Annotated in this window: 97 protein-coding genes, 1 tRNA gene and 2 pseudogenes (1 of these 100 cut by a window edge); 64 read left to right on the plus strand and 36 right to left on the minus strand. The window is 71.6% G+C overall.

Features of this window, described 5'->3' with window-relative positions; all coding sequences use genetic code 11:
* Positions 1-360 precede the first annotated feature (360 nt).
* The 7 genes from ssd (at position 361) to ACIP5K_RS13460 (ending at position 6128) form a co-directional block, all read left to right on the plus strand.
* On the plus strand, positions 361-1461 hold the full coding sequence (gene ssd, locus ACIP5K_RS13430; protein ID WP_401408683.1) for a septum site-determining protein Ssd: 1101 nt from the start codon (positions 361-363) through the stop codon (positions 1459-1461).
* Positions 1462-1481: 20 nt separating this feature from the next.
* On the plus strand, positions 1482-2627 hold the full coding sequence (locus ACIP5K_RS13435) for a TadA family conjugal transfer-associated ATPase (RefSeq protein ID WP_401409006.1): 1146 nt from the start codon (positions 1482-1484) through the stop codon (positions 2625-2627).
* Between the two features lie 51 nt (positions 2628-2678).
* Positions 2679-3548, plus strand: coding sequence for a type II secretion system F family protein (locus tag ACIP5K_RS13440; RefSeq protein ID WP_401409008.1), 870 nt, complete (start codon positions 2679-2681; stop codon positions 3546-3548).
* A 243-nt stretch (positions 3549-3791) separates the two neighbouring features.
* The gene (locus ACIP5K_RS13445) at positions 3792-4562 is read left to right on the plus strand and encodes a type II secretion system F family protein (RefSeq protein WP_401408686.1); all 771 of its coding nucleotides are present in this window, start codon (positions 3792-3794) and stop codon (positions 4560-4562) included.
* A gap of 169 nt (positions 4563-4731) precedes the next feature.
* On the plus strand, positions 4732-4869 hold the full coding sequence (locus ACIP5K_RS13450) for a DUF4244 domain-containing protein (RefSeq protein ID WP_401408689.1): 138 nt from the start codon (positions 4732-4734) through the stop codon (positions 4867-4869).
* Positions 4856-5401 carry a TadE family type IV pilus minor pilin gene (locus ACIP5K_RS13455; protein ID WP_401408692.1) on the plus strand — a complete coding sequence of 182 codons (546 nt, stop codon included), beginning with the start codon at positions 4856-4858 and terminating at the stop codon, positions 5399-5401. Before ACIP5K_RS13450 ends, ACIP5K_RS13455 begins: the two co-directional genes overlap by 14 nt.
* A gap of 148 nt (positions 5402-5549) precedes the next feature.
* Entirely contained in the window at positions 5550-6128 is a 579-nt protein-coding gene (locus ACIP5K_RS13460) for an Rv3654c family TadE-like protein (RefSeq protein ID WP_401408695.1), read from the plus strand.
* Here the strand turns inward: ACIP5K_RS13460 and ACIP5K_RS13465 are convergent.
* Positions 6103-8559 (minus strand): DEAD/DEAH box helicase, encoded by a 2457-nt coding sequence (locus tag ACIP5K_RS13465; RefSeq protein WP_401408698.1) that lies wholly within the window; start codon positions 8557-8559, stop codon positions 6103-6105. The two genes, ACIP5K_RS13460 and ACIP5K_RS13465, sit on opposite strands and share 26 nt — an antisense overlap.
* A 109-nt stretch (positions 8560-8668) precedes the next feature.
* Here ACIP5K_RS13465 and bldG point away from each other — a divergent pair, with 109 nt between their 5' ends.
* From bldG to ACIP5K_RS13495, 6 genes are all read left to right on the plus strand, one after another.
* Complete coding sequence (gene bldG, locus ACIP5K_RS13470; protein WP_003975386.1) at positions 8669-9010, plus strand: anti-sigma factor antagonist BldG; 342 nt, start codon at positions 8669-8671, stop codon at positions 9008-9010.
* A 144-nt stretch (positions 9011-9154) separates the two neighbouring features.
* Complete coding sequence (locus ACIP5K_RS13475) at positions 9155-9586, plus strand: ATP-binding protein (protein ID WP_401408700.1); 432 nt, start codon at positions 9155-9157, stop codon at positions 9584-9586.
* Positions 9587-9828: 242 nt separating this feature from the next.
* Complete coding sequence (locus ACIP5K_RS13480) at positions 9829-12234, plus strand: sodium-translocating pyrophosphatase (RefSeq protein ID WP_401408703.1); 2406 nt, start codon at positions 9829-9831, stop codon at positions 12232-12234.
* Positions 12235-12449: 215 nt separating this feature from the next.
* Positions 12450-13031: a small secreted protein gene (locus tag ACIP5K_RS13485; RefSeq protein WP_401408706.1), complete on the plus strand. Its 582-nt coding sequence runs from the start codon at positions 12450-12452 to the stop codon at positions 13029-13031.
* A 192-nt stretch (positions 13032-13223) separates the two neighbouring features.
* Positions 13224-14780, plus strand: coding sequence for a methyltransferase (locus ACIP5K_RS13490; protein ID WP_401408709.1), 1557 nt, complete (start codon positions 13224-13226; stop codon positions 14778-14780).
* A gap of 109 nt (positions 14781-14889) precedes the next feature.
* The gene (locus ACIP5K_RS13495; RefSeq protein WP_401408712.1) at positions 14890-15087 is read left to right on the plus strand and encodes a hypothetical protein; all 198 of its coding nucleotides are present in this window, start codon (positions 14890-14892) and stop codon (positions 15085-15087) included.
* Between the two features lie 161 nt (positions 15088-15248).
* Here the strand turns inward: ACIP5K_RS13495 and ACIP5K_RS13500 are convergent, their stop codons facing one another.
* The 3 genes from ACIP5K_RS13500 to ACIP5K_RS13510 all read right to left on the minus strand — a co-directional run bounded on the left by ACIP5K_RS13500 (position 15249) and on the right by ACIP5K_RS13510 (position 16691).
* Entirely contained in the window at positions 15249-15539 is a 291-nt protein-coding gene (locus ACIP5K_RS13500) for a TM2 domain-containing protein (protein ID WP_401408715.1), read from the minus strand.
* Positions 15540-15751: 212 nt separating this feature from the next.
* On the minus strand, positions 15752-16168 hold the full coding sequence (locus ACIP5K_RS13505; protein WP_401408717.1) for a DUF2752 domain-containing protein: 417 nt from the start codon (positions 16166-16168) through the stop codon (positions 15752-15754).
* A complete protein-coding gene (locus ACIP5K_RS13510; RefSeq protein ID WP_401408719.1) occupies positions 16152-16691 on the minus strand; it encodes a TM2 domain-containing protein in 540 nt (179 codons plus the stop codon). Before ACIP5K_RS13510 ends, ACIP5K_RS13505 begins: the two co-directional genes overlap by 17 nt.
* A 396-nt stretch (positions 16692-17087) precedes the next feature.
* Here ACIP5K_RS13510 and topA point away from each other — a divergent pair, with 396 nt between their 5' ends.
* The 9 genes from topA (at position 17088) to ACIP5K_RS13555 (ending at position 34767) form a co-directional block, all read left to right on the plus strand.
* Positions 17088-19955 carry a type I DNA topoisomerase gene (gene topA / locus ACIP5K_RS13515; protein ID WP_401408721.1) on the plus strand — a complete coding sequence of 956 codons (2868 nt, stop codon included), beginning with the start codon at positions 17088-17090 and terminating at the stop codon, positions 19953-19955.
* A gap of 220 nt (positions 19956-20175) precedes the next feature.
* A complete protein-coding gene (gene tmk / locus ACIP5K_RS13520) occupies positions 20176-23322 on the plus strand; it encodes a dTMP kinase (protein ID WP_401408724.1) in 3147 nt (1048 codons plus the stop codon).
* A gap of 209 nt (positions 23323-23531) precedes the next feature.
* Positions 23532-24737: a DNA polymerase III subunit delta' gene (locus tag ACIP5K_RS13525; protein WP_401408727.1), complete on the plus strand. Its 1206-nt coding sequence runs from the start codon at positions 23532-23534 to the stop codon at positions 24735-24737.
* Positions 24738-24929: 192 nt separating this feature from the next.
* Positions 24930-26507, plus strand: a complete 1578-nt coding sequence (locus ACIP5K_RS13530) for an alpha/beta hydrolase (RefSeq protein WP_401408729.1) — start codon at positions 24930-24932, stop codon at positions 26505-26507.
* A gap of 106 nt (positions 26508-26613) precedes the next feature.
* A tRNA-Thr gene (locus tag ACIP5K_RS13535) sits at positions 26614-26690 on the plus strand.
* 748 nt (positions 26691-27438) lie between these two features.
* Entirely contained in the window at positions 27439-28914 is a 1476-nt protein-coding gene (locus ACIP5K_RS13540) for an ATP-binding protein (protein WP_401408732.1), read from the plus strand.
* A 48-nt stretch (positions 28915-28962) separates the two neighbouring features.
* The gene (locus tag ACIP5K_RS13545) at positions 28963-31752 is read left to right on the plus strand and encodes a Z1 domain-containing protein (protein WP_401408734.1); all 2790 of its coding nucleotides are present in this window, start codon (positions 28963-28965) and stop codon (positions 31750-31752) included.
* Positions 31749-32756, plus strand: a complete 1008-nt coding sequence (locus tag ACIP5K_RS13550) for a PD-(D/E)XK motif protein (protein ID WP_401408737.1) — start codon at positions 31749-31751, stop codon at positions 32754-32756. The genes ACIP5K_RS13545 and ACIP5K_RS13550 overlap by 4 nt, the downstream gene beginning before the upstream one ends.
* On the plus strand, positions 32749-34767 hold the full coding sequence (locus ACIP5K_RS13555) for an AIPR family protein (RefSeq protein WP_401408740.1): 2019 nt from the start codon (positions 32749-32751) through the stop codon (positions 34765-34767). Before ACIP5K_RS13550 ends, ACIP5K_RS13555 begins: the two co-directional genes overlap by 8 nt.
* A 79-nt stretch (positions 34768-34846) precedes the next feature.
* Here the strand turns inward: ACIP5K_RS13555 and ACIP5K_RS13560 are convergent, their stop codons facing one another.
* Entirely contained in the window at positions 34847-34984 is a 138-nt protein-coding gene (locus tag ACIP5K_RS13560) for a hypothetical protein (RefSeq protein WP_401408742.1), read from the minus strand.
* A gap of 510 nt (positions 34985-35494) precedes the next feature.
* Complete coding sequence (locus ACIP5K_RS13565; protein ID WP_401408745.1) at positions 35495-37471, minus strand: DNA cytosine methyltransferase; 1977 nt, start codon at positions 37469-37471, stop codon at positions 35495-35497.
* A gap of 482 nt (positions 37472-37953) precedes the next feature.
* Between ACIP5K_RS13565 and ACIP5K_RS13570 the strand changes: the two genes are divergently transcribed.
* Positions 37954-40203 (plus strand): ATP-binding protein, encoded by a 2250-nt coding sequence (locus tag ACIP5K_RS13570; RefSeq protein WP_401408747.1) that lies wholly within the window; start codon positions 37954-37956, stop codon positions 40201-40203.
* Positions 40200-41417, plus strand: coding sequence for a hypothetical protein (locus tag ACIP5K_RS13575; protein WP_401408750.1), 1218 nt, complete (start codon positions 40200-40202; stop codon positions 41415-41417). The genes ACIP5K_RS13570 and ACIP5K_RS13575 overlap by 4 nt, the downstream gene beginning before the upstream one ends.
* A gap of 87 nt (positions 41418-41504) precedes the next feature.
* Here ACIP5K_RS13575 and ACIP5K_RS13580 read toward each other — a convergent pair whose 3' ends face one another.
* A complete protein-coding gene (locus ACIP5K_RS13580) occupies positions 41505-43550 on the minus strand; it encodes a hypothetical protein (protein WP_401408752.1) in 2046 nt (681 codons plus the stop codon).
* A 966-nt stretch (positions 43551-44516) separates the two neighbouring features.
* On the opposite strand from ACIP5K_RS13580, the gene ACIP5K_RS13585 reads away from it, so the two are divergent.
* Genes ACIP5K_RS13585 through ACIP5K_RS13595 form a run of 3 tightly spaced genes read left to right on the plus strand, consistent with a single transcriptional unit; the run spans position 44517 to position 46518 of the window.
* Positions 44517-44768, plus strand: a complete 252-nt coding sequence (locus tag ACIP5K_RS13585) for a hypothetical protein (protein ID WP_401408755.1) — start codon at positions 44517-44519, stop codon at positions 44766-44768.
* Positions 44768-46018, plus strand: a complete 1251-nt coding sequence (locus ACIP5K_RS13590) for a putative T7SS-secreted protein (RefSeq protein WP_401408758.1) — start codon at positions 44768-44770, stop codon at positions 46016-46018. Before ACIP5K_RS13585 ends, ACIP5K_RS13590 begins: the two co-directional genes overlap by 1 nt.
* The gene (locus ACIP5K_RS13595; RefSeq protein ID WP_401408761.1) at positions 46015-46518 is read left to right on the plus strand and encodes a hypothetical protein; all 504 of its coding nucleotides are present in this window, start codon (positions 46015-46017) and stop codon (positions 46516-46518) included. Before ACIP5K_RS13590 ends, ACIP5K_RS13595 begins: the two co-directional genes overlap by 4 nt.
* Here ACIP5K_RS13595 and ACIP5K_RS13600 read toward each other — a convergent pair.
* Positions 46430-47429, minus strand: a pseudogene (locus tag ACIP5K_RS13600) (site-specific integrase); the annotation flags it as partial. The gene ACIP5K_RS13595 and the pseudogene ACIP5K_RS13600 sit on opposite strands and share 89 nt — an antisense overlap.
* 307 nt (positions 47430-47736) lie before the next feature.
* Here ACIP5K_RS13600 and ACIP5K_RS13605 point away from each other — a divergent pair.
* A complete protein-coding gene (locus ACIP5K_RS13605) occupies positions 47737-48249 on the plus strand; it encodes a SigE family RNA polymerase sigma factor (protein WP_401408763.1) in 513 nt (170 codons plus the stop codon).
* A gap of 58 nt (positions 48250-48307) precedes the next feature.
* Entirely contained in the window at positions 48308-49693 is a 1386-nt protein-coding gene (locus ACIP5K_RS13610) for a hypothetical protein (RefSeq protein ID WP_401408766.1), read from the plus strand.
* Between the two features lie 42 nt (positions 49694-49735).
* Here ACIP5K_RS13610 and ACIP5K_RS13615 read toward each other — a convergent pair whose 3' ends face one another.
* The 4 genes from ACIP5K_RS13615 to ACIP5K_RS13630 form a co-directional block, all read right to left on the minus strand.
* Positions 49736-51424, minus strand: a complete 1689-nt coding sequence (locus ACIP5K_RS13615; RefSeq protein WP_401408768.1) for a bifunctional 3'-5' exonuclease/DNA polymerase — start codon at positions 51422-51424, stop codon at positions 49736-49738.
* 98 nt (positions 51425-51522) lie between these two features.
* Complete coding sequence (locus ACIP5K_RS13620; RefSeq protein WP_401408771.1) at positions 51523-52443, minus strand: RNA polymerase sigma-70 factor; 921 nt, start codon at positions 52441-52443, stop codon at positions 51523-51525.
* On the minus strand, positions 52440-52925 hold the full coding sequence (locus ACIP5K_RS13625) for a hypothetical protein (protein ID WP_401408773.1): 486 nt from the start codon (positions 52923-52925) through the stop codon (positions 52440-52442). The genes ACIP5K_RS13620 and ACIP5K_RS13625 overlap by 4 nt, the downstream gene beginning before the upstream one ends.
* Positions 52926-52937: 12 nt before the next feature.
* Positions 52938-53501, minus strand: coding sequence for a DoxX family protein (locus ACIP5K_RS13630; protein ID WP_401408776.1), 564 nt, complete (start codon positions 53499-53501; stop codon positions 52938-52940).
* A gap of 128 nt (positions 53502-53629) precedes the next feature.
* Here ACIP5K_RS13630 and ACIP5K_RS13635 point away from each other — a divergent pair, with 128 nt between their 5' ends.
* Positions 53630-54757, plus strand: coding sequence for a DUF2786 domain-containing protein (locus ACIP5K_RS13635; RefSeq protein WP_401408779.1), 1128 nt, complete (start codon positions 53630-53632; stop codon positions 54755-54757).
* 9 nt (positions 54758-54766) lie between these two features.
* Here the strand turns inward: ACIP5K_RS13635 and ACIP5K_RS13640 are convergent, their stop codons facing one another.
* Complete coding sequence (locus tag ACIP5K_RS13640; RefSeq protein ID WP_401408782.1) at positions 54767-55852, minus strand: Gfo/Idh/MocA family protein; 1086 nt, start codon at positions 55850-55852, stop codon at positions 54767-54769.
* 226 nt (positions 55853-56078) lie between these two features.
* Here ACIP5K_RS13640 and ACIP5K_RS13645 point away from each other — a divergent pair, with 226 nt between their 5' ends.
* Both ACIP5K_RS13645 and ACIP5K_RS13650 read left to right on the plus strand, forming a co-directional pair.
* Positions 56079-56501, plus strand: coding sequence for an ArsR/SmtB family transcription factor (locus tag ACIP5K_RS13645; protein ID WP_401408784.1), 423 nt, complete (start codon positions 56079-56081; stop codon positions 56499-56501).
* 219 nt (positions 56502-56720) lie between these two features.
* Positions 56721-59063 carry an FUSC family protein gene (locus ACIP5K_RS13650; protein ID WP_401408787.1) on the plus strand — a complete coding sequence of 781 codons (2343 nt, stop codon included), beginning with the start codon at positions 56721-56723 and terminating at the stop codon, positions 59061-59063.
* Between the two features lie 59 nt (positions 59064-59122).
* On the opposite strand, the gene ACIP5K_RS13655 is transcribed toward ACIP5K_RS13650, so the two are convergent.
* The gene (locus tag ACIP5K_RS13655) at positions 59123-59617 is read right to left on the minus strand and encodes a hypothetical protein (protein WP_401408789.1); all 495 of its coding nucleotides are present in this window, start codon (positions 59615-59617) and stop codon (positions 59123-59125) included.
* A gap of 114 nt (positions 59618-59731) precedes the next feature.
* On the opposite strand from ACIP5K_RS13655, the gene rpmG reads away from it, so the two are divergent.
* Positions 59732-59896, plus strand: a complete 165-nt coding sequence (gene rpmG, locus ACIP5K_RS13660) for a 50S ribosomal protein L33 (RefSeq protein WP_401408791.1) — start codon at positions 59732-59734, stop codon at positions 59894-59896.
* Between the two features lie 78 nt (positions 59897-59974).
* Here the strand turns inward: rpmG and ACIP5K_RS13665 are convergent, their stop codons facing one another.
* Together ACIP5K_RS13665 and ACIP5K_RS13670 are read right to left on the minus strand one after the other, a co-directional pair.
* Complete coding sequence (locus ACIP5K_RS13665; RefSeq protein WP_401408794.1) at positions 59975-61441, minus strand: aldehyde dehydrogenase family protein; 1467 nt, start codon at positions 61439-61441, stop codon at positions 59975-59977.
* A 109-nt stretch (positions 61442-61550) separates the two neighbouring features.
* The gene (locus ACIP5K_RS13670; protein ID WP_401408797.1) at positions 61551-62420 is read right to left on the minus strand and encodes a helix-turn-helix domain-containing protein; all 870 of its coding nucleotides are present in this window, start codon (positions 62418-62420) and stop codon (positions 61551-61553) included.
* A gap of 259 nt (positions 62421-62679) precedes the next feature.
* Between ACIP5K_RS13670 and ACIP5K_RS13675 the strand changes: the two genes are divergently transcribed.
* The gene (locus ACIP5K_RS13675) at positions 62680-63171 is read left to right on the plus strand and encodes an ATP-binding protein (protein WP_401408799.1); all 492 of its coding nucleotides are present in this window, start codon (positions 62680-62682) and stop codon (positions 63169-63171) included.
* Between the two features lie 99 nt (positions 63172-63270).
* Here the strand turns inward: ACIP5K_RS13675 and ACIP5K_RS13680 are convergent, their stop codons facing one another.
* Positions 63271-63513 carry a DUF397 domain-containing protein gene (locus ACIP5K_RS13680; protein WP_401409010.1) on the minus strand — a complete coding sequence of 81 codons (243 nt, stop codon included), beginning with the start codon at positions 63511-63513 and terminating at the stop codon, positions 63271-63273.
* Between the two features lie 350 nt (positions 63514-63863).
* On the opposite strand from ACIP5K_RS13680, the gene ACIP5K_RS13685 reads away from it, so the two are divergent.
* On the plus strand, positions 63864-64508 hold the full coding sequence (locus ACIP5K_RS13685; protein ID WP_401408801.1) for a PadR family transcriptional regulator: 645 nt from the start codon (positions 63864-63866) through the stop codon (positions 64506-64508).
* 10 nt (positions 64509-64518) lie between these two features.
* Here ACIP5K_RS13685 and ACIP5K_RS13690 read toward each other — a convergent pair whose 3' ends face one another.
* A complete protein-coding gene (locus tag ACIP5K_RS13690) occupies positions 64519-65937 on the minus strand; it encodes a glutamate decarboxylase (RefSeq protein WP_401408804.1) in 1419 nt (472 codons plus the stop codon).
* Positions 65938-65978: 41 nt separating this feature from the next.
* Positions 65979-67274: an ion channel protein gene (locus ACIP5K_RS13695; protein WP_401408807.1), complete on the minus strand. Its 1296-nt coding sequence runs from the start codon at positions 67272-67274 to the stop codon at positions 65979-65981.
* Positions 67275-67480: 206 nt separating this feature from the next.
* On the opposite strand from ACIP5K_RS13695, the gene ACIP5K_RS13700 reads away from it, so the two are divergent.
* Both ACIP5K_RS13700 and ACIP5K_RS13705 read left to right on the plus strand, forming a co-directional pair.
* The gene (locus ACIP5K_RS13700; RefSeq protein ID WP_401408810.1) at positions 67481-68260 is read left to right on the plus strand and encodes a MerR family transcriptional regulator; all 780 of its coding nucleotides are present in this window, start codon (positions 67481-67483) and stop codon (positions 68258-68260) included.
* Between the two features lie 178 nt (positions 68261-68438).
* Positions 68439-69104, plus strand: a pseudogene (locus ACIP5K_RS13705) (DedA family protein); the annotation flags it as partial.
* 68 nt (positions 69105-69172) lie between these two features.
* Here the strand turns inward: ACIP5K_RS13705 and ACIP5K_RS13710 are convergent.
* Together ACIP5K_RS13710 and ACIP5K_RS13715 are read right to left on the minus strand one after the other, a co-directional pair.
* Entirely contained in the window at positions 69173-70849 is a 1677-nt protein-coding gene (locus ACIP5K_RS13710) for a threonine/serine exporter ThrE family protein (RefSeq protein ID WP_401408813.1), read from the minus strand.
* A 150-nt stretch (positions 70850-70999) separates the two neighbouring features.
* Complete coding sequence (locus tag ACIP5K_RS13715; protein WP_361553343.1) at positions 71000-71491, minus strand: inorganic diphosphatase; 492 nt, start codon at positions 71489-71491, stop codon at positions 71000-71002.
* A gap of 86 nt (positions 71492-71577) precedes the next feature.
* Between ACIP5K_RS13715 and dacB the strand changes: the two genes are divergently transcribed.
* The 6 genes from dacB (at position 71578) to folE (ending at position 79126) form a co-directional block, all read left to right on the plus strand.
* Positions 71578-73044, plus strand: coding sequence for a D-alanyl-D-alanine carboxypeptidase/D-alanyl-D-alanine-endopeptidase (gene dacB / locus ACIP5K_RS13720; RefSeq protein WP_401408815.1), 1467 nt, complete (start codon positions 71578-71580; stop codon positions 73042-73044).
* 110 nt (positions 73045-73154) lie between these two features.
* Entirely contained in the window at positions 73155-74243 is a 1089-nt protein-coding gene (locus ACIP5K_RS13725; RefSeq protein ID WP_401409012.1) for a zinc-dependent metalloprotease, read from the plus strand.
* A gap of 236 nt (positions 74244-74479) precedes the next feature.
* The gene (gene tilS / locus ACIP5K_RS13730; protein ID WP_401408818.1) at positions 74480-75562 is read left to right on the plus strand and encodes a tRNA lysidine(34) synthetase TilS; all 1083 of its coding nucleotides are present in this window, start codon (positions 74480-74482) and stop codon (positions 75560-75562) included.
* Between the two features lie 44 nt (positions 75563-75606).
* Positions 75607-76167: a hypoxanthine phosphoribosyltransferase gene (gene hpt / locus ACIP5K_RS13735; protein ID WP_111662750.1), complete on the plus strand. Its 561-nt coding sequence runs from the start codon at positions 75607-75609 to the stop codon at positions 76165-76167.
* 221 nt (positions 76168-76388) lie between these two features.
* Positions 76389-78401, plus strand: coding sequence for an ATP-dependent zinc metalloprotease FtsH (ftsH, locus tag ACIP5K_RS13740; protein WP_401408822.1), 2013 nt, complete (start codon positions 76389-76391; stop codon positions 78399-78401).
* Positions 78402-78520: 119 nt separating this feature from the next.
* Positions 78521-79126 (plus strand): GTP cyclohydrolase I FolE, encoded by a 606-nt coding sequence (gene folE / locus ACIP5K_RS13745; protein WP_401408825.1) that lies wholly within the window; start codon positions 78521-78523, stop codon positions 79124-79126.
* Positions 79127-79130: 4 nt separating this feature from the next.
* Here the strand turns inward: folE and ACIP5K_RS13750 are convergent, their stop codons facing one another.
* From ACIP5K_RS13750 to ACIP5K_RS13775, 6 genes are all read right to left on the minus strand, one after another.
* Positions 79131-79613 (minus strand): DUF3180 domain-containing protein, encoded by a 483-nt coding sequence (locus ACIP5K_RS13750; protein ID WP_401408828.1) that lies wholly within the window; start codon positions 79611-79613, stop codon positions 79131-79133.
* Between the two features lie 75 nt (positions 79614-79688).
* A complete protein-coding gene (folK, locus tag ACIP5K_RS13755; RefSeq protein WP_401408831.1) occupies positions 79689-80288 on the minus strand; it encodes a 2-amino-4-hydroxy-6-hydroxymethyldihydropteridine diphosphokinase in 600 nt (199 codons plus the stop codon).
* Positions 80285-80644: a dihydroneopterin aldolase gene (gene folB, locus ACIP5K_RS13760; RefSeq protein ID WP_401408834.1), complete on the minus strand. Its 360-nt coding sequence runs from the start codon at positions 80642-80644 to the stop codon at positions 80285-80287. The genes folK and folB overlap by 4 nt, the downstream gene beginning before the upstream one ends.
* 212 nt (positions 80645-80856) lie before the next feature.
* Positions 80857-81417, minus strand: a complete 561-nt coding sequence (locus tag ACIP5K_RS13765) for a nuclear transport factor 2 family protein (RefSeq protein ID WP_401408837.1) — start codon at positions 81415-81417, stop codon at positions 80857-80859.
* Positions 81414-82277, minus strand: a complete 864-nt coding sequence (gene folP, locus ACIP5K_RS13770) for a dihydropteroate synthase (protein WP_401408839.1) — start codon at positions 82275-82277, stop codon at positions 81414-81416. The genes ACIP5K_RS13765 and folP overlap by 4 nt, the downstream gene beginning before the upstream one ends.
* 9 nt (positions 82278-82286) lie before the next feature.
* On the minus strand, positions 82287-83852 hold the full coding sequence (locus tag ACIP5K_RS13775; RefSeq protein WP_401408841.1) for a phosphatidylglycerol lysyltransferase domain-containing protein: 1566 nt from the start codon (positions 83850-83852) through the stop codon (positions 82287-82289).
* Between the two features lie 164 nt (positions 83853-84016).
* Here ACIP5K_RS13775 and ACIP5K_RS13780 point away from each other — a divergent pair, with 164 nt between their 5' ends.
* The gene (locus ACIP5K_RS13780) at positions 84017-85123 is read left to right on the plus strand and encodes an alpha/beta hydrolase (RefSeq protein ID WP_401408844.1); all 1107 of its coding nucleotides are present in this window, start codon (positions 84017-84019) and stop codon (positions 85121-85123) included.
* On the opposite strand, the gene ACIP5K_RS13785 is transcribed toward ACIP5K_RS13780, so the two are convergent.
* Positions 85116-86270: an ABC transporter ATP-binding protein gene (locus ACIP5K_RS13785; RefSeq protein ID WP_401408847.1), complete on the minus strand. Its 1155-nt coding sequence runs from the start codon at positions 86268-86270 to the stop codon at positions 85116-85118. The two genes, ACIP5K_RS13780 and ACIP5K_RS13785, sit on opposite strands and share 8 nt — an antisense overlap.
* 198 nt (positions 86271-86468) lie before the next feature.
* On the opposite strand from ACIP5K_RS13785, the gene ACIP5K_RS13790 reads away from it, so the two are divergent.
* From ACIP5K_RS13790 to ACIP5K_RS13805, 4 genes are all read left to right on the plus strand, one after another.
* The gene (locus ACIP5K_RS13790; RefSeq protein WP_401408850.1) at positions 86469-87215 is read left to right on the plus strand and encodes an ABC transporter permease; all 747 of its coding nucleotides are present in this window, start codon (positions 86469-86471) and stop codon (positions 87213-87215) included.
* The gene (locus tag ACIP5K_RS13795; RefSeq protein ID WP_401408852.1) at positions 87212-87880 is read left to right on the plus strand and encodes an ABC transporter permease; all 669 of its coding nucleotides are present in this window, start codon (positions 87212-87214) and stop codon (positions 87878-87880) included. Before ACIP5K_RS13790 ends, ACIP5K_RS13795 begins: the two co-directional genes overlap by 4 nt.
* Positions 87881-88000: 120 nt before the next feature.
* Complete coding sequence (locus tag ACIP5K_RS13800; protein WP_401408855.1) at positions 88001-88981, plus strand: ABC transporter substrate-binding protein; 981 nt, start codon at positions 88001-88003, stop codon at positions 88979-88981.
* Between the two features lie 137 nt (positions 88982-89118).
* Positions 89119-90156, plus strand: a complete 1038-nt coding sequence (locus ACIP5K_RS13805; RefSeq protein ID WP_401408858.1) for a hypothetical protein — start codon at positions 89119-89121, stop codon at positions 90154-90156.
* An 88-nt stretch (positions 90157-90244) separates the two neighbouring features.
* Here the strand turns inward: ACIP5K_RS13805 and ACIP5K_RS13810 are convergent, their stop codons facing one another.
* Entirely contained in the window at positions 90245-91603 is a 1359-nt protein-coding gene (locus ACIP5K_RS13810; protein WP_401408861.1) for a PH domain-containing protein, read from the minus strand.
* Complete coding sequence (locus ACIP5K_RS13815; RefSeq protein WP_401408864.1) at positions 91600-92187, minus strand: PH domain-containing protein; 588 nt, start codon at positions 92185-92187, stop codon at positions 91600-91602. The genes ACIP5K_RS13810 and ACIP5K_RS13815 overlap by 4 nt, the downstream gene beginning before the upstream one ends.
* Positions 92188-92287: 100 nt before the next feature.
* Between ACIP5K_RS13815 and ACIP5K_RS13820 the strand changes: the two genes are divergently transcribed.
* Positions 92288-93439 carry an NADH-quinone oxidoreductase subunit D gene (locus ACIP5K_RS13820; protein WP_401408866.1) on the plus strand — a complete coding sequence of 384 codons (1152 nt, stop codon included), beginning with the start codon at positions 92288-92290 and terminating at the stop codon, positions 93437-93439.
* Here the strand turns inward: ACIP5K_RS13820 and ACIP5K_RS13825 are convergent.
* Positions 93404-94474 (minus strand): SAM-dependent methyltransferase, encoded by a 1071-nt coding sequence (locus tag ACIP5K_RS13825; RefSeq protein WP_401408869.1) that lies wholly within the window; start codon positions 94472-94474, stop codon positions 93404-93406. The two genes, ACIP5K_RS13820 and ACIP5K_RS13825, sit on opposite strands and share 36 nt — an antisense overlap.
* A 118-nt stretch (positions 94475-94592) precedes the next feature.
* Here ACIP5K_RS13825 and ACIP5K_RS13830 point away from each other — a divergent pair, with 118 nt between their 5' ends.
* Positions 94593-95795: a sensor histidine kinase gene (locus ACIP5K_RS13830; RefSeq protein WP_401408872.1), complete on the plus strand. Its 1203-nt coding sequence runs from the start codon at positions 94593-94595 to the stop codon at positions 95793-95795.
* A 26-nt stretch (positions 95796-95821) separates the two neighbouring features.
* On the plus strand, positions 95822-96493 hold the full coding sequence (locus ACIP5K_RS13835; RefSeq protein ID WP_401408875.1) for a response regulator: 672 nt from the start codon (positions 95822-95824) through the stop codon (positions 96491-96493).
* 25 nt (positions 96494-96518) lie between these two features.
* Here the strand turns inward: ACIP5K_RS13835 and ACIP5K_RS13840 are convergent, their stop codons facing one another.
* Positions 96519-97625, minus strand: coding sequence for a DUF5937 family protein (locus tag ACIP5K_RS13840; RefSeq protein ID WP_401408877.1), 1107 nt, complete (start codon positions 97623-97625; stop codon positions 96519-96521).
* A 159-nt stretch (positions 97626-97784) separates the two neighbouring features.
* Between ACIP5K_RS13840 and ACIP5K_RS13845 the strand changes: the two genes are divergently transcribed.
* Positions 97785-98033: a hypothetical protein gene (locus ACIP5K_RS13845; RefSeq protein WP_401408879.1), complete on the plus strand. Its 249-nt coding sequence runs from the start codon at positions 97785-97787 to the stop codon at positions 98031-98033.
* A 7-nt stretch (positions 98034-98040) separates the two neighbouring features.
* On the opposite strand, the gene ACIP5K_RS13850 is transcribed toward ACIP5K_RS13845, so the two are convergent.
* Positions 98041-99183, minus strand: a complete 1143-nt coding sequence (locus ACIP5K_RS13850; RefSeq protein ID WP_401408882.1) for a threonine aldolase family protein — start codon at positions 99181-99183, stop codon at positions 98041-98043.
* 141 nt (positions 99184-99324) lie between these two features.
* Between ACIP5K_RS13850 and ACIP5K_RS13855 the strand changes: the two genes are divergently transcribed.
* From ACIP5K_RS13855 to ACIP5K_RS13900, 10 genes are all read left to right on the plus strand, one after another.
* Complete coding sequence (locus ACIP5K_RS13855; protein WP_401408885.1) at positions 99325-100260, plus strand: Rossmann-like and DUF2520 domain-containing protein; 936 nt, start codon at positions 99325-99327, stop codon at positions 100258-100260.
* Entirely contained in the window at positions 100257-101243 is a 987-nt protein-coding gene (panC, locus tag ACIP5K_RS13860) for a pantoate--beta-alanine ligase (protein ID WP_401408887.1), read from the plus strand. The genes ACIP5K_RS13855 and panC overlap by 4 nt, the downstream gene beginning before the upstream one ends.
* A complete protein-coding gene (locus tag ACIP5K_RS13865; RefSeq protein ID WP_401408889.1) occupies positions 101240-102955 on the plus strand; it encodes an L-aspartate oxidase in 1716 nt (571 codons plus the stop codon). The genes panC and ACIP5K_RS13865 overlap by 4 nt, the downstream gene beginning before the upstream one ends.
* A complete protein-coding gene (gene nadC / locus ACIP5K_RS13870; RefSeq protein WP_401408892.1) occupies positions 102952-103947 on the plus strand; it encodes a carboxylating nicotinate-nucleotide diphosphorylase in 996 nt (331 codons plus the stop codon). The genes ACIP5K_RS13865 and nadC overlap by 4 nt, the downstream gene beginning before the upstream one ends.
* Positions 103947-104744, plus strand: coding sequence for a type III pantothenate kinase (locus ACIP5K_RS13875; RefSeq protein WP_401408894.1), 798 nt, complete (start codon positions 103947-103949; stop codon positions 104742-104744). Before nadC ends, ACIP5K_RS13875 begins: the two co-directional genes overlap by 1 nt.
* 106 nt (positions 104745-104850) lie before the next feature.
* Positions 104851-105444 (plus strand): hypothetical protein, encoded by a 594-nt coding sequence (locus ACIP5K_RS13880; protein WP_401408897.1) that lies wholly within the window; start codon positions 104851-104853, stop codon positions 105442-105444.
* 13 nt (positions 105445-105457) lie between these two features.
* Positions 105458-105628 carry a hypothetical protein gene (locus ACIP5K_RS13885; protein WP_181512516.1) on the plus strand — a complete coding sequence of 57 codons (171 nt, stop codon included), beginning with the start codon at positions 105458-105460 and terminating at the stop codon, positions 105626-105628.
* Between the two features lie 126 nt (positions 105629-105754).
* Entirely contained in the window at positions 105755-106252 is a 498-nt protein-coding gene (locus ACIP5K_RS13890; RefSeq protein ID WP_401408900.1) for a BlaI/MecI/CopY family transcriptional regulator, read from the plus strand.
* A gap of 9 nt (positions 106253-106261) precedes the next feature.
* Positions 106262-106825: an amino-acid N-acetyltransferase gene (locus tag ACIP5K_RS13895; protein WP_401408902.1), complete on the plus strand. Its 564-nt coding sequence runs from the start codon at positions 106262-106264 to the stop codon at positions 106823-106825.
* Between the two features lie 251 nt (positions 106826-107076).
* A complete protein-coding gene (locus tag ACIP5K_RS13900) occupies positions 107077-107412 on the plus strand; it encodes an Lsr2 family protein (RefSeq protein ID WP_401408905.1) in 336 nt (111 codons plus the stop codon).
* Here the strand turns inward: ACIP5K_RS13900 and ACIP5K_RS13905 are convergent.
* Positions 107391-107987, minus strand: a complete 597-nt coding sequence (locus tag ACIP5K_RS13905) for an SCO3374 family protein (RefSeq protein ID WP_401408907.1) — start codon at positions 107985-107987, stop codon at positions 107391-107393. The two genes, ACIP5K_RS13900 and ACIP5K_RS13905, sit on opposite strands and share 22 nt — an antisense overlap.
* A gap of 440 nt (positions 107988-108427) precedes the next feature.
* Here ACIP5K_RS13905 and ACIP5K_RS13910 point away from each other — a divergent pair, with 440 nt between their 5' ends.
* Positions 108428-110953: an ATP-dependent Clp protease ATP-binding subunit gene (locus ACIP5K_RS13910; RefSeq protein WP_401408909.1), complete on the plus strand. Its 2526-nt coding sequence runs from the start codon at positions 108428-108430 to the stop codon at positions 110951-110953.
* 75 nt (positions 110954-111028) lie between these two features.
* Here the strand turns inward: ACIP5K_RS13910 and ACIP5K_RS13915 are convergent, their stop codons facing one another.
* A complete protein-coding gene (locus ACIP5K_RS13915) occupies positions 111029-114088 on the minus strand; it encodes an NACHT domain-containing protein (protein ID WP_401408911.1) in 3060 nt (1019 codons plus the stop codon).
* Positions 114089-114518: 430 nt separating this feature from the next.
* Between ACIP5K_RS13915 and ACIP5K_RS13920 the strand changes: the two genes are divergently transcribed.
* Positions 114519-115172 carry a M23 family metallopeptidase gene (locus ACIP5K_RS13920; protein WP_401408913.1) on the plus strand — a complete coding sequence of 218 codons (654 nt, stop codon included), beginning with the start codon at positions 114519-114521 and terminating at the stop codon, positions 115170-115172.
* Between the two features lie 12 nt (positions 115173-115184).
* Here ACIP5K_RS13920 and ACIP5K_RS13925 read toward each other — a convergent pair whose 3' ends face one another.
* On the minus strand, positions 115185-115343 hold the end of the coding sequence (locus tag ACIP5K_RS13925; RefSeq protein WP_401408917.1) for a TetR/AcrR family transcriptional regulator. The gene runs 429 nt beyond the window's last position; only the last 159 of its 588 coding nucleotides appear in the window; its start codon lies beyond the right edge, outside the window — the gene reads right to left on this strand; the stop codon is at positions 115185-115187.

Here is a 115343-nt window from a genome sequence, read left to right on the forward strand (position 1 = left end):
TTCCAGAGATCGCCGGGGTGGTTCCCGAGGGGGTCCGGAGCGGTTCCCGAGCCCTTCCCGGAGGGTGTGCGGGCTCAGTTCCCGCGGCAGTTCCCGCGCCGGCTCCCGGATGTCACCGGTATGGGTGAGCGGGATATTCACATCCCTTCTCACATCCACAGTTTTTGACCAAGATCCACATGATTTCCGGGATCGCTGCACGGTGATTCCGCAGGCGAAGTCCGGGCGGCCGTTCATGGCCGGTTCGTGATGACGAGCCGCGCCGGCGCCCGGTATTCGGCGCTCCGGTGCCGGCGGCTTCGCGGCGGACCGTCCTCGTCCGCGCGGCGGGCGGGGACACGGAGACAGGGGGATCGGATCGTGGTGGAGGACAGCGCGGGGAACCCGCGGGGCGGGCGGCAGGCGCCGCTGATCGTGACGGAGGATGTCGGGCTCCTCGACGACCTGCTGCGGCTGTGCGCGGCGGCGGGCGTGCGCCCCGAGGTCGGACACGAGGCACCGGACGGCAGAGGCGGCTGGGAGGCGGCGCCCCTGGTGCTCGTCGGCGGCGATGCGGCGGGCCGGCTGCGCGGCACGGCCCGGCGCGCGGGGGTCCTGCTCGTCGAGCGGGACCAGGACGACCCCGGGGTGTGGCGGCGGGCCGTGGAGATCGGCGCCGAGCAGGTGCTGATGCTGCCGGATGCCGAGCAGTGGCTGATGGACCGGATCGCCGATGTCGCCGAGGGCGTGGGGCGGCCCGCGCTGACCGTCGGCGTCCTCGGCGGCCAGGGCGGCGCCGGCGCCTCGACGCTGGCCTGCGGTCTGGCGACGGCCTCCGCGGCGGCCGGGCGGCGCACCCTGCTGGTCGACGCGGACCCGATCGGCGGCGGCCTCGACGTGCTCCTCGGCGGGGAGGCGGCGGACGGGCTCCGCTGGCCGGCGTTCGTCCACTCCCGCGGCCGGGTCGGCGCCACGGCCCTGGAGGAGTCGCTGCCCTGTCTGCACGGCCTGCGCGTGCTCAGCTGGGACCGCGGCGACCTGACGGCGCTGCCGCCCGAGGCGATGCGCGTGGTGCTCGCGGCGGGGCGGCGCAGCGGCGGGGCCGTCGTGGTGGACCTGCCGCGCCGGGTCGACGCGAGCGCGGTGGAGGCGCTGGCCCAGCTCGATCTGGCCCTGCTCGTGGTGCCGCCGGACCTGCGGGCCGTCGCCGCCGCCCGGCGGGTGGCCGACACGGTGGGGATGGTGGTGCGGGACCTGCGCGTGGTGACGGCGCCCCCGCGCGGTGCGCGACGCTCCGGGCTGCTGGACGCGGACGAGGTGGCCCGGCTCCTCGGACTGCCCCTCGCGGGCGAACTCCCGCTGGACACGGGCCGGCCGGCGGACGGGACGCCCGGGTCGGCGTCCGGCGGACCGCTGCGCCGGTTCTGCACCGGGTTCTGGGAGCGGATGCCGGTGACCGCGGGGCCGGGGGAGGCGCCGTGAGCGCGGTGGTCGGGGCGCGGATGCTCGACGGGGTGCGGCAGTGGCTCGCGGAGACCGGATCGGAGGCCACCCCCGCACGCGTCGCCGAGGCGCTCAGGGCCCAGGGCCGTGTCCTCGGCGACGCCGAGGTCCTCGGCGTCGCGGGCCGGCTGCGCTCGGAGCTGGTGGGCGCGGGCCCGCTGGAGCCGCTCCTCGCCGACCCCTCGGTGACGGACGTCCTGGTCTCGGCGCCCGACCGGGTGTGGGTCGACCGCGGCGGCGGCCTGGAGCGGACCGACGTGACCTTCGACAGCGCCGCCGCCGTGCGCAGGCTGGCCCAGCGACTGGCCGCCGTGGTGGGGCGCCGCCTCGACGACGCCCGGCCCTGGGTGGACGCCCGCCTGCCCGACGGCACCCGGCTGCACGCGGTCCTGCCACCGGTCGCCGTGGGCTGCACCTGCCTGTCGCTGCGGGTCGTACGCCCCCGGGCGTTCACCCTGAAGGAACTGGTGGCGGCCGGGACGGTGCCGCCGGGCGGCGACCGGGTGCTGCGCGCGCTGCTCGACGCCCGGCTGTCTTTCCTGATCAGCGGCGGCACGGGCACCGGCAAGACGACGCTGCTGAGCGCGCTCCTCGGCCTGGTCGGCCCGGACGAGCGCATCGTCCTCGCCGAGGACTCCGCCGAGCTGCGCCCCGACCATCCGCACGTGGTCCGCCTGGAGGCCAGGCCCGCCAACCAGGAGGGGGCCGGCGCCGTCGGCCTCGACGACCTGGTCCGGCAGGCGCTGCGGATGCGGCCGGACCGCCTCGTCGTCGGCGAGGTGCGCGGCGCCGAGGTCGTCTCGCTCCTGGCCGCGCTCAACACCGGCCACGAGGGCGGCTGCGGCACCCTGCACGCCAACGCGGCGGGCGATGTGCCGGTCCGCCTGGAAGCGCTGGGAACGGCTGCGGGCCTGGACCGGGCAGCACTGCACAGCCAGTTGGCGGCCGCTGTGTCGGTGGTGCTGCACCTCGTACGGGACCGGGGTGGACGGCGCCGGGTGGCACAGGTGCGGGTGCTCGAGCGGGACGAGCAGGGCTGGGTGCGGGCCGTTCCGGCGCTGGAGTGGCACGAGCGGGGATTCGTGCCGGGGGAGGGGTGGGAGCGGCTGGGGGGCTTGTTGGGGGTGGGGGTGGGGCTGGGGTGACTGATGGGGGTGACTGATGGGGGGTGACTGGTGCGAGGAGTGGAGGTGGAGATGTCCGGGGGCGTGGTCGTGATCGTGGTCGTGGTTCTGGGGTTGATCGGGGTGGCGGTCGTGGTGTGGGCCGTGCGGGTGCGGGACGCCGAAGCACGGCGGGTGCGGGCGGTGTTCGGCGAGGCGGCGGGCGTCGAGGCGCCACCGGTCTGGCGGAGTGCGGGTGAGCGCGCCTGGGGGTGGTTGCGCGGTCGGCCCGAATGGGGGTGCGCGGTGGCCGGGGCGCTGATCGGGGTCGCGGGAGCCTCGCCGCTGCCGCTGGTTCTCGGCACCTGCTCGGTGCCCGTGGCGGCGCGGGCACGCCGGGGAAGAGCGGCGCTGCGGATGCGGGAGCGGCGCGGGGACGCCGTGATCCGGTTGTGCGAGGTGCTGGCCGGAGAGGTCCGGGCGGGTCGGCAGCCGGGTGCGGGGCTGACCGTCGCCGTACGGGAGTCGGGCGCGCTGTCGGGCAGGGGGAGCGCGGCGGTGACGGCTGCGGCCCGGTTCGGCGGCGACGTGCCCGAGGCACTGCGGGCGGCGGCCGGGGAGCCGGGCGCCGAGGGGCTGCGAGGGCTGGCGGCGTGCTGGCACGTGGCGGTGGACCGGGGGGCCGGACTCGCGGCCGGGCTGGAACGGCTGGCGGACGCGTTGCGGGCGGAGCGGGATCAACGGGCTGATCTGAGAGCCCAGTTGGCTGGCCCGTGGTCCACAGCCGTGATGCTCGCCGGGCTGCCGGTGCTGGGGCTGCTGCTCGGATCGGCGCTGGGCGCCCAGCCGTTGAGGGTGCTGCTGCACACCGGGGCCGGTGCGGGGTGCCTGGTGGTGGGCGGGGTGTTGGAGGCGGCGGGGCTGTGGTGGGCGTCCCGGATCGTGCGCGGGGCGGAGGCGTGAGGGGGTGCGGGTGCCTTGATGTGGCGGGGTGAGGGGGTGAACGGGGTGATGACGGGTGCTGATGGATGGCCGATAGCTGGTGCCGGATCACGGATCACGGATCACGGATCACGGATCACGGTTCGTGGCTCCCGGAGTTCGGATCACGGGTGACGGGTGACGGGTGACGGATCACGGGTGACGGATCACGGATGACGGGCGAATGGGCGAATGCGTGAATGGGCGATGGGAGCGGTGAGCGGTATGGAAGTTGTCCACAGGCTGGGGGCAGTGCTGTGTGCGGCGCTGGCGGTGGTGTGGCTGGCGCGGGCAGTCGAGGCGCGGTGGCGGGAACGTGAGCTTCGGCGCCGGGTGCGGCTGGTGTTGGACGTCGTGGCGCTGGATGCGAGGCGGAGGGGCTTCGCGGTGCCGGGGGCGGTGCGCCGGTGGGCTCCGGTGGCCGGGGCGGTGAGCGCCGGGTACGTGGTGGTCGGCGGGGTGGCGGGGCTGCTCGTCGGGGCCGTCGCGGGGGGAGCGGTCTGGCGTTGGCGGCAGCGCCGTGCCGCGACGACCGAGGGTGATGACAGCGCCGAGGCGAGGCGCCAACTGCCGCTTGCGGCCGATCTGCTGGCCGCCTGCATCGCGGCCGGTGCGGTGCCGGTGGAGGCCGCGCGGGTCGTCGGGGAGCCGTTGGGCGGGCCGGTCGGGAGAGGGCTGGCGCGGGGAGCGGCGCAGGTGCGCCTGGGTGGTGAACCGGGCATGGCGTGGCGGGAGTTGGCCCGGTTGCCGGGGGCCGCCGTGCTGGTTCGGCTGCTGGAGCGGTCCGGTGAGTCCGGGGCGCCGGCGGCGGGGCCGGTCGCCCGGATCGCCGCCGAGTGCAGAGCGGAACGGGGACGCGGAGCGACTGCCGTGGCGCGCCGCGCGGCCGTCGCCGTCACCGCTCCGGTGGGGCTGTGCTTTCTGCCGGCCTTTCTCGTGATCGGGGTGCTGCCGGTGGTGATCGGTCTCGGTGACGGGATGTTGGGCGGCCGGTGAGCCGCACGGGAGGTCCGGACCGCCGGATCTCCGGATTTCAGTACTACGTACGGGGGTTGAGATGAACGGAACGCGTGGGACGAGGGCGACGAGCATGCACCGGAGGCTGCGAGGAGGTCTGCTGGCGTGGGCGCGGCGGGTGCGGTCGGCGACGCGCGGGGATGCCGGGATGGTCACGTCGGAGTACGCGGTGGGGCTGATCGCGGCCGTCGGGTTCGCCGGGGTGCTCTACCAGGTGGTGACCAGCGACGTCGTCCAGTCGGCACTTCAATCGCTGGTCGCGAAGGCGCTCCATGGCTCGTTCTGAGACGGGCCGGGGGCGGGGCCGTCGGCGGGGCCGGTGCCGGGACGGCGGGTTCGTGACGGCGGAGGCGGCGGTGGTGCTGCCCGTGCTGGTGGCGTTCACGATGGCGCTGGTCTGGGCGCTGGTCGCGGCGTCCGATCAGATCCGCTGTGTGGACGCCGCGCGGACCGGGGCCAGGGCGGTGGCCCGCCAGGAGCCGGAGGACGCCGCCGTTGCCGCCACTCGCGAGGCGGCTCCGCGCGGCGCGCGGGTCGAGGTCAGACGAGAGAGCGGGCTGGTCAGGGTGACGGTGCTGGCCCGCGCGGCCGGGCCGGGCCCGCTCGGCGTGGAGTTGCGCGCGGAGGCGGTCGCGGCGACCGAGGAGACGACGGACCCGGGGCCGACTGCGCCGGCGGCGGACGGGGGCCCGGCGGCGACTGCGCCGGGGACGGACGACCCGGAGAGGAGTGCGACGGGGGCGACTGCGGCGGCGAGGTCGGGCCCGTGGTCGCCGGAGGGCCGGGAGGCGGTGCGAGGAGCTCAGGGGCTGCCGTGAGGGGCTGTGAGGCGTCAGGAGAGGGCTGGGAGGCGGCATGAGGAGCCGAGGCGGCACGGGAAGCTGCGGGGCGCTGTGCGGGGCCGTGGGGCGTCACGGAGGCGGCCGGGAGAACCGGGACGGCGGCTCGGGACCGCCGAGAGGCGCGATGAGGAGCCGAGGGGAAGGCCGGTGGCGGCGGATCCGGCTGAGGGGGGATCGAGGGGCCGCGACCGTCTGGACGGTCATGGCCATGGCTGTCGTGGGTGCCGTGTTCGGGGGTGTTCTCGTGCTGGGTCAGGCGGTCCAGATCAGGCACCGGGCGGGCGGCGCGGCCGACCTGGCCGCGCTGGCGGCGGCCGAGCGGTGGACGCAGGGCGGTGAGCGGGCCTGTGCGGCGGCCGCGCGGGTGGCCCGGGCGCAGGGGGCGAGTGTCGTGCGCTGCGCAGTTCGCGGGGAGGTGGCCGAGGTGACGGCGGGGGTGGGCAGCGGCGTCCTGGCGGCCGAGGTGCGGGCTCGGGCGGGTCCCGGCGGCCCGGCACCGACGGCCCCCGGAACGGAGCCGAGACCGGACCTGCCTACACGCTCGGGCCCGCCTACGAGCCCGGATCCGAGCCCGCCCACGCACCCCGACCCGGACCCGCCCGCGCCTACCGGACCGGGACCGGACCCGCCCACACCCGCGCCCACCGGACCGGATCCGCATACCGGACCGGATCCGCCTACCGGGCCGGAACCGGATCGGTAGGCGGATCCGGTGCCTGCTTCAGCAGCGTGCTGAGCAGCCGGACCGCGCCCCGCTTGTGCAGCGGATCGTTGCCGTTGCCGCACTTGGGGGACTGGATGCAGGACGGGCAGCCGGCCTCGCACTCGCAGGAGGCGATGGCCTCGCGGGTGGCGGTCAGCCACTCCTTGGCGGTGTGGAAGGCGCGCTCGGCGAAGCCCGCCCCGCCGGGGTGGCCGTCGTAGACGAAGACCGTGGGCAGCAGCGTGTCAGGGTGCAGCGGGATCGAGACGCCGCCGATGTCCCAGCGGTCGCAGGTGGCGAAGAGCGGGAGCATGCCGATGGAGGCGTGTTCGGCGGCGTGAAGGGCGCCGCCGAGGATCTCGGGGTTCACCCGGGCGTCGTCCAGCTGGTCCTCGGTGACCGTCCACCACACCGCGCGGGTGCGCAGCGTACGGGGAGGGAGGTCGAGTCTGGTCTCGCCGAGGACTTCACCGGTGATGAGGCGGCGGCGCAGGTAGCCGACGACCTGGTTGGTGACCTCCACGGAGCCGTAGCACAACGAGCCGTCGCCCCAGGGCACTTCGACGTCCGTCTCCAGGATGGAGATGGCCGTGGTGTCGCGCGCCGTCGTGGAGTAGGTGGGGTTCGCGGGCTCGACCAGGGCGACGTTGTCGTCGAGGTCCAGCTGCTTGACGACGTAGGTGCGGCCCTGGTGGAGGTGGACGGCACCGTCGTGGACGGTGGTGTGGGCCGAGCCCGCGTCGACCGTGCCGAGGAGCCGGCCGGTGCTCGCCTCGACGATCTGGACCGGGTCGCCGCCCTCGCCGCGGATGTCGGCCAGGTCGGCGGCGGACTCGCGGCGCGTCCAGTGCCAGGCCCTGGTGCCGGAGCGGCGGCGGAGCAGCTTCGCCGCCTCCAGTTGCGGGAGGAGGGTGACCGCGGCCGGGCCGAAGAGGGCGAAGTCCGGTTCCGTGAGGGGGAGTTCGGAGGCGGCCGCGCACAGGTGCGGGGCCAGCACGTAGGGGTTGTCGGGGTCGAGGACCGTCGACTCCACCGGCTGCTCGAAGAGGGCTTCCGGGTGGTGGACCAGGTAGGTGTCCAGCGGGTCGTCGCGGGCCACGAGGACGGCGAGCGCCCCCTGGCCCGAGCGGCCGGCCCGGCCCGCCTGCTGCCACAGCGACGCCCGGGTGCCCGGATAGCCGGCGATCACCACGGCGTCGAGGCCGGAGACGTCGATGCCGAGTTCGAGGGCGGTGGTGGCGGCGAGGCCGAGGAGCTCGCCGGAGTGCAGGGCGGCTTCGAGGGCGCGCCGCTCCTCGGCCAGGTAGCCGCCGCGGTAGGCGGCGACGCGGCCCGGCAGCGAGCGGTCGATCTCGGCGAGGCGCTCCTGGGCGATCACCGCGATCAGCTCGGCGCCGCGCCGGGACCGTACGAAGGCGACCGAGCGGATGCCCTGCACCGTGAGGTCGGTGAGCAGGTCGGCCGTCTCGGCGGTCGCCGTCCGGCGCACCGGGGCGCCCTTCTCGCCCTGCATCTCGGTGAGCGGCGGCTCCCAGAGGGCGAAGACCAGCTCGCCGCGGGGCGAGGCGTCGTCGGCGACCTCGACGACCGGCAGGCCGGTGAGGCGCCGCGCGGCGACCGCGGGCTCGGCCGCCGTGGCCGAGGCGAGGAGGAAGACGGGGGAGGAGCCGTAGCGGGCGCAGAGGCGGCGCAGCCGGCGCAGGATCTGGGCGACGTGCGAGCCGAAGACGCCGCGATAGGTGTGGCACTCGTCGATGACGACGTATTTGAGCGCTTTGAGGAAGGAGGACCAGCGCGGGTGCGAGGGCAATATCCCGCGGTGCAGCATGTCGGGATTGGTCAGGACGTAATTGGCGTACTGCCGCACCCACTCCCGTTCCTCGAACGGGGTGTCGCCGTCGTACACCGCCGGCCGGATCGCCGTGCCCAGCGGTCGGGAGAGGTCCTTCACCGATCGGCACTGGTCGGCCGCGAGGGCCTTCGTCGGGGCGAGGTACAGGGTGGTCGCCCCGCGGCCGTTCGGCGCCTCGGAGCCGTCCAGGAGCGCCGAGAGGGCCGGGACGAGGTACGCCAGGGACTTCCCGGAGGCCGTGCCGGTGGCCACCACCACGGAATCGCCGTCGAGGGCGTGCTCCGCCGCCTGCGCCTGGTGGGCCCAGGGGTGCTCGATCCCGGCTCCCTGGACCGTCGCGACGATCTCGGCGCGGATCCGGTCCGGCCAGACTGCATGACGTCCCGGACGAGGGGGCAAGTGCTCCGTATGGGTGATGCGCGCAGCCCTGCTGGGACCCGAGGCGAGCCTGTCCAGAATCGCCCCGGGAGCAGGGCGGGAGGGCTCGGTAGCCGAGGGTCGTCGGGATCGGTGATTCTTGGCCATCGGCACCGAGTGTGTCACTGGCATGACGGACAATGCTCCCAAGGCGTCGTGCATGCCTGCTGGTAAGTGATTGAATGCCTTCGCGGCTGGCGAACCGTCCCGGGGGATCAAGCCGAGGTGTCCCCGAGGGGCGACCGCTCGATAGCAAGGTGCTGGAGGATCCGTGGACCTGTCCCTGTCGACCCGTACCGTCGGCGATCGTACGGTCGTCGAGGTCGGTGGAGAAATCGATGTGTATACCGCGCCCAAGCTGCGCGAGCAGCTGGTCGAGCTGGTGAATGACGGCAGTTTCCACCTTGTCGTCGACATGGAGGGCGTGGACTTCCTCGACTCCACCGGGCTCGGCGTGCTGGTCGGCGGCCTGAAGCGGGTGCGTGCCCACGAGGGCTCGCTGCGCCTGGTCTGCAACCAGGAGCGCATTCTCAAGATCTTCCGGATCACCGGCCTGACCAAGGTGTTCCCGATCCACACCTCGGTCGAGGAAGCCGTCGCGGCGACCGACTGAGCCGGTGACCGGCCGAGCCGCCCGGTGACACATCCGGGTGACTGGGCCGGCTCATCGCGGGAAGATCGATAGAGAGACGGGGATCGGGCGGCCAAGAACCGTGCCCGGTCCCCGAGAGCACGCCCGTACGTCCGAGGGGGATGCATGGCAACCGTCGAACTCCGCTTCAGCCCTCAGCCCGAGCACGTCCGTACGGCCCGCCTCGCGGCGGCCGCGGTGGCGCGCAGGTCGGGTGTGGACGAAGCCGTGCTCGACGAGGTCAGGCTCGCCGTCGGTGAGGCCTGCTCCCGCGCCGTCGGGCTGCACCAGGCCGCCGGGATCACGGCGCCGGTGCGGGTGGCGCTGATCGAGGAGGAGAAGCAGTTCTCCATCGAGGTCGGTGACGAGGCGCCGCACGCGACCGCCTCCGCCCCCGGAGTCCTCGGCACGCCCGAGGACTCGGACGCCGAGATCGAGGACGAGATGGGCCTCGCCGTCATCAGCGGCCTCGTCGACGACGTCGAGGTCACCGCGGACGCGGACGGCGGTCTCATCCGGATGAGGTGGCCGACCCTGCCCGCGACGCTGCTCCCCTAGCGATCATCGCGCTTTCCCACCGAAGATCCTGTTCATCGTCATGATGAGCGGGATCTTTTTCATTTCCGGGGAGATCGTCGATCTTTCCTCCCGTCGCGGGAGCGCCGGAAAAAGATCTCCGCGGTTTATCGATCATTCTCCTGGTGGAGAACAATTCCGTTTACGGCGCCCTGTTGAGATCAGGTTCCGCTCCCTACAATCCGTCCACATCTTGAGCTCAGCCCAAGCGTCAAGGAGGACGAATGGCGGAGCCTTCTCAGTTCGCAAGCCTCGCAGCCGCAGTTCTGACGGACGACAACCGACTGATCGTGATCGTCATCGCGCTCGTCGCGCTCGCGGCGCTCGCCGTCGCGGGGGTCCTGGTGCGTCAGGTGCTCGCGGCCGGCGAGGGCACCCCATCCATGCAAGAGATCGCGGCCGCGGTGCAGGAAGGCGCGAAAGCCTATCTGGGGCGACAGTTGCGCACCCTCGCCGTATTCGCCGGCGTGGTGGTCTTCCTGCTCCTGCTGCTGCCGGCCGACGACTGGAATCAGCGCGCCGGGCGTTCGATCTTCTTCTTGGTCGGCGCGGTGTTCTCGGCGGTCACCGGCTATATCGGAATGTGGCTGGCGGTGCGCAGTAATGTGCGTGTGGCCGCCGCGGCCAGAGAAGCGACACCGGCGGAGGGTGAGCCGGAAAAGGATCTCACCACCGTTTCGCACCACGCCATGAAGATCGCATTTCGCACGGGTGGCGTCGTCGGCATGTTCACGGTGGGCCTCGGACTGCTCGGCGCCGCCTGCGTCGTCCTCGTCTACGCCGCCGACGCGCCCAAGGTCCTGGAGGGATTCGGGCTCGGCGCCGCGCTGATCGCCATGTTCATGAGGGTCGGCGGCGGCATCTTCACCAAGGCCGCCGACGTCGGCGCCGACCTGGTCGGCAAGGTCGAGCAGGGCATTCCGGAGGACGATCCGCGCAATGCCGCGACCATCGCGGACAACGTGGGCGACAACGTCGGCGACTGCGCAGGGATGGCCGCCGACCTCTTCGAGTCGTACGCCGTCACGCTGGTCGCCGCGCTGATCCTGGGCAAGGCGGCCTTCGGCGACGCCGGGCTGGCGTTCCCGCTGATCGTGCCCGCGATCGGCGTCGTCACGGCGATGATCGGCATCTTCGCCGTCGCGCCACGCCGGACCGACCGCTCGGGCATGAGTGCCATCAACCGCGGCTTCTTCATCTCCGCGGTGATCTCGCTCGCCCTGGTGAGCGCGGCCGTCTTCCTGTACCTGCCGGGCCGGTACGCCGACCTGGACGGGGTCACCGACGCCGCCATCCGGGCCAAGGACGGCGACCCGCGGATCCTCGCGGTCATCGCCGTCGCCATCGGCATCGTGCTCGCGGCCCTCATCCAGCAGCTCACCGGCTACTTCACCGAGACCACACGGCGCCCCGTGCGGGACATCGGCAAGTCGTCCCTCACGGGCCCGGCCACCGTGGTCCTGGCGGGCATCTCGGTGGGCCTGGAGTCGGCCGTGTACACGGCCGTGCTGATCGGGCTCGGCGTCTACGGCGCCTTCCTGCTCGGCGGCACGTCGATCATGCTGGCGCTGTTCGCGGTCGCCCTGGCCGGCACCGGGCTGCTGACCACCGTCGGCGTGATCGTCGCCATGGACACCTTCGGGCCCGTCTCCGACAACGCCCAGGGCATCGCGGAGATGTCCGGCGACGTGCAGGGCGCGGGCGCCCAGGTGCTCACCGACCTCGACGCCGTCGGCAATACGACGAAGGCCATCACCAAGGGCATCGCCATCGCCACGGCCGTCCTCGCCGCCGCCGCGCTCTTCGGCTCGTACCGCGACGCGATCCTCACGGCGGCGGGCGACGTCGGCGAGAAGGTCGGCGACGGCGGGCCGATGAACCTGGTCATGGACATCTCGCAGCCCAACAACCTGGTGGGGCTCATCGCCGGAGCCGCGGTGGTGTTCCTCTTCTCCGGGCTGGCCATCAACGCCGTGTCGCGCTCGGCGGGTTCGGTGGTCTACGAGGTGCGGCGGCAGTTCCGCGAGCACCCCGGGATCATGGACTACACCGAGAAGCCGGAGTACGGGCGTGTCGTCGACATCTGCACCAAGGACGCGCTCAGGGAACTCGCCACGCCCGGGCTGCTCGCCGTCATGGCGCCGATCGCCATCGGCTTCACGCTCGGCGTGGGCGCCCTCGGCGCGTACCTCGCCGGGGCGATCGGCACCGGCACCCTGATGGCGGTGTTCCTCGCCAACTCCGGTGGCGCGTGGGACAACGCGAAGAAGCTCGTCGAGGACGGCCACCACGGCGGCAAGGGCAGCGAGGCGCACGCGGCGACGGTCATCGGGGACACCGTCGGCGACCCGTTCAAGGACACCGCGGGACCGGCCATCAACCCGCTGCTGAAGGTGATGAACCTCGTCGCGCTGCTCATCGCGCCCGCGGTCGTCAAATTCAGCTACGGCGACGACGCCAGCGTGCCCGTACGGGTCGTGATCTCCGTCGTCTCCCTCGGCGTCATCATCGGCGCGGTCTACGTCTCCAAGCGGCGCGGCATCGCCGTCGGCGACGACCCGGAGGACGACGGGAAGCCCGGCCGGGTGCCGGAGCAGGCGGACCCGGAGGCGGTGCCCCAGCACCGGTAGTCCTACGCACCTCTCAACAGACGGGCGGACAGCGCGTTTTGACGCACTGTCCGCCCACCTGCGTCTTCGGCCCGGAGACGAACTACTCGGCGTCCACCCCGTGAGCCTTCTCTCCCTTGGTGCAAATGGCTGCTAAAGGTCAATAAAGCGGTCTTACTGAACGCCCGAGGTGCGCCTGGCGTGTGCTCGGCGTGTAAGTTCCGGGGCCGTAAGCCATGGAAGGGACCAATCCGGTGAACAAGAAGCTTGCAGCCGCACTGTCCGGCGGTGCGGTACTGGTACTGGCGTTGTCGGGTTGCAGCGACGACAGCGACGAGAAGCTGGACTCCTGGGCCAAGCAGGTCTGCGACGCGGTCCAGCCGCAGGCGAAGAAGATCGAGTCCGCGAACGCGGCGATCCAGAAGCAGACGTCGGACAACAGCTCGCCGGCCGACGTGCGCAAGACGGACGCGCAGGCGTTCCAGGACATGTCCGACGCCTACAAGGCGATCGGCGACGCGGTCGACAAGGCCGGCGCCCCGCCGGTCGACAACGGCAAGACCAAGCAGCAGGACGCCGTCGACGAGCTGGACAAGATCTCCAAGTCGTACGCGGACCTGAAGGGCCAGGTCGACAAGCTCGACACCGATGACCAGGCCAAGTTCGCCGAGGGCCTCAAGGGCATCGCGGGCGAGCTCGACAAGCTCAGCCAGAGCGGCAGCGACGCCCTCAAGAACCTGGAGGAGGGGGACGTCGGCAAGGCGATGGCGAAGCAGGAGAGCTGCAAGAGCGCATCCGCCACGCCGTCGGCCTCGTAGGCCCGGCCCGGCCCGTGCCGTCGGCCCCGTAGGCCCGGCCCGGCCCGGCCCGCGCCACGCGCCCCCGGAGCAGCGCCGTCGTGCGCCGCGCCGGGGGCGTCGCCCGTTCCCCTCACCCACTGGGCGGGGCGCGGGCGGCCACGACAGGACCCGCGCCCGGGGGACGGCCGATGACCCGGCGGACGCGTCACAATGGGAGGCGTGAGTTCTCCCGTTGCCGCCCCCCTGCCCGCCGCCGACCGCCCGGAGGGCGTCCGCGCCCTGCGTGAGGCACTCCTCGAAGCCGAGTTCACCGCCGACGGGCTGCTCGACCTGCTCGGGGCCCCCGCCTACGCCGCGCTCGCGCGCAGCGAGACCGTGCCCGCCCTGCGCGCCACCCGGGGCGACCGCCCCCTGGAGACGCTCGTCCGGCTCTTCCTGCTCCAGCAGCCCGTGGCCCGCGACCGGCTGGCCGCCGTCCTCGACGTCGATACGTGCGTGGAGAGCGGCTGGCTGCGGGAGGCGGGCGGCGACGAGCTGGCCGCGACCGTCGACGTGCGCCCGTACGGGGGGCCGGACGGCGAGGACTGGTTCATCGTGTCCGACCTCGGCTGCGCCGTCGGCGGGGCCGGCGGCATCGGCAGCCGCGCGGAAGGCGTCGTCCTCGGCGTCGGCGGCGCGTCCACGACCCTGGCCGGGATCACCGTGCGCACCCCCGTCGACTCCGCCCTCGACATCGGCACCGGCTCGGGCATCCAGGCGCTGCACGCCTCCCGGCACGCCACCCGGGTGACCGCGACCGACCTGAACCCCCGCGCCCTGCACATCACCGCGCTGACCCTCGCGCTGTCCGGCGCCCCGGCGGCCGACCTGCGGGAGGGGTCGCTGTACGAGCCGGTCGGCGACGCCGCCGACGCCACGTACGACCTGATCGTGTCGAACCCGCCCTTCGTGATCTCCCCCGGCGCCCGGCTCACCTACCGCGACGGCGGGATGAGCGGGGACGATCTGTGCCGCTCGATCGTTCAGGGGGCGGGGGAGCACCTGAACGAAGGGGGACACGCCCAGTTCCTGGCCAACTGGCAGCACGTCGAGGGGGAGGAGTGGACCGAGCGGCTGCGCTCGTGGGTGCCGCGCGGCTGCGACGCCTGGATCGTGCAGCGCGAGGTGCAGGACATCACGCAGTACGCCGAGCTGTGGCTGCGCGACGCCGGTGACCACCGCACCGACCCGGCGGAGTACGCGGCCCGGTACGACGCGTGGCTGGACGAGTTCGAGGCGCGCAAGGTGAAGGCCGTCGGCTTCGGCTGGATCTCCCTGCGCAGGACGTCCCATGACGAGCCGTCGATCGTGGTCGAGGAGTGGCCGCACCCCGTCGAGCAGCCGCTCGGCGACACCGTGCGGGCGCACTTCGAGCGGGTCGACTGGCTGCGCACGCACGACGACGCGGCGCTGCTCCAGTCGTCGTTCGTGCTGGCCGGCGAGGTCGTGCAGGAGCAGGTCGGGATGCCGGGCGCCGAGGACCCGGAGCACGTCGTGCTGCGCCAGGGCCGCGGCATGCTCCGGGCGACCAAGGTGGACACGGTCGGCGCCGGGTTCGCCGGGGTGTGCGACGGGTCGCTGAGCGCCGGCACGATCCTGGACGCCATCGCCCAACTCGTCGGCGAGGAACCGGTGTTGCTGCGGGACCAGGTGCCCGCGCAGATCCGCACCCTGGTCGAGCTCGGCTTCCTGGAGCCCGCGGCCCCGGCCGCCGACCCGGCCGGCTAACCGCTCTTCGCCCGGCGCTGGACGGGAGTTCACCCCCGGTTGGCCTGTCCGTGTCACCGTCGCCTGCCTGGGCACCGCGACCGGTGCCCGTGATCCGGGAGGCAAGGCGATGGAGAGTACCCCCGCGCTCTTCGCGGGCACGGTGTTCGTGCTGTTCGGAGCGGGCCTCGTGGCCTGGACGGGGGCGCGCACCCTGCACCGGGAGCCGGTGGTGGACGGCGCGCACCCGACGGCCGCGGCGGTGCTCACCGGCGCGCTCGGGGTGGTGTCCCTGGGACTCGCGGTGTGGTGCTTCGCACAGGTGTGACGCCCCGACCGGCCCCCGCGCCGGCCATACCCTCCCGCGCCGGCCATACCCTCCCGCGCCGGCCACACCCTCTCCCGCCCGCCCACGGCGCGCGGTACCCGTTCACGGCACAGGGCCCGCCCCGCAGCAGCGGGGCGGGCCCTGTCGGGTGTGGCGGGGTGTCAGCCGCGCAGGACGCGGCCCTGCTTGTCGGTGCGGTCGTTGCTCGTGAAGAACAGGATCGCGTCGATCAGGGCCCAGATGCCGAGGCCGCCGCAGGTGAGCAGCTGGGCGACGCCGACGCCGACGCTGCCGACGTAGAAACGGCCGATGCCCAGTCCGCCCAGGAAGAGCTGGAGGACGCCCGCGACGATCTTGGACTTGTCGGAGTACGGGCGGCCCTGCGGGTCGTAGCCGTACGGGGCGTTGGGGTCGGACTCGGCGGGCTGGCCGGGCTGCGCGGGGTAGGACATGCGCGATGCTCCTCGGGGACAACACAAGGCACGGCGCGAGGCCGTGCCCATGAGCGGATGGTGGTGGCTGAGGCAGATGCGCCGTGTGGGGACGTTGCGCGCCTCGGAATGCTCAAATTTAGAGCCACTTGGGGCGCGCTTGACCCGAGCACAAGGTTTCGTGGCGGGTTTGTGACCTGAGGAGAACCGTCCCGGACGTCGCTGAAGGAGCGTCAGAAGGCGTTGCGCAGCACGGTCCAGACGACGGCGGTCACCAGGATCACCGCCTGGCCGCGCACCGGGATCCGGGGCTGCCAGCGGCGTCCGCGCAGCCCTTCCCACGCCCAGCGGCCCAGCAGCGCGAGGGCGAACGGGGCGGTGATGAGCAGCACCCGGTTGTCGTGCCAGGCCCCCACGAACCGGCCGTGCATCAGGTCGTACACCATGCGGGTGCCGCCGCACGCCGGGCAGAGCAGTCCGGTGGCCCACTGGAACGGGCAGCGGGGCAGCCAGTGGCCCGCCTCGTGCGGATCGGTGCCGTACAGATAGAGGGCGCCGACGACGCCCGCGGCGAGCACCGCCGCGGGGGCCGCCGCCGGGTGCCGCCACAGCGCCCTGACCCGGCCCGGGCCGTCAGCTGCGCAGGACACGGCCGTTCGAGTCCGTGGTGTTGTCGCTGGTCAGCAGGATGATGCCGTCGATCAGCGCCCAGATGCCGAGGCCGCCGCAGGTGAACAGCTGGGCCAGGCCGATGCCGACGTTCCCGATGTAGAAGCGGCCGACGCCGAGCGAGCCGAGGAAGAGCTGGAGGACGCCCGCGACGATCTTGGACTTGTCGGAGTACGGCCGGCCGTACGGGTCGTAGCCGTACGGCGCGTTCGGGTCGTAGCCCATGCCCATGCCGGGCTGCGGCGGGGGCGGGTAGCCACCGGGGACGCCGCCCGGCACGCCGCCGGGAGCGCCACCCGGGTACCCGTATCCGGGGCCGGCCTGGGAGTCGTATCCGGGGCCCGTCTGGGGGTAGCCGTAGCCGGGCTGCGGCGAGCCCTGCTGCGGGTATCCGTACGGCGACTGGCCGGACGGGGCCGGGGGCGGCTGCGGAGGCTGCGGCGGCTGCTGGCCGTAGGGGTTCTGGTCCTTGGGCGGCTGGCCGTAGGGATTGCTGTCGGACATCGGGGTGCTCCTGCGGTCGGGAAGCGTGGGGACGCGCCGGAGGGTCCCGCGGGCTCCCCCAGCCATCCGCCATCTTGTCAGGACCGGCCCTGGACGGGGAGGGAGGGCGGCCGGCTCCTCCTCTTCCCGCGCCCGGCAGGGGGCGTCCCGGACAGGAATTCCGTACGCACGGTGAGGGCGCGGACACCCGGAGCGCAGGGGTCCGCTCCCCGGTCCGGGGGCAGGATCACGAGGAGTCGGGTTACCGTTCCGAGTGGCTGCTGCGTGCTTTTCCCGTTTGACACACCGGCGGGAGGTACCGTCACACTCCGCAGCAGTGCCATTCAGCGGCGCCCCCAGCAGTGCCAGCCGCGACCAGAGAACGGCCCCAACCGCCGACCGGAGAGAAGAGCGAAGTTGTCCCCGACCAGCGAGACCGCACAGGGCGGCCGCCGACTCGTCATCGTCGAGTCGCCCGCCAAGGCGAAGACGATCAAGGGCTATCTCGGCCCTGGGTACGTCGTCGAAGCGAGCGTCGGGCACATCCGCGACCTCCCCAACGGCGCGGCCGAGGTCCCCGAGAAGTACACGGGCGAGGTCCGGCGCCTCGGCGTCGACGTCGAACATGACTTCCAGCCGATCTATGTGGTCAACGCGGACAAGAAGGCGCAGGTCAAGAAGCTCAAGGACCTGCTGAAGGACTCCGACGAGCTCTTCCTGGCCACCGATGAGGACCGCGAGGGCGAAGCCATCGCGTGGCACCTCCTGGAGGTCCTGAAGCCCAAGGTCCCCGTCCACCGGATGGTCTTCCACGAGATCACCAAGGACGCGATCCGCTCGGCCGTGGCCAACCCGCGCGAGCTGAACAAGCGGATGGTCGACGCCCAGGAGACCCGCCGCATCCTCGACCGCCTGTACGGCTACGAGGTCTCGCCGGTCCTGTGGAAGAAGGTCATGCCGCGCCTGTCGGCGGGCCGCGTCCAGTCGGTCGCCACCCGGCTCGTCGTCGAGCGGGAGCGCGAGCGCATCGCCTTCCGCTCCGCCGAGTACTGGGACCTGACCGGCACCTTCGCGACCGGCCGCGCCGGTGACCCCTCCGACCCGTCCTCCCTGGTCGCCCGCCTGTCCGCGGTCGACGGCAAGCGCATCGCGCAGGGCCGCGACTTCGACTCGCTGGGCCAGATCAAGGGCGGGAACTCGGCGAACACGCTGCACCTGGACGAGGCGAACGCGCGAGCGCTCGCCGCCGCCCTGGAGCACACCTCGTTCGCCGTCCGCTCGGTCGAGTCCAAGCCGTACCGCCGCTCGCCCTACGCCCCGTTCCGTACGACGACGTTGCAGCAGGAGGCCTCGCGCAAGCTGGGCTTCGGCGCCAAGGCGACCATGCAGGTGGCCCAGAAGCTGTACGAGAACGGCTTCATCACCTATATGCGTACCGACTCCACGACCCTGTCGGACACGGCGGTCTCGGCCGCCCGTGCCCAGGTCACGCAGTTGTACGGGTCGGACTACCTGCCGGACCGGCCGCGTACGTACGCGGGCAAGGTCAAGAACGCGCAGGAGGCGCACGAGGCGATCCGTCCCTCGGGCGACCGCTTCCGCACGCCCGCCGAGACCGGCCTGACCGGCGACCAGTTCCGCCTCTACGAGCTGATCTGGAAGCGGACCGTCGCCTCCCAGATGAAGGACGCGGTCGGCAACAGCGTCACGGTCAAGATCGCCGGTACGTCGAGCGACGGCCGCGACGCCGAGTTCAGCGCGTCCGGCAAGACCATCACCTTCCACGGCTTCCTGAAGGCGTACGTCGAGGGCGCCGACGACCCGAACGCGGAGCTGGACGACCGCGAGCGGCGCCTGCCGCAGGTCACCGAGGGCGACGCGCTGTCCGCCGAGGAGATCTCGGTCGACGGCCACGCGACCAAGCCCCCGGCCCGCTACACCGAGGCCTCCCTGGTCAAGGAGCTGGAAGAGCGCGAGATCGGCCGCCCGTCGACGTATGCGTCGATCATCGGCACGATCCTCGACCGCGGCTACGTCTTCAAGAAGGGGACCGCCCTGGTGCCCTCCTTCTTGTCCTTCGCCGTCGTCAACCTGCTGGAGAAGCACTTCGGCCGGCTCGTCGACTACGACTTCACCGCGCGGATGGAGGACGACCTCGACCGCATCGCGCGCGGCGAGGCGCAGGCCGTGCCGTGGCTGCGGCGTTTCTACTTCGGCGAGGGCGACGGCACCCCGGGCACCGGCGGCGCGGCCGACGCGGGCAACGGCGACGGGGACCACCTCGGCGGCCTGAAGGAGCTCGTGACCGACCTGGGCGCGATCGACGCCCGCGAGGTCTCGTCCTTCCCCGTCGGCAACGACATCGTGCTGCGCGTCGGGCGCTACGGCCCCTACGTGGAGCGCGGCGAGCGCGACTCCGAGAACCACCAGCGCGCGGACGTCCCCGACGACATGGCGCCCGACGAGCTCTCCGTCGAGTACGCGGAGGAACTGCTCGCCAAGCCGAGCGGCGACTTCGAGCTGGGCGCCGACCCGGTGTCGGGCCACCAGATCATCGCCAAGGACGGCCGCTACGGCCCGTACGTCACCGAGGTGCTCCCCGAGGGCACCCCGAAGACCGGGAAGAACGCGGTCAAGCCGCGCACGGCGTCGCTGTTCAAGTCGATGACGCTCGACACGGTGACCCTCGACGACGCCCTGAAGCTGATGTCGCTACCGCGCGTGGTGGGCGCCGACGCCGAGGGCGTCGAGATCACCGCGCAGAACGGCAGGTACGGGCCGTACCTGAAGAAGGGCACCGACTCGCGCTCCCTGACGGCCGAGGAGCAGCTCTTCACCATCACGCTGGAAGAGGCGCTGGAGATCTACTCCCAGCCCAAGCAGCGCGGGCGCGCGGCCGCCAAGCCGCCGCTCAAGGAGCTGGGCGAGGACCCGGTCAGCGGGAAGCCGGTCGTCGTCAAGGACGGGCGCTTCGGCGCGTACGTCACCGACGGCGAGACCAACGCGACGCTGCGGGCCGCCGACTCCGTGGAGGACATCACGCCCGAGCGCGGCTACGAGCTCCTCGCCGAGAAGCGGGCCAAGGGGCCGGCCAAGAAGACGGCGAAGAAGGCCGTCAAGAAGGCTCCGGCCAAGAAGACCGCCGCGAAGAAGGCCACCACGGCCAAGAAGACGGCGGCCAAGAAGACGACCACCGTGAAGAAGGCCACCACGGCGAAGAAGACGACGGCCGCGGCCAAGAAGGCGACGGCCTCTCCGGCGCCTTCCCCGGCGGCCGACGCGTAGGCACCGCGGTCGACGCGTAGGGCTCTGCGGCCGACGCCCGGGGCACCACGGCCGACGCGTGGGGCTCTGCGGTCGGCGGGCCGGTTTGCCTGGTAGGCAGCGGTTTGCGGCGTAGGCCTTTGTACGTAGACACATGGACGCCCCCGGTAGTTGTACCGGGGGCGTCCATTTGTTCGGACCGGGCCCACGGAGTGTCGGCCCGTCCCGATAGGCTGGACGAATGACCCGTGCCGAGCAGCCAACGGCCCCCCACACGGCCACAGACGACGCCCTGGTAGCGGACTCCCGAGAGCGCGCCGTGCGCGCGCTCCTGCGTGTGCCCCAGTTGAAACGGCTGTGGTCGGCGCAGCTCGTCGGAGGGGTCGGTGATGTGCTCGGGCTGCTTGTGCTCGTGGTGCTCACGTTGCAGGCGGCCATCTCCGAAGGCTCGTTCGGCGGTGGATACCGCGGGGTCGCCCTCGCCGTCACCGCCGTGTTCGGGGCGCGCATCCTGTCCACCCTGCTGTTCGGAGCCGTACTCCTCGGCCCGCTCACCTCACTGACCACCCCGGGCGGCCCGCTCGACCGGCGCTGGACCATGGTCGTCGCCGACGGCCTGCGCGCCGCGCTGCTGATCGTCGCCCCGCTCTGGATCGACTGGACCCCGGACAACGCGCTGGCGCTGATCCTCGTGACGGCCTTCGTCATCGGGGTCGCCGAGCGGTTCTGGACCGTCGCCAAGGAGAGCGCGGCGCCCGCACTGCTGCCCGCGCCGCCCCTGGAGGGCGCGGCCGTGCGGCCGCTGCCGGACCACCTGGACGCCCTGCGGCGCCTGTCGCTGCGCACCACGTTCGTCGGCGTCCCGCTGGCGGCCGCGGTCCTCCTGGCCGTCTCCCTCGTGCAGAACCTGCTCGGAGCGGGCGTCGACTGGTTCGACCTGCACCAGGCCGCACTGTCCTCGTACGTGGCCGCGGGGCTCTTCGCCGCGTCGCTGTCCGTCGTCTTCTTCCTCGAACTGCCCGGCACGCAGACCCCCCGCGCGCGCTCGCCGCTGGAGGGACTGCGCCGCCCGAAGACCGCCGCCGGCACCGACAAGGGACGCACGGGAGCCATCCCGCTGCTCGTCCTGGCCTGCGCCGCCGTCGCCGGAGCCGTCTCGGCCGCCGTCGCCGTGTCCGTGCTCCAGGCCAAGGACCTGAACGGCGGCCCGGTGACCTTCGGGCTGCTCGTGCTCGCCCTCACCGGCGGCACCGTCGTCGGCATCCGGTCCGCGCCGTCCGTCCTGCCGTCGCTCTCGCGCCGCCGCCTGCTGGCCCTGGCCATCGCGCTCACCGGCATCGGACTGCTCGTCGCCGGGCTCGTCCCCGACGTCACCAGTGTGATCATCATTCTCGCGCTGGCCGGCGTGACCGCGGGCATCGCCGCCAACACCGGGCACACCCTCCTCGACCAGGAGGCCGAGGAGTACCGCAGGGCCCGCATCACCGAGCACCTCCAGGCCGTCGTACGGCTCTCCCTCGCACTCGGCGCCCTGCTCGCGCCGCTCCTGGCCGCGCTGATCGGGCCGCACCGCCTGGAGAACGGCAAGTTCGTCTTCGCGCACGGCGGCGCCGCGTTCACCCTGATGCTGGTCGGCGCGCTGCTGCTGCCCGTCGCCGCGCTGGTCCTCGCCAAGGCCGACGACCGCAGCGGCGTACCGCTCCGGCACGACCTGCGGGACGCGCTGCTCGGCGGGCACGACCCGGCGCAGGCCCCCGCGAGCACCGGCTTCTTCATCGCCCTGGAGGGCGGCGACGGCGCCGGCAAGTCCACCCAGGCCGCCGCGCTCGCCGAGTGGATCCGCGACAAGGGCCACGAGGTCGTCGTCACGCGCGAGCCGGGCGCCACCCCGGTCGGCAAGCGCCTGCGGTCGATCCTGCTCGACGTCTCCTCCGCGGGCCTGTCCCACCGCGCGGAGGCGCTGCTCTACGCCGCCGACCGCGCCGAGCACGTCGACACCGTCGTGCGCCCCGCCCTGGAGCGCGGCGCCATCGTCATCTCCGACCGCTACATCGACTCGTCCGTCGCCTACCAGGGCGCGGGCCGCGACCTGTCGCCGGTCGAGGTCGCCCGCATCAACCGGTGGGCCACCAGCGGTCTCGTACCGAATCTGACCGTGCTGCTCGACGTCGACCCGGAGGCCGCCCGCGAGCGGTTCACCGAGGCGCCCGACCGGCTGGAGTCGGAGCCGGTGGAGTTCCACGCGCGCGTGCGCTCCGGTTTCCTCACGCTGGCCGCCGGTGACCCCGGCCGCTACCTCGTCGTCGACGCCGGGCAGGAGCCGGAGGCCGTCACCACCGTCGTCCGGCACCGCCTCGACACCCTGCTCCCGCTCTCCGAGGCCGAGATCCAGGCCCGCGAGGAGGCCCGCCGCAAGGCCGAGGAGGAGGCCCGCCGCAAGGCCGAGGAAGAGGCCGCCCGCAAGGCCGAGGAGGAGCGCGTCGAGCGCGAGCGGCAGGAGCAGCTCGCCAAGCTGCGCGCCGAGGAGGAGGAGCGCAAGCGCCGCGAGCTGGAGGAGGCGCAGCGCATCGAGGCCGAGCGGCAGGCCGAGGAGGCCCGCAAGCGCGCCGAGGAGTCCCGCCGCAAGGCCGAGGAGGAGCGCGTCCGGCTCCTCGCCGAGGAAGCGACCCGCAAGGCGGAGGAGGAGCGCCGCCAGCGGCAGGCCGAGGAGGAGGCGCGGCTGCGCGCCGAGGCCGAGGAGCGGCGGCTGGAGAAGCAGCGCAAGGCCGAGGAGGCGCTGCTGCGGGCCGAGGAGGCCCGGCAGCTCGCCGCGCAGGCCGCCGCCGCGGCGGCGGAGACGGCGCAGTTCCGCAAGGTCCGGGAGACCCGTACGGCCCCGCCGGCCGGCGCCTCCGCTCCGGCGCGCGATGCGGCACCGGCCGACCAGGACGTCTCCGACAACGAGGTGACCGTGTCGACGCCCGTCGTGCGGCCCGAGGACCTCGCAGCCGCCGACGAGACGGCGGTCCTGCCGGCGGTCCGGCCCGACGCGCCGGCGCCCTCGGACGCGGAGGAGACCGCGGTGCTGCCGCAGCCGCCCGCCGGGGCCGCGGACGAGACGGCCGTACTGCCGCAGGTGCCGGATCCGTCCGCGGACCGGGTGCCGCCGGGCTACTTCCGCGACGAGCGGCCGTCGGCGGAGAGCTCCGCGGAGCGCACCGCCGAGCTGCCGCAGATCGACGAGGAGGGCCGGCCGCGCCGCCGCCCCCGTTCCGACTGGGCGGAGGAGACCCCGCTGGACGACCTGCCGTCGCTGGCCGACGAACTGCTCGGCGGCCGGGACGACGACGATGAGGACGGTCGCGGGGGTCGGGGCGGACGGGGTGGCCGGGGCGGGCGGCGGCGCTGAGCGCTGGGCGCTGGCCGGTGCCGGGTGCTGAGGGGCGGGCCGGGGCTGGGGCTCTGGCCCGGCCCTGATGCCCGGCCGTGATGCCTGCTCCTGATGCCTGCGCCTGATGCCCGGCCCGGGTACCGGAGTGCCCGAGGTGTCCGAGGTGTCCGGGCTGTCAGTGCCGCCCGGCACAATGGGGGCCGGAGCTTGAGGAAGGGCGGTACCCCATGGCCGTATGGGACGACCTGGTCGGCCAGGAACGCGTGATCGTGTCGCTGGACGCGGCCGCGCGGGACGCGGACGCCCTGGTGACGGCCGCCGCCGCGGACACCCCGCCGCCCGCCGCGTCGAAGATGACGCACGCCTGGCTGTTCACCGGCCCGCCCGGCGCCGGGCGGGTCACCGCGGCCCGCGCGTTCGCCGCCGCCCTGCAATGCGTGTCCCCGGACCGCGCGCTGGGCGGCGCTCCCGGCTGCGGGTTCTGCGACGGCTGCCACACCGCCCTGCTCGGCACGCACGCGGACGTCTCGACGATCGCCGCCGACGGCGCGCAGATCCTCGTCGCCGACATGCGCGACACCGTCCGCAAGTCGTACACCGCCCCGGCGGGCGGCCGCTGGCAGGTGATCCTCGTCGAGGACGCGGAGCGGCTGAACGAGAAGTCGGCGAACGCCGTCCTGAAGGCCGTCGAGGAGCCCGCCCCCCGCACGGTCTGGCTGCTGTGCGCGCCCTCCGTGGAGGACGTGCTGCCGACCATCCGTTCCCGGTGCCGGCTGCTCACCCTGTCCACCCCGCGGGTCGACGCCGTCGCCGACATGCTCGTACGACGGGACGGGATCGAGCCGGCCGTCGCCGCGTCCGTCGCCCGCGCCACCCAGGGGCACATCGACCGGGCCCGCCGCCTCGCCACCGACCCGCGCGCGCGCGAGCGCAGAGCCGCCGTGCTGAAGATCCCGCTGCGCGTCGAGGACATCGGCGGCTGCCTCAAGGCGGCGCAGGAGCTGGTGGACGCGGCGGCCGAGGACTCCAAACAGATCGCCGAAGAGGTCGACACCAAGGAGACCGAGGAGCTGAAGACGGCGCTCGGCGCGCAGAGCGGCGGGCGGATGCCGCGCGGCACGGCCGGTGTCATGAAGGACCTGGAGGACAAGCAGAAGCGCCGCCGCACCCGGTCGCAGCGCGACAGCCTCGACCTCGCCCTCACCGACCTCACCGGTGTCTACCGCGACGTGCTCGCGATGCAGCTCGGCTCGGCGGTGGAGCTGGCCAACACCGAGATCCGGGACACGCTGGAGCGGGTCGCCCGCGGCAGCTCGCCCGAGTCGACACTGCGGCGCATCGAGGCGATCGGCGCGTGCCGCGACGCCCTCGACCGCAATGTCGCGCCGCTGCTCGCGGTGGAGGCGATGACGGTGGCGCTGCGGGCGGGCTAGAGCGTGGCTCGCCGGGGGCGGCCGGGGCGAAAGGATCAGCGGGACGTCGGCGGGACGCCAGCAGAGTGCCAGCAGCTGTGTCAGAGGCCGGAGGGCAGAGGGCAGAGGCCACAGGCCAGAGGTCAGCGGGGCGCCCCCGTCATTGGTGCGACGTAGAGTCACGCACCCCCTGCGGAGCGTTACGCTCACTCGATGCACTTCAGGCGTCCCTCTCCGACCCCGCCCCGCCGCACGGCCGCCCTGCTGGCCGCCTCGGCCCTTCTGCTGGCCGGCACGGTGGCCTGCTCCCCAGGGAGTTCGGGCACCGCCGACGCCTCCCTGGCGGCGCTGCCCGGCGCGACCCCGTCCGAACTGGCCTCGTACTACCACCAGTCGCTCAAGTGGCGGGCGTGCGGAGTCGCGGGCTTCCAGTGCGCCACCCTCAAGGCGCCGCTCGACTACGACAAGCCGTCCGCGGGCGACATCGATCTCGCCGTGTCCCGCAAGAAGGCCACCGGCCCGGGCAAGCGCCTCGGCTCGCTGCTGGTCAACCCGGGTGGCCCCGGCGGCTCGGCGATCGGCTACCTCCAGGCGTACGCGGGTATCGGCTACCCCGAAAAGGTCCGCGCCCGGTACGACATGGTCGCCGTCGACCCGCGCGGCGTCGCCCGCAGCGCACCCGTCACCTGCCTCGACGGACGCCAGATGGACGCCTACACGCAGACCGACATGACCCCGGACGACGCGCGCGAGCAGAGCGAACTGCGCGCCGCCTACAAGAGGTTCGCGTCCGGCTGCGAGAGCCACGACGCGACGTCCCGGCGGGTCCTGCCGCACGTCTCCACCGTCGAGGCGGCCCGCGACATGGACCTCGCGCGAGCCGCGCTCGGCGACGACAGGCTGACCTACGTCGGCGCCTCCTACGGCACCTTCCTCGGCGCGACGTACGCGGGCCTGTACCCGGAGCGGGTGGGCCGGCTGGTCCTCGACGGCGCGATGGACCCGTCGCTGCCGGCCCGCGAGATGAACGTGCAGCAGACCGCCGGCTTCGAGACGGCCTTCACCTCCTTCGCGAAGGACTGCACGGCCCGCGCCGACTGCCCGCTCGGCACCGGCACGCCGGAGCAGGCGGGACAGCGCCTGAAGTCCTTCTTCACCGCCCTCGACCGCACCCCGCTGGCCACCGGCGACCCCGACGCCCGCAAGCTGGGCGAGGCGCTCGGCACCACCGGCGTCATCGCGGCGATGTACGACGAGGCGGCCTGGCCGCAGCTGCGCGACGCGCTGACCGCCGCGCTCCGGAAGAAGGACGGCGCGGGCCTGCTCGCCCTGTCGGACAGCTACTACGAGCGTGAGCCCGACGGCACCTACGCCAACCTGATGTTCGCCAACGCCGCCGTGAACTGCCTCGACCAGCCCGCCGCCTTCAGCACCGCGGAGGAGGTCGAACAGGCCCTCCCCGACTTCGAGAAGGCCTCCCCGGTCTTCGGCCCCGGCCTCGCCTGGGCCTCCCTGAACTGCGCCGGCTGGCCGGTCCCCGCGACGGGCGAGGCCCACCGCATCACCGCCGAGGGCGCCGCCCCCATCGTCGTGGTCGGCACCACCCGCGACCCGGCCACCCCCTACGGCTGGGCCAAGTCCCTCGCCGCCCAGCTCTCCTCGGGCCACCTGCTGACCTACGAGGGCGACGGACACACGGCGTACGGCCGCGGCAGCACCTGCGTCGACGGGGCCATCGACACCTACCTCCTGACCGGCACCCCACCCACCGACGGAAAGCGCTGCTCATAGCCGCTCCGCGATGATCGTTCCCTGGTCATAAAGGGTGGGCGGAGCACCCCCGAGGAGCGTGTAGCATTGACGACGTTGCCGACGCACTCCAGTGCGCATCGGCGGCGCCGCCTTAGCTCAGATGGCCAGAGCAACGCACTCGTAATGCGTAGGTCTCGGGTTCGAATCCCGAAGGCGGCTCCATAGTGAACCCCAGGTCAAGTATTTGACCTGGGGTTTCTTAATGTTATTGACCTTGGAAGCTGGGTAAATCGGGCACTTTCTGTCTGTGCATCGTAATGCGTAGGTTGAAGGTTCGTTTCTGTGACGAGATCGACGAACCAAGGCTCTGAACTGGTCTTTTGCCTGGCCGTAGGGGAGAGGTCAGGCTGGCGCAACGGGTCCCGGTGGACAACCGGTGGACAGTCGTGCGTGAAACTCCGTCAGAGGCTTTCGCCACTCCTTGGCCAACGGGTGAAATTCACCGGTCTCCGAGGGGGCCGCAGGCGGCGTCGGGACTGTTTGGTTCTGACATGAATCGATAGCGAGGAGGTCAGATCGGATCACGGACGCGCGTGTGCGCGGCGGTCGTAGCATGCCGGCCCCGGCGAGGCGATACCGCTGCCGGTCAGCAACTCGTACGCGCCGTGGATCCACACGGAACGGCGGACGGATCCGGGCGGGTGATCTTCGCGTCCTCCGCCCAGGCAACCAAGCGGCGTACGTGTTGTTCCTCGCGAAGTTGGCGGACACCCCTTCACAGAGATCACCTACGGTAGACGAGACCCGTTCGGTAGGATGCTCCGAACGGGGGATTTCGGCTGGCGTGGGACGAGTTGCAGCACACTCACCACGCGAAGCCCGAGAAGTCCTGCCGCATGCCGCTCCCTGGAGCACACAGGCGAACCGACCGCACAGGACTGACCGGATACACCGGGTACGGAGCGTGAAGATGGACTTCGACGTCGCCGCTCCCGACCCTGCTGGCATGGTGGCGTCGCTCAGTTCGCTCGGTTACTCGCTTCCCGCCGCCGTCGCAGACCTTGTGGACAACAGTGTCTCGGCTGAGGCCCGGAACATCGACGTCGACTTCACATGGGACGGACAGGGCTCCTGGATCGCTGTGACGGACGACGGCAGGGGGATGACGGAGCCCGAGCTTGTGACCGCCATGACGGTGGCGGCCCGCGGTCCGTCAGCCGAGCGGAGTGCCACGGATCTCGGTCGTTTCGGTGTGGGGCTGAAGTCCGCCTCGTTCTCCCAGTGCCGCAAGCTCACCGTCGCCACGGTCAGGGACGGAAGTTGGCACGTCCGGACGTGGGACCTTGGCGTCGTGGAGCACTACAAGGAGTGGCGGCTCCTCCGTGACCCCGGCGATACGACCACCACCCTGCTGCGTCGGATCGCGGGAAGCATGCAGCACGGGACCGTCGTCCTGTGGGAGCAGCTCTCCGGCTACCACAACACCGCCGTGACCAATGACGACGAAAAGACGCAGGCCCAGTTCTATGCGGAGGCGGAGCGTACCGAAGCCCACCTTGCGATGGTCTTCGCCCGTTTCCTGCAGCGTCCGGCCCGGTGCCGGATCCGGGTACGTGGATCCGACCTATCCCCGTGGGACCCGTTTCTGTCCAAGCACCCGTCGGTCCAGCGGATCCCCTGGGAGCCTCTACCGCTGGGATCGGTGTCGGTGCGCGTGGAGCCCTTCGTCCTCCCGACGGCACAGCGGCTCTCGGAAGCCGAATACGAGTCGGCTGCCGGGCAGAAGGGATGGCTGGGGCAGCAGGGGTTCTATGTCTACCGCCGTGACCGCCTGATCCTGGCCGGTGACTGGCTCGGGATCCGCGGCCTCCGACGCGAGGAGAAGTACAACCTCGCGCGGATCGCTGTGGACATCCCTGCGGAGGCCGACACCGCCTGGGGCGTGGACGTGCGCAAAGCGAGCGTCGTTCCACCCGTCTCCTTGCGGCGTCACCTGGAGAGGATCGCCAGGTACACGCGCGAGGCGGCCTCCCGCTCCGCACGACAGCGTGGTCAAGTCGTGTCGCGGGCGCACGGTGACCCCCTGAAGTTCGCCTGGAACGTGAAACGCAACGACGGCCGGATCGTTCTGCGCATCAACAGAAAACACCCCTTGGTAAAAGCAGCGATGGACGACCAGGGCGGCAACACGGACGTCATCCGCTCGATGATCCGCCTCCTTGAGGAGACGGTCCCGGTCACGGCGCTCCGCATGCTCCACGAGACAGACACGGTCGACGACCCCGAACCCTTCGGCGGTCCGGGCCCGGCCGCTCCGGAGACCGTCGACATCGCCCGCCAGGTGTACGAAGCACTCCTTGAACAGGGCCGCTCGCCTGAGGACGCCCGGGCAGTACTCAGCTCCATGTCCCCCTTCGACGAGCAACAAGGTTTCTGGAACTCCTGACACCCTGATAGTCCCCACGCCCAACCGACCCGGCCGCAGGAGGTCGCTGTGAGCGCCACCCCCGAAGACAGTCTCGCGAAGGCCGAGCAGACCGCGGTGCTGCTCCTGCCCGGTGACCGCCAGGCAACGCCGGTCGAGGTGGACTTCGCCGTGAACACCGCGGTCAGCATCCTCGCTGCCCAAGGGATCACAGTGGAGCGTGACCAGGTGCGGAAAGTGCTCGAGGCCCGGGCCTCCGTGTTCCAGGCCGATTCCTCCGCGATGAAGGACGACAACGGGCACGTACCTTGGCTCGCCGACGCGAAGGCCGACCGGAAGTGGGACTTCTGGGACCGCTACCGGCGCTACCTCCTGACCGTCTCCAAGCTCCCGACGCAGGTCGTACGCCGACTCGACCAGAGCACCGACGACGTCCTCGGTGAGCTGGAAGACCCTCAGCGGCAAGGCGTCTGGCGCCGGACCGGGCTCGTGATCGGACAGGTCCAGTCCGGCAAGACTGGGCAGTTCATTGGGCTCGCCGCGAAGGCAGCTGACGCCGGCTACCGGCTCATCGTGGTGTTCGCCGGGATCCATAACGATCTGCGGAGCCAGACGCAGCTCCGTATCGACGAGGGGCTCCTCGGGTTCGACACCCAGTACCAGTTCCGCTCGGACGACGACGCGCATCGTCATATCGGTGTTGGCGCGATGTCGCACGGCAAGCGTCTGAAGGCCGCGTCGCTCACCACCAGTCACGAGAAGGGGGACTTCGCCCGCAAGACGGCGGTTTCCGCGAACGTGCCGGTGGGCAGCGTTCCGGTGGTCCTCGTGGTGAAGAAGAACCGGCGGATCATCGACAACCTGCGGGACTGGGTGATCGACAACCACGGTGTGGAGGACCCGGAGACCGGTCGGATGGTCGTTCCCGACCTCCCCTTGTTCGTGATCGACGACGAAGCCGACAACGCCGGGGTGAACACCTCCAAGGACCCCGACACCAACCCGTCGGCGATCAACAAGGCCATCAGGCGGTTGGTCAACAGCTTCACGAAGGCGTCCTACGTCGGCTACACCGCGACCCCCTTCGCGAACATCTACATCAGCCCCGACACGGACCACGACGAGCTGGGCCCCGACCTCTTCCCGGAGAGTTTCATCCGCACCCTGCGGGCACCGTCCAACTACCTCGGTCCCGAGCGGGTCTTCGGTCTGCAGACCGACGGCGACGAGGAGGACATCGAGCCGCTGCCGCTCATAAGGCATATCAAGGACACGGACCTCTGGGTGCCGGACAAGCACAAGTCCTACCACCAGGTTCCCGACTTCCTGCCGGAGTCGCTGCAGCGAGCCATTCGGTCCTTCGTCCTGACCTGCGCGGCACGTCGAGCACGGGGGCAGGTCGCCGTGCACAACTCCATGCTGGTGCACGTGACCCGATTCACCGCCGTACAGCAGCAGGTCCGCGACCAGATCGACGCCCATGTGCGTCTGCTTTTCGACGTTCTACAGGACCGGTTCAGCAGTGCCCGGCAAGAACTCGAGGAAGAGCTGCGGGAGCTCTGGGATGAGGACTTCGTCCCCTGCACCGAGGACATGACCGGGGGCAGGCTCGACTGGGAGGACGTCGAACCGCATCTCCACGCAGCCCTTGCGAAGATCACCGTCATGGCTGTCAACGGTGCCGCGAAGGACGCTCTCCAGTATTACGAGCGCCGGGAGACCGGCCTGTCGGTCATCGCCGTGGGCGGCGAGAAACTCTCCCGCGGTCTGACCCTTGAAGGGCTGTCGGTCAGCTACTACCTGCGTGCCTCCAAAACGTACGACACCCTGCTGCAGATGGGCCGCTGGTTCGGTTACCGTCCCCACTACGAGGACCTGTGCCGCCTGTACACGACACGTACGCTGCAGCGCCAGTACGCGGAGATCACCGCGGCCACCGACGAACTCCGGCGCGACGTCGAGGAGATGTCCGCGGTGGGACTCACCCCACGCGAGTATGGTCTCAAGGTCAGGACCTCGTCGCTCGGCCTCGGCATCACGGCCTCCAACAAGATGAGGCAGGGCACACGTGTCCGCCTCAGTTACTCCGGTGAGCTTCCCGAGACGACCATCTTTGACCTTTCCGAGAAGGTGGTCCGCCACAACCACGATCTGCTCGACACGTTCGTCGCGCGGCTCGATGCGCTCTCTGCCGGGAAGGTAGACGAGCGGAGCGGGAGCATTACCTGGAGTGGCGTCCCAGCCTCGGACGTCACCGAGGGTTTCCTCGACTCCTACCTCACCGACCGGCGGGCCCAGCGGGTGCGGCCGGCCTTCATCGCGGAGTACGTGCGCCAGTGTGCCAAGCAGGGTGAGTTGGGCAACTGGACGATCCGCCTGGCCAGCCGACTGCCCGAGGGAGCGGCGGCCGAGATCGCAGGCCATTCCGTCGGCCTCATCACGCGCAGCCACTCCAAGTCCTCGGACGTTGTTCCCGGCCGCTACACGATCAAGCGCGTACTCAGCCCCGCCGACGAACTCTGCGACCTGACCGACGAGCAGAAGGAGCGCGCGCTGAAGGACACGAAGGAGGCCGCGAGGGGGAAGCTCAACAGGAAGGGCGAGCCGCTCGACCCCGACACTCCCCGCGGTCGGCCCCTGCGTAACCAGCGCCGCTCTGACCAGCCGTTGCTTCTGCTGTATCCCCTCAGCCCTGCCGAGGTGGCCAAAGCGTCACGGGATCCCGAGCCGGTCGCCCCGCTGGTCGGGTTCGCCATCAGCTTCCCGTTCTCCAGCCACCAATTGAAGACCGAGTACGTGGTGAACGACATCTGGTTCAAGCAGGACATGGAGTTCGACGACTTCGAGGACGAAGAGTGATCGACGAGAGTGTGTGGCAGGAGCTGGAGGCCCACCAGCAGACCCCGGGCAGGTCCACCCGGCGGCTCCACCCCGACTCCCAGCACGACATCCAGGTGTCGGTGACGCACCCCGCCCTCCGGCGGATGCTGCTGCTCGGCACGGACGCCAAGACCGCCGACACCGTACGTCAGGAGATCCACGAACTGCCTGCCACCCGTGGCCTGCAGCTGAACCTGTCGTCGGTGTCCGGAAACCACTACGAGCTCCAGGTCATGCTCACCGACGACGAACTCACGGAGGTGTTCACCCCGCTCATCTCCGACATCGCAGAGGTGGTGCGGGACGCACCGACCACCGAGACGGCGGCGGAGGCCGCGGTTCGCCGCTACGTCCGGTGGCAGCAACTGCTGCGCTCCGTATCGCGCGACGGCCTGTCCCGACAGGCCCGGTGCGGTCTCTTCGGCGAACTCCACTTCCTCCTTGAGTACGTACTTCCGGCTGTGGACCAGCACACGGCCGTCAGCTCTTGGACGGGCCCTCGGCAGACGAACCAGGACTTCCAGCTGCCCGGCGCCGCGGTCGAGGTGAAGACGACCACAGCCCGCTCTCCCCGGACGGTCCAGATCGCGAGTGAGCGGCAGCTGGACACGGCCGACTCGACGCCCCTCGCACTGGCTCATGTCGTCCTCGACGACCGGCAAAGTGGGCTCGGCAGGAGTCTGAACGCCTTGGTGGACGAGATACGGGCCCGTCTGACCTCACCGTCCGCCGCCCAGCGCTTCGAGAGTCTGCTGGTCCAAGCCGGCTATCTGCCGAATCAGCGGGACCTCTACGACCACGATCGTTACACCCTGCGTCGCAGCGAGTTCTGGACGGTCGGGGCGGGTTTCCCTCGCATCATCGAGGCCGAACTGCCGCCTGGGGTGGGCAACTGCACCTACACCATCGACGTGTCGGCACTGACCGCCCACAGCGTGACCGCCGAGACACTCGTCGACCTGATCCGAGGAACCCATGGCTGAGCACGACCTCCACGACTACTCACGCGCGGTGGTGACCGACATCCAGGCGCTGGCGGACGCCGAGGGCGGCTCGATCCCGAACACATTCACCCAGCACGTACTCGAGATCCTCGAGGAGGCCGGGGTGGTCACCGACGCTGCGCTCGCCTACCACTCCTCCCGGGGGCTGGAGATCTACGGCTACGGCCTGCCCGAGGACGGGTCCAGCCTCGATCTCTACACCACCGACTTCAACCTGACCCCGATGTGCAGCAAGCTGACCAAGGCCGAGTCCGACAGGCTCTTCCGCAGGCTGTTCGCGTTCGTGGGCAAGCACGCGGCCATCCGCCCCAACCAGGAGGACAACACCGACGTGCACGACATGTGCGTCGGTGTGGAGAAGGCACTGTCGAACGTTCCGAAGATCCGCCTCTTTCTCCTGAGCAACCGGGTCAGCACGACGAGTGCCCCGGGACCCGGGGAGTTCGAGGGGATCCCTGTCACACACGAGCTCTGGGACCTTGCGCGGCTCCACAGGCACGAGACCTCCGGGAGCATCGGCGAGCCCATCAAGGTGACCTTCGAGCGTCCTCTTCCGTGCCTGGCGGCGCACAGCGACGAGCCGAACTACTCGGTCGTCCTGGCCGTCATCCCCGGCCGGCAGCTTGCCGAACTGTACAAGGAGCACCGGACCCGGCTGCTCGAACTCAACGTCCGGTCCTTCCTCCAGACCCGTGGTGGCGTGAACAAGGGCATCCGCGAAACCCTGCTGAAGGATCCGAGCCGCTTCCTCGCCTACAACAACGGCGTGACCGCCACCGCCTCGGACGTGGACTTCGAGACCGACGAGCACGGCAGTCCCGTCGCCATCAGGAGTATGACCGGCCTCCAGATCGTCAACGGCGGCCAGACCACCGCCTCGCTGCACCACGTCCTGACTCATGACAAGCGGGACCTGGACGGGGTCCACGTGCAGATGAAACTCACGATTGTCGATCCCGCGTACCTGTCCGAGATCGTTCCGAGGATCTCCCAGTACTCCAACACCCAGAACAAGGTGACGTTGGTCGACTTCAGCTCGAACCACGAGTTCCACGTCGCCTTCGAGCGTGTCTCCCGCAGCCTGTGGGCTCCTGCGACCGAGGGCAGCGGTCAGGAGACGCGATGGTTCTACGAGCGGGCGCGGGGACAGTACACCGACAAGTCCGCCGAGCACGAGACCCGCGCAGCCCAGCGCAAGTTCAAGCTGATCACGCCGAGCCGGCAGAGATTCAGCAAGTCCGACCTGGCCACCTTCGTGCACTCCTGGGAGCAGCTCCCGTACTGGGTGAGTCGCGGTGCCCAGAAGAACTTCGCCCACTTCATGGAGCGGATCGAAAAGTCCGATCCCGTCGTGGACGTGCAGTACTGCAAGCGCGCCATAGCCACCGCCATCCTCTTCCAGGCTGCCGACCGGATCGCCCGTGCGCACTCTGCCGGCAGCCACAAACGCCTGATCACGACCTACACGGTCGCCCGGCTCTCGCTCGCCGCCGAGAAGCGGATCGACCTCGACAGGATCTGGAACGAGCAGGGCACCACGGACGCCCTGGAGGACGCCCTCGACGAGGTCTGTCCCTTGATCATGGAGACGGTGATCTCCGGCGACCGGCACGTGTCGGAGTGGGCGAAGAAGCCCGACTGCTGGGACGAGGTTTCCCGCATTCCGTGGACGCTCCCCGATGCGCTGACCGCCGAACTCACGACCGAACCCTTCGAGATCGCCTCTCCCGAGAGCACCGAGTCCGACGAGGCCGAAGCCGCCGTCGAGGACATCCCCAGCGAGGAGTGGCAGGCTCTCGCGGACTGGGCCCGCGAAGGCCGGCTCCTGCGCGCCGTGGAAAGGCAGCTCGCGGACCGTGTCGCGCAGCGGCTCTCCCAGGGGCGACGGGTCACCGGGGCCCAGGCCAGGCAGGCGATGGAGGTCTACGAAGAGGCCCTGCGGCATGGGTTCCACCCCTCGCCCGCCGGCCTCGACCACGAGACCGCGTGAGAACACCAGTCCCGGCACCGGGGCTGGCGCTACAGGGTTCCCCCTGCCAACAGGTCGTTGATCGCGTCTTTTGCACGCCTCAGCACGATGCGCCGTCCCCGTCATTGAACACGAGCAGCTTGATACCCGGGCTGATGCCTGCTTCGGCGAGGATCCCGAGCGGGATCTCCACACGGCCAGCCTCATCGACGTCGAGTTCTGCGGGTTCTCGGATCATCTAGGTCAGTCTGCCACCCGGAGCACGCCCACGGCATGGCCGCCCAAGGTGGAAGCATGGCCTCGTGAGCACACACGAAGGATGGGTGAGCACGCCTTGGAGCGCACAGCTGAGAGGCCGCCGCGTACGGGACGCCGGACCGGAGAAGACCCTCAGGAGGGCCGTGCACGCCCTCGGGCTCCGCTTGGCTGCACCGTAAGGTCGCTCCCCGCTGCACGGCGGACTTCGTGCTGCCCCGGTACTCCGTCGCGGTCTTCGTCGACGGTTGTTTCTGCCACGGCTGCCCCTCCCACGGCACGCGGGAATTCCGAGGGCCGAACGCCTCGCGTTGGGAAGCCAAGATCACGACCAACATGGAGAGGGACGCCAGGAACACCGAAGCTGCGAGAGACGCCGGATGGACCGTGGTGCGCATCTGGGAGTGTGAGGTCAGGGCCGACGCCGGGCGGGCCGCCCAACGCATCGCCGACGCCGCACACCGCGTGTCCCTGCTCTCCCGGGAGGGCCCTGTCAGCCTGTGGTTACCGCAACATCCAAGGTGGCTTCGGCTCCCTCGTCCTCCTGCGGACGGGTCGGGCAGTAGTCGCTCAGCGGGCAGCTTCCACAGAAGGGCTGCTTGTCACGACACAAGTTCTCGCCGATAAACCTGATGGCGGCCATGCGCACGGGTGCGTCACGGCCAGCGCCGAGAAGCTTGATGAGGTTGAGCCGGCCCTCGGTCAGTCGGTTGGTCAGGTGCGATTCGTTCTGCTGAACCCTCGCAGCCACCCGCAACGCACTCTGGCCGACCAGCATTATGTCGCCGCCGGCCAGCAGCCTGAACAACGCGAGCTCAGCCGGCTTGAGCCCCATCACCTTGCTGTGATGAAGAACCGAATCCGCGTTCACCCAGACCTCGGGCTTGTCGACGACCGGACTGAGCCTGTCCTCCAGACGCTTGCGGAGTGCTGTTGTCGGCGCCGCGTTTACGAGAGCGAGATAGACATCCTGCGTCAGTTCCCTGTGCCCAGAGACCTCGTCCATCACGTCGGAGAGCTGCTTCGGGTGCAGCTTGCTTCCTGAGAGCACCGCCATGACGAGAGCCCCGAGCGGCTTCATCTTCCGGCCACCGGGGAACTGGTGCCACTGCTTGCCCGCCCGCTGCTCCTTGGCCCAGCGGGTCAGTTCCTCGCGTACCTTCGGCCACTTGTCCGCGGCCTCGTCCCCAGCGGGAACATCTTGCGGCAGGAGAACCCGGGCCGCGGCTTCGCCCAACAGCGGGGGAACCGCGTTGCCAATCTGGCGGAAGGCGTCGCTCCGCGTACCCGAGAACCGAAAGCGATCCGGGAAGGTCTGGATCCTTGCGGCTTCACGCACGGTCAGCGTTCGCGCCTCTTCAGGATGGATGTACCAGTAGCCGTCCTTGGCGATGTGCGCTGTGATGGTGCGGCTCAGTTCCTTCCAGTCCAGCTTCTTGTACTTGTCGGTGAATTGCTCCGCGTCGTACCTCTGGAAATCCTTCTCGTCTTCGTCCAGTTTCTCTTCAAGCTCGGAGTAGAGGGTTTTGGAATCCATTACCGTGAAGATCCTGAAGTCGTCCTCACGAACCCGCCGCGTCATGTGGTCGTGAATTACACCCTTGTCTGCCCTTCTGCGCATCTCTTTGGCGAAGGAAGAGGGCTTCGGCTCCTGCTCCTCGTCGTAGTCGCCGACTCGGGCACCTACCGCTTTCAACGCCTCCGGGTTGAGTGCAGGAAGGTCACCGATGGAATCCCGAAGGGTGGTCTGTTTCTTCGGCTTGCCCCACACGAAGCCGCCACCGTCTCTCCGTGCGAGGAGGATCAGACGCTTCCTGTGCTGCGGCACGCGATAGTTCCACGCATCGACGAGGCGCACCTGGGTCACGTACCCAAGACTCTCCAGCTGTGCCTCGATGATGCGGATCACGCTGAAGTCATCGCCGAGCCCCATGTCAGGGACGTTCTCCATGAGGACGGCACGTGGCAGGAGCCGCTCCACAACATCGACGTAGGCGCGCCACAGTTCCTTACGCAGATCGTGCGGGTCTCGGTTGTGGTACTCGACCAAGTGCCGGATCTTGCTGCGTCCGGCACGACTGAACGGCTGGCAGGGGGGGCCTCCCGCCACAATGTCGATATCGGCTCCGGAGTCCAGGATTCGCTGGACGAATTCGCCTCGCTGGTCGTCATCGCCGAGGTCGACACAAAGACTCATTCCCGGGAAGTTCGCTGCATGCGTCTCGCGAGCCCGCTCGTCGAAGTCCACGGCCGCAGCGGTGGTCCATCCGGCTCGCTCAAGGCCCAGGCTCAGCCCGCCGGCGCCCGAGAAGAGGTCGACAGCTAGGCGTTTACCCTTTCCGTAGCCGGACTGGACCCATTGCCTGAAGTCGTCCGGCTCACAGTGGTGCCTGTGCTTGTCCAGTTTGAGGTAGTCGCTCCGCTCCAGGGGCACGCCATAGGTATTTTTTGCCCCCTTCTCCTTCGCCACGACCCACTCCTCCGTACCTGACGACCTGAACGACCTCCAGGAGATCACGCACGCCGCTGCGAAGGCAAGGCTTCCGGCCGGTCTACGCCGCCGTAAAGCCTCGTCCGTCGCGCGGGTGACCTGCCTGGTGAACACCGCTGTCCACTCACAGTACCCATTGGTAACTTGATGCAGTGTTCTACTCTGAGCCACCCCATGTTAGAGGACACCGCCTGGGTTGCTCCTCAAGACCACCCTGTACCGGTTGCGATACGTCCACGAACGTCATCTGTCTCAACGAACCCCCGGACCAGAAGACCCGTTCGATCACGGGCTCTGCCCCGTTCGTCGGGCGTCGGGCGCTGTAGCCACCTTGAACCCCCGTCCCGGGGCACGTGCTGCCCAAATCTCCTGAGCAGCGTCTCCAGAACCCTCCCCGCCGTTAAGATCGTAGTTGGCACTCCTCGGGCGGGGTGCGGGTGCGAGCGGTCAGAGGGGCGAGCGTGGACTCCGAGAACACACAGACGTTCCTACGTCCCCGTGCGCGCCTGATGAGCACACTCGGTGAGGAACTGATCAGCAACGAGCGGGTGGCACTCACCGAGCTGGTCAAGAACGCCTACGACGCCGATGCGAACCTGGTTGTAATCAGGTTCAACGGGCCGCTGGAGGAGGGCTACGGTTCCATCGAGGTATGGGACGACGGGCACGGTATGTCCCCCGAAACCGTCCGGGACACCTGGATGGAGATTGCCACACCGTTCCGGCACCGTGCCCCACTCAGTGAGGAGTTCGGGCGAAGGGTTCTTGGTGCAAAGGGGATCGGGCGCTTCTCCGCAGCCCGCCTCGGTGCCGTGACCGCGATCAGGAGTCGCAAGGCCGGCGGTCCCGAGGTGAACATCCGGCTCGACTGGAACGACTTCGCCGCCGAGAACGCCTATCTCGACCAAGTGCCGGTCCACTGGAACGTGGGCGCTCCCGAGGTGTTCGCCGACAACGGCCAAGCGCGACGCCTCTTCGACGAGGTGACAAGTGCCTTCCGTGCAAGCGAGAAACGGCCAGCCTGGACGGGCTCTCACGGCACCCTCGTCCGGCTCGAAGGGCTTCGGCAGGACTGGGGGTCCGAGTCAGTGGAGAGCCTGAAGAGGTCCCTTTCCCGACTCCTCCCCCCTCCTCCTCCTGTAGAGCTGGGCGTACCCGACCAGCCGGAGTTCGCGATCTATCTCTCCCTTCCGGCCGGGCCGTTGGACCACCACACCGGTTTCGTCGCGGCCAGCGAAGCTCTGGCGCATCCGCACTACCGCCTCATAGGGACCATCGACGAAAACGGTCTCGCCGACCTGGCCATGACAAACCTGACGTCCGGGCAGTCGGAGGCCGTGAATCAGTACCTGTTCCCGTCGCACGGAAAGGCGCCCAAATGCGGTCCCCTGAAGCTCGACCTCCGTACCTGGGACCTTGACTCGGCCTCCCTCAAGGAGATGCTCAACATCGACCTCGGGGCCCGCAACATCACCGAGGTCCGTAAGCTGATCAAGGACAACAGCGGTGTCGCCCTCTACCGGGACGGCTTCCGGGTGCAGCCTTTCGGCGAGGTCGACTTCGACTGGCTGCGCTTCGACCTCCGCCGCGTGAACAACCCCACCATGCGGTTCTCCAACAACCAGGTCGCGGGTTTCGTGTACATATCGGCGGACGGTAACCCCGGGCTTCGGGACCGGTCGCACCGGGAGGGACTCATCGACTCTCCCGAGTACGAGGACCTGAAGGGTGTCCTGACCCAGGCTGTGAGCCGACTCGAGACCTGGCGCTACGGGCTGCGTCGTCCGAACGGAGAGGGCCGCGAGTCGGGTCCGGTCACGGTGGACACCCCCTCCGGTGCCGGGAGCGACCGTCACGGTCTGTTCCAGAACTTCACCCTCTCGCCCGTCCGGGACGTTCTCAACGCGAAGTATCCGGACGACACCGAGTTGAGCCGCGCACTGGAGGAGGCTCAGGAAACGATCGACGAGAGCGTCGAGAAGGTCCAGGAGGTCCTCTCGCAGTTCTCCCGCCTAGCGACTCTCGGAGCGCTAGTCGACGTAGTACTACACGACGGTCGGACGGCACTGACGCGGATCGCCTACGTCCTCCGCCGACTGAAAAAGCTGGCAGGCCGTAAGCGCGACGAGGACGAACAACTCGCCTCCGCTCTCACGAAGATGCACGTCGACCTCACGGCGCAAGAACAGGCTCTGGACCGGCTCTTCACCCGCGTCGAGCCGCTCAGCGGCCGGCGGCGAGGCCGCCCCCGCGCCCTGTCTCTCCAAGCCGCGATCGACGAGGCCGTCGCGGTCCACGAAGGCACGCTCAAGAAGCACGGCATCACCGTCACCGTCAGCGGCGAGGACGTGACAGTGACGGCTGACCCCGGCGACATCTCCCAGGTCGTCCACAACCTCGTAGGGAACTCGATCTATTGGCTCTCCACCCTGCCCGCGGGGAAGGAGCGCGCCATCCTCATCGAGACGAGGCGGACGCCCGACGACGAGGTAGACATCGACGTGAGCGACAGCGGCCCCGGAGTACGTGAGGAGATCCGAGAGATGATCTTCGACACGTACTTCAGCGACAAGGAGGACGGCATCGGGTTGGGCCTCAGCATCGCCGGCAGCGTCGTGAAGGACTTCTACGACGGTGATCTGTCCCTGGTGAGGCCAGGGCCCCTCGCCGGAGCCACATTCAGGGCAAGACTGCGAAGGAGAGTTGGGTGACGGACGGGGGCGCGATGTACCGGATCTTGATCGTCGAAGACGAGGTGGACATCGCGGAGGAACTGTCCGAGATGCTCGCGGAGGAGCTCTCGGACCTCGGAACGCTCGACATCCACGTCGAGAACGATTTCGACGAAGCCGAACGCCTGCTGGAGACACAGGCGATCGACCTGGTTGTTCTGGATGTCAGGGACGCGACACGGCGCGGCTCCGCCGCGCACCCCAACCTGCAGGGCCGTGAACTGCACGACCGGATAGCCAAGACCCGCTGGGTGCCGGTCGTCTTCTGCACCGGCCTCGCGGAGCAGGTAAGCGACTTGGCGCAGCCACCGCTCATCCAAGTGGTCCCGAAGAACCGACTGGACGACGCTGTCACCGCGATTCGGGAGGGCCTCGAGTCCGGTGTCCCGGTCCTCACCCGGCACATTACTGCCCTCGTGGACGAGCACGTGCGCGGATTCCTGCGGGACGAGATCGCCCCGAACTGGGACCGGCTCGGCGCTGTTGACCGTAGCCAGATCGCCCCCGTCCTCGTGCACCGCTTGGCGGCCTGGCTGAAGGAGAACGCGGTCGAGGCCCTCGGAGTCGTGCTCGGTTCCTCCGAGGACCGTGTGATGGGACACGCGTCGACGGCCCGGATGTACCTGATGCCGCCGGTCACGAAGCACGTGACCGCGGCAGACCTTCTGCGGGACCCCCAAGACGGCTGGTGGGTCGTCCTCACTCCTGCGTGCGACCTCTACGAGGACCTGCCCAGCGGCGGCAACCGCGCGGCCAAGGCCGAGTACGTGCGCCTCGCCAAGGCGGTTCCGTTGAGCGAAGCACCCTTGATCGCACGTTGGATCGAGGCCGGATCCCCCGTCAAGGGGAGCCGGGAGCGGAACGCGGCTCTGGAGATGTTCCGCGACAACAACGCCCGTTACCGGATTCTGCCCAAGTACCTCGACATCCCGGACCTCTTGGTCGACTTCGAGGTCGTGCAGTCTGTTCCGTTGGCAGAGGTCCGTTTGTGGACCCGCGTCGCCACGCTGGACAGCCCGTTCGCCGAGGCCATGCTGACCTCGCACGGGCACACGGTGGCTAGGATCGGCACCCCCGTCGTCGACTACGAGAACATCAAGCAGTCCCTGGGGCTGGACGGAAAGGGGAAGGCCGCGGACCAGAACTCGGTTCCGAACCCTCGTACCACGATGAAGGACGGCAAGCAGTCCTGATTCTCGGCCAAGATGATCAGCCTGTTGGCCATCTCGCCCGCGCGCTGAATTCTGAAGCGTGATCTGAGTCCGACCGTGTCGGGGATCTCAGACGGCAGCGTCGTTGAGTCCCGTGATCCATGGGAGGTGAGCTGGCCCGTGCCTCCGCAGGGCCCGATACGCCGGCGCGAACTCGCGCACAAATGCGAAGGGGGGAGCGCTCTTCAACCGGTGGCACTCTCTGGCAAGAACTTCAGCGAAGGCCAGCAACTTGCGGTGGGTTGCTCCCTCCATCAGGTGCGCTGCTGCCTTGGCGCCGTCGCTGATCAGATTCGTGGTGCTGATCAACTCGTCCTTGGCGGCTGAATCCCCATGTGCAAGGGCATGCGACAAGCGGTCTCGTTCACCGAGGACGTGGGCAGCTGCCAGGCAGAGAACCGCTGACGCTGTTGTCTCGGCGGGTTCTCCCGCGTTGGTCATGGCGTTTGCCAGCAGGGGGAGAGCGGCGAAAGGCAGGGGGTCGGCAGTGTCCCATAGGGGCTCCGCGATCTGGAGCCCGGCACGTGTTCCCGCACGGTCCACGTGCAGCAGAGGTCGGTCAGGAGAGGCCTGACGTAGTTCCCAGCACTCGACGCTGGGGTCCGCGATGGCGGCTCTGAGAATCGCACGAAACGCCTCTCTCAGGCTCTCAACGGAGACGTCGGGCACGTCCAGCCGCACGAGACTGCCATGGCGCCGGATGTCCAGCACCGGGAATCTGGCTTCTCCAGCTGCCTGGAGTATGGAGAGGTCCTGCCCGACGTAGTTCGAGTCCTCCGCGCCTCGGATGACCAGCGATGCGTTCTGTGCGTAGGCCACTGCGACCCCGTGCTCGAACCCGCGGCAAATGGCGCGAGCGCGGAGCGCTGCGTCCAGTACCTCGTCGAGTTCGGCTTGCTGTCCGCCCAAGAGGAGTGTGCCGTTGACAGGGTCCCAGCGGAAGTCCTCGTGGGCGTTCGCGTTGCGCCACTCAGAGCGGATCGTCGAGGCAAGCAGCTTGCACAGCGGCTGCCCGTCTTGAGTGGCCAGCAGATCCCGGACGGTGGCGAGCGGGGCCCCCTGCGGAACTTTCCTTCCCAGCAGTTCCAGTACCACAACAGCCGTGCGCCTGACGTCTGCTTCCAGCACGGCCCGGTGCAGGTCCATGACCGCCCGCGCCTTTTCTTCCTGGTATTCCTCCTCGTAGTAAGCGTCGAGGTAGGCGATCTGTCCTCGATGGGCGGACACCATCTCCGGTTCTCGAGCGACGTGCCGTGCCATCACTGAACATGCCAGTTCCGGATCGGACGTCAGATGGGACGTCACCAGGTGACGTCCCAGGAGGGCAGCACGGTGCGTTATCAAGGGGCGATCGGAGATCGCTAGGACGGCAAGGTGATGGAGAAGTATCACCGTTAGGGGCAGCGAGTCTTCGATCAGATGTCTCATGCTCCGGCGCAGCCGATGATCTAGCATCTGCGGGGCTTTCGACCAAGCGGCCAAGAGGCGGGCCCGCGACGCCACACCCGACCCGGGACCCACTTGCTTGGCCGACACCCCGAGCGTTCGCTGGTAGACGTCCTCGTAAGGAAGGCTGACGTGATCAGTCCTGGCGGCAGCTTCCAGAGTTCGCCCGGCCGCCTGGGCCGCGAGAGCATACCTCCGTACTGCAGACCAGGCGGACTCCGCCCATCCCTGTTCCAGGCAGGCGAACAGCGCTTGAGCCTCGCTTAGATTCGCTCGCGCCAGGTCAGTCGCCAACCGTCGCTCTGCCGCGCTCGTACGGGACGGACTGAACCGGGACACCTCTTCTGCGCCAGCACCCAAGGCAACAACCGACGCGTGGAGACTCCGCAACAACTCCGGAAGCTGCTTCCCGACGCTTCGGCCAGAAGCGGTCCGCAGGCGCAGGATCTCCGTAACCTTCTCGTCGGTCTCCCGCTGAAGCCCGGACAGGTCGGCTTCCCTCAGCACTGTTTTCCATTGCGCGCGGGTCACCGGGACAAAGGCGACTTCCTGCTGTCCCGTGATCTGCTCAGGAGGCGCGGAGAGATTCAGCTTTCGGATCACTGCTCGCGCAGCCGCGCAGGACTCTCGTTCAGCTGTGCCCAGTTGGTCGGGAAGAGATACGTCCACCAGCACAGGATGACACCGGCAACCGCTTGAAGCGTGATGTTTTCCTCGTGACTGTCGGTGTCCTCGCACGGCGACGATGCTGGTGTGGGGGCACGCCGTCTGTGCTGGAAGGTCTTCGTGCGCGATGCGCGATCCGATGGTGAGGCAAGGCCGCCTTTAGAATGGATCGACCGCCAAGTCGTGTATGGCTGACCGGGGGGACGGTGCCGGAACCTCAGCGAAGGGGTGCTGTGGAGGTTCTACAGTGGCTTCCCTTCGACTTTCCGATCGGTCGAACGCGTCGTCGGGAGCTCAGCTCCGGTCTCACTGCCGGGTCGGTGACAACCCCGTCGGTGGACAGCCGGTGGACAGACGCCTTTGGACGGTGCATCACGGGGTGGCACGGGTCACCCTGTAACGCCTGCTCTGATCAGCCAAAACGTCACCGAACAGCACGACGGGGCACGGCGCAACACGATCGCTCATGGTCTCGTAATGCGTAGGTCTCGGGTTCGAATCCCGAAGGCGGCTCAGCTGAAACCCCAGGTCACATTGCCCGTGACCTGGGGTTTTGTGTTGTCGGGTGGTCTCCTGTGCTAAGTGGCTGGGGCGCCGCATCTTTGCTTGCGTGAGCGATGCGTGAGCGGAAGGGGTGCGAAGTGCCTGGCTGGCGGAGCGCTGGCGGTCGGCATGACGCAATGACGTAGGCCCCGGCTCGGTCGCTCACTCGGGGCGTCATGGCCGCATCGGCCGGGCCGCGCGACCGCACTCGTCTCCCGGGCCTCATCAGGCCCATCCGGATTCTTGTGCGCTTCCTCGAAGACTCCGCTGCTAGCCTGCCCAGTTGTTCGCGATCCTTGATGGGTTCGTGTCAGATGACTGCTAGGTGCTGAGCACGGGAGGGGATGGAGCATGCCAGAAGGGTTCTCTGTGGACCTTGAGGCACTTCGCAAGGCCGCAACCGGGATTACCACCACTCTGGACGCGATGGCCACCAAGAAGGTGAGTGACATCGATGCACCTAAAGACGCATTCGGCCACGACGAACTGGCGTCAGCGGTCGCCGATTTCTGTGATCGGTGGAACATCGGCGTCTCGCACCTGGCTACCGATGGCGCAGAGATCTCCGACCGGCTGACACACTGCGTCAACAGCTACGAAAAGGCCGAGGAACACATCCAACTCTCTGTGCAGGGCGTTCTTCAGTCCTCGACCGGGTCCGATCCGGGGGCGTCCTGATGGCTGAGCTCGGAGAGACGTCGGACCCCCGTGATCTTGTCCCCGGAACACCCGATGCTCTGAATACGACCGCTCAGTCGCTCCTCGCCTACGGCGATGTTCTCATCGAGGCCGGCGAGGGGCTGGCGAAGATCGAGACCGAAGACGGGTGGAGAGGTCCGGCAGGTGATGCCTTCCGCGATCGGTTCCATGGTGAGCCGTCGAGGTGGGTCAAGGCCGGCGACAACTTCCACGCCGCCGCGAACGCTTTGTACGAGTACAGCTACACCCTGCGCGCAGCCCAGCAGCGCGCAGGGGAAGCCATAGCCCAGTTCGCGCGCGGCGAAGCCACGACGGCAGCCGCAGACAGGGCCCACACTCAGCAAGTCAATCAGGCACGCAGCAGAGGGGACGAGACCGAGATCCCCTTTCATGATCCTGGGGAAGCAGACCGTGCAGCGGCCCGCGGGACTCTCGAGACCGCCCGCGGCAACGTGGACAGCGCAGGGCACACCGCGACAGCGCTGGTGAAGAAGGCGACCGAGTCAGCCCCTGAGAAGCCGGGGTTCTGGTCCCAGGTCGGTGACTTCTTCAGCGATGTGGGTGAAGGGGCCGTGGACGTGGGCAAGGTCGTCGTCAACGATCTCGCCTCTTTCGGCAACGCGATGATCCAGCATCCGGGCGACAGCGCCGCGATGCTCGGTGGCGTGCTCCTGACCGGGCTCAGTGCGGGTGGTGAAGGGCTTGGCGTCGTTTTGGACGCCACCGGCGTCGGCGCGGTCGCCGGTGTCCCACTCAACGTCGTCTCCGCTGCTGGAATAGCCACAGGCGTGGGCGTTGCGGGCGCTGGAGCCATGGATCTCGCTCAGCATGCCGGGAGCGATTCCAAGGTCGAACCCCTGCGGATGAACAGCGAAAAAACCGGCGCCAGTGGCTCCTCTCAGCAGCCGGCGTCCGAGCTGATCAAGAGTGGACAGGAGTACAAGAGCACCGGCGCAGGCAGAGGAGGGACCAAACTTCCGACGGAGAACGGTCCGCAGAACGGAACCCTTTACAAGACGGATCCGCAGACCGGGAAGGTCACCGGCTACACCACATACGACGCCGAGGGGCGTGCGCTGAAGCGAGTGGATCTGGAGGGCGCCGCCCACAACGGAGTGGAGACCCCGCACGTCGTAGAGTACGGACGCAACACCAATCCGAAGACTGGGCAGGTCTTCGTGGGCAAGCCGAAGGACGTGCGCGCCGCGTTCCCCTGGGAGATTCCGTGAGCAGCATCAAACCGTCGTGGTCCGAGCGTGAGCTGCCGGCCTTCTTCAAGCAGTGGCGCACCGACTGGAAGAACGACGAACTCTCCCCGATCAGTTACATCGACTACGAGGGCGGGGTGCCCTTCGTCCTGGCCGCAGCCTGGCTGTTCTGCCCCGAGACGGTGGAGTACCGCGGCGGCGTGTTCCTCAAGGAGCAATTCCGCGAGGAGAACGTCGACAACTGGTTCACGAACCTGGGCGACGACCGGGAACGCATCGAAGCAGTCACCAACCAGGTCAAGTTGTGGGACACCTTCGTCAACACCCCTCTCACGGATGAGAATCAGCTGGGCGAGGAACTGCCCCAGCTCGCCCTGGCTCTGGGGGAATGCTGGCAGGGCGTCCTGTCCACCCGGTATCCCGACCTGAAGATCACTGTCCAGGTGAGCGATGAGGAGGACGGCTCCTACGGGCCGACGGTGACCTTCTGGTCCGCTCCGGCCGCCGCAGCCCTCGGATGACGGTACAGAGGAAACTACTTCCCCACTTCGTGGGCTTCTTCCGACCGTCCTTCTTCTTGCCCTTCGCCTCGGCCTTCTTGGCTCGCTTCGCCCTTTTCCGGGCCTTCTCCGCTTTGCGTTCGGACGCTTCGGCGTCCGCCTTGCGCTGGAGCGGAACCAGCTTCGCGGTGGCCTCGGCGGCGCTCTTGCCGACATGAGGGAGGACGCTCTGATAGATGTCCCGCGTGATCCGGGTGTCGCTGTGCCCGAGAGTGTCCGACACGATGTTGATGTCGATGTCGGCGGCGGGCATGAGGGTGGCCGCGCCGTGGCACAGGTCGTGTAGCCGGATCGGCGGGAGGCCGGAGGAGCCAGGAGCCGTCTTCCTGTGTGAAGACGTGGCCGGTGTCGACCCAGGCCGATCCCCACACCTCGCGGGCCGTGTCCTGCCGCTCGCGGTGCCGCTTCAGGACGTCGACGGTGTCGTCGTCGAGCGCGACAACTCGGTAGCCGCTGCCGGTCTTGGGATCGGATGTCTCGATCTCCCAGCCGTCCTGCACGAGTTGGGAGGAGACGGTGAGGGAGTGGGTGTCGAGGTTCGTCTCGGGCCACGGCTGCCCGCATGCCTCGCCACGGCGCAGGCCGCGGAAGGCGATCAGGTGCCACATCGCGTACAGCCGGTCCTCGGCGACGAAGTCGAGGAAGGCGCCGGTCTGTTCCGGCGTCCGGACCATCACGGGCGAGGGCTTCTCGCCCGTTTGCTCCCACTTGGCGACCCGCTCGTCGGTCCACACGAGCGCCTTCGGATTGCGTATGGGGTCGATCTCCACGTGGGCGGCCGGGTTGAACGTGATGATCTGCTGCCCGATCGCGTCGTTCAGAGCCGCGCGAAGGGTCGCCTTCACGTGCTGACGGGTGGCGGGGCCGGTGATGCCGGGGTGGACTACGCCTCACCTCTTGTTCCGAGTCGGAACAGGACGCCAGCGCATCCCGCCAAGACGGCATGTCCGGCGCACTGTCGTACCGCGCTGACCTGCACATGCAACGGCCAAGACGGCGAAGACGCCCTTCGCCACTACCCCAAGGAGATTCCTGCTTGACCGCTCCACGGAGGACAGCCCGCGCGGGAGCCGGCGAGGCCGGCTGTCCCCGGGCGATCTCCGCACCGCCAGCCGCAACATTTTCCAGGGCCCACCGCATCTGTTCAGGTGTAGGTGCGACGAAGGGGGAGCGGCGCGGATGAGGCGGTCGCTTGAAGGGGCGTTCCGGGAGTTCGCCGAGGGGGCATCGGGTCGGCTGTTCCGGTCCGCGTGCCTGCTGACCAGCGGGGATGTGCATCTCGCCGAGGATCTGGTGCAGGAGACCCTGGGGAAGATGTACGTCGTCTGGGGGCGGCCCGCGGTGCGCGGCGGGAACCCCGCGGCGTACGCGCAGACCGTGCTCGTGCGGACGTTCCTCGCGCACCGGCGGCGACGGTCGGCCGACGAGCGGCCGTCCGGGGATCTCCCCGAGCGGGCTGCCGCGGGGTCCGGGGACACGTCCCTGCGGCTGACGCTGCTCGACGCGCTGCGTCAACTCCCCGCGAAGGACCGGGCCGTGATCGTGCTGCGGTACTGGGAGGACCGGTCGGTCGAGGAGACCGCCGACGTGCTGCACCTCAGCTCCGGCGCCGTCCGCACCCGCAGCAGCCGGGCCCTGGCCCGGCTGCGCGAGCAACTCGGCGGCAGCATCGGGGAGTTCGCCGCGCTGTGAGAGAGGCGCGGCCCACGAAGACGAAGGACCGGACAGGGGACCAGGAGAAGGTGACGTGATGGGGCGGACGGGCGGGGACACGGGTGCGGACGGGTTCGAGGGCGAGATCGGCGGGGCGCTGCGGCGCACGGGGGATCGGTTCGCCGCCGAGGACGGGCCGGCGCTGGTCGAGCGGGGGATGGCGCGCGGCCGGCGGCGGCTGCGGCGCCGGCGGGCCGGGGTGGTGAGCGGGAGCGTGGCGGCGCTGGCCGCCGTCGGACTCGGCGCCTCCTACGTCGGCGGCGCGTTCGACTCCGCCACGGCCGAGGCGCAGGGCGCCGCGGCCCGGCCCGGCGCGTCCGCGCGGCCGAGCGAGGCGGCACCGGCCGCGGGGCGTCCCGTGTCCCGGGCCCAGGTCATCGGGATCCTGCAAGACCTTTTGCCCGAAGGGAAGTTCAGCGGGCAGCAGGGCCGGGGGAGCGCCGAGCGGCCCGGCCCGTACGCGCACCTCGTCTACGACGACGGGCACGGCGAGGCGGCCATCGGGGTGAGCATCGGCTCGGCCGATCCGCACGGCGCGGGTGTCGCCGAGCAACTGAAGTGCCCCGACAAGAAGTTCGTGCCGTACGACGAGTGCCGCGGCGAGAAGCTGGCCGACGGATCCCGGCTGATGCTCATGCGCGGGTACGAGTATCCGGACCGGCGCGTCGACACCAGACTGTGGTCGGCGTTCCTCGTCACCCGCGACGGGCACACCGTCTCGGCGAGCGAGTGGAACGCGCCCGCCGAGAAGGACGCCGCCGTCACCCGGCCCCGGCCGCCGCTCAGCCTCGAACGGCTGCGGGCGCTCGTCCTGGCGAAGGAGTGGCGGCCCGTGCTGCGCGCGGTCGGCGCCGCGCCCGACGAGCCCCTGCCGCAGCCGCCCGCCCAGGGCCTCGACCGGAAGTCGATCCTGAGGAAGCTGGAGGCGCTGCTGCCCGGCCGGGCGAAGGTGACCGGCAGGGGCGGGCAGGACGACCAGGCCGCGTACGTGGTCGTCGACGACGGCAAGGGTGCCGGTCTGATTCAGATCAACGTGCAGCCGGACATGCGGGACGTGGCGGACGAGCTGTTCGGGAGCGGCGCCGAGACGCGGCCGGACGGGACGAAGGTCGTCACGCGCAAGGGGCACGGCGACGACAAGGGCGGCCGGGGCATCGTCGAGTGGACCGTCGACACGATCCGCCCCGACGGGCTGCGGGTCGTGGTCTCCGCCTTCAATTCCGGCGCCCAGAACAAGGACGCCACCCGGCCCGAACCGGTCCTGACCATCGCCGAGTTGAAGGCCGTCGCGCTGTCGGGGAAGTGGACCGCCGGGCCCGGGAAGGGAATCGCCGATTCGGGGAAGGGAATCACCGGGTCGGGGAAGGGCACCGCCAAGTCGGAGAAGTGGATCGTCAAGTCGGGGTCGGGGTCGGGGGAGTAGAGGCCGAGCCGGGGCGTCGGGCGGCTAGCAGTGCGGCGGGGCTCACTTCGCGTCCGCGTAGCACTCCACGGTCGCCACCGTGAACGGGAACCGCACCGGCGTCACCCCGAACGTCAGGCGTCCCGCCAGCTCCGCCGCCGACCGGACCGCCTCCGCGACCCGGTCGGCCTCGTCCAGCGGGCAGTGCACGATCACCTCGTCGTGCTGGAAGAACACCAGCTCGGCCGCCATTCCGTCGAGCTCGCGGCGCAGCGCGGCCAGCATCAGCAGCGCCCAGTCGGCGGCGCTGCCCTGCACCACGAAATTGCGGGTGAAGCGGCCGCGCGCCCGGGAGTTCGACGAGGCGTACCCGTACGCCGACGGGGGCGCCGCCGCGCCGCCGTCCGGGTCGTCCTGCGGGATGCCGGCCTCCTCCTGGTCCGCCGCGTTCGCCGCCGGGGGGCAGGTGCGGCCCAGCCAGGTGCGCACCAGGCGGCCCTCCTCGCCGGCCCGGGCCGCCTCGTCCACGTAGGCCACCGCGCGCGGGAAGCGGCGGCGCAGCAGTGCCAGGTTCTTCAGGCCGTCGCCCGACGTCTGGCCGTATATGGCACCCAGCACCGCGATCTTGGCCTGGTCGCGGTCGCCGGAGAACGCCCGGTCCGACACCGACTGGTACAGGTCGCCGTCCTGGCCCGCGACCTCCATGAACGCCGGGTCCCGCGAGATCGCGGCGAGCACGCGCGGCTCCATCTGCGCCGCGTCCGCGACGACCAGCCGCCAGCCGGGGTCGGCGATCACCGCGCGGCGCACCACCTTGGGGATCTGGAGCGCGCCGCCGCCGTTCGTCGTCCAGCGGCCCGACACCGTGCCGCCCGGTAGGTACTCCGGTCTGAACCGGCCGTCCCGCACCCAGTCCTGGAGCCAGGACCAGCCGTGCGCCGTGTAGATCCGGTACAGCTTCTTGTACGCGACGAGGGGCTCGACGGCCGGGTGGTCGACGGTCTCCAGCTCCCAGCGGCGCGTCGACGTCAGCTTGATGCCGGCCTGCGCGAACGCCTTCACCACGTCGGCGGGCAGGTCCGGGCGGACCCGGCGGCCGAACGCCGCCGACACCTCGTCCGCCAGCTCGGCCAGCCGGCGCGGTTCGCCGCCGCCCGCGTACCGCTCCCCGAGCAGCTCGGTGAGCAGCGCGCGGTGCACGTCCGCGCGCCACGGCAGGCCCGCCGCGTGCATCTCGGCGGCGACCAGCATGCCCGCCGACTCGGACGCCGTCAGCAGGCGCAGGCGGTCGGGGTGGGCGGTGCCGGTGTGGCGGCGCTGTTGATCCGCGTAGACGTCGAGGAGGGCGTCCAGGGGTACGTCGACGGGTGGGCGCGGCTCGAACAGGGACGACTGGGAGCCGGGGGCCGCCGTGCGCGGGGGCGGGTCCGGGGGGACCGGGCCGCCGCGGAGCCGGGCCAGGGCGGCCGCCGCCGAGCGGGGTTCGCCGTGTCTGCCCTCGTGGGCGAGGAGCAGGGTCTCGGCCGCCTCGATGTCGTAGCAGCGCTCCACGCGCACGCCGGCCGCCAGGAGGCGGGGGTAGACGGTGTGGGTGTCGCGCCAGACCCAGCGGGTGGCCTGCGGCCTGTCCCGGACCGCCCGCGTCAGGTCGGGTTCGTGGGTGACCGGGGCCGTGGGGCGGCCGTCCGGGCCCAGCGGCGCGAGGGCGGCGCCGCCGTGCTCGGTGGGGGCCAGCGCCCAGCGTTCGGTCATACGGGCGAGTGTCACATCCGGGTCTGACAGTGCGCCGGATTGAGGGGTGGGGTGGATGGGAGTCGGGGGCAGGAGGTTGTTCGGAGGGCCGGGGGTGTTCAGGGGGTCGTTCTGACCCGGGTGTGCACCGCCCAGGCGTCCGCCACCGGGCCCAGGTGGGTCAGTTTGTCGGGGTTGACGACCGTGCGGATCGCGTGGACGCGGGTGTCGTGGATCTCCAGGGCCATGGTGTGCAGCACCTTGCCGTCCCGGTCGCGGAAGACGGCGCCGGGATCGCCGTTGATGTCGTGGCGCTCCCAGGTCACGGCGGCGCGGGCCATGCGGGGGAAGACGGCGCCGAGGAGGCGGGCGACGGGTGCCGCCCCGAGGACCGTCCGGGCCAGTTGCGGAGCCTTGCCGCCGCCGTCGCCGTCCATCGAGACGTCGGCGGCGAGCAGCTCGCGCAGTCCGGGGACGTCGCCTTCGCGCAGCGCGTCGAAGAAGCGGGCCGCCAGCTCGTCCCGCGCGGCGCGGTCCGCCGCGAAACGGGGGCGACCCGCCGCCATGTGCCGCCGCGCCCGCACCACCAGCTGGCGGCACGCGGACTCGGAGCGGCCCACCGCCGACGCCACCTCGGCGTAGCCGAAGTCGAAGACCTCGCGCAGGACGAACGCGGCGCGTTCCAGCGGGCTGAGGCGTTCGAGGAGCAGCAGGGCGGCCGTCGACACCGATTCGGCCAGTTCGGCGGCGCGCGCCGGATCCTCGTACGGGTCGCTGAGCAGCGGCTCCGGGAACCACGGTCCCACGTACGCCTCCCGCCGCACCCGCGCCGAGCGCAGCACGTCGATCGAGAGCCGGGTCACCGTCGCCGACAGGAACGCCCGCGCCGACCTCGGCACGGTCGCCGTCGCCGCGTACCGCAGCCAGGTCTCCTGGACGGCGTCCTCGGCCTCGCTCACGCTGCCCAGGATCCGGTACGCGATCGAGAACAGCAGCGGGCGCAGCTCCTGGAACTCCTCGGTCCTGGTCCGGCCGGTCATGGTGTCCTCCCCTCGCAGGGGGCGCACCGGAGCACGCCCGTCCTTCGCTGTTCCACGGCCCGGACCGTGGCTTCCGCCGCGGCGCCGAGGTGTGCGCAGCGCGGCAGCACCGCGCCGCCGGCCGCCAGCACCGCGCTCTCCGGAGCCGACAGGGGGCGCGGCCGCGGGGCGGGCGACCAGGCGACGACGTGCGGGACGCCCGCCGCCTGCGCCGCGGCCAGCAGATGGTCGGTGCCGCCGCCCTCCCGTACGGTCATGCGGTGCACGATGGCGTCCGGACGCGCCGCGCCCACCGTCACCCCCACCGACACCGCGTCCCGGCCGTCCATCAGCCTGCCCCGCGCCCCCCACCGCGCCAGCGCGTCCAGCGTGGCCCCGTGCGCCGTCGCCGCCGTGACCCGGTGGCCGCGCCGCACGAACCCCGCCACCAGGAGCCGCCCCACGACCCCGTCGCCGTCGGCCAGGAACACTCGCATGATCATGCCCGCCGCGGCTCAGCCCGTGAAGGGGCCGGGACCGGTCCTGCCCCAGGCGATGAAGGCCGCGAGGGCGAGGTAGAAGGCGTTCAGCGCGACGAGCGGGTACTCGCCGAGCCGCCTGTGGGTGATCATCGCGCCGATCATCAGGGCGACCCAGCAGACGGCCGTCACCGGCACCAGGACCGGGGCGACGCCGAGTGCGGCGGGCAGGATCAGCCCGGCCGCCGCCAGCAGCTCCAGCACCCCGAGGCCCTTCACGAAGCCGGTGCCGGCCCCGGCCGTCCAGCCGCCGCCGTGCGCCGCGGCGAGCTTCTCCTTCGGTACGAACGCCTTGGTGACGCCGCCGGTCAGCGCGACCGCGGCCAGCAGGCCCGTGGTGATCCACAGTGCGAGGTTCATTCGTCCGTCCTTGTCTCTTTTGTCCTTGTTCTTGTTCTTGGTCTTGGTCTTGTTCTTGTTGTTCTTGGCCTTGCTGTTGTCCTTGTGCGGAGGGGGTGTGTTCCGGGTGCACGACCCCGTGGACGAGACGGCGCCCGCGCCTGTGACATCGGCGCGGCGGACGGTCTCCGCGCGGGTCACGGCCGCCCCCTCGGGCGTCGTGCCGTGACGGCTGAGACGATCGTCCGGGCGCGGGCGGCCGTGCCCGGACGACCCGTGCGAACAGGAGGCCCTTCCATGGCGCAGGCCGAGTGCGCGGCGGACCCGCGATGAGCGACAGCACCGTCGCGCGGGCCTTCGCGGCCGCGCTGTACGACACCGGAGACCTGGACCTCGGCGCGTCCCTGCTCGCCGCCGACCCGGCCGCCGACGCCGAACTGGCCCTGCGCGGGCGCGAGTTCGTGCGGCGGGCCTGGGAGCGGGGGTGGCAGCCCGCCGACGTGCTGCGCATGGTCGTACGCGACGAAGGGCTCGACGCCGCGCACGCCCGCCTCGCCGCGCACCTGATCCGGACGGAGACCGCGCGCTACGACCCGCTGCCGCCGCGCTGGGCCGGGCAGCTCGCCGACCTGCCGGGCCCGGACGCCGCCGACGGGCGCCAGGACCGGTTCTCCGCCGCCACCGGCGCCCTGGAGCTGTACCGGGTGCTGCTGCGGCTGCCCGCGATCGAGCCGGTCGGGCCGGTGCCCGGCGAGTCCGTCACCGTGCCCGTCGCCGGTGAGCCGCGTGCGCTCGCCCGGATCCGGGCGCTGCTGGCCAAGGCGGAGGCGACCGGCTACCCGCCCGAGGCCGAGGCGCTCACCGCCAAGGCGCAGGAGCTGATGGCCCGGCACTCCGTCGACGAGGCGCTGCTCGCCTCCCGTACGCACACCGCCGACCGGCCGGGCGCGTGCCGCATCGGTGTCGACGCGCCCTACGAGACCGCCAAGGCGGTGCTGCTCGACGCGGTCGCCGGGGCGAACCGGTGCCGGGCCGTGTGGAGCAGCGCGTTCGGGTTCTCGACCGTCGTCGGGTTCGAGGCCGACCTGGAGGTCGTGGAACTGCTGTACACGTCGCTGCTGGTGCAGGCGGACCGGGCGATGACGCGGGCCGAGGCCGAGCAGCGGGCCGGGGGGCGGCGGCGCACGAAGACGTTCCGGCAGGCGTTCCTGGCGGCGTACGCGCAGCGGATCGGGGACCGGCTGGCCGCGGTGTCCGGGGAGGTCGCCGGTGGGGAGCGGGAGGTGCTGCCGGTGCTGGCGGCGCGGGAGGTCGCAGTGACCGGGCGGGTCGAGGAGATGTTCCCGGCGACGGTGGTGACGCGGGTGCGGGGGGTGTCGGACGGGGTCGGCTGGAGCGAGGGGGGCGCCGCCGCCGACCGGGCCCGGCTTCCCGGGGATCGACGGGCCCTCGACTAGCCGCCGCGGTCAGTTCTGTTCGATGCGGGCGAGGAGGCGGTGGTGGCGGGCCGCGTGGGCGAAGTCGGGGAGGACCCGGGTCCCGTCCACCAGATCGCGGCGGAGCTGCACGTAGGCCGCGCCCACGTTGTACGCCACCGTGCCCCGCAGCGCGTCGAGCGCCGGTTCGAAGTACTGGTCGGGGACGGGGAGCGGGGACAGCGCGCTGTCCGTGCCGCGCGCACCCGCCAGGGAGAACTCCGCCATCTGAAGATGCCCGCTGTCACCGGTGACGACGAGGTCGCCGTCCGTTCCGTTGATCTCCCAGAGGAAGTTCGTGCCCCGCGACGCCCCGCCCCGGTAGTGCATGGAGAGCACCGCCCCGGAGTCGAGCACCCCGCCCAGCACCAGCTGGTCGGCGACGTCCGGGCGGTGGATCCGGCCGGCGTCGTCCGTGACGGTCCGGCGCCGCGTGGCGGACACCGCGCTGACCTCGGCCACGTCACCGAGCACCGCGCTCAGTCCGTCGAGGGTGTGCCCGAACGGGATCGTCGTCATGCTGGCCCCCGACGCCCGGTCCAGCAGATAGGCGCCGCCCTCGTGGACGGTCGCGCCCCAGCCCCGCGCGGAGGCCACCACGCTGGTGGAGAGCACCTCGCCGACGTATCCCTCCGCGACGAGGTCGCGCAGCCGGCGCACCAGGGGCGCCGAGCGCGCCTGGAGCCCGGTGAACGTGCGCAGCCCGCGCCCGGCCGCCAGCGACGCCAGCTCCTCGGCCTCCGCGGGACCGGTCCCCAGCGGCCACTCGGAGAGCACCGCCTTCCCGGCGTCGAGCGCGGCCCGGACGATCTCCAGGTGGTCGGGCACCTTGACGGTGACCACGACGAGGTCGACCGCGTCGTCCGCCGCCAGCTCCGCCGCGCTGTCGTGGGCCCGCGCCACCCCGTACTTCTCTGCGGCCTCCCGTGCGGAGGCGGGGCTGCTCGCGGAGAGGGCCCGCACCTCGAAGCCGTCGAGCTGCCGCAGCGCGGGCAGATGGGCGCGGGCGGCCCAGCCGCCCCGGGCGGAGAGGCCGACGATGCCTACGCCGACGGGGGACGAAGAGTGCGAGGGCATGGCTGACTCCTTCAGCGGTAGACTGTTCGACGTTCAGCGAACACTCAGGGCGGTGAGTGTACGCACGACGTCGAACACTCTGCAAGATCCGCAGACCAGATCCGCAGGCCAGATCGGCAGACCGGATCCGCAGATCGGCACCCCACAGATCCGCACCACACGTACGGGCAGGTTCATCCGGGCGCCCCCGGTGCGGCCGGCGACCCGGAGGCAGGGAGCACACACCATGACGGCCACCGAGGCCACCGACACCACCCGGGCCACCGAAGGCGCCGCGTGCGGCACCGGTGCGACGGGCCACCGCGCCGCCCCCGCCCACACCCACCCCCGGGACGTCACCCTGGAGGCGGCCCTGCTCGCCCTGGCCGACCCGGTCCGCCGCACCCTCGTGCGGGAGCTGGCCGCGTCCGGCCCCTGGGTGCGGCCCTGCGGCACCTTCGACGTGCCGGTCACCAAGGCCACGCTGAGCCGCCACTTCACCGTGCTGCGCGAGGCGGGCCTGCTGGAGCAGCGGGACGCGGGCGCCCGCCGGCTGAACCGGCTGCGCCGCGAGGAGTTCGACGCCCGCTTCCCCGGCCTGCTCGCCCTCGTCCTCCGCGACGAGCCCGTCGCACCCGATGAACCGGACGGACCCACCGAGTCCGACTGACCCGCCCAGTCCGGCGGACCCGCCCAGTCCGGCGGACCCGCCGAATCGTCGAGTCCGCCGAGTCCGCCGGGTCCCACGTGCCTGACGGGTCCCACGTGCCTGACAGGTCCCACGTGCCTGACAGGTCCCACGTGCCCGACGGGTCCCACGTGCCCGACGGGTCCGTCCTCCGGGAGGGCCGGGTGACAGCCCGCGGACGATTGCCCGTATTGTGGCGATGTGAGCTGGTTCCGGGCGCTGAAGGACACCACCCGCTCGGGCCTGACCGTCGAGCGGAAACGACTGGAACCCCTGATCGCCCTGCGCGGCGCCGCGGGCCTCGCGATCGTCGTCGCCATCAGCCTGGCGGCGTTCGGCCCGGCTGTGGCGGCGGGCTCGGCGTTCGGCGCGTTCCAGGCGGCGATCGCCACCTTCCAGCGCAGCTGGCGCCCCCGCCCCGAGCTGGCCATCGCCTCCGGCACCAGCCTCGGCATCTCCACGTTCCTCGGCTACCTCACCGGCTCCCACCTGCTGCTGTTCGTGCCGCTGCTCGCGGTGTGGACCTTCTGCGCGGGCCTGGGCTGGGCGGCGGGCCCGACCATCGGCATCATCGCCTCCTCCAACGTGGCGATGATGCTGGTCACCATCACCCTGCCGACCTCGATCGGCGAGGCCGCCGGGCACGCCGCGATGATGGTCTTCGGCGGCCTCGTCCAGGCCACCCTGGTGATCCTCTTCCCCGTACGGCGCTGGGGAGCGCACCGCGACGCGCTCGCCGACGCGCTCGCCGCCGAGGCCGACTACGCCCGCCGGCTGCGCCACGACCCGCTCGCCCCCTTCGACCCGCAGCCGCTGATGCTCGCGCGCAGCGCCGCCGCGCTCACCCCGCGCCAGGCCCGCACCCGCCCCGCCCAGCTGCACGGCGCCCGCGGCCTGGCCGAACGGATCCGCCCGGTCCTCGCCTCCCTCGCCGACCCGGCCGTCGGCGTCCCCGAGGAGGGCGCCGCGCGCGACCGGGCCCGTGAACTCCTCGGCGCCGCGGGCTCGATCCTCGACGCCGCGGCCCGCGCCATCCGCACCGGCGCCCCGGTCCGCGTCCCGGCCCCGGCCGTGGCCGCCCTGCGCACCCCGGACACCGGCACCGTCCTGGCCGGACCGCCGCACCGCGCGGCCACCCGGCTCGGCTCGCTCCTGAGGGACGTACTGGAGACCGCGGGCGAGGTCGACCCGCCGGGGCACCCGGCGGAACCCCTGTGGCACCGGCTCCCGGCGCGGCTGCCCGGGCACCTCGGCGTGCGGGGCGCGGCCGGGCCCGGGCCCGTCGCCGACCCGCCGCCCGCCCTGCCCCGCCCCGGCCTCCTGAAGCTGCTGCCCACCGCCGTGCGGGCCATCAGGAAGGAGGCCCGCCCCGGGTCGCCGATCCTGCGCCACGCCACCCGCGTGAGCGCCGTCGCCGTCGTCGGCTACCTGATCGGTGACACGCTGCCGCTCGGCCACGGCTACTGGGCGCCGATGGCGGCCGTCATGGTGATGCGCCCCGACTTCTCCCAGACGTACTCGCGCGCCGTCGCCCGTTTCTGCGGCACCCTCGTCGGCGTGACCGTGGCGACGGCGGTCGTCCAGCTCGCCCACCCCGGCACCTGGACCTCCGCCACCCTGGCCGTGGTCTGCGCGGCCCTGATGTACCTGCTGATGCGCACCGGACAGCTCGCCGCGCAGGCGTGCGTCGCCGCGTACGTGGTCTTCCTGCTCGGCATGGGCGGCCAGACCTGGGACCAGACGGTGCCCGAACGCGTCGTGCTCACCCTCGCGGGCGGCATCCTCGCGATGCTCTCCTACGCCCTGTACCCGGCCTGGGAGACCCCGCGGCTGCGCACCCGGCTCGCCGAGCGGCTGATCGCGGTCGGCGAGTACGCGGCCACGGTCGTCGACCACTACGCCCATCCGGCGGGCAAGTCCTGCCCCGACGTGCGGGCCGCCCTGCTGGCCGCCCGGGACGCGCACATCGCCTGGGACCAGGCGGCGGACCGGGCCAGGACCGAGCCCGTACGCCACCGCGGGCTGTCCCGCACGGCCGCCGACGACGCGGCGCACGCCCTGCACCACCTGGGCCGGGTCGCGATGCTCATGGAGGCCCATCTGCCCGAGCGCGACGCCACCCCGGTGCCCGCCGCGGCGGAGCTGGCCGAGGCGCTGCGCACGGCGACCCGCGACGGCGCCCGCGCCATCCGCGAGCGCCGCGTCCCGCACTGGAAGGCGGTGCGCGGGGCCCTCGACGCCTGGGACGGCGACGGCGTCCCCGACCGGGTCGTGCGCCGGGGCGGGGGCCTGCTCCTGGCGGCCCTGGATGAGGTGAGCGAGGCCCTCGACACCGACGAGCCCCCCATGTCGGTCAAGCCCGCCCCGGAGCCCGACACGGCAACCGCGCGGAAGCCCGCGGGGCCCGCACCGGAGACCACCCCGGAGACCACCCCGGAGACCACCCCGGAGACCACCCCAGAGACCACCCCAGAGACCACCCCAGAGCCCACCCGGCCCACCCGGCCCACCACCCTCCCCCCGGACGACCCCCCGCGCCCCTGAACCCCTGCCCCCCGGGACACCTTGAGGCGCCCTGAGACACCCCGAGGCGCCCCGCGCCGTCAGCCCGTGGGGACGCCGCTGGGCAGTCCGGTCGGGAGCTTGCCGTTCGTCGACCTCTTGAAGGTGTCCCGCGCCCCGGCCTTCCAGGAGACCCGCATGGTCGACCCGTCGTTGGACTCGACCGTGCCCGCGGTGCGGTCGGTGTTCCCGTCCGCGCACTTGAGCGTCAGCGTCCGCTCACCCGTCCCGGTCACGGTGCCGGTGCACAGATGCCCGTCCCCCGTGCTCAGCGACGCCTGCCGGCCGCCGATCACGAGCACCACGGCCTGCCCGTCGGTGGTCGCGCTCCAGATGCCCACCGCGTCCTCGGCGGACCCGGACCCGGACCCGGCCGAACCCTCCGGCGCCGCCGACGCCGACGCCGAGGAGGACGCCGTCGCCCCCGCGCCGGACCGGCCGGCCCCGTCGCCGCCGTCGCCGCTGCACCCGCTCACGGCCAGCGCCGCCGCGACCGCCGCGGTCCCCACGGCGATCCGTACGTTCCTGCTGTGCACAAAGTCCCCCAGTGTCACTGCTGATACCGCCGGGTCGAGCCAGCAAGTTACCAGGGGTCACGGTCCCGCGGAAGAGTCTATTGAAAATGGCAGTCATTTTCGTATACTGGGCGCATGGCACGCAACGAACTCCGTCCAGTGATCAAGCTCAGGTCCACCGAGGGCACGGGCTTCACCTACGTCACCCGCAAGAATCGGCGCAACGACCCCGACCGCATGACCCTGCGCAAGTTCGACCCGGTGGCGGGCCGGCACGTCGACTTCCGGGAGGAGCGCTGACCGTGTTCCGCACCGGCACCCGGTGACCTGCACACGATGACCGGGTGGCCGGCCCGCGCCCCGCCGGACCTGCCGGAGCTAGAAGGGGAAGCGGGACCTGCCGTGCTGGACCGAGATCCACTTCTGGGTGGTGAACGCCTCCACCGTGGCGCCGCCGTTGAGCCGCCCGAGGCCCGAGCGCTTCTCGCCGCCGAAGGCGACCAGCGGCTCGTCGTGCACGGTGCCGTCGTTGACGTGGATCATGCCCGTGTCGATCTGCTGGGCGAACGCCACGCCCCGCTCCACGTCGGCCGTGTGCACGGCGCCGCTCAGGCCGTACGGGGTGTCGTTGGCGATCCGCACCGCCTCCGCGTCCCCGTCGAACGGGATCAGCAGCGCCACCGGCCCGAAGATCTCCTGCCGCAGCACGGGGGAGTCGGCGGGCAGCCCCGTCAGCACCACCGGCTCGACGACATTGCCCCGGGCGCCGCCCCGCACCAGCGCCGTCGCGCCCTCGGCGAGGGCCTGCTCGACGACCCCGCAGAGCGCGTCCGCCTGGTTGGAGCTGATCACCGGGCCGATCACGGTCTCCGGGTCGCGCGGGTCGCCCGACTTCAGGGACTTCACCTTGGCGACGAACTTCCGGGTGAACTCCTCCTCCACCTTCCGGTCCACGAGGATCCGGTTGGCCGCCATGCAGACCTGGCCCTGGTGCACGAAGCGGCTGAACACCGCCGCGTCGACCGCGTAGTCCACGTCGGCGTCGTCGAGGACGGTCAGCGCGCTGTTGCCGCCCAGCTCCAGGACCACGTACTTGAACTGCGCGGCGCACACCGTCGCCACGTGCTGCCCGATCCGGTCGGAGCCGGTGAACGAGATCACCTTCGGCACCGGGTGGGTGAGCAGGGTGTCGCCGATCTCGGCGATGTCGGTGATGACCACGTTGAGCAGCCCGGCCGGCAGCCCCGCGTCCTCGAAGACCTTCGCGATCAGGGAGCCGCCGCAGACCGGGGTGTCCTGGTGCGGCTTGAGCACCACGCCGTTGCCCAGCGCCAGCGCGGGCGCCACCGACTTCAGGGACAGCAGGAAGGGGAAGTTGAACGGCGAGATGACGCCGACGACCCCGACCGGCACCCGGTAGAGCCGGTTCTCCTTGCCGTCCACCGGTGAGGGGATCACCTCGCCCTGCGGCAGACCCGTCAGCCGGATCGACTCGCGCAGGAACTCCTTCGCGAGGTGCAGTTCGAAGCCGGCCTTCACCCGGGTGCCGCCGAGCTCGTCGATGATCGCCTCGGCTATCTCCGGCTCCCGCTCCTCGACCAGGTGCAGCGCCCGCTCGAAGACCGCCCGGCGCGCGTGCGCGGTGGTCCGAGCCCACTCCTTCTGCGCCCGCTCGGCGGCCCGGTACGCCTCGTCGACCTGCTCCACCGAGGCCACCGTGATCGAGGCGAGCTTGTCACCGGTGTACGGATTGAGGTCGATGATGTCCCAGGCCCCGCGCCCGGTGCGCCATTCGCCGTCGATGTACTGCCGGTCCAGCTCGGTGAAGTAGGACGGGAGGGCCATGGTGAGTTCCCTTGCTGGATCGCCGGACACCTGAGATCCCGTCATCGTACGACCGGCGTGGACCAGTTGTGGCAGCCGTCCGGTCAACTGCGGTGGGAAAAAGGCGAATTCAGTCGGGGAGCTCGGAGAGAATGCGGCGCAGCAGCCGCGCGCTCTCCTCCGGCGGCGGGCACTGGGCCCGCAGGTCCGTCATCGCCGTCTCGTACTGGGCGACGTCCTCGCGCTTGTCCAGGTACAGCGCGCTGGTGAGCTGTTCCAGGAAGACGACGTCGGAGAGGTCGGACTCGGGGAAGCCGAGGATGGTGAAGGTGCCGGACTCGCCCGCGTGCCAGCCGTGGCTGAACGGCATGATCTGGAGCGTGAGATGGGGCAGTTCGGTCGCCTCGATCAGATGCTCCAGCTGGCCGCGCATCACCTCGGGCCCGCCGTGCACCCGGCGCAGCGCGGCCTCGTCGAGCACCAGGCTGACCTGCGGCGCGCGCTCGGCGACCAGGATCTTCTGGCGCGCCAGGCGCAGCGAGACCCGCCGGTCGATGTCCTCGGCGGAGGCGCCGCGCATGCCCTGGGCCACCACCGCGTGCGCGTACGCCTCGGTCTGGAGCAGGCCGTGCACGAACTGTGCCTCGTATCCCCGGATCGCCGACGCGGCGCCCTCCAGACCGACGTACGTCTGGAACCATCCCGGCAGCACGTCGGAGTAACTGTGCCACCAGCCCGCGACGTTGGCCTCCTTGACGAGCGAGAGCAGTGCCTCGCGCTCGCTGCCGTCGGTCACGCCGTACAGCGTCAGCAGGTCCTCGACGTCCCTCGCCTTGAAGCTCACCCGTCCCAACTCCAAGCGGCTGATCTTCGATTCGGAGGCGCGGATCGAGTAGCCTGCGGCCTCCCTCGTGATGCCGCGCGATTCCCTCAGGCGTCTCAGTTGCGAGCCCAGCAGAATGCGTCGCACCACCGAGCCACTCGACTCCCCAGCGGTCACGTCTCTTCATCCTCCCCATCGGTGCAGGGGGCGAAGTCTGCCACTTAAACGCTTCGCCGCGTACTCGCCCGGTTACAGAAATGGAAAGATCGCGAAAGGGCTGCGCAAGAAGTCGTAGGGAGAAATGAGCAAGAAGCGGTACGGGAACGTCCAAGTCCGGCGCGTGCACGTGCATCTGCCCTTGCATCCGCTGTACGCATTCGGAACGATGGTCGCCACCACCGCTCGCTACGTACTGCGAAACTGGGGAGTGCCTCGCATGGGGACGAACGGATCGACCATGCTCGAGTCTGTCGACGCGTTACGGCAGGGCCTTCCCCCCATCGATCCCTCGGCCGTCTCCAGCGCCGCCTCGTGCGCGCTGCCGGCCCGGTACGAAGCGGTGCGCAGCGCACGGGAGTTCACCCGCCGCACGCTGTCCGACTGGGACGTGGCCGAGCGCTTCGACGACGTCTGCCTGGTCGTCTCCGAGCTGGTCACCAACGCGCTGCGGCACGCACTGCCCGCGGACGCCCCGCACGGCCAGGACCCGCCGGTGCGGCTGCACCTGATGCGCTGGACCTCGCGCCTGGTGTGCGCGGTGCGCGATCCCAGCGACGACAGCCCCGAGGCCGGGGGCGGCGTGGACGACTTCGTGGCGGAGTCGGGGCGCGGCCTCTTCCTCGTCGGCTCGTTCAGCGACAGCTGGGGCTGGCACCCGCTGGCCGGAAGGCTGAGCGGCAAGGTCGTCTGGGCGCTGTTCAGACTCTGAAGACACGCCCGTCCCGGCACGCGGACGGGCGGGACCCGGCGGGTGGCGTGTCTACGCGCGTCAGCCGGCCGCCCGCCGCCGCGGCGCCCCGCGCGGCCGTCAGGTGCCGGCGGTCAGGTGGTCGAACTCCCCGTCCTTCACGCCGAGCAGCATCGCCTCGATCTCGGCCGGCGTGTACACGAGCGCGGGCCCCTCGGGGAAGTTGGAGTTGCGCACCGCCACCCGGCCGCCGGGGAGTTTCGCGAACTCCACGCAGGATCCCTGGGAGTTGCTGTGCCGGCTCTTCTGCCAGACCACACCGTCCAGGTCCGTGGCCGCCATGCCGTTGTACACGTGGTCCACGGTTCGCTCCCGGTGGTGCTGTAAGTGCCGCATGGGTGAACGGTCCCGCCCGGTCCGCCGGCGGCTTCCGACTCGTGCAAAGCAGCGGTGAGCTGCCCCGACCTGCCCTGGATCATAGCTGCGTTCACATGCAGCTGCATGGGCAGATGCACGTGCACGCGCGGTGTTCCCCTGGTTACAGCTCCGGCACCGCCTGCCCTGGCCGCCACCCGCCATGCCAACGTTGTCGGACACCGCGCGTGTTCCCGCGGCCCGCGGCCCCCGCGACGGCCGGGACCGCCTCCCAGCGGCTCGCCCCGCCCTTCGAGCGGTCCGCGAGCGGCCCGTGGGCGACGTCCTAGGCTGGGCGCATGTCAGCCATCCGCCTCCTGGTGCTCAACGCCGTACGCCAGCACGGCCGTGCGCACGGCTACCAGGTCCGCAGCGACCTGGAGTACTGGGGCGCCCACGAGTGGTCGAACGCCAAACCGGGCTCCGTCTACCACGCGCTGAAGCAGCTGGCGAAGCAGGGACTGCTGCTCGCGCACGAGGTCGCGCCGTCCACGGCCGGCGGCCCGCCGCGCACCGAGTACGAGATCACCGGGCGCGGCGACGAGGAGTACCTGCGGCTGCTGCGCCAGGCCCTGGTCGCGTACGGGCAGAAGCCCGACCTCCTCGTGGCGGCGCTCGGCGGCATGGTGGACCTGCCGCGCGCCGAGGCGGTGGCCCTCCTCAAGGAGCGGCTGCGCTCCATCAGCGCCTGGCGGGCCACCGTCACCGGGTACTACACGCCCGAGGAGGGCCCCGGGCGGCTCGGGCACATCGGCGAGATCATGGACTACTGGGTGCACTCCGCGGACTTCGGCACCGAGTGGACCGAGGGGCTCATCGCCCGTGTCGAGGGCGGCGCGTACGTGTTCGCGGGGGAGCCAGGGGAGCCGTTCGTCGGTGTCCTGAAGGACGGCGAGGCGAACCCGTACGCGACGGGGAAGCCGCACCCCGGCGACCGGCTGTAGCGGCCCGCGCTCAGTGGTGGAAGCCGGTGGCCGCGCCCCGGTCGTGGGTGAACGGGTGCGGCTGGCGCCGCAGTTCGGGCAGCAGCCGGTTCAGGTCCTCGATCAGCAGGGCCGCGAGGTCCGACGAGAAGCCGTTGCGGCACACGATCCTGATCACCGCCAGGTCCTCCCGGTGCGCCGGGAAGGTGTAGGCCGGGACCAGCCAGCCCCGCTCGCGCAGCCGCCGCGAAACGTCGAACACGTCGTACGCGGTCACCTCCGGGGCGGTCGTGAACGCGAACACCGGCAGCTCGTCGCCCCGCGTCAGCAGCCGGAAGTCGCCGAGGGCCTCGATCCGTTCGGCCAGCCCGCGGGCCACGTCGCGGGTGGCCTGCTGCACGGCGCGGAAGCCCTCGCGGCCCAGCCGCAGGAACGTGTAGTACTGGGCGACCACCTGGGCGCCCGGCCGCGAGAAGTTCAGGGCGAACGTCGGCATGTCGCCGCCCAGGTAGTTCACCCGGAAGACGAGCTCCTCCGGCAGCGCGTCCGCGTCGCGCCACAGCGCCCAGCCGACCCCCGGGTACACCAGGCCGTACTTGTGGCCCGAGGTGTTGATGGAGGCGACCCGCGGCAGCCGGAAGTCCCACACCAGGTCGGGGTCGAGGAACGGCGCCACCATCGCGCCCGACGCGCCGTCCACGTGCACCGGGACGTCGAGCCCCGTCCGCTCCTGGAGGTCGTCGAGCGCCGCGCACAGCTCGGCGATCGGCTCGTAGGACCCGTCGAAGGTCGAGCCGAGGACGCCGACGACACCGATGGTGTTCTCGTCGCAGAGTTCGGCGGCGGCGGCCGGGTCGAGGTGGAACCGGTCGCCCTCCATCGGCACCTGCCGCGCCTCCACCTCCCAGAAGTTGCAGAACTTCTCCCAGCAGACCTGCACGTTCACGCCCATGACGAGATTGGGCCGGGCCTCGCGCGACGGGTAGCGGTCGGCGTTGCGCTGCGCCCAGCGCCGCTTCAGCGCCATCCCGGCGAGCATGCACGCCTCGCTGGAGCCGGTGGTGGAACAGCCGACGGCGGCCGCCGGGTCCGGCGCGTTCCACAGGTCGGCGAGCATCGCGACGCAGCGCCGCTCCAGCTCGGCCGTCCGCGGGTACTCGTCCTTGTCGATCATGTTCTTGTCCCGGCACTCGGCCATGAGGACACCGGCCTGCGGCTCCATCCACGTGGTGACGAAGGTGGCCAGGTTGAGCCGCGAGTTGCCGTCCAGCATCAGCTCGTCGTGGACGAGCTGGTACGCGGTCGTGGGCGCGAGGGGACCGTCCGGCAGCCGGTGCTTGGGCGGCGCGTCCGTCATGCCGGCGGTCGGATTCGCCTCGCCGTAGAAGGGGTTGACGGCGAGCGTCTGCTCGCCGGGCTTCTCCGAAGGACTCTTGTGCAGCGGCGACATGTCCGTGACTCCTTGTGTCCGCTCCGGCAGGGGGGTGAGGCTCAGCGCAACGCGGCGCCGTCCTCCGACAGTTGCATCTGCGGCCGTCCCGTCACCAGGAGCCAGGCGGGCAGCGACGCGATGCACATGAGGGCGATGATCGCGGGCGAGGCGACGAGGACCGCCGCCGTGAAGAGGCTGACCCAGCCCGACCGGGTGACGGCGAGCAGCACGCCCAGCACCCCGGCCGCGATGCCCACCGAGGCGTTCACCCCGGGCACCAGCGCGTGCGCGAACAGGCCGAACGCGGCGCCGACGAAGACCGCGGGGAAGATCCGCCCGCCGCGGAACCCGCAGGACGCCGCGATCAGCAGCGCCGCCAGCTTCACCACGGTCAGCAGGGCGAACGCGCCGGCCGAGCGGCCGTCCGGGTCCGAGGCGATCTCCTTGACCTCCTCCAGCCCCTTGAAGAGCGTCAGATGGCCGCCGAGCGCGCCGAGCAGCCCGAGGACCAGACCGCCGGCGGGCAGCATCAGCATCGGGTGGCCGAGCCGCCCGAAGGCGCCGTGCACGTACGGGAAGGCGTGGACGGCGGCCATCGCGAGCACCGCCGCCGCGCAGGCGACGACGATCGCGGACAGCAGGTCGGCCCAGCCGGGCTGGGCGAGCCGGGTGAGCCCCAGGTCGAAGGAGGGGGAGGCGACGAGCGTGGTGGTCAGCGCGCCGGCGCTCGCGGCCAGCAGCGGCCCGAAGAGGTTGTCCCACAGCGAGCCCCTGAGCGGCAGCGGCCGGCCCGCGAGCGCCTCGGAGACCAGCAGCGCGGCGGCGACCGGGGTGCCGAACAGCGCGCCGAGGGTCGCCGCCGACGCCAGGCTCGGCCACAGCGCGGCGGGCGACGCGGGCAGGAGCCTGCGGCCCAGCCAGAACATCAGGCCCACGTTGACCGCGATGATCGGGTTCTCCGGGCCGAGGCTCGGGCCACCCGCCAGCATCAGGGCGGCGGCCAGCGCGAGCCCGGGCAGCACGTACGGCTTGAGCGGCTCCTCCCCGCTGAGGCCCATCGTCGCCGGGTCGGGGCCCGCGTGCCCCGGCGCCTTCCAGACGACGAGCCCGACGAGCACCCCGGTCGCCGTCAGCATCACGATGATCCACAGGGCGGAGTACCGGCCGATGCCGAGCGCGTCCGGCAGATCGCCCCACAGCACGCCCTGGAGCCGCTCGGCGATCCAGCTCAGGGCCAGGAACAGCAGGCTGCACACGACGCCGACGACGAGCGCGGGCCCGACCACCGGCAGCAGCGTGCGCGCGGACACGGCCGGCGGGACCGGCGGCGGCGTGGCTTCGGCGGGAGTGCTCACGCCGTCACCCTAAGCGGACATCGCGGACATAACACCCGGAAGGGAGGTGTCGGGCACGGGCCCCGCGGCTTGCACCTCACGTGGCGTGAGGGCGCAGGCTGATCCCCGTACGGCAAGGACGGACGACACGCGACACGCGATAGACGACAGACGACCGACGACAGCGGCGCGACGGCGACGGCGCGCGCGGCGGGAGGGGCAGGGGCATGGGCGGGGGCAGGGGCTATTCGGTGGGCCAGGTGGCCGGGTTCGCCGGTGTCACGGTGCGCACCCTGCACCACTACGACGAGATCGGGCTGCTCGTGCCGGGCGAACGCAGCGCGGCGGGCCACCGCCGCTACGGCGAACGGGACCTGGACCGGCTCCAGCGGATCCTCTTCTACCGGGAACTCGGCTTCCCCCTCCACGAGGTCCACGCCCTGCTCGACGCCCCCGGGACCGACCCCCGCGAGCACCTGCGCCGCCGGCACGACCTGCTCGTCGCCCGCATCGAGAAGCTGCGGGGGATGGCCGACGCCGTCGCCCGCGCCATGGAGGCACGGACGATGGGCATCGAGCTCACACCCGAGGAGCGGTTCGAGGTCTTCGGGGACCAGGACCCCGAGCGGCACCGCGAGGAGACCGAACGGCGCTGGGGCGGCACCGGGCAGTACGCCGAGTCGCAGCGCCGCACCGGCGCGTACGGCAAGGAGGACTGGCGGCGGCTGCGCGCCGAGAGCGACGACTGGAACGCGCGCTACGCCGCCCTGGTCGCCGCCGGCGCGAGCCCCGGGGGCGAGCGCGCCATGGACCTGGCCGAGGAGCACCGGCGGCACATCTCCCGCTGGTTCTACGCCTGCCCGCACGCGACGCACGTGTGCCTGGGCGACATGTACGTGGCCGACGCGCGGTTCACGGCCTTCTACGACGCGCTGGGCGAGGGCGTCGCCGGGCACCTGCGCGCCGCGATCCACGCGAACGCCGCGCGCGCCGAGCCCCCGGCGTGAGCGGGGCGGCGCGAGCCCGGCGGAGCGCGGCGGTCCCGGGTCCCGTACCCGCAGATTTGCCGCAGTTGGGGCACCGTGCGCCCCCGGAGGGGCGGTGGAACCTGGCGGGCCCACCCGGCGTTGGTAACTTTGCCTAGCCGTTGCTGTTGTCTTTCTATCCCTCCAGGAGTCCGGCCCCGTGATGACACTCGCTCTCGGACCCAGCTGGCTGGACCCGGACCACCTGCTCAACACGTTCGGCATCTGGGGTCTGCTGCTGATCGTGTTCGCCGAGTCCGGGCTGCTGATCGGGTTCTTCCTGCCGGGCGACTCGCTGCTGTTCACCTGCGGTCTGCTGATCACGGCGGGCACCCTGGACTTCCCGCTCTGGGCCGCCATCGCGCTGATCTGCCTCGCCGCGATCCTCGGGGACCAGGCCGGCTACCTCTTCGGCAAGAAGGTCGGTCCGTCGCTGTTCAGGCGACCGGACTCCAAGATCTTCAAGCAGGAGAACGTGACGAAGGCGCACGAGTTCTTCGAGAAGTACGGCCCGAAGTCGCTGGTCCTGGCCCGCTTCGTGCCGATCGTGCGCACGTTCACGCCGATCATCGCGGGCGTCTCCGGGATGCGGTACCGCTCGTTCATCACGTTCAACGTGATCGGCGGCGTGCTCTGGGGCGCGGGCGTCACCCTGCTCGGCTCCTGGCTCGGCAACATCGAGTTCGTCCACCAGAACATCGAGCTGATCCTGATCCTGATCGTGCTCGTCTCGGTCGTCCCGATCGCCATCGAGTTCCTGCGGGCCCGCGGCAAGGCGAAGCGCGCCCCGTCCGCCCCGGGCGGCGACCCGACGGGCCCCGCCGCCCAGCGCGGCCGCCACGCCAAGCGCTAGCCGGGCCCCGCGCCCCGCCGTACGCGCGGGGCGGACCGGCCCTAGAAGCCGCGGGTGCGCTTGGCGGCCCGGCGGCCCTCGGCGCCGGGGGACCTGATGAACAGCCGGGAGATCTCCCCACCCAGGTTCACCCCGATCGCGATGGCCATGGCCAGCGCGGCGGCCTTCGACAGCGACACGAGCCCCTTGTCCACATCGCTCTGCGCGATGGCCAACAGCCCGAAATACGTCGCGGAACCGGGCAGCAGCGGCCCGATCGCCGCGGTCACGTACGGCAGCGCCGAAGCGAACTGGTACCGCGAGAAGAGCTGCCCGAACAGGCCGACGAGCCCCGCCGCGGCGGCCGTGGACGCCACCGGCGAGATCCCGCCCGCGTTGTGCATGGCGCCGTAGACCGCCCAGGCGACCCCGCCGTTGAGCGTCACGGCGACCACCGTCGACCGCTCCTGCTGCAACAGCACCGCGAAGGCCAGCGACAGCGCCATCGACGCGGCGATCTGCCAATACGGCCGCTCGGGCCCCTTCAGCGCGGCCTCCGGGTTCAGCTGCGCGTGCAGCTGCACACCGACGTACAGCATGACCAGCACGCCGATGACGATGCCGACGAAGAAGTACATGACCTCCAGCAGCCGGGCCGCGGCGGTGATGTAGAAGCCGGTCAGCCCGTCCTGGACGCCCGCCACCAGCGCCCGCCCGGGCAGCAGCGCGAACAGTCCACCGGTGATCACCGCGGACGCCCGCACATCCACGTAGTTGTGCGCCAGGGTCAGCAGGATGCCGATGGCCGCGGGCGGCATCGCGGCCACCGTGAACTGGTAGAACTCCGGGAACCCGCGCCCCGCGCACAGCCACGCCAGCCGGTCGCCCAGCATCGCGCCGATCGCCGCCGCGACGAACACCAGGAGGTCACCGCCGACGAGGATCGAGGCCGACCCGGCGAGCAGCCCGCTCGCCCCGGTGAGCGCCCAGCCGGGATAGGGGTGCCGGTTGCGCCGGATCTCGGCGAGCCGCCGGTAGGCGTCCTCCAGCGAGATGGCGGCGGCCTCGTCGTCCTCGTCGCTGATGTCGTCGACCAGCCGGAACACGGCCGCGAGCCGGTTGTAGTCGGTGCCGCGGCGGCGCACGGTCCGCGACGCCGTCACCGGATCGTCCACCAGCGACGGCTGGAACGTGATCGACAGCAGCGTGAACGTCACGGTCGGCTCGCACCGGTCGAGCCCGTAGGACCGGCACACGGCGAACATCGCCGCCTCCACGTCCTCCGCGCCCTCGCCCCCGGCGAGCAGCAGCTCCCCGATACGCAGCGTCAGGTCGAGCACGCGCGGCACCGCCGGCCCGGCGTCGTCCTCCTTCTGCGCCTTCTCCGGCGCGGGCCGCTCGGCGACCGGCATCCGCAGCATCGTGCGCATCCGGTCCTGCCAGGGCGCTTCCTTGGTCAGCCGGACCACCGGGATGCCGTGCGGCGGGGTGAAGGCGGGCGGCGACTCCTTCGCGCTGTACGTGCGCGGCGGCGTGAACGCGGAACCCTCGGGCTCCACGGGTTCCGCCGGCGGCGCGTTGAACCCGTCGGGGAGCGCGAACTCGGAGGTCGTCGAGGAGGACTCCTCCTCCACCACCGGCGCGGACGACACGACCCCGATGGGTTGTGTGAACGCGCTGCGCGCCTCGTCGGACTGCGGCTTGCGGTCCTCCGAGGCCTCGGTCTCCCGGTCCGTCACCTCGTGCCCTTCTCGCCCTTCTGATGATCACGCCTACCAGGCGTCTACCTCCCGCACGCCTCAGTATGCGCACAGAAACGCGGACGGGCCGCACGACAGATGTCGTACGGCCCGTCCGGCGGAAAGCTGAGGAAGGCTACGCCTCCCGGCTCAGTGACCGCCGTGGTCCTGAGCGCGCTTGTACGAGCGCTCGATCTCGGCCTCGGCCTCGGTGCGGCCCACCCAGTCGGCGCCCTCGACGGACTTGCCGGGCTCCAGGTCCTTGTAGACCTCGAAGAAGTGCTGGATCTCCAGGCGGTCGAACTCGGAGACGTGGTGGATGTCGCGCAGGTGCTCCATCCGCGGGTCCGTCGCCGGCACGCACAGCAGCTTGTCGTCGCCACCGGCCTCGTCCGTCATGCGGAACATGCCGATCGCACGGCACTTGATGAGGCAGCCGGGGAACGTCGGCTCGTCCAGGATGACCAGCGCGTCCAGCGGGTCGCCGTCCTCGCCGAGCGTGTTCTCGACGAAGCCGTAGTCCGTCGGGTAGGCGGTCGAGGTGAAGAGACGACGGTCGAGACGGATGCGACCGGTCTCGTGGTCGACCTCGTACTTGTTCCGCGATCCCTTCGGAATCTCGATCGTGACGTCGAACTCCACCGGTGGCTCCTCCATGATCAACACAAACTTCTGGTGGTTAAGTGTCCCCTACGCAGGTGTGTGATCGCGAAAGGGGCTGGTCCGCGGTGCCGGAGCTGAAGGCTTCGCAGCTCGTGACGGGCGTTGCGAAGACCAAGACCAGGCAGTTCACGGTGGGAGCGACGGCGGTGGGTGTGGCCTTCGCCGCCCTGGTGGCGGTCGCGACCGGCCCCTGGGACTCCTCCGGTCAGCGTACGGCCGAGGCCGACCGGGCGGTCTCCCGGGGCGGCGGGGGTGGCGCAGATCACGGCCGCACCTCCGGCGGCGCGGCGCCCGCCGCGCCCAGCGCCCCCGCCGTCCTCGCCGCGCCCGGGGCCTCGGTGCCCGGCCCGAGCGGCCCGGCCCTGGCCGCCGTACTGGACCCGCTGCTCAAGGACGCGTCCCTGGGCACGAAGCGCACGGCCGCGGTCGTCGACGCCGTCACCGGCGAGCGGCTCTACGGGAGATCCGCGGGCGACGCCCTCACCCCCGCCTCCACGACGAAGCTCGCCACCGCCGCGGCCGCGCTGACGGCCGCGGGCCCCGACCACCGCATCGCCACCCGGACGGCCCTGGAGCAGGACAGCAAGGAACTGCTGCTGATCGGCGGCGGCGATCCCACCCTGACGGCCCGCCAGAAGAATCCTTACGACGCCGCCGACCTGCGCACCCTCGCCGACCGCACGGCCGCATCCCTCAAGCGGCGCGGCGCCACCGAGGTCACCCTCTCCTACGACACCTCGCTCTACTCGGGGCCGTCCCTCCACCCCCTCGGCGTCAACGAGAACCTTGCCCAGGTCTCCGCGCTGATGGCCGACGAGGCCCGTACCGACGACTCCCGCAGCGGACCCGCCCCGCGCGCCGCCGACCCCGCGGACGCGGCGGCCCGCACCTTCGCCGGCCTGCTGCGCGAGCGCGGCATCACAACCAAGGGCGACCCCGGACCCGGCAAGGCGTCCGGGCAGGCCGAGGACGTCGCCGAGGTCCGGTCGCCGCCGCTGTCCGCCCTCGTCGAGCGGATGCTGACCAACAGCGACAACGACATCGCCGAGGCGCTGGCCCGGCAGACCGCGATCGCCGCCGACGAGAGCCACGACTTCGCCGGCGCGGGCCGGGCCATCGAGAAGCAGCTGAAGAAGCTCGGGCTGCCGCTGTCCGGCGCCCGCTTCGCCGACGGCAGCGGCCTCGACCGCACCGACAAGGCCTCCGCCGCCCTGCTCACCGGCCTGCTCGCCAAGGCCGCCGACCCCGCCCGCCCCGCCCTGCGCTCCCTGCTCACCGGCCTGCCCGTGGCCGGCTTCACCGGCACCCTCGCCCACCGCTACACGGACCGGGCCGACGCCTACGGCACCGGCCTGGTCCGTGCCAAGACCGGCACCCTCACCGGCGTGAACACCCTGGCCGGCACCGTCGTCGACGCCGACGGCCGGCTCCTGGTCTTCGCGTTCCTGACCGAGGGCGCCCCCGCGCCCGGGTCCGCGCAGGCCGTCCTGGACCGGCTCGCGTCCTCCGTCGCCCACTGCGGCTGCCGCTGAACCCCGGGGCCGGGAGTCGGGGTTCCGTCAGGGTCCAACCCCCTCCCAGTACCCGCAGGGTCACGTACCGTTGACGCATGACGAGCTTCGGCAGTGCGGCTTCGGCAGGAATGGTCGACTGGAACCTCGCGGTGGCGACGGCGACGCGACTCGCACGGCCCGGCCCGGAGGTGAGCCGCGACGAGGCACGCGCGGTCGTCTCGGAGCTGCGCCGGCACGCCAAGGCCTCGGAGGAGCACGTCCGCGCGTACACGCGCATGGCCTCCGACGCCGCGCGGGACACCCCCGTCCTGGTCGTCGACCGCCCGGGATGGGTGAAGGCGAACGTCGCGGGCTTCCGCGAACTCCTCAAACCCCTGCTCGACAAGATGCAGGAGCGCCGCGGGCCCGGCGCCGGCGGGGCCGTCCTCGGCGCGGTCGGCGGCAAGGTCACCGGCGTCGAGCTCGGCATGCTCCTGTCGTTCCTGTCCTCCCGCGTGCTCGGCCAGTACGAGACCTTCGCCCCCGCCACCGGCGACCTCCCGGCCGCGCCCGACGGCGGCGGCAGGCTGCTCCTCGTCGCGCCGAACATCGTGCAGGTGGAGCGCGAGCTCGACGTCGACCCGCACGACTTCCGGCTCTGGGTCTGCCTCCACGAGGAGACCCACCGCACCCAGTTCACGGCCGTGCCCTGGCTCCGCGACCACCTGGAGGGCGAGATCCAGTCGTTCCTCGAGGAGACCGACGTCGACCCCGGCACGTTCCTGGAGCGGATCCGGGAGGCCGCGCAGTCCCTCGCCGGCGGGCGCCCCGAGGGCGAGGACGACGACGGCGGCCGCTCCCTGGTCGAGCTGGTCCAGTCGCCCGCCCAGCGCGAGGTCCTCGCCCGCCTCACCGCCGTGATGTCCCTGCTGGAGGGCCACGCGGACTACGTGATGGACGGCGTCGGCCCCGACGTCGTGCCGAGCGTCGGCGAGATCCGCGAGAAGTTCCAGCAGCGCCGCCAGAAGGGCGCCTCCCGGCTCGACATGGCCCTGCGCAAGCTCCTCGGCCTCGACGCCAAGCTGCGCCAGTACCGCGACGGCGAGCGGTTCGTGCGGGCCGTCGTCGACCAGGTCGGCATGGACGGCTTCAACCGCGTCTGGACGTCGCCGAACACCCTCCCCACCAAGTCGGAGATCGCCAAACCGGCGGACTGGGTCGCGCGGGTGCACAACTGACCGGAGGGCGCCCACGGCGCGAGGCGGGGCACACCCGAAATTGCCCAGGATCACCCATCCGAGGGACCGTGGGCCGTGGGGAGGCGTGCAATGCTCGGGGAATGGCTCGGCTCTGTCACCATCGACACACTCTGCGTGACCGAAATCACCGAGTCACCGTTGAGCGACTGAGCCGTGGCGAACGGCTCACGAGTTGGCGCCCACCCCCCTAGACAACGGAATGAAGGGAACCGGACATGGGTCCCCATCCTGCGGTCGCGGCGATACGCCTGGCGGTCCGCCGCGTCCTCCACGACATCCTCAACGCATCTCCCGCATCCCCCGCATCTCCTCCAGCTTCCGCATCGGCCCCTTCCCCCGCATCCCCCGCACCCCCCGCATCCTCCGCGCCCCCCGCGGTGGCCGAGCGGCCCCTCGTCCTCGTCGCCTGCTCCGGCGGCGCCGACTCCATGGCGCTCGCCTCCGCCCTCGCCTTCGAGGCCCCCAAACTCGGCATCCGGGCCGGCGGCATCACCGTCGACCACGGCCTCCAGACCGGCTCCGACACCCGCGCCGAGGACGTCGTCCTGCGCCTGACCGCCCTCGGACTGGCCCCGGCCGAGTCCGTCGCCGTGCGGGTCGGCCGCGACGGAGGACCGGAAGCAGCGGCCCGCGACGCCCGCTACGCCGCCCTGGACGCCGCCGCCGAGCGCCTCGGCGCGGCCGCCGTCCTGCTCGGCCACACCCGCGACGACCAGGCCGAGACGGTCCTGCTCGGCCTCGCCCGCGGCTCCGGCATCCGCTCCCTGTCCGGCATGGCCGCGATCTCGGGGGCGGGCGGCCGGTACCGCCGCCCCTTCCTCCACCTCGACCGGCAGACCGCCCGCAAGGCCTGTCTCGTCCAGCACCTGCCGGTGTGGGACGACCCGCACAACACCGACCCCGCCTATACGAGGTCCCGGCTGCGGCACGAAGGGCTCCCCGCCCTGGAGAAGGCGCTCGGCAAGGGCGTCGTCGAGGCGCTCGCCCGTACGGCCCAGTTGTCCCGCGACGATGCAGACGCGCTGGACGCCTGGGCCGCGCAGGCCGCCGAATCCGTCTGCGACGCCGCGGGCCTCCTGGAGTGCGCCAAGCTCTACGCGCTGCCGCCCGCCGTGCGCCGCCGCATCCTGCGCCGGGCCGCCATCGAGGCCGGCGCCCCGGCCGGTGCCCTGTTCGCCCGGCACATCGAGGAGATCGACCGCCTGATCACCGGATGGCGGGGCCAGGGGGAGATCAATCTCCCGGGCAAAGTCGTCGCCCAGCGGCAGGGTGGCAGACTGGTCATCCGGCAAGGCTGACTCCGCGGCTCACGTCGCGGCGGCCGGTGTGACGACCGAAAGTGATGCGGGTGGACGCGAAAGACATGGGCACCGACCTCAAGTCGGTGCTCATCACCAAAGAAGAGATCGACGCGAAGCTGGCCGAACTGGCCGCCAAGGTCGATGCCGAATACGCGGGCAAGGACCTGCTCATCGTCGGAGTCCTCAAGGGCGCCGTGATGGTCATGGCGGACCTGGCTCGCGCCCTGTCCACCCCCGTCACCATGGACTGGATGGCGGTGTCCTCGTACGGCTCCGGCACCCAGTCCTCCGGTGTCGTGCGGATCCTCAAGGACCTCGACACCGACATCAAGGACAAGCACGTCCTGATCGTCGAGGACATCATCGACTCCGGCCTGACGCTGTCGTGGCTGCTGACCAACCTCGGCACCCGCGAGCCCGCCTCCCTGGAGGTGTGCACGCTGCTGCGCAAGCCGGAGGCGGCCAAGGTCGACATCGACGTGAAGTGGGTCGGCTTCGACATTCCGAACGAGTTCGTGGTCGGCTACGGCCTCGACTACGCGGAGAAGTACCGGAACCTGCCGTTCGTCGGCACGCTGGCCCCGCACGTCTACGGCGGCTGAGGTCACGTCAGACGGCGGGAACCCTCGGAGGCTTCCCGCCGTTGGAGCATGCGAAGGCCAGTTTGTCGGACGTCCCCTGCGACTTCGGGTGACAATGCTGGGGTACCGTCCGAAGAACAGTTCTTCAAACAGCTTCAAGCGGGTTCAAGAGCTCGACAGCTGCAAACAGCCTTATCAAACTCACTATGGCAGGAGGGACGGGGCGGCATCGCTCCGTATGGATGGACGTGAAGCGATACTTCCGTGGGCCGGTCATGTGGATCGTGCTGGCCGTCCTTGCCGTGGTCGTGTTGATGCAGGTCGTCGGCTCGTCCGGCGGCTACAAGACGGTGGACACCGGCCAGGTCATTCAGGCCATCGACAAGAACCAGGCCCAGCAGGCCAAGATCACCACCGGTGACGAGAACACCATCAAGGTCGAGCTGAAGAGCGGCGAGAAGGTCGACGGCTCCAGCAAGATCCAGGCGAGCTACATCGGCGACCAGGGCGTCGACGTGGCCAAGCTGCTGCAATCGAAGTTCGACGACAAGCAGATTCCCGACGGTTACACCGTCTCCCCGACGAAGCAGAACGCCTTCGTCGGCATCCTGCTGTCGCTGCTGCCCTTCGTCCTCATCGTCGTCGTCTTCCTGTTCCTGATGAATCAGATGCAGGGCGGCGGCTCCCGGGTCATGAACTTCGGGAAGTCCAAGGCGAAGCTCATCACCAAGGACACCCCGAAGACGACGTTCGCCGACGTGGCGGGCTCGGACGAGGCGGTCGAGGAACTCCACGAGATCAAGGAGTTCCTCCAGGAGCCGGCGAAGTTCCAGGCCGTGGGCGCCAAGATCCCGAAGGGCGTACTGCTGTACGGCCCGCCCGGCACCGGCAAGACGCTTCTCGCGCGCGCCGTCGCCGGCGAGGCCGGAGTGCCCTTCTACTCGATCTCCGGTTCCGACTTCGTCGAGATGTTCGTCGGTGTCGGTGCCTCCCGGGTCCGTGACCTCTTCGAGCAGGCCAAGGCGAACGCCCCGGCGATCGTCTTCGTCGACGAGATCGACGCGGTCGGCCGCCATCGCGGCGCCGGCCTCGGCGGCGGCCACGACGAGCGCGAGCAGACGCTCAACCAGCTCCTCGTCGAGATGGACGGCTTCGACGTGAAGGGCGGCGTCATCCTGATCGCCGCCACGAACCGGCCGGACATCCTCGACCCGGCGCTGCTGCGTCCCGGTCGTTTCGACCGCCAGATCGCGGTCGACCGCCCCGACATGCAGGGCCGTCTGGAGATCCTCAAGGTCCACCAGAAGGGCAAGCCGGTCGCCCCGGACGTCGACCTCTCGGCCGTCGCCCGCCGCACCCCCGGCTTCACCGGCGCGGACCTGTCGAACGTGCTGAACGAAGCGGCGCTCCTGACGGCGCGCAGCGACAAGAAGCTGATCGACAACCACATGCTGGACGAGGCGATCGACCGGGTGGTCGCGGGCCCGCAGAAGCGGACCCGGATCATGTCGGACAAGGAGAAGAAGATCACCGCCTACCACGAGGGCGGCCACGCCCTGGTCGCGGCGGCGTCTCCGAACTCCGACCCGGTGCACAAGATCACGATCCTGTCCCGCGGCCGCGCGCTCGGGTACACGATGGTGCTCCCGGACGAGGACAAGTACTCGACCACGCGCAACGAGATGCTCGACCAGCTCGCCTACATGCTGGGCGGCCGTGCGGCGGAGGAACTGGTCTTCCACGACCCGACCACCGGCGCGGCGAACGACATCGAGAAGGCCACCTCCACGGCCCGCGCGATGGTCACGCAGTACGGCATGACCGAGCGTCTCGGCGCGATCAAGTTCGGCGGCGACAACAGCGAGCCGTTCCTCGGCCGCGAGATGGCGCACCAGCGCGACTACTCGGAAGAGGTCGCCGCGCTCGTCGACGAAGAGGTCAAGAAGCTCATCGAGACGGCGCACAACGAGGCCTGGGAGATCCTCGTCGAGAACCGCGACGTTCTCGACAACCTGGTCCTCGCGCTGCTGGAGAAGGAGACGCTGAACAAGGAGCAGATCGCCGAGATCTTCACTCCGATCGTGAAGCGCCCGGCCCGCCCCGCGTGGACCGGCTCCTCCCGCCGCACCCCCTCGACCCGCCCGCCGGTGCTCTCCCCCAAGGAGCTCTCACTGACGAACGGTGCGAACGGATCGGCGACCGCCATCGAGTCCACCCCGGTGGACACGGTGAAGGACGACCGCCCCGAGAGCTGACCGCGGCCCTCACCGGGCCCGGAATGCAGGCCGCGTCCCCCACGCTTTACGGTGTGGGGGACGCGGCCTCTTGTCTGTCAGGGGGCCTGCCGGATGTCCGTAAGAGGAAGAGGCACCACATGACCGACCCGGTGACGCTCGACGGCGAGGGCCCGATCGGCGAGTTCGACGAGAAGCGGGCCGCGAACGCCGTGCGCGAACTGCTCATCGCGGTCGGCGAGGACCCGGACCGCGAGGGCCTGCGGGAGACTCCGGCGCGGGTCGCGCGCGCCTACCGGGAGATATTCGCCGGCCTGTGGCAGAAGCCCGAGGATGTGCTGACGACGACGTTCGACCTGGGGCACGACGAGATGGTCCTGGTGAAGGACATCGAGGTGCAGTCCAGCTGTGAGCACCACCTGGTCCCCTTCGTCGGCGTCGCCCACGTCGGGTACATCCCGTCCACCGACGGCAAGATCACCGGCCTGTCGAAGCTGGCCCGCCTCGTCGACGTCTTCGCGCGCCGCCCTCAGGTCCAGGAGCGTCTGACGACGCAGATCGCGGACTCGCTCATGGAGATCCTGGAGCCGCGGGGCGTCATCGTGGTCGTCGAGTGCGAGCACATGTGCATGACGATGCGGGGCGTGCGCAAGCCCGGCGCGAAGACCATCACGTCCGCGGTGCGCGGACAGCTCCGCGACCCGGCCACGCGCGCCGAGGCCATGAGCCTGATCATCGGGCGCTGACGCGTCACGCCGCCGGGGCGGTGCCCTCCGTGTCGTCGTCCTCGGGGAGCTTGCAGACGCGCTCCAGGAAGATGGCCGCCGCGATGACGGCCGCGCCGGCGACGACCGAGAACCCGGCGTAGATGGCCTGGTCGCGGCGGGCCGGGATGTCCAGCTGCTCCAGCAGGAACGCGCCGGTGCCGCCGTACATGCCGGCGACGAGCGCCGCGACCAGCGCGCTCGCCTGCCCGAAGACCAGCGCGCGGGCGGCCATCATCGGGTCGACGCCCTTGGCGCCGGGGCGGCGCTCGCGCTGGGCCCGCAGCCGGGCGCGCAGGGAGAGCGCCGTCGCCAGCAGGACGACGGCGATCACCGCGAGCACGATGGGCGCGGCCAGCGGAACACTGGGCAGGGTGCCCACCGAGTTCCACAGGCGGGCGCCCGCCCAGGACAGCACTCCGGCGACCAGGAACAGGCCGGCCAGAGTTCTGATGCGCAGTTGCTTCATCGCGGTTGCTTCATCCCCGTCGGTCGCCGGTCCTCCCGTGCGTGGCCGCACGGCTCTGCCCGTAGACCCTAACGATTACTCGGGCAGCCGGAGTTCCAGGTCGGCGCGGGCGGCCACGCCGGCGTGGGTGACCGCGGCCAGCAGGTCGCCGACCGGGCCGCGGCCGGGCAGCTGGGCCGCCGGGTCCACGTCGTGCCAGGGCGCGAGCACGAAGGCGCGCTCGTGGGCCCGGGGGTGGGGGAGGGTCAGCACCGGGTCGTCGGAGACCACGTCCGCGTAGGCGACGATGTCGACGTCGATGGTGCGCGGGCCCCAGCGTTCGTCCCGGACGCGGTGGAAGGCCTCCTCCACGGCGTGGGCGCGCTCCAGGAGCGAGGCGGGCGGCAGGGTCGTCTTGAGGACCACCACCGCGTTGAAGTACGAGGGCTGGCTGTCGGGGTCGACGCCCCAGGGCTCCGTCTCGTAGACGGGCGAGACGGCCTTGACGCGGACGCCGGGGGTGTCCTCCAGGGCGTCCACGGCGCCCTGGAGCGTCTCCAGGCGGTTGCCCAGGTTCGAGCCGAGGGAGAGCACGGCGTACTGGGGGTTGGACAGGGTGCTGTCAGCGGCGTCGACCTGCTCCATCACGGAGCTGGGCACCGGCTGGACGGTCGGGTCGAACGGAGTTTTGTTCATACTCGGCTCCGGGTGATGGTGACGGTCACGTCGTCGAAGGGCACGGTGATCGGCGCGTCCGGCTTGTGGACGCAGACCTCGACCTCCTGGACCCCCTCGTGCTCCAGACAGGCGTCGGCGATCCGCTGGGCCAGGGTCTCGATGAGGTCGACGGGCTCGCCCGCGACGACGGCCACGACCTCCTCGGCCACGACGCCGTAGTGCACGGTCTTCGTCAGGTCGTCACCGGCCGCGGCGGCCCGGGTGTCCAGTCCGAGCACCAGGTCCACGATGAAGGTCTGCCCCTCCTCGCGTTCCTTGGGGAAGACGCCATGGTGCCCGCGGGCCTTGAGGCCGCGCAGCGCGACACGATCCACGCGAATCACTCCTGCAATCGTCGGTAGGGGCCGGTGGCGTCGATGTGCGGTCGCCGCACCGGCCTCGATCGAATCTACCTGCGAGCGCCGACATCGTTTGCCCGTGGGGGCTATGGACAGACGGCTCTGCGGCTGGTAGCCGCCCATACCCAAGCGGGCGCGGGACCAACCATGAACGCGTGACCGCCGCCCTTTCGGGGGCGTCCGCCGCCTCAGGCGGGTGAGCCGTCGCCGCCCGGGCCGCCGCCGTCCCCGGGACCGTCGGCGTCGTCGAGCGTGTCCTCCAGGGCATCGCTCTCGTCGTCGGACTCGGCGAGCACGGGGGAGGCGTGGTGGGACCACAGCTTCCAGCCGTCGCGTGTGCGCCGGAACACATTCGTGGCGACGACGCGCTGGCCGACGAGCGGGCCCAGCTCGTCGCTGTCCTCGGGCGCGGGTCCGCCGCTGAGGATGTTCTCCGTGCAGGTCACCATCGCGGTGTCGGCGACCACGCTGATCCGCACGTCGGTCAGGAAGAACTGGATGTACTCGGTGTTCGCCATGATCAGCGCGTAGGAGCGCAGCACCTCGCCGCGGCCCGTGAGCACCGGCCAGCCCGGGTGCACGCAGGAGATCGAGGTGTCCTCGGCGTCGTCCGGGTCGGCGTCCTCGGCGTAGCTGACGTCCTCGGGCGCCAGCCACAGCGCGGTCAGCTCCTCGAAGTCGCCGCGCTCCTGGGCCTCGTAGAAGGAGCGGTTGGCCGTGTCGACGGCGTCGGTGTCGGTGGTGGTCACTGGGCTCCCTCGACCGCGCGGGCGACCCGGACGGCGTCGGCGGTGGCCCGTACCTCGTGGACGCGGACGGCCCAGGCGCCGGCCTGGGCGGCCAGCGCGGAGACGGCGGCGGTGGCGGCGTCGCGCTCGCGCGCGGGCGGCGGGGCGCCCTGCTCACCGGCGAGTACGTGGCCGAGGAACCGCTTGCGGGAGGCGGCGACCAGCACCGGGTGGCCCAGCGCGCGCAGCCGGTCGAGGTGGGCGAGCAGGGCCAGGTCGTGCACGGCCTCCTTGGAGAAGCCGAGTCCGGGGTCGACGACGAGGTGGTCGGGGGCGACGCCGCCCTCGATGATCGCCTCCACGCGCGCGTGCAGCTCGTCGACGACCTCGGCGACGACGTCGCGGTACGTGCCGCGGACGGTGGCGCCTTCGAGGAAGCCGCGCCAGTGCATGACGACGAAGGGGGCGCCCGATGCGGCGACGACCGGGATCATGTCGGGGTCGGCGAGGCCGCCGCTCACGTCGTTGACCAGCACGGCGCCCGCGGCCAGGGACCGCTCGGCGACGCTGGCGCGCATGGTGTCGACGGAGACCGTGACGCCCTCGGCGGCCAGGCCCCGCACGACGGGGATGACGCGCTTCAGCTCCTCGTCCTCGTCGACGCGGGCGGCGCCGGGGCGGGTGGACTCGCCGCCGACGTCGACCAGGTCGGCGCCCTCGGCGACCAGGTCCAGGCCGTGTTTGATCGCCGCGGTGGTGTCGAACCAGCGGCCGCCGTCCGAGAACGAGTCCGGGGTCACATTGACGACCCCCATGACCGCGCAGCGGTCCCATATGGGGAGATTGGCTACGTGGCCTCGGCGGACCTGCGACGTGCTCATGCGTCCAGCCTAGAGCCGCACGAGGGGTGCCCGGGTCTCCTCCCGGCGGTGGGGGTGGGCGCCCGGGTGCGGCTCCGGCGCCCGGCGCCGCACCACTCCCGGCAGGCGCAGCCGCACGAAGCCGTCCGCGCGCAGGGCGGCCCGGCCGGTGCGCGGGAGGTCCCCCGAGGAGGGGGAGACCATGGAGCGGGGCTCCCGGCGGAACATCGCGAAGCCGAGCGGGCTCCGGCCGATGCGGATGCCGATGCGGGTGCGGGTGCGGATGGGGGTGCCGAGCCGTGGGGCGGGCCGGAGGGTGGGCCCGATCAGCGGGTCGTTCCTCCCCGGGGCGGCGGCGCGCCGGATCCGATCCCGCTCGGCGGGGGCGGGGTCACGGACGCGCCGGACCCGGGTCGCCTGGCCGGCGCGCCCGGTCCGCCTGACCATCCGGCCCACGGCGCGCATCGCGCGCCCGCTCCGGCGGGTCCGGCCGGTCCGCCCGGCCCGCCCGGTCCGCCCGGTCAGGGAGAGATCCGCGACGTCCGCCACCGCCTCGTCCCCCGGTCCGAGCGCGGCCAGGCCGGTCTCGCGGGTCCAGACCCCGCCGCCCGTCGCGGAGCAGCCCGCGACGGCCGGGGTCCAGGAATGGGCGCGCGCCTCGTCCATGAACCGCTCGATGGCGCCCGGCCACGCCTCCACATCGCCGACGGGGTCGCCATGGGCGAGCATCACGCCGGAGGCCACGCGGTAGCGGACCGCCGCCTTGCCGCTGGGCGAGAACACCACCCCGGTGTCGCGGCGGAGCGCGGAGCGGCCGGGGGAGTCGCGGGCGCCGTGCCGGTCCAGCAGGGCGCGCAGCCTGCTCTCGTCGTCCTCGGTGCGGGGGACCGCCGGGTGCTCGGGCCGGAGCGCGAAGTAGGCCGTGGTCAGCGCGGTGATCAGGCCGAGGGTGCCGAGCAGGGCGTCGACCGTGCGGGAGGCGCCGCCCGCGTAGTGGAGCGGCCCGTCGAGGCCGAACAGGCCGTACAGGACGTGCCGCAGACGGTCCGCCAGGCTGGGGTCGCCGACCAGCCGGTGCGGGCGGGCGCTGACGATGAGCAGCCCGACGAGGATCGAACCGGCGCCGAGGACGACGAAGTGGGCCAGGGCCCGCCAGCGGCCGCGCGGGTCGGGCGGCGCGTCGAACCGCGCGCGGTGCCGGGCGAGGACCCCCAGCAGGACGAGCGGGACGACGACGCCCGCGAACGAGTGCCGGTAGGCGAACTGGGCGCAGGCGCCGAGCGGCAGCAGCACCACGGCCGCCCGCCACGCCCGCCGCTTGCGGCGCCGCAGGCCGTGCGCGAGCAGCAGCAACAGGACGCCGCTGCCGAGCGCGAGGGCGGCGGCGAACGGGCGGAGGGCGCCGGGCAGCACCGCCGCCGGGGCGTGCGTGGGCCAGAGCCGCGGGAAGGCGCCGGCCGCCGTGTCCAGGACCCCGACGAGGAGGCAGGCGCGGGCGATCAGCGCCGGCGTGGCCTCCGGGCGCGGACCGTGCGCCGCGCGCCTCGTCCGGCGCGCACCCCCTGGGGAGTTTTCCGCATCTATCCTGGCGAACATCGCATTTCCGTGGTTCTGCGAGAAACGTGAACGCGGTGCCATGTCCGGCATCCCGCGACTTGCGCCCTCTAGGACGGGGGGAGCGGGAGTCGGGTTCACTCCCGGCCGGAAAAGACCCGGTGTCGCGCGGCCGGTGGCCGTCGACTCGTCCAGGGGAAGGTCCGATGGGGCTCACGAGCCATGAAGTCCCCGCGCTGGCGGTGCTGTTCGCCGTGGCGCTGTTCGCGGGCACGGTGCTGCTGTGGCCGCGCCTGGCACACCGTTCGTGGCGGTCCGTCCTGGGCCGGGTGGGGCTGCTGTTCGCCACCCAGCTGGCGGTCTTCACCGCGGTCGGCCTGGCCCTGAACCAGGCCTACGGCTTCTACGCGACCTGGGCCGACCTCTTCGGCCGGGAGCAGGGGCAGGGCGTGGTGACCGACCACGACGTGGCGGCGCGCACCCCGCCGGTCCGGGTGGTCGCCACCCGGGACGGGGTGTCCGGCGGGGGCGGGGCCGCCGTCGGGGGGCAGGTGCAGAAGGTGGACGTCGTCGGGCGGACGACGCACATCGCGGCGCCCGCCTATGTCTACCTGCCGCCCGAGTACTTCCAGCCGCGCTACGCCCGTCGCAGGTTCCCCGCGTCCGTCGTGCTGACCGGCTATCCCGGTACGGCCCAGGCGCTGATCCGCGGGCTGCGCTATCCGCAGACGGCGCACGCGCTGGCGGCGGCCGGGCGGATGCGGCCGATGATCCTGGTCATGCTGCGGCCGACCGTGGCGCCCCCGCGCGACACCGAGTGCGTGGACGTCCCCGGGGGCCCGCGCACGGAGACCTTCTTCGCGGCGGACCTGCCCGCCGAGATCGCCGCGCGCTACCGGACGCAGCGGACGTGGGGCGTGGTCGGCGACTCCACCGGTGGTTACTGCGCGCTGAAACTGGCGCTGCACCACCCCGGCGTCTTCGGGGCGGGCGCCGGTCTGTCCGCCTACTACCGGGCGGCCGGCGACCCGACGACGGGCGACCTGTTCCACGGGGACGCGCGGGCGCGCGAGCGGGCCGACCTGGACCGGTACCTGGACCGGATGCCGCCGCCCGCGACCTCGCTCCTGGTGACCAGCAGCAGGCAGGGCGAGCACAACTACCGGGCCACGCTCGGCTTCATCGGCCGGGTGAAGGCGCCCACCCGCGTGTCGTCGATCATCCTCGACAGCGGTGGGCACAACTTCAACACCTGGCGGCGGGAGATCCCGGCCACCCTGGAGTGGCTGAGCCGCCGGCTGTCGGTCAGCTGATCAGCGGCGCGACCGTCTCCAGCTCCACCTGCGCGCGCGGGATGTCCCGCGCGTCCGCGGCCGTGGAGCGCCGCAGCGCCTCGTGCAGCCGGGCCGGGGTGAGCACGCCCAGGAAGCGGCCCTGGCTGTCCTCGTCGATGACGGCGATCCAGCCCGCGTCGTGCTGGAGCATCGTGGCGAACGCCTGCTTGAGCGAGGCGCCGACCGGCAGCCAGGCCTCCATGCGGCGGACCTGGTCGCGGACGGTGGTGCCGCTCGCGCGCGCGTGCTCGGCGGAGAGCCAGCCGTGCAGGTGGCCGTCCCCGTCGAGGACCACGGCCCAGCGGGCGTCCAGCTCCCGGGGCAGCGGGTCGTCGAGGCGGACCACGGGCGGCTGCTCCAGGTCGCCCTCCTCGATCGGGGTGACGGACAGCCGCTTCAGGCCCCGGTCCGCTCCGACGAAGTCGGCGACGTACGGCGTCGCGGGGGCGCCGAGGACGGCCGGCGGGGTGTCGTACTGCTCGATGCGGCCCTGCCCGTACACGGCGATGCGGTCGCCGAGCCGGACGGCCTCCTCGATGTCGTGCGTGACGAACAGGACGGTCTTGTTCAGCGTCTGCTGGAGCCGCAGGAACTCGGTCTGGAGGTGCTCGCGGACGACCGGGTCGACCGCGCCGAACGGCTCGTCCATCAGCAGCACCGGCGGGTCCGCCGCCAGCGCCCGCGCCACGCCCACCCGCTGGCGCTGGCCGCCGGACAGCTGCTCGGGGTAGCGGTCGCCGAAGACCTTCGGGTCGAGGCCGACCAGGTCCAGGAGTTCGGCGGCGCGCTCGCGGGCGCGGGCGCGCTTGACGCCGAGCAGGTGCGGCACGGTCGCCGTGTTGTCCAGGACGGTCTTGTGCGGGAAGAGGCCCACCTGCTGGATGACGTATCCGATGCGGCGGCGCAACTGCACCGGGTCGATACCGGATATGTCGTCCCCGTCGAGGAATATCCGGCCCCCGGTGGGTTCGATGAGCCGGTTCACCATCTTCATCGTCGTGGTCTTGCCGCAGCCCGACGGGCCGACGAGCGTGACCAGTTCGCCCTCGTTCACCTCGAAGGACAGGTCGTCGACGGCAGTGGTGCCGTCCGCGTACTGCTTGCTGACGTGCTCGAACCGGATCATGAGAACCCATTCTGCCGGGGCCTGGCCATGTCCGGGACGGTCCGTACACGGCAGTTGTGTGAAGGCAGTGTTGCGGCCGGGGGTCGGGTATCGGCCATTGTCGGTGTCGGCCGCTAGGGTCGTCGACAGTCGGAAAACATGTGTGCGCGGGTACGCATACCTGGCATACGTTCGGCGAAACGGGGGAGGTGGGGCGGGGTGAGCGAGCAGAACTGCCTGGTGGCCAATGACTGGGTGTGCGGGGAGTATCTGCGCACCCGCGGTCAGGAGTTGACGGACGCGACCGTGCAGCACCTGGGCATCACCGCCGCCGCGGTGGTCATCGGTGTCCTGATCTCCTTCCCGCTCGCGCTGCTCGCGCGGCACAGCAAGGCCTTCGCCGGACCGGTGCTCGGTCTGACCACGGTCTTCTACTCGATCCCCTCGCTGGCGATGTTCTCGCTGCTGCTGCCCCTGTTCGGACTCTCGTCCTCGCTGGTGATCACGGGTCTCGTCCTCTACTCGCTGACGATCCTCGTGCGCAATATCCTGGCGGGGCTCCAGGCCGTCCCCGAGGAGGCCCGGGAGGCCGCGCGCGGGATGGGGTACGGACCGCTGCGGCTGCTGTGGGAGGTCGAACTGCCGCTCGCGCTGCCCGCGATGCTGGCCGGAGTGCGCATCGCCACCGTCTCCACGGTGGCGCTCACCACGGTCGGCGCGATCGTCGACTACGGCGGTCTGGGCACCCTGATCCTGGACGGCCTGCGCAGCGACTTCAAGGCCCAGGTGCTCGCCGCCTCCGTGCTGTGCGTGCTGCTCGCCGTCGTCGCCGACCTGCTGCTGCTCGCCGTCCAGCGCCTGCTGACGCCGTGGACGCGGGCGACGGCCGTCCGGGGCGGTCGCGCCCATAGCCGGCGCGAGACCGTGACCGCGGTGGAGCCCAAGACACCGGAGAAGGTCGCATGAACGCGATATCGGGGGCCTGGGACTGGCTGAGCACGAGCGCCAACTGGCAGGGCGAGAAGGGGGTGTGGCACCGCCTCTCCGAGCATCTGTACTTCAGCGGCGTCGCGCTCGCCGTCGCCTGCCTGATCGCGCTGCCGCTGGCCCTGTGGCTGGGCCACGTGGGCCGGGGCGGCGCCCTCGCCGTCAATGTCTCGAACGTGGGGCGCGCGGTGCCCACCCTCGCCGTCCTGGTGCTGCTCACGCTCACCCCGCTCGGCCGGCACGGCGACCTGCCCACCCTGATCGCCCTGGTCCTGTTCGCGATCCCGCCCCTGCTGACGAACGCGTACGTGGGCATGCGCGAGGTCGACCGTGCGGTGGTCGAGGCCGCGCGCGGCATGGGGATGAGCGGCGGCCAGGTGTTCGCGCGGGTCGAGCTCCCGCTGGCGTACCCCCTGGTGATGACCGGCCTGCGGTCGGCCGGGGTGCAGGTGATCGCGACGGCGACGCTGGCCGCGATGGCGGGCGAGGGCGGGCTCGGGCGGATCATCACCGCCGGATTCAGCCTCCAGAACACGCCGCAGGTCGTCGCCGGCGCCGTCCTCGTGGCGGCGCTCGCGCTGGTCGTGGAAGGCGTGTTCGTGGTGGCGGGCCGGTTCCTGGACCCGTCACGAGGGCGGGCGTGACCACGGGCGCCACCCGGGTTCCCGGCGGCACAGCGCGGTGCCGCCCTCCCCGCAGCGATGCCACCCGGTCCTCGCAGTACCAGCAGTGCAAGCAGTGACACCAGTGCAATGAGGAGAGCGATGAACAGCAGGACGCACGGCAGAACCCGCCGGATGGCTCTGGCGGTCGTGGCGGCGGGAGCCCTCACCGCGAGCCTCACCGCGTGCGGCGGTGACAGCCTGGAGGGCGACAAGGGCGGCTCGTCGAGCGCGGGCGCCGACAAGAAGGGCAAGGTCGTCATCGGCGCCGCCAGTTTCACCGAGGCCAAGGTGATGGGCGAGCTGTACCGGCAGATATTGGACGACGCCGGGTACGACGCGTCGGTCAAGACGGTGGAGAACCGCGAGATCTACGAACCGCAGCTCGCGAAGGGCGCCATCGACGTGGTGCCCGAATACGCGGCGACGCTCGCCGAATTCCTCAACCTGAAGAAGAACGGATCGGACGCGAAGGCCGTCGCGTCCAGTGATGTCGACGCGACGATGACCGCGCTGCGCGGTCTCGCCGAGCCGGAAGGCCTGAAGGTTCTCGACGCCGGACAGGCCGTCGACCAGAACGCTTTCGCGGTGACCGAGTCGTTCGCCCGGAAGCACGGTCTGAAGACCCTTTCCGATCTCGGCAAGTCCGGCGAGAAGGTCAAGATCGCGGCCGGTGACGAATGCGAGACCCGGCCGTTCTGCGCCCCCGGCCTGAAGAAGAAGTACGGGATCGATGTCACCGGCATCGACCCCAAGGGCGTGGGCACCACCCAGTCCAAGCAGGCGGTGAAGAACGGTCAGGACCAGCTGGTCCTGACCACCACGACCGACGCGACGCTGAAGAACTACGGGCTCGTCCTGCTGGAGGACGACAAGAAGCTCCAGAATGCGGACAACATCGTTCCGGTCGTGAACGCCAAGGACGCGGGCGGCAAGGAGATCGCCGATGTCCTCGGCAAGCTGACCAAGGTCCTCACCACCGACGACCTCGTGGAGTTGAACCGCAAGGTCGACGCCGAGCGGCAGAAGGAAGCCGATGTCGCGAAGGACTATCTGGCGGCCAAGGACCTCATCAAGAAATGATCTTGATCGCCGCGTGGGGCGAAGTGAGCCGATTCTGACGCGAGTTTGGCGTGAGTCCGGTGGTTTCCGTGACGCCCGCGCCCGGATTTTGCCGGGCGGGGCTTCGCGATTCGCCTACGCGCGGTAAGTTTCTGGCCATGCCACGTGGACGCCACCGCCATTCCCCACCCCTGCACCGTCTGTTGCCCCCTTCGGTCATCGCCGGTGCGCCTCTCGTGTGCGCGGGCGGCGCCTGGCTGACGGACGATCCGCTCGTGCTGCGCGGCATCACCGCCGCGGCGGCCGCCGCGGCCGTCGTCGGCGCCTACGTGATGCGCCGCTGGGACCGGCTCGCGGGCAAGCAGGTCGCCGACCTGACCCGGGGCGCGGCGAGCGAGCGCTGGCGGCACGAGGAGGCCGTGGCGGAGCTGGAGGGCGATCTGGAGGAGTCGCGCGAGCTGCGCTCCCGCCTGGAGGCCAGGCTCCGCTCCAAGCGGTCCGAGCTGGCGGGCCTGCGCAACGAGCACGCGGCGCTGCTGCGCCGGTACGCCACCGCCGAGACCGAGCGGGCCAGCGCCCTGGAGGGCCGCCGCCGGCTCGCCATCGAGGCGTCCGCGCCCACGAAGGCACTGCCCCCGGCCCGGTCCGCCGAGCCGAAGGCGGCCCCGGCCGCGATCCGGGTCACCCCGTCGCTGTACCTGCGGGCGAACGCGGCGCTCGACCGGCTGGCCCGGCCCGCCGCTCCCACCACGCCCACCACCCCCACCACGCCCGTCGCGCCCGTCGCGAAGGAGACCGATTCCCGGGGGAAGCCCCGGGCGGCGTCCGGCCACTTCACCGTGCCGGCCGCCGCGGCCGTGGTGCCTCCGGCGGCACCGGCCCGCAGGGCCCTCGTGGGCGGCTTCGACTTCTTCGGCACCAGCGGCGCCGCCGTGGCCCCGGGCGAGGACCTCGCGGACGTCGTCGGCGAGGAGGCGCTCGCCGACCAGAAGCAGCGGCAGAAGCAGCAGGAGCAGGAGCAGGAGCAGGAGCAGGCGCAGGAGCGGCAGCAGGACCAGCGGGGCCGGTCGGACGAGCGGGACGCGCACGCCTCCCCGGAGGACGACGGCGCCGAGAAGGAAGTCATCGACCTGACGGAGCACGACGAGACCGAGCAGATCGACGTGGGCGAGCTGCGGTCGGCGCTGCGCGCCTGAGGTCCGCGCCACGCGTGGTGGGAAGGGGCGCTCCGCCGACGGCGGAGCGCCCCTTCTCCGGTCCTCCGTCCGGCTTCCGGCCGGTCCGTCAGGGCGCGGACGTCCCGCTCATCCACCGGTCGGGCCTGGCCCCCCTGCGTCCGGTCCTGGACCGGTCCGCCTGCGCCCGCAGCAGCTCCGCCGCCTCTTGCGCGTCCCGCAGCCGCGCCGTCACCGTCCTGTCGGCGCCGGTGTCCAGGTGCAGCCCCGCGACCCGCCAGTGCCGCTCCCAGGGCCCCTGGGTGAGGCGCACGCTCTGCACCTTGGCGTGCGGCACGAGCGAGATCTCGCGGCGCAGCAGCCCGGAGCGGGCCGCGAACACCGTCTCCGTGACCGACACCCCGTACGCCCGCCACCACACCGGCACGCACCAGTGCCCGCGCCGCGGCGCGGGCGCGAAGTCGCCCGGCTTCGGCACGGCGACCCCCGGCAGGATGCGGGCGACGACGTCCTCGGCCTGCTCGCGCGGGGCGACGGGCACCAGGACCGAGTTGGCCGACCCCGCGACGTGCAGCTCGACGCGGACCCAGCCGGGCCGCCGCCACAGCAGCGGCTGCACGATCCGCACGATCTGCACCCGGCCCGGCGGCACCGTCTCGTGCACCCGGTCGAGCAGCCCGTGGTCGATGCGCAGCCCGTCGGGGGACTCGCCGACCGTCCAGTCGTACTCCTTGATGAACCGGCCCGCGCTGTTGGTGAACGCCCCGCCGGCCAGCGGCACGGCGACCGCGATCACCGTCCACAGGTTGTGGGTGGCGAACCACAGGAACCCCGGAACGGCCACCGCCGACAGGAGCATCGCCCACGGGGCGCCCGTCAGCAGCAGTGCCGCGGCGAGCGTGCGCGGCGGTGTGCGCAGGATCTGGCGCGCCGGGGCCTCACCCACCTCGCCCGCCGACTCCGGGGCGAAACCCGCCGCACGCGCGAGCAGTTCGGCCCGCAGGTCGCGGGCCTCCTTCTCGCCCAGGAAGGCGAGTTCGTCCTTCTTGTCGGTGCCGACGACGTCGAGCTTCAGTTTGGCGACGCCCAGGAAGCGGGCCAGGAGCGGCTGCGTGACGTCGACGGCCTGGAGGCGGTCGAGCCGGATGTGGGCGGTGCGGCGGAACAGCAGGCCCGTCCGGATGCGCAGTTCGGTGTCGGTCACCCCGAAGTGGGTGAACCACCAGGTGAGGAAGCCGTACAGGGCGGCCGCCGGCACCAGGACGCCCAGGCCGATCGCCAGGGTCGCGGCAGTGAGGTGGGAGAGCTGGCGCTGCGCCTGATCCATGTCGTGCACGGCCCAGCCGAGCAGCACCGCTATCGGCGCCCAGGCGCGGCGCAGCGGCGTGACGGGGTGCAGCCGCCGCTCCCGCAGGGGCTCGGGACCGTCGTGGCGGGTGACGTCCTGCGGGGCGGGGGCGGCCGTCACAGGCCGGCCGATCGGGCTTCGCCGAGCTCGGTCAGGCGGTCGCGCAGCCGCTCGGCCTCGGCCGGGACGAGTCCCGGGATCGTCGCGTCGGTGGCCGCGGCCGCGGTGTGCAGCTGGAGGCTGGCCAGGCCGAACCTGCGCTCCAGGGGGCCCGAGGTCACCTCGACCAGCTGCATGCGCCCGTAGGGCACGATCGTTTCCTCGCGCCAGAGCACCCCGCGGCTGATCAGCAGGTCGTCGGCGCGCTCGGCGTACCGCCACGAGCGCCAGTTCCGGCCGAGCATCGGCCAGCCCCACACCAGTACCGCCAGCGGCAGCAGCGCGAACGCCGCCCAGGGCGCCCCCGCGAAGAGGGCCGGCAGCACCGCGACCGCGACGGTGAGGGGCGCCAGCCAGAGCACCAGCAGCAGCCGGCGCAGCTTCAGCAGCCCGGACGGCAGACCGGTCCAGCCGCTACCGGGCCCGACCCCACCGTCCCCGTCCTTGACCCCTGTCGATCCCCCCGATCCCCCCGAGCCCCCCGATCCCTCTGATCCCCCCGAGCCCCCTGATCCCTCTGATCCCACCGGTCCCGTCGGCCCCATAGGTCCCACAGCCCCCACCGCCCCTATCGAGCCCGTCGCCCCCGTGGCCCCTGTCGCCCCTGTCTCCATGCATTCACCCTACGTAGGAGAGACTGTTCGCATGACGCCCACGACTCAGGCCACGGTCGGCATCGGTGGTGCCGCGGAGAGCACCGACATGGTGCTCAACATCGGTCCGCAGCACCCCTCCACCCATGGTGTGCTGCGCCTGCGTCTCGTGCTCGACGGCGAACGCATCCAGCAGGCGGAGCCGGTGATCGGCTACATGCACCGCGGAGCCGAGAAGCTGTTCGAGGCGCGGGACTACCGGCAGATCGTGATGCTCGCCAACCGCCACGACTGGCTGTCCGCGTTCTCGAACGAACTCGGTGTCGTGCTCGCCGTCGAGCGGATGCTGGGCATGGAGGTCCCCGAGCGCGCCGTCTGGCTGAGGACCCTGCTCGCCGAGCTGAACCGTGTGCTGAACCATCTGATGTTCCTGGGTTCGTACCCACTCGAACTGGGCGGAATCACTCCGGTCTTCCACGCCTTCCGCGAACGCGAGGAACTCCAGGCCGTCATGGAGGAGATCTCCGGCGGCCGCATGCACTACATGTTCAACCGGGTGGGCGGCCTCAAGGAGGACCTGCCGCTCGGCTGGACCACGCGCGCGCGGGACGCCGTCGCCTCCGTCCGTTCCCGGATGGACGTCTACGACCGACTGGTCCTCGGCAACGAGATCTTCCGCGGCCGCACGCGCGGCGTCGGTGTCCTGACGGCCGGGGCCGCGCACTCCTACGGGGTGTCCGGACCGATCGCCCGCGCCTCCGGCGTCGACTTCGACCTGCGCCGCGACGAGCCGTACCTCGCCTACGGAGAGCTCCAGGACACCCTCAAGGTCGTCACTCGGCAGGAGGGCGACTGCCTGGCCCGCTTCGAGTGCCTGCTGGAGCAGACCCACAACGCGCTCGACCTCGCCGACGCCTGCCTGGACCGGATCGCCGACCTCCCGCCCGGCCCGGTCAACCAGCGCCTGCCGAAGGTCCTCAAGGCGCCGGAGGGCCACACCTACGCCTGGACGGAGAACCCGCTCGGCATCAACGGCTACTACCTCGTCTCCAAGGGCGAGAAGACGCCGTACCGGCTGAAGCTGCGCTCCGCGTCCTTCAACAACATCCAGGCGCTGGCCGAGCTGCTGCCCGGCACGCTCGTCGCCGACATGGTGGCGATCCTCGGCTCACTGTTCTTCGTCGTCGGAGACATCGACAAGTAGCCCGGCGAGCGAGCCGGACGGGCCGTCCGACGGCAGCCCCACCGGCTCGACGAGCCAGCCGAAGTCGCCGAGTCCGCCGCGGGCCGTCAGCTCCGCCGCCTCTCCCGCGCGCGTGAGCGCCCGTACGTACCCGGCCGGGTCCCGCGAGGCGAGCGCCAGCGGGGGACGGCCCGCGCGGACGCCGAGGGCGCGCAGCGCCGCGCGCTGGGTGAGCAGCCGCGCGTCCGGACCGCTCGCGCAGGCGTCGAGCGCCACGTGCGCCGTGAGGTCGCGGGACCCGTCGGGCACGGGCGGCACCTCCCGCCCGTCCTTGAAACCGGTCAGCGTGCCGAACGGCGGACGCGCCCCGCGCGCGTGGGCGTAGTCCACGGCGACCGCGAGGCCGCGCTCCACCGAGCCCACGGCCGCCGCCCACGCGGTGTCGCGCGGCAGCCCGACCTCCGCGCGCAGCCCGGGTGCGCAGGGCAGCGGCCACCAGGTGTCGAGCCAGCGCCGTTCGGCGTCCCCGAGCGGTCCGGGGGCCAGCGACTCGGTGCCGTCCGGCCGGACGAGGACGAGCCGGGCGGCGCCGTCCTCGTCGGTCTCGACGACCTCGACCGGGACGTTGTCCAGCCACTCGTTCGCGAACAGCAGCCCCGTGATCGCGTCGGGCGGTGCGGACCGCCACTCGATCCGGTGATCGAGCCCGGCGGGGCGCCCGGCGACCTCCACCGCGCAGGCGTGCACGCGCGCGTGGACGTGCGGCGGCAGCAGCTCCAGGACCCGCGACACCAGCTCGCCGCGCCCCGCCGCCATGTCGACGAACGTCAGCCGCTGCGGGCTGCCGAGCGCCGCGTCCACCCGGCACAGCAGCTCGGCGACGGCGCCCGCGAACAGCGGCGACGCGTGCACGGACGTGCGGAAATGGGCGGCGGGCCCCTCGGGCCCGCGATAGAAGCCGGCCGGACCGTACAGGGCCCGCTCGGTGGCCTCGCGCCAGCCGCGGGCGCCGCCCGGCAGCCCGCCGCCGGGCCCGTCCTCTCGTACGTTCTCCACGCCTGAAGGCTATGCGCGCCCCGCGCACGCGCCTCCACCTTGGGGAGTACGCGCGCCGTATACGGATCGGTCCTCCGGTTGACCCCCGCGGGCCGCACGCGTACCTACTCTGGGTTACGTGCAGCGTCTCTACGACTTCCTCCGCAGACACCCGACCTGGGTCGACGGCTTCTGGGCCGTGATCCTGCTCGGGCTCGCGGTGGTGGCCGTCGTCAACGACGCCGGAGGACCGTCCAGCGGCAACCGGGCGGCGGGTGTCGTCTGCGCCCTGCTGCTGAGCGTCGTCGTCGCGCTGCGCCGCCGGGTGCCGGAGCGCATGCTGCTCCTCACCGTCGTGACCGGCGTGGCCCAGCTGATCTTCGACGCGGAGACCGGGCCGGCCGACTTCGCGATGCTGGTCATCGTCTACACCTGCGCGGCGAACGGGGCGCGGTGGTCGTCCCGGCTCGCCCTCGGCGCGGGCCTGTGCGCGGCGCCGATCGCCCAGATCCGCTGGCCCGAGGAGCACGCGAGCGGGCCCGGCCAGATCGCCGTCGCCGTCTTCACGATGGTGCCGTTCGCCCTCGCCTGGGTCCTCGGCGACTCGCTGCGCACCCGCCGCGCCTATCTGGCCGAGCTGGAGGAGCGCGCGGCGCGTCTGGAGAAGGAGCGCGAGGCCCAGTCGAAGGTCGCGGTCGCGGCCGAACGGGCGCGGATCGCGCGGGAGCTGCACGACGTCGTCGCGCACAACGTGTCGGTGATGGTGGTGCAGGCCGACGGCGCCGCCTACGTCCTGGACGCCGCTCCCGACCAGGCGAAGAAGGCCCTGGAGACCATCTCGGGCACCGGCCGGCAGGCGCTCGCGGAGATGCGCCGGCTGCTCGGGGTGCTGCGCACCGGCGAGCGCGAGCAGGGCGAGGAGTACGTCCCGCAGCCCGACGTCGAACAGATCGAGGACCTGGTCGCCCAGGTGCGCACGGCGGGCCTGCCCGTCGACTTCAAGGTCGAGGGCACCCCGCGCCCGCTGCCCAGCGGCGTCGAGCTGACCGCGTACCGCATCGTCCAGGAGGCCCTCACCAACACCCGCAAGCACGGCGGCCCGAACGCGGGCGCGAGCGTCCGGCTCGTCTACTTCGACGACGGACTCGGCCTGCTCGTCGAGGACGACGGCAAGGGCGCCCCGCACGAGCTGTACGAGGACGGGGGCGCCGACGGCCGCGGCCACGGGCTCATCGGGATGCGCGAGCGCGTCGGTATGGTCGGCGGCACGCTGGACGCGGGCCCGCGCCCCGGCGGTGGATTCCGCATCAGCGTCCTGTTGCCGCTCAAGCCCGCTCATTGACACGTACCAGCAAAGGAACGGGATCGATGTCGATCAAGGTCATGCTCGTCGACGACCAGGTGCTGCTGCGCACCGGTTTCCGGATGGTGCTCGCCGCCCAGCCGGACATGGAGGTCGTCGCCGAGGCGGGCGACGGTGTCGAGGCGCTGGAGGTGCTGCGGGCCACGGCCGTGGACGTGGTCCTCATGGACGTGCGCATGCCGAAGCTGGACGGCGTCGAGACGACCCGCCGCATCTGCTCCGGGCCGAACCCGCCGAAGGTCCTCATCCTGACCACGTTCGACCTGGACGAGTACGCGTTCTCCGGGCTCAGGGCGGGCGCCTCCGGCTTCATGCTCAAGGACGTGCCGCCCGGCGAGCTGCTGACCGCGATCCGCTCGGTGCACAGCGGCGACGCGGTGGTCGCGCCGTCCACCACCCGCCGGCTGCTCGACCGGTTCGCGCCGATGCTGCCCAGCAACGCCAAGGAGCCGCGGCACCAGCAGCTGGAGCGGCTGACCGAGCGGGAGCGCGAGGTCATGATCCTGGTCGCCCAGGGGCTGTCGAACGGCGAGATCGCCGCCCACCTGGTGCTGTCGGAGGCCACGGTGAAGACCCACGTGGGCCGCATCCTGACCAAGCTGGGCCTGCGCGACCGCGTCCAGGTCGTCGTCCTCGCCTACGAGACGGGGCTCGTCCGCGCGGGCGGCGGGGCCTGAGCGACGGCCCGCCCGCGCCGCCGGGTCAGCGCAGCACGCCCTCGATGAAGTCGCCGCCCAGCCGCGACACCACGCCCAGGTCCAGCTGGTGCCGCGCGTACCGGCCGTGCCGGCGCGTGGTGATCAGGCCCGCCTTCTTCAGCAGCGACAGGTGCCGGGATATCTCCGGCGCCGTCATGCCGTGCGCGTCGGCCAGCTCGCCCGTCGTGTACGAGCCGCGCGCCAGGTGCCGGCACAGCCGCATCCGCACCGGGTGGGCGAGGGCCGACAGGCGCAGGGTCAGCTGCTCCACCGAGGTCGGCGCGGTGAGGCCGGGGGCGGAGATCGGGTACGTGATCAGCGGCTGCCAGTCCTTGCGGTGCAGCACCCACAGATGCGGCCGGCCCAGGCCGGTCGGGATCAGGACCAGATCGCCGGAGCCCGTCGCGGTGTGCCCCACGGAGACCTTGTCGACGACGACGGAGCGGCCCGTGTCGTCCAGCGACACCGACCCCGAGACCGCGCAGAGCGCGTCCGGGACGCCCTTGCGGCGCAGCAGGTCCGTCTTGAGCCGCGCGTCGGCCGCCAGCTGAGGCCGGACGCGTCCCCACACGTCGGAGAAGAACGCCTCGTCGCAGTCCTGCATCAGCTCGCGGAACCAGGCCCTGATCGCGGGCGGGTCCTCCAGCAGGCGCTGGGTGAAGCGCATCTGGTGGGAGCCGCGCGCCGCCGCCAGTTCGAGCGCGCGCTCCCGCGTGCGCGGGTCGTCCAGCCGCGTGACGTCCCGCCGCGCGTACTCCGACTGGCAGGTGAACTCCAGGGCGGCGTCCACGAACTGCTCGTCGGAGAGCTTGTCGAGCAGGTCCAGGTCCTCGGCGAGCGTGGCACCGGGCAGGGTGTGCCGGCCCGGCACCCCGGCGGACGGCGTGAAGACGTCCGAGAACGTCGTGCGCCACAGGAAGTCCGCCTCGCACATCCGGTCCGCCAGGCACGGGTCGAGGCACGCGGCCACGCTCGTCGTCCAGCCCTGCACCCCCGGGTGGTGCGCGGGCTCCGCCAGCGCGTGCAGCGCCGCACCCAGCTCGGCCAGGGGCGAGGGCGCGAAGTGGATCCGCTCGGCCGTCAGGCCGGTGATGTCGATGCGCACGCTCATGACCCCATGGTGCACGCCGCCACCGACAGCCGGGTCCTCGATTGACGGCTCTCGTCAATCGACGTGACCGGACCGCGCGGCGGCGCGCAGGCTCGTGGTCATCGGCCCCCAAGCCTGGCAAGAAGGCACTTTCCGGGGCGCAGCGTGACAATCGAGATGATGAGCGAGGTGGTCGTCATGACCGTCACCCAGCAGTACGCCCTGGACGTCTACCGGGCCGCGGCGCGCGGCGAGGCCGTCCCGCCCGCCCCGCACCTGCACGAGGCCGCCGCCGCGCGGGAGCTGCGCGACTACCGCCGCTTCCGGGCGGTGGTGGCGGGGCGCCCGGCGCGCGGCCGGATCCGCGCCGCGCTGGCCCGCCGCCTCGCGGGCCGGCGCTCCCACCGCGGGCACGCCGCCGGCTGCTGAACCCCGCTCACGGCAGGCGGCACACGAAGTCCGCGACGGCCGCGCGGACGTCGTCGGCGCTCCACGCGAGCCCCGCCTCGGCCACCGTGACCTCGGTGAAGGACAGCCCCGGCGCCCCCGCCACGGGCCACCAGCGCCCGAACAGCTGCGTCTTCGTCTCCTCCGCCTGCGCCACCGTCGCCTCGGTGAGCACCTCGGGGTCGTGGGGCAGCAGCACCCGGAACGCGTGGGTGTGCGGCTCCTGAGGGTGCAGCCGCGCCCACGCGAGGCCCGCGTCGGCGAAGCCCTCTTGCAGCGCACGGGCCACCACGCGCGCGTGCGCCACGTACTCCGGCAGCCGCGGCAGCTCCCGCTCCAGGCCGACCAGCGCCGCGATCGCCTGCGGGAACTGGTGGAAGACCTGCCCGCCGTAGCGGTGCCGCCAGGCCCTGGCCTCGTCGACGAAGCTCTGCGGGCCCGCGAGCGCCGCGCCGCTCAGGCCGCCGAGCGACTTGTAGAACGACACGTAGACGCTGTCCGCGAGGTCGGCGATCTCCGCCGGCGGACGACCGAAGTGCGTCGTGCACTCCCACAGGCGGGCCCCGTCGAAGTGGACCACGGCGTCCCGCGCGCGTGCCGCCGCGCAGACCTCCTCCAGCTCCTCCCACGTGGGCAGCACGAAACCGGCGTCCCGCAGGGGCAGCTCCAGCATCAGCGTGCCGAACGGCTCGTCCATGCCGTGCACCTCGTCGGCGGTGATCTGCCGGGCGGCCGTCGTCGGGTGCACCGTGCGCAGCCCGGCCACCGTGGTCAGCGCCTCGCGCTCGTGGACCTCCGGGTGGGCCAGCGGGTGCAGGGCCACGGTCGGGCTGCCGGTACGGCCCGCCCAGCAGCGCAGGGCGACCTGCTGCGCCATGGTGCCGGTGGGGAAGAACGCTGCGGCCTCCTTGCCGAGCAGCGCGGCGACCTTCGCCTCCAGCTCGGCGACGACCCCGTCCCCGTAGATGTCGACGTCGCCCGACAGGTCGGTCACCGACTCCGCCGCCTCGCTCAGGCGCGCCCAGCGCTCGCCGACGGTGGCCGTCTGCGGGCCACGGGCCAGGACGCGCGTCGCGCCCCGGAAGGCGGCGATGCGCCGTGCTGTCTGCTGCTTCTCTTCGGACACGTCCATGCGTCGCATCATGTCGCACACGCGTACGCGTGCGCTTCCCCACAGCCTGTGGACGACCGAGGCCCGCCCGCCCAGATAGCGTTAACATGACGAGAAATCGTCCGGTACCCCGAGCGGACTGGAACGGAAGGCCCCCGCCCCGTGACCTCAGCCCCACAGTCACCCCGATCCGAACCCACCGATCCCAGGGACCGGCCCGCCCGCCTCACGGTGGGCGTCGTCGGCGCGGGCCGGGTGGGACCCGTGCTCGCCGCGTCCCTGCGACTGGCCGGACACCGGCCGGTCGCCGTCTCCGGCGTCTCCGACGCCTCCGTGCGACGGGCCGCCGCCCTGCTCCCCGACGTCCCCGTCGTGCCGCCCGCCGACGTCCTGGCCCGGGCCGAGCTGGTGCTCCTGACCGTGCCCGACGACGTCCTGTCCGGACTCGTCGAAGGCTTCGTCGAGACCGGCTCGATCCGGCCCGGACAGCTCCTCGTGCACACCTCGGGCCGGTACGGCGCCAAGGTCCTCGACCCGGCGCTGCGCGCGGGCGCCCTGCCGCTCGCCCTGCACCCCGCGATGACCTTCACCGGCTCCGCGATCGACGTCCAGCGGCTGGCCGGCTGCTCCTTCGGCGTGACCGCCCCCGAGGAGCTGCGGCTCGCCGCCGAGGCCCTGGTCATCGAGATGGGCGGCGAGCCCGAGTGGATCGACGAGGACAAGCGGCCGCTCTACCACGCGGCCCTCGCCCTGGGCGCGAACCACCTGGTCACCCTGGTCGCCCAGGCCATGGACCTGCTCCGCGACGCGGGCGTGGGCGCCCCCGACCGGATGCTCGGCCCGCTGCTCGGCGCGGCCCTGGACAACGCCCTGCGCTCGGGCGACGCGGCCCTCACAGGACCGGTCGCGCGCGGCGACGCGGGCACCGTCGCCGCCCACGTCACCGAGTTGCGCGCGCACGCCCCGCAGGCCGTCGCCGGCTATCTCGCGATGGCCCGCGCCACCGCCGACCGCGCCCTCGCGCACGGACTGCTCAAGCCGGAGCTGGCCGAGGACCTCCTCGACGTACTGGCCACCGGCGCGGAGGAGACCCGATGACCACCAGGACCGTCCACACCGGCGCGGAACTGCGCGCCCGCACGCGGACCGGGCGGCGCGTCGTCGTCATGACCATGGGCGCCCTCCACGACGGCCACGCCACCCTCGTGCGCATGGCCCGCGAGCGCGCGGGCGCCGACGGCGAGGTCGTCGTCACCGTCTTCGTGAACCCGTTGCAGTTCGGCGCCGGCGAGGACCTCGACCGCTACCCGCGCACCCTCGAAGCCGATGTGAAGATCGCCGGGGAGGCGGGCGCCGACCTCGTGTTCGCGCCGTCCGTCGACGAGGTCTACCCCGGCGGACAGCCCCAGGTCCGGATGTCGGCGGGCCCGATGGGCGAGCGCCTCGAAGGCGCCGCGCGCCCCGGCCACTTCGACGGCATGCTCACCGTCGTCGCCAAGCTGCTGCACCTCACGCGCGCGGACGTCGCCCTGTTCGGCCAGAAGGACGCCCAGCAGCTCGCCCTGATCCGCCGCATGGTCCGCGACCTGAACTTCGACGTCGAGATCGACGCCGTGCCCACCGCGCGCGAGAGCGACGGCCTGGCCCTCTCCTCGCGCAACCGCTACCTGTCGCCCGACGAGCGCCGCACCGCCCTGGCCCTGTCCCGCGCCCTGTTCGCGGGCCGCGACCGGCACGCCGCCCAGGAGGCGCTGCGCGCCCGGGCCACCGAGCTCCCCACCCCCCGCGCGCGGGCCAGGGCACTCGGCGCGCTCGGCGAGGCCCGCGCCGCCGCCGACGCCCACGCGGTGGCCTCCCCGGGCGGCCCCGCCGCCGTGCTGGCCGCCGCCCGCCAGGTCCTGGACGAGGCCGCCCGGCTCAGCCCGCCGGCCGAGCTGGACTACCTGGCGCTGGTCGACCCCGCCGACTTCACCGATGTACGGGACGGCTTCGAGGGCGAGGCCGTGCTCGCGGTCGCCGCCCGCGTGGGCACGACCCGGCTGATCGACAACCTGCCGCTGACCTTCGGAGGTCACCTGTGACGAGCACAGGCATAGCACTCCACGCCCCCGCCCCCGGCTGGAACCTCGACGCCGACGTGGTCGTCGTCGGCTCCGGCGTCGCGGGCCTCACCGCCGCGCTGCGCTGCGAGGCCGCCGGCCTGCGCACCGTCGTCGTCACCAAGGCCCGCCTCGACGACGGCTCCACCCGCTGGGCGCAGGGCGGCATCGCGGCCGCGCTCGGCGAGGGCGACACCCCCGAGCAGCACCTCGACGACACCCTGGTCGCGGGCGCGGGCCTGTGCGACGAGAACGCCGTGCGCACCCTGGTCACCGAGGGCCCCGACGCCGTCCGCCGGCTCATCGCGACCGGCGCCCACTTCGACGAGACCGAGGACGGCGCCCTCGACCTGACCCGCGAGGGCGGCCACCACCGGCGCCGCATCGCCCACGCGGGCGGCGACGCCTCGGGCGCCGAGATCTCCCGGGCGCTCGTCGAGGCCGTACGCGCGCGCGGGCTGCCCACGGTCGAGAACGCGCTGGTCCTCGACCTGCTGACCGACGCGGAGGGCCGCACCGCGGGCGTCTCCCTGCACGTCATGGGCGAGGGCCAGCACGACGGCGTCGGAGCCGTCCTCGCGCCCGCCGTCGTCCTCGCGACCGGCGGCATGGGCCAGGTCTTCTCCGCGACCACGAACCCGCACGTGTCGACCGGCGACGGCGTCGCCCTCGCGCTGCGCGCCGGAGCCGAGGTCAGCGACCTCGAATTCGTCCAGTTCCACCCCACCGTGCTCTTCCTGGGCGCCGACGCCGAGGGCCAGCAGCCGCTCGTCTCCGAGGCGGTGCGCGGCGAGGGCGCCCACCTGGTCGACGCCGACGGGGTGCGCTTCATGGTGGGCCAGCACGAGCTGGCCGAGCTGGCCCCCCGCGACATCGTCGCCAAGGGCATCACGCGCCGCATGCAGGAGCACGGCACCGAGCACATGTACCTCGACGCGCGGCACTTCGGCCGGGAGATGTGGGAGAAGCGGTTCCCCACCATCCTGGCCGCCTGCCGCGCCCACGGCATGGACCCGGTCACCGAACCCATCCCGATCGCCCCGGCCGCGCACTACGCCTCCGGCGGCGTCCGCACCGACCTGCACGGGCGCACCACCGTGCCCGGCCTGTACGCGTGCGGAGAGGTCGCCTGCACCGGCGTGCACGGTGCGAACCGGCTGGCCTCCAACTCGCTGCTCGAAGGGCTCGTCTACGCCGAGCGCATCGCGGAGGACATCACGAAGGAGCACGCGCGCCACCACCTCCACGCGCGCGTACCCGTCCCCGTCCCGCACCCGGCGACCCCGGCCCACCCCCTGCTGCCCGCCGAGGCCCGCTTCGCCATCCAGCGCGTGATGACCGAGGGCGCGGGCGTGCTGCGCTCCGCCGACTCGCTCGCCGAGGCGGCCGCCCGGCTCGGCCGCATCCACGCCGACGCCGCGGGCGCCCTCGCCGAGCACGGCAAGACGGCCGTCCCCGGCGTCGACACCTGGGAGGCCACCAACCTGCTGTGCGTCGCCCGGGTCCTGGTCGCCGCCGCCCGCCGCCGCGAGGAGACCCGCGGCTGCCACTGGCGCGAGGACCACGCCGACCGCGACGACCCGAACTGGCGCCGCCACATCGTCGTGCGGCTGAATCCCGACCGAACCCTGGCCACGCACACCACACCGACCGCAGACTTCCCGGCAACGGTAGAGAACCCTCAGGAGCAGTGACCGACGTGAGCGCCACCCCCGACCTCCCCCTGGCAGACGTCGACAGCGGCGGCTGCGGCGACCACTGCGGCTGCGCGGACAGCGACGCCGACGTCATGGAGTGCGGCCTCGACCCGTCGCTGGCCCAGCTGCTCCTGGACGCGGGCCTGCACCCCGTAGAGATCGAGGACATCGCCCACATGGCGATCGCCGAGGACCTCGACGGCGGCGTGGACGTCACCACCGTCGCCACGATCCCCGAGGACGCCGTCGCCACCGCCGACTTCACCGCCCGCGAGGCCGGGGTCGTCGCCGGACTGCGGATCGCCGAGGCGATCGTCTCCGTCGTGGCCACGGACGAGTTCGAGGTCGAGCGGCACGCCGAGGACGGCGACCGGGTCGCCGCCGGCCAGAAGCTGCTCTCGGTCACCACCCGCACCCGCGACCTGCTCACCGCCGAGCGCAGCGCGCTCAACCTCCTGTGCCGCCTCTCCGGCATCGCCACCGCCACGCGCGCGTGGGCGGACGCGCTGGACGGCACCCGCGCGAAGGTCCGGGACACCCGCAAGACCACACCCGGCCTGCGCTCCCTGGAGAAGTACGCGGTGCGCGCGGGCGGCGGCGTCAACCACCGCATGTCGCTGTCCGACGCCGCCCTGGTCAAGGACAACCACGTGGTGGCCGCCGGCGGCGTCGCCCCGGCCTTCCAGGCCGTGCGCGACCGGTTCCCCGGCCTGCCCATCGAGGTCGAGGTCGACACCCTGCACCAGCTGCGCGAGGTCCTCGACGCGGGCGCCGACCTGATCCTCCTGGACAACTTCACGCCGTCCGAGACGGAGGAGGCCGTGGCCCTCACCGCCGGCCGCGCGCTCCTGGAGTCCTCGGGCCGGCTGACCCTGGAGAACGCCGGGGCCTACGCGCGAACCGGCGTCGACTTCCTCGCCGTGGGCGCCCTGACCCACTCCTCGCCGATCCTCGACATCGGTCTCGACCTGCGGGAAGCGACCGCCTGATGCTGCTCACCATCGACGTGGGCAACACCCACACCGTGCTCGGTCTGTTCGACGGCGAGGAGATCGTCGAGCACTGGCGGATCTCCACCGACGCCCGCCGCACCGCCGACGAACTCGCCGTGCTGCTCCAGGGCCTGATGGGCATGCACCCGCTGCTCGGCGACGAACTCGGCGACGGCATCGACGGCATCGCCATCTGCTCGACCGTCCCCTCGGTCCTGCACGAGCTGCGCGAGGTCACCCGCCGCTACTACGGCGACGTGCCGGCCGTCCTGGTCGAGCCCGGCATCAAGACCGGCGTGCCGATCCTCATGGACAACCCCAAGGAGGTCGGCGCCGACCGCATCATCAACGCGGTCGCGGCCGTCGAGCTGTACGGCGGCCCGGCCATCGTCGTGGACTTCGGCACGGCGACGACGTTCGACGCCGTGTCCGCGCGCGGGGAGTACACCGGCGGCGTGATCGCCCCCGGCATCGAGATCTCCGTCGAGGCGCTCGGGGTGCGCGGCGCGCAACTGCGCAAGATCGAGCTGGCCCGGCCGCGCAGCGTCATCGGCAAGAACACCGTCGAGGCGATGCAGTCGGGCATCGTCTACGGGTTCGCGGGCCAGGTCGACGGGGTCGTGAACCGGATGGCCAAGGAGCTGGCCGACGACCCGGACGACGTCACCGTCATCGCGACGGGCGGCCTCGCCCCGATCATCCTCGGCGAGGCCTCGGTGATCGACGAACACGAGCCGTGGCTGACCCTGATCGGCCTCCGCCTGGTCTACGAACGCAACGCCAGCCGCCTCTAGACACGGCCCCCGCGCTCCCGGAGGCACCCGCCGCACCTGCCTCCGGGGCGCGCCCGGGAATTGGCCATTAAGACGATTTGCCCGTAATAGGCCGTACCGTCACCCCATGCCCACGCCCTACGGAAACCGCGGCGGCATGGCGTTCGGCGCAGAAGAGCTGAGTGTGCTCCGACGCGCCCTCGCCCTCGCCCTCCACCCCAGCCCGACCTCGGACAAGGACGTCCGGGACTGCCTCCACCTCGCGGAGTCGGTCGACGAGGCCCTCCGGGAGAGCACCCGCCTGCGGGCGTTCCTGCTCGCCGACCTCGACCGCTACCGGGCCGCTCTGCCCGGCTCCGTCACCGGCTACCTGAGCCTGCTCCAGGACGCCCTGACGGCCGGCCACCGGCCCGGCGCCGACGACCTCGCGGCGCTGCGCGCCCTGCGCGGCAACCCCGCGGCGCACGCCCTGCTCGACCGCTGCCGCTCGCTCGCCGAGCAGGGCGTGCGCGACCGCCTGGAGACGCGGCACCGCCCGCGCGTCCCGTCCTCGCGCACCGCCCTGCTCGCCCTGCCCGGCGGCCGAGGCGCCACCGGCCGCCCCGCGGACCCCCGGCCCGCGGACCCGGAGCGCCCCGTGCCGACCCCGGCGGAGGTCTTCCCGCCCAAGCGGCGCCCCGCCCAGCCCCCGGCCCCGCCGCAGCGACTGGCCGCGGGCTAGTTACTCTGGGGGCATGGAATACGTTTCCGCGCTCGTGCCCCCGGTCGTGATGGCCGCGTTCTTCATCGGCCTGATCGTGACGATCGTGAAGTCGCAGGGTGGCGACAAGAAGGCCAAGGAGGACGCGGCCGTCGACGCCGCCCTCGCGCGCGCCGAGGCCGCCCGGCAGCCCGAAGCCGGCTGACGGCGGGCCCCGGCCCCGGACAGGGGCGCCCCGGTGGGCGCCCCTTTTGGCATTGATTGACGCCGTTCGAGATCTCTCGCCACGTCCGGCACCGAATTGCCGACTTCTCCCACTATCGTGCTCTTCGTGCCGCGCCCCCTGGGAGAACTCGAAGACACCGTCATGACGCGGGTGTGGAACTGGAACCGCCCGGTGACGGTGAGAGAAGTGCTGGAGGACCTCCAGCAGGAACGGTCCATCGCCTACACGACGGTCATGACCGTATTGGACAATCTCCATCAGAAGGGCTGGGTCCGCCGGGAAGCGGAGGGCCGGGCTTATCGATATGAGGCGGTCTCCACCCGCGCCGCCTACTCGGCCGCGCTCATGAACGACGCGTGGGCGCAGAGCGACAACCCCGCCGCCGCCCTCGTCGCCTTCTTCGGCATGATGTCGCCGCGCCAGCGCGAAGCCCTCCGGGACGCCATGCGCATCGTGCTGCCCGAAGTCCCTTCCGAAGACGCTTCCCGGGCCGCGCCCCGAGAGGTGCCGGAAGCCGCGCCGCAAGACGTGCCCGAAGCCGGACCCGAAGCCATGGCCGAAGTGACGCCACCCGGAGAAGCGGCCCGGGAGCACGGGCGATAGCGTCCGGACATGCCAGCAGAGCGCCCCGAAGTCGTCCCGGTCCCCGAATCCCCCACCCCAAAAGCCGTCACCGTACGCCGGGCCCGCACCGCCGATGTGCCGGAGGTCCGCCGCCTCCTCGACGCCTACAGCCGCCAGGGGATCCTGCTCGACAAAGCCACCGTGACGCTTTACGAGGACATCCAGGAGTTCTGGGTCGCCGAACGCGACGACAACGCCGAGGTCGTCGGCTGCGGAGCCCTGCACATCATGTGGGAAGACCTCGCCGAAGTGCGCACTCTCGCGGTGAACCCCCTGGTCAAGGGCTCGGGCGTCGGCCATCAGGTCCTGGAGAAGCTGCTCCAGACCGCGCGCTGGATCGGTGTTCGCCGGGTTTTCTGCCTGACCTTCGAAGTAGAGTTCTTCGCCCGGCACGGCTTCGTGGAGATCGGAGAGACGCCCGTCGATACGGTCGACACCGATGTCTACAGCGAGCTGCTGCGTTCCTATGACGAGGGCGTCGCGGAGTTCCTCGGTCTCGAACGAGTGAAACCGAACACCTTGGGTAACAGCCGGATGCTTCTGCATCTGTGAGCGCCCCGCGGACCGATATTTAGGCAAGCGGCAACAGCCCGCGCCCTATGTCCGAAACGCGCATGTTTTCGGTCGCGCTGGGCAGCTTCAACTCCCGGATCTCTTCCGGATCTCAGCCAGGGGTTTGTGTTTTCCCCGCAAAAGCGGTTTGCTTTCCGACGTAGTGCAGTACTGCATATAACAAGGGGACGGCGAATCGGCGGCCACGGTCGCGGGTGCCGGACCTTCAGATATCGATGAAAGGAAATCCGGTGGCACAGAAGGTTCAGGTCCTTCTTGTCGATGACCTCGACGGCGGCGAGGCGGACGAGACCGTGACGTTCGCGCTCGACGGCAAGACGTACGAGATCGACCTCACCACCGCGAACGCGGACAAGCTCCGCGGTCTCCTCGACGCCTACGTCAAGGGTGGCCGTCGCACCGGTGGCCGTGCCGCCGGTGGCCGGGGCAAGACGCGCGCCGCGTCCGGTGGCAACCAGGACACCGCGCAGATCCGCGCGTGGGCGAAGGACAACGGCTACGAGGTCAACGACCGCGGCCGCGTCCCCGCCTCGATCCGCGAGGCCTACGAGAAGGCCAACGGCTGACGCCTCGGCACGTCCAGTGCGCGGCGCAGCCGGGCCCGCTGACAGTGGGTCGCCGCTGTGTCCACGAGGCGTACGAGATCGGGGGCGCCCCCACCGCCCCCCGCGGCCGACCAGGTCGAGACGGCCGACAGGCTCGTCAGGGCCGGCAGTACCCGCTCCACCTCGCGTCCGGGCTCCGGGGGCCGCACCCACACCGCGGCCTCCTGCGAGCCGGCCCGGCCCGGGGGCGTCGGCGCGTCGATGAAGGCACCCGTCCCGAGGGCGACGAGGTCCAGCGGCAGGTCCCCCCACTCCAGCCAGTCCAGCAGCCCCGGCACCTCGTCCGCGCTGCCGGCGGCCACCAGGAGCTGCATCGTCTCCCCGTTCAACGCCACCGGTGAGCGGGGATCGCACCTGCGCAGCATCCGGAACCCGGCGTCGGCCGGAATCTCCAGGACGTCGAAGCGCAGCCCCGTGCGCAGCCGCACCCCGGCGGGGCCGGACGTCGTGGCCCAGCCCAGCTCGTCCTCGTACCACTGCCGGACCGAGAGGTCGGCGTCGAGCGGCCGGCGCGGGGCGGGAAAGGGGGCGACCATGCCAGGAGCAACCGCCGGAAGCACCCGCGAGTTACGCAGTGTCGCCCTCTGATTGCGCTCCGTGTCCGAAATGGGGGCGTAAAGGGGTGTTCGGCGGGGCAAGGATGTTCGCCCGTAGCGGAGGGAACCGGTGTGCGCCGCATGGAGTGTCAGTCCCTGCGGGTAAGACATCCCTAGTGGGAGGGTCGACACGCTCGGCCACGGCGGCCCGCGTTCGCCATCGGCGTAGTGATGGTGTGGGGATCCGCTTGGCCTGCGGGAACATCGTCTCGCACCATCGGGTTGGAGAGGATGTCGGCGTTCGGGGCAGGAGATCCCCCGGGAAGAAGGCCGGGTGTCGGCAGTTGGAATGAGCGGTCCCCGCTTGCGGGACTAAGCTGCGGAAGGACAGGGAGGGGACCGACCCCTTACTGCCTGACCGCTCTGAGGAGCGATTAACGATGTTCGAGAGGTTCACCGACCGCGCGCGGCGGGTTGTCGTCCTGGCTCAGGAAGAAGCCCGGATGCTCAACCACAACTACATCGGCACCGAGCACATCCTCCTGGGCTTGATCCACGAGGGCGAGGGTGTCGCCGCTAAGGCCCTGGAGAGCCTCGGGATTTCGCTCGAGGCGGTCCGCCAGCAGGTGGAGGAGATCATCGGTCAGGGCCAGCAGGCCCCGTCCGGGCACATCCCCTTCACCCCCCGTGCCAAGAAGGTCCTGGAGCTGTCGCTCCGCGAGGCCCTTCAGCTGGGCCACAACTACATCGGCACGGAGCACATCCTGCTCGGCCTGATCCGTGAGGGCGAGGGCGTCGCCGCCCAGGTCCTGGTCAAGCTGGGCGCAGACCTCAACCGGGTGCGGCAGCAGGTCATCCAGCTGCTCTCCGGCTACCAGGGCAAGGAGACCGCCACCGCCGGCGGGCCTGCCGAGGGCACGCCCTCGACGTCCCTGGTCCTCGACCAGTTCGGCCGCAACCTGACGCAGGCCGCTCGTGAGTCCAAGCTCGACCCGGTCATCGGGCGCGAGAAGGAGATCGAGCGCGTGATGCAGGTCCTGTCGCGCCGCACCAAGAACAACCCGGTCCTGATCGGTGAGCCCGGCGTCGGCAAGACCGCCGTCGTCGAGGGCCTCGCCCAGGCCATCGTCAAGGGCGAGGTGCCCGAGACGCTCAAGGACAAGCACCTCTACACGCTCGACCTCGGCGCGCTGGTCGCCGGCTCGCGCTACCGCGGTGACTTCGAGGAGCGCCTGAAGAAGGTCCTCAAGGAGATCCGCACCCGCGGCGACATCATCCTGTTCATCGACGAGCTGCACACGCTCGTGGGTGCGGGTGCCGCCGAGGGCGCCATCGACGCGGCGTCGATCCTGAAGCCGATGCTGGCCCGCGGTGAGCTCCAGACCATCGGTGCGACCACGCTCGACGAGTACCGCAAGCACCTGGAGAAGGACGCGGCCCTCGAGCGCCGCTTCCAGCCGATCCAGGTCGCGGAGCCGTCGCTGCCGCACACGATCGAGATCCTCAAGGGTCTGCGCGACCGCTACGAGGCCCACCACCGCGTCTCGATCACGGACGAGGCCCTCGTCCAGGCCGCGACGCTGGCCGACCGGTACATCTCGGACCGCTTCCTGCCGGACAAGGCGATCGACCTGATCGACGAGGCCGGTTCCCGGATGCGCATCCGCCGGATGACCGCGCCGCCGGACCTCCGCGAGTTCGACGAGAAGATCGCGGGCGTGCGCCGCGACAAGGAGTCGGCCATCGACTCCCAGGACTTCGAGAAGGCAGCGTCCCTCCGCGACAAGGAGAAGCAGCTGCTGGCGGCGAAGGCCAAGCGCGAGAAGGAGTGGAAGGCCGGCGACATGGACGTCGTCGCCGAGGTCGACGGCGAGCTGATCGCCGAGGTCCTCGCGACCGCGACCGGCATTCCCGTCTTCAAGCTCACCGAGGAGGAGTCCTCGCGTCTGCTGCGCATGGAGGACGAGCTCCACAAGCGGGTCATCGGCCAGAAGGACGCCGTCAAGGCGCTCTCGAAGGCGATCCGGCGTACGCGTGCGGGTCTGAAGGACCCGAAGCGTCCGGGTGGTTCGTTCATCTTCGCCGGCCCGTCCGGTGTCGGTAAGACGGAGCTGTCCAAGGCGCTCGCCGAGTTCCTGTTCGGTGACGAGGACGCGCTGATCTCCCTCGACATGTCGGAGTTCTCCGAGAAGCACACGGTCTCGCGTCTCTTCGGTTCGCCCCCCGGTTACGTGGGCTACGAAGAGGGCGGCCAGCTGACCGAGAAGGTGCGCCGCAAGCCGTTCTCCGTCGTCCTCTTCGACGAGGTGGAGAAGGCCCACCCGGACATCTTCAACTCGCTGCTCCAGATCCTGGAGGACGGTCGCCTGACCGACTCCCAGGGCCGCGTCGTCGACTTCAAGAACACGGTCATCATCATGACGACCAACCTCGGCACGCGGGACATCTCGAAGGGCTTCAACCTGGGCTTCGCGGCCACGGGTGACACGAAGACCAACTACGAGCGCATGAAGAACAAGGTGTCGGACGAGCTCAAGCAGCACTTCCGTCCCGAGTTCCTCAACCGTGTGGACGACGTCGTCGTCTTCCCGCAGCTGACGCAGGACGACATCCTCCAGATCGTCGACCTGATGGTCGGCAAGGTGGACGAGCGCCTGAAGGACCGGGACATGGGCATCGAGCTCTCCCAGTCCGCCAAGGAGCTGCTGTCGAAGAAGGGCTACGACCCGGTTCTCGGCGCGCGGCCGCTGCGGCGCACGATCCAGCGCGAGGTCGAGGACACGCTCTCGGAGAAGATCCTCTTCGGCGAGCTGCGTCCGGGCCACATCGTGGTCGTCGACACGGAGGGCGAGGGCGAGGCCAAGACCTTCACCTTCCGGGGTGAGGAGAAGTCGGCCCTGCCCGACGTCCCGCCGATCGAGGACGCCGCCGCGGGTGGCGGTCCGAACCTGAGCAAGGACGCGTAACCCCTCCGGGGTGAGCCAGTGAGAGGGGCCGGTGCTGTTCAGCACCGGCCCCTTTCGCGTGCGCCCGGGCGCGGGTCAGTGCGGGTCGACGGTGACGGTGACGGTGACGTCGGCGCCGGGGAAGCAGGCCGCGTAGTCGTCCGCGGAGACGGTGGCCGCGAAGGCGGTCTGGAGGACCACGCGGCGCAGCGCCGGGAACGCGCCGGCCAGCCCGCCGAGGTCCTCGGCGGTCCTCAGGGCGGTGAGGCGCAGCGTCTCGACGCGGGGGAAGAGCGGCAGCCGCGGCCGGTCGTCCGCAGCCGTGCGGAAGAAGTCCACGTGCAGGGCCAGTTCCCGCAGTCCTGGCAGGCTGGCGGCCCGCTCCCAGTCCTCGGCGCGGAGCCCGACGGAGCCGGGCTCCAGGCTCAGCGTGCTCAGCGTCGGCCAGTTCTCCAGCCCCCGCAGCCCGCAGCCGTCGGTGAGGTCACCGCCCAGGTACAGGGACCGCAGCGGGGCGCCGAGGGGCAGCGTGTCCGCCAGGCTCGTCCCCGCGGTCCGGGCGTGCTCCAGCGAGAGGTGGCGCAGGGTGTCCAGCTCTTCCAGGCCGGACAGGTCCCCCACGCCCGAGCAGACGAGTTCGGTGAGGCCGAGAGGTGCCAGTCGCCCGAAGTCCCGGGCGCGGGGGCACGCCGCCAGCAGCAGGTCCGTCAGCGCGGGCAGCGCGGCCAGGGCTCCCAGATCGCCGAGGAACGCGTTGGCCGTCAGGTAGAGGCTCGTCACGGCCCCGGGCCACGGGACGGCGGCGACGAGGTCCTCGGCCGTCAGCGAGCCGCCCAGGGACAGCAGGGGCCAGGGGCGCATCTGCGCGAGCGCTGCCCGCTGCTCCGCGGTGACGCAGCTCAGAAGCAGGTCGTTCCGGTCCACGAGGTTCAGCACCTGGGCGGCGTACTCCTCGGCGTCGAACCGCGCCCACGTGCCGACGAGCTGTCGTCGTACGTCGAGCGACGGATGGTCCCGGAAGCGCCGCAGCACCCCCAGCGCCCCGGCCGGTTCCCGGGTGCCGAGGACCGAGGCGGCGACGGTCACGCCGTGCGCCTCCTCGTCGGTCAGGCCCGCCGGGCCCGGCAGCAGCTCCAGGACCAGCGGGCCCGCCTCGGCCAGCTGCCTCGCGGCGGCGGAGGAGCGCGGCGGGATCAGGGCGGCCGCCGCCGCCTCCACCTCGGCGCGGACGTCGGGGGCCAGCGTCGTCGCGTGCTCCAGGCAGGCCAGGGCCAGCAGGGTCAGGCGCGGGGCGCCGCAGGAGAGCAGCTCGCGCAGGAGCGCCGGGCGTTCGCCGGGGCGGGCGTGGGCCACCGCCATGCGGATCGCGTCCTCGCCCTGCGGGTCGTCGGCGAGGCGCTGGACGAACGGCAGCGCGTGGCCCTCCTCGACGGCGTGCCGGGCGCCCAGGTAGTCCTGGAACGTGCGGTGCACGAAGTCGACGACACCCTCGGCGGGCTGCCGCAGCAGTCCGCTGCGCAGCAGCAGCGCGGAGAGGACCGCGGGCGCGTCGCCGAGGGGGGTGGCCGAGGTGACGGACGGCAGCCGCCGCTCCAGGGCCGCCTCGGCGGCGGCCCGGGTCATCTCCGTACGGCCGCCGAGGATCAGTGCGTAGGCGAGGTGCTGGAGGAGGTCGAGCTGGGCCTCCTCGCCCAGCTCGACGCCGGTCATGCCGCGTTCCCGGTCGCGCCGGGTGAGCAGCATCGACAGGGCCGCGTCGTACAGCTCCTTGCGGCCGGTGGGCAGGTAGCCGCGCCGCTCGCGGTGCAGCGCGCAGATCAGGCCGCACAGGAGGGGGTTGGTGGCGAGCCGGGCCAGGTCGCGCTTGGTGCGCAGCGCGTCCAGGAGCGCGGTCTCGAACGCGCCCGCCCCGGCGGCCGCGTGCCAGCGCCGTACGAAGGTGGTGACGTCGGGCCCGCGCATCGGCGGCAGCAGCACCTCGCGGAAGCCGGTGTCGGCGAGCCAGTCGGCGCGGACGGCGGTGGGGCGGGAGGTGAGCAGCCAGCGGTTGCCGCCGTATGCGCCGATCAGCCCGGTCAGCCAGGAGCGGACCCGGTGCCGGTCGGCGGCCGGGATCTCGTCGAGCCCGTCGACCAGGACCAGGGCCCGCCCGGCGCCCAGGACCCGCTCCGCCCAGCCGTCGGGGGCGGCCAGCGGGCAGTCGACCGAGGCCAGGAATCCGGCCGGGGCGGGCAGCGCCGCGGAGCGGACGAGGGTGCGCAGCGGCAGGACGAACGGGACGCGGTCGCTCGCGGTGACGGCGAGCCACTGGATCAGCGTCGTCTTGCCGGAGCCCGCCTCGCCGCGCAGCAGCACCCGGTCGTGGCCGTCGGCGAAGGCGTCCTCGGCGCGGATCCGGGTCGAGGACTCCTCGGGGCGGCCGATGAACGGAGCCTCCCGGAAGGCGGGCGCGGTGGTGGTCGCCTCCAGGCTCAGGTACGCCACCTCCAGCGGCCAGCGCTCGGGGGCGTCCCGCAGATCGATGCCGTAGATCGTCAGATGCCGGTGGCGCTCGGCCACGTAGGAGAGGTAGCGCCGCTCGAACGCGGTGTCGGGGGCGTCGGCGGGTGGGGTGCGGCGGATCAGCTCGTCCGTCCGGGCGAGCAGTTCGCGCTGGCCGCGGCTCTGTTCGACGAGGGTGCGGGCGACGAAGGTCGAGCGCTGGGTGAAGAACTGGAGGATGTGCTCGCAGGCCCACCGGGTGAGCGAGTCGAGGAAGTGGTCCGCGTCGGTGGACAGGCCGGGGTCGGGGGCGGCGCGGCGCAGCGCGCGGGCCAGCTCGGTGTGTCCCAGGCGCACGGCCTGTACGTCGTCCATGGCCAGGTCGCCGAGGGCGTGCAGGGTGTCGGCGAGCGCGTGCACGACGGCTTCCGTCTCGGCGCCGGGGAACGGCTGTTCGCCCGGTCCGTCGAGCGCGGCCGTCACCAGTCGGCGGGCGAGGCGGAGCAGGTCGCCGTCGGTGAGGGAGCGCTTCTCGCCGCGGAAGGTGACGAGTCCCGCCAGGCGGACGGGCCGGTCGGTGAGGCCGGCTCCCGGCCCCTCCTGGACGATCAGTCTGCGGAGGGCGGGGACGAGCGCGCCCGATGCCAGCCGGGTGCCGAACACAGCGGGATCCATGGCTCGGGAGCGTAGCCCCGATCACATTCGCCGGGGGTTGGATCTTGCCGCCCGGTGACATGACGCACAGGGCCACCCGCGCGTACTAGGGGCGGTAGGAGGTCGGCGGGGTCGTGGGGTGGTTGTTACCTGGTCGATGGGTTCGGGCCTTTTGTCCGTTGTAAAGAACGGGCGGGCCGGAGGGGGTCGTGCGGCTTGGGGGTGCGCCCGTGAAGAGGTCTTAAACATCAGATCGGGGGATAAGTCGGACGAATTCCGGGCGATCTTCGACGCCTGTCAAGCACTCCACGTTTTGCGACAGGTGTACGAGACGCGGTAGTAGAAGGGCCTTTTGGGCGGGGCCGGGGGAGCGGGTTACCAAGGGATGGCCGACCCGGTGGCACCAAGCGGTGCGCCGGGTCCCCCCGTCCCCGAAGCAAGGTCTCACTCCATGTCGAAGCGCACCCTGTCCCTCCGTTCCGGTACGTCGAAGCTCCGCAGCCGTGCCGCCGTCGTGGCCGCCGGCCTCGGAATGACGGCGGCGCTGGGCGCCGGGGCCGCGTTCGCCGCCGACGGGCAGGCCGCCGCCCTGCCGAGCGGATCCGCCGCCTCCGTCAAGGCCCAGGCCGCCGCTCAGGCCAAGGCCGCCACCTCCGCCCAGCAGGCCGCCGCCAAGAAGGCCGCCTCCTGGGTCGACCCGGTCGCCCACTACACGCTCTCCGCGGGCTACGCCCAGGGCGGCAGCATGTGGTCCAGCGGCCACCACTCCGGCCAGGACTTCGCCGTGCCGACCGGCACCGAGGTCGTCGCCGCGCACGGCGGCACCGTCGTCAAGACCGGCGGCAACGGCGCCGGTGACGGTCCCGCGTACGGCAACGCCATCGTGATCAAGCACGGCAACGGCACGTACTCGCAGTACGCGCACCTGTCCCGGGTCGACGTCCGCGTCGGCCAGACGGTCGCGACGGGCCAGCACATCGCGCTGTCCGGCAGCACCGGCAACTCCAGCGGCCCGCACCTGCACTTCGAGATCCGTACGACGCCGAACTACGGCTCCGCGGTCAACCCCGTCGCCTTCCTCAAGGCGCAGGGCGTGACCGTCTGACGCGACGGGCTCTCAGCTCCTGTGGGCCTGGGTGACCAGGTCCGTGGCGACCTCGAGGATGGCGAGACGCTTCTCCTCGGGGTCGCCTTCGACGTCCCGCAGGACGAACATCCCGGCGTGCATGGAGAACAGCGCGCTGAAGCAGCGCACCCGGTCGGTCAGCGTGACGTC

The organism is Streptomyces sp. NPDC088785 (assembly GCF_044750685.1).
In the GTDB taxonomy this organism is placed as follows: domain Bacteria; phylum Actinomycetota; class Actinomycetes; order Streptomycetales; family Streptomycetaceae; genus Streptomyces.

Bases quoted from the DNA above. Each gene is read 5' to 3' on its own strand.
- ACIP5K_RS13435 (WP_401409006.1), top strand. From the start codon at position 1,482: ATGCTCGACGGGGTGCGGCAGTGGCTCGCGGAGACCGGATCGGAGGCC.
- ACIP5K_RS13440 (WP_401409008.1), top strand. From the start codon at position 2,679: ATGTCCGGGGGCGTGGTCGTGATCGTGGTCGTGGTTCTGGGGTTGATC.
- ACIP5K_RS13445 (WP_401408686.1), top strand. From the start codon at position 3,792: ATGGAAGTTGTCCACAGGCTGGGGGCAGTGCTGTGTGCGGCGCTGGCG.
- ACIP5K_RS13450 (WP_401408689.1), top strand. From the start codon at position 4,732: ATGGTCACGTCGGAGTACGCGGTGGGGCTGATCGCGGCCGTCGGGTTC.
- ACIP5K_RS13455 (WP_401408692.1), top strand. From the start codon at position 4,856: ATGGCTCGTTCTGAGACGGGCCGGGGGCGGGGCCGTCGGCGGGGCCGG.
- ACIP5K_RS13460 (WP_401408695.1), top strand. From the start codon at position 5,550: ATGAGGAGCCGAGGGGAAGGCCGGTGGCGGCGGATCCGGCTGAGGGGG.
- ACIP5K_RS13465 (WP_401408698.1), bottom strand. From the start codon at position 8,559: ATGCACGACGCCTTGGGAGCATTGTCCGTCATGCCAGTGACACACTCG.
- ACIP5K_RS13475 (WP_401408700.1), top strand. From the start codon at position 9,155: ATGGCAACCGTCGAACTCCGCTTCAGCCCTCAGCCCGAGCACGTCCGT.
- ACIP5K_RS13480 (WP_401408703.1), top strand. From the start codon at position 9,829: ATGGCGGAGCCTTCTCAGTTCGCAAGCCTCGCAGCCGCAGTTCTGACG.
- ACIP5K_RS13485 (WP_401408706.1), top strand. From the start codon at position 12,450: ATGGAAGGGACCAATCCGGTGAACAAGAAGCTTGCAGCCGCACTGTCC.
- ACIP5K_RS13490 (WP_401408709.1), top strand. From the start codon at position 13,224: ATGGGAGGCGTGAGTTCTCCCGTTGCCGCCCCCCTGCCCGCCGCCGAC.
- ACIP5K_RS13495 (WP_401408712.1), top strand. From the start codon at position 14,890: ATGGAGAGTACCCCCGCGCTCTTCGCGGGCACGGTGTTCGTGCTGTTC.
- ACIP5K_RS13500 (WP_401408715.1), bottom strand. From the start codon at position 15,539: ATGTCCTACCCCGCGCAGCCCGGCCAGCCCGCCGAGTCCGACCCCAAC.
- ACIP5K_RS13510 (WP_401408719.1), bottom strand. From the start codon at position 16,691: ATGTCCGACAGCAATCCCTACGGCCAGCCGCCCAAGGACCAGAACCCC.
- tmk (WP_401408724.1), top strand. From the start codon at position 20,176: ATGACCCGTGCCGAGCAGCCAACGGCCCCCCACACGGCCACAGACGAC.
- ACIP5K_RS13525 (WP_401408727.1), top strand. From the start codon at position 23,532: ATGGCCGTATGGGACGACCTGGTCGGCCAGGAACGCGTGATCGTGTCG.
- ACIP5K_RS13530 (WP_401408729.1), top strand. From the start codon at position 24,930: ATGCACTTCAGGCGTCCCTCTCCGACCCCGCCCCGCCGCACGGCCGCC.
- ACIP5K_RS13540 (WP_401408732.1), top strand. From the start codon at position 27,439: ATGGACTTCGACGTCGCCGCTCCCGACCCTGCTGGCATGGTGGCGTCG.
- ACIP5K_RS13555 (WP_401408740.1), top strand. From the start codon at position 32,749: ATGGCTGAGCACGACCTCCACGACTACTCACGCGCGGTGGTGACCGAC.
- ACIP5K_RS13560 (WP_401408742.1), bottom strand. From the start codon at position 34,984: ATGATCCGAGAACCCGCAGAACTCGACGTCGATGAGGCTGGCCGTGTG.
- ACIP5K_RS13585 (WP_401408755.1), top strand. From the start codon at position 44,517: ATGGCCACCAAGAAGGTGAGTGACATCGATGCACCTAAAGACGCATTC.
- ACIP5K_RS13590 (WP_401408758.1), top strand. From the start codon at position 44,768: ATGGCTGAGCTCGGAGAGACGTCGGACCCCCGTGATCTTGTCCCCGGA.
- ACIP5K_RS13605 (WP_401408763.1), top strand. From the start codon at position 47,737: ATGAGGCGGTCGCTTGAAGGGGCGTTCCGGGAGTTCGCCGAGGGGGCA.
- ACIP5K_RS13610 (WP_401408766.1), top strand. From the start codon at position 48,308: ATGGGGCGGACGGGCGGGGACACGGGTGCGGACGGGTTCGAGGGCGAG.
- ACIP5K_RS13615 (WP_401408768.1), bottom strand. From the start codon at position 51,424: ATGACCGAACGCTGGGCGCTGGCCCCCACCGAGCACGGCGGCGCCGCC.
- ACIP5K_RS13620 (WP_401408771.1), bottom strand. From the start codon at position 52,443: ATGACCGGCCGGACCAGGACCGAGGAGTTCCAGGAGCTGCGCCCGCTG.
- ACIP5K_RS13625 (WP_401408773.1), bottom strand. From the start codon at position 52,925: ATGATCATGCGAGTGTTCCTGGCCGACGGCGACGGGGTCGTGGGGCGG.
- ACIP5K_RS13635 (WP_401408779.1), top strand. From the start codon at position 53,630: ATGAGCGACAGCACCGTCGCGCGGGCCTTCGCGGCCGCGCTGTACGAC.
- ACIP5K_RS13640 (WP_401408782.1), bottom strand. From the start codon at position 55,852: ATGCCCTCGCACTCTTCGTCCCCCGTCGGCGTAGGCATCGTCGGCCTC.
- ACIP5K_RS13645 (WP_401408784.1), top strand. From the start codon at position 56,079: ATGACGGCCACCGAGGCCACCGACACCACCCGGGCCACCGAAGGCGCC.
- rpmG (WP_401408791.1), top strand. From the start codon at position 59,732: ATGGCACGCAACGAACTCCGTCCAGTGATCAAGCTCAGGTCCACCGAG.
- ACIP5K_RS13665 (WP_401408794.1), bottom strand. From the start codon at position 61,441: ATGGCCCTCCCGTCCTACTTCACCGAGCTGGACCGGCAGTACATCGAC.
- ACIP5K_RS13675 (WP_401408799.1), top strand. From the start codon at position 62,680: ATGGGGACGAACGGATCGACCATGCTCGAGTCTGTCGACGCGTTACGG.
- ACIP5K_RS13685 (WP_401408801.1), top strand. From the start codon at position 63,864: ATGTCAGCCATCCGCCTCCTGGTGCTCAACGCCGTACGCCAGCACGGC.
- ACIP5K_RS13690 (WP_401408804.1), bottom strand. From the start codon at position 65,937: ATGTCGCCGCTGCACAAGAGTCCTTCGGAGAAGCCCGGCGAGCAGACG.
- ACIP5K_RS13700 (WP_401408810.1), top strand. From the start codon at position 67,481: ATGGGCGGGGGCAGGGGCTATTCGGTGGGCCAGGTGGCCGGGTTCGCC.
- ACIP5K_RS13725 (WP_401409012.1), top strand. From the start codon at position 73,155: ATGGTCGACTGGAACCTCGCGGTGGCGACGGCGACGCGACTCGCACGG.
- tilS (WP_401408818.1), top strand. From the start codon at position 74,480: ATGGGTCCCCATCCTGCGGTCGCGGCGATACGCCTGGCGGTCCGCCGC.
- hpt (WP_111662750.1), top strand. From the start codon at position 75,607: ATGCGGGTGGACGCGAAAGACATGGGCACCGACCTCAAGTCGGTGCTC.
- ftsH (WP_401408822.1), top strand. From the start codon at position 76,389: ATGGACGTGAAGCGATACTTCCGTGGGCCGGTCATGTGGATCGTGCTG.
- folE (WP_401408825.1), top strand. From the start codon at position 78,521: ATGACCGACCCGGTGACGCTCGACGGCGAGGGCCCGATCGGCGAGTTC.
- ACIP5K_RS13750 (WP_401408828.1), bottom strand. From the start codon at position 79,613: ATGAAGCAACTGCGCATCAGAACTCTGGCCGGCCTGTTCCTGGTCGCC.
- folK (WP_401408831.1), bottom strand. From the start codon at position 80,288: ATGAACAAAACTCCGTTCGACCCGACCGTCCAGCCGGTGCCCAGCTCC.
- folP (WP_401408839.1), bottom strand. From the start codon at position 82,277: ATGAGCACGTCGCAGGTCCGCCGAGGCCACGTAGCCAATCTCCCCATA.
- ACIP5K_RS13775 (WP_401408841.1), bottom strand. From the start codon at position 83,852: ATGTTCGCCAGGATAGATGCGGAAAACTCCCCAGGGGGTGCGCGCCGG.
- ACIP5K_RS13780 (WP_401408844.1), top strand. From the start codon at position 84,017: ATGGGGCTCACGAGCCATGAAGTCCCCGCGCTGGCGGTGCTGTTCGCC.
- ACIP5K_RS13785 (WP_401408847.1), bottom strand. From the start codon at position 86,270: ATGATCCGGTTCGAGCACGTCAGCAAGCAGTACGCGGACGGCACCACT.
- ACIP5K_RS13795 (WP_401408852.1), top strand. From the start codon at position 87,212: ATGAACGCGATATCGGGGGCCTGGGACTGGCTGAGCACGAGCGCCAAC.
- ACIP5K_RS13800 (WP_401408855.1), top strand. From the start codon at position 88,001: ATGAACAGCAGGACGCACGGCAGAACCCGCCGGATGGCTCTGGCGGTC.
- ACIP5K_RS13805 (WP_401408858.1), top strand. From the start codon at position 89,119: ATGCCACGTGGACGCCACCGCCATTCCCCACCCCTGCACCGTCTGTTG.
- ACIP5K_RS13815 (WP_401408864.1), bottom strand. From the start codon at position 92,187: ATGGGGCCGACGGGACCGGTGGGATCAGAGGGATCAGGGGGCTCGGGG.
- ACIP5K_RS13820 (WP_401408866.1), top strand. From the start codon at position 92,288: ATGACGCCCACGACTCAGGCCACGGTCGGCATCGGTGGTGCCGCGGAG.
- ACIP5K_RS13835 (WP_401408875.1), top strand. From the start codon at position 95,822: ATGTCGATCAAGGTCATGCTCGTCGACGACCAGGTGCTGCTGCGCACC.
- ACIP5K_RS13840 (WP_401408877.1), bottom strand. From the start codon at position 97,625: ATGAGCGTGCGCATCGACATCACCGGCCTGACGGCCGAGCGGATCCAC.
- ACIP5K_RS13845 (WP_401408879.1), top strand. From the start codon at position 97,785: ATGAGCGAGGTGGTCGTCATGACCGTCACCCAGCAGTACGCCCTGGAC.
- ACIP5K_RS13850 (WP_401408882.1), bottom strand. From the start codon at position 99,183: ATGGACGTGTCCGAAGAGAAGCAGCAGACAGCACGGCGCATCGCCGCC.
- panC (WP_401408887.1), top strand. From the start codon at position 100,257: ATGACCACCAGGACCGTCCACACCGGCGCGGAACTGCGCGCCCGCACG.
- ACIP5K_RS13875 (WP_401408894.1), top strand. From the start codon at position 103,947: ATGCTGCTCACCATCGACGTGGGCAACACCCACACCGTGCTCGGTCTG.
- ACIP5K_RS13880 (WP_401408897.1), top strand. From the start codon at position 104,851: ATGCCCACGCCCTACGGAAACCGCGGCGGCATGGCGTTCGGCGCAGAA.
- ACIP5K_RS13885 (WP_181512516.1), top strand. From the start codon at position 105,458: ATGGAATACGTTTCCGCGCTCGTGCCCCCGGTCGTGATGGCCGCGTTC.
- ACIP5K_RS13895 (WP_401408902.1), top strand. From the start codon at position 106,262: ATGCCAGCAGAGCGCCCCGAAGTCGTCCCGGTCCCCGAATCCCCCACC.
- ACIP5K_RS13905 (WP_401408907.1), bottom strand. From the start codon at position 107,987: ATGGTCGCCCCCTTTCCCGCCCCGCGCCGGCCGCTCGACGCCGACCTC.
- ACIP5K_RS13910 (WP_401408909.1), top strand. From the start codon at position 108,428: ATGTTCGAGAGGTTCACCGACCGCGCGCGGCGGGTTGTCGTCCTGGCT.
- ACIP5K_RS13915 (WP_401408911.1), bottom strand. From the start codon at position 114,088: ATGGATCCCGCTGTGTTCGGCACCCGGCTGGCATCGGGCGCGCTCGTC.
- ACIP5K_RS13920 (WP_401408913.1), top strand. From the start codon at position 114,519: ATGTCGAAGCGCACCCTGTCCCTCCGTTCCGGTACGTCGAAGCTCCGC.